Consider the following 111,042-nt stretch of genomic DNA (forward strand, 5'->3'; position numbering starts at 1 on the left):
GGCTCGCTGTACGTGTCGCAGTTCAACCGCGCGGCCCGGCTGTGGCAGGTGATCCTGCAGGCGGAGCCGTCATATCGCCTGAAGCCGACCGATCTCGATCAGATCTTCGTGCGCAGCACCAACGGCACGATGGTGCCGATCAAGGCGTTGGCGACCTATCGCTATGTGACGGGCCCGGACCTCGTCACCCGGTTCAATAACTTTCCGGCCGTCAAGATCACGGCCAATGCGGCACCCGGCTTTAGCTCCGGGCAGGTGATCTCCACGCTCGAAGAGCTCGCCGCGCAGATGCCGGACGGCTACGACGTCGCGTGGAGCGGCGAAGCGTTCGAAGAGCGGCAGTCGGGCGGCACCTCCGGTCTCGTATTCGTATTCGGTCTCGTGATGGTGTTCCTGATCCTCGCCGCGCAGTACGAGAAATGGACGCTGCCGTTCGGCGTGCTGATGGCGGTGCCGTTCGCTCTGTTCGGCGCGCTGCTCGCGATCATGCTGCGCGGGCTGTCCAACGACGTCTACTTCCAGATCGGGCTGACGATGCTGGTCGCGCTCGCCGCGAAGAACGCGATCCTCATCTTCGAATTCGCGGTGCTCAACCGCGAGGGCGGCGCATCGGTCCTCGACGCGACGATGACCGCCGCGGAAGAACGGCTGCGTCCGATCGTGATGACCTCGCTCGCGTTCATTCTCGGCTGCGTGCCGCTCGCGATCGCGACGGGCGCATCGGCGAACAGCCGCCATTCGATCGGTACCGGTGTGATCGGCGGGATGCTGGGCGCGACGGCGATCGCGGTGTTCTTCATCCCGATGTTCTATTACCTGCTCGAATCGATGTCGTCGCGCTCGAAGGGAGGCAAAAAGTCGACGCCGGACGCGCAGCACAGTGGCGGCGCGGGACGGGAGCCCTCGGCGGTGGCCGGGCCCGGTGCGTCGAGCGAGGCGCCGTCCGCGCCGCGGGAAGGTGAATGACATGCGCGGCACGGCACCGACCCGTCTGCTCGCCTCCGTCATGCTGCTCGCGCTGAGCGGATGCCTGCTAGGCCCCAACTACCAACGCCCGGCGGTCGAGGTGCCCGCCACCTATCGTTTCGCCCAGGGCGAGGCCGCGGGCATCGCCAACGCCGTATGGTGGGAGCAGTTTCAGGACCCAGTGCTCGATCAGCTGATCGCCACCGCGCTGCAGGACAACCGCGACGTGAAGGTCGCGGCCGCCCGGGTCGACGAGTTTCGCGGGATGTTCGTGACCACGCGTTCGGGGCTGTTCCCGCAAGTCTCGGCAGGCGCCGAAGCGTCGCGCCAACGCGTCTCGCAGGCCGAAGCCGTGACGGTGCCCAAGGGCGTGAGCCCCGTCTACAACCAGTTCGACGCGACCTTGGCGGTGTCCTGGGAACTCGATCTGTTCGGCAAGGTGCGCCGCGAAACCGAGGCGGCGCGCGCAAATCTGCTCGCCAGCGAAGAGGGCCGCCGCGCGACGATTCTGACGCTGGTCAGCTCGGTCGCTTCGGCCTATATCAATCTGCGCAGTCTGGACCGGCAGCTCGAGATCGCGAAGGAGACCGTGCAAAGCCGCGCGGAATCGGTGCGCGTGTTCGAGGCGCGTTTCCGCTACGGCGAGGTCTCGCAGATGGAACTCGCGCAAAGCCAGTCGGAGTATCAAGCCGCGCAGGTCACGGTTCCGCAGCTCGAAGCGCAGATCGGCCAGCAGGAAGACGCGTTGTCGGTGTTGATCGGCAGGAATCCCGGCGCGATTCTGCGCGGCCGTGAGCTGGCGCAGATGGGCACGCCGCCGATTCCCGCGGGGCTGCCGTCCGAACTGCTCGAACGCCGTCCCGATCTGCTGGAGGCCGAGCAGACGCTGGTCGCGCAAAACGCGCTGATCGGCGCGGCGCGCGCGTTGTACTTCCCGTCGATTTCGCTGACCGGGCTGTTCGGTTCGGTCAGCGCGCAGTTCTCGAATCTGTTCACCGGACCGGCGCGCGCGTGGTCGTTTGCGGGCAGCGTCACGCAGCCGATCTTCACGGCGGGCAACATCACCGGCCAGGTGCATCAGGCCGAAGCGCGCCAGCAGGAAGCGCTGTACTCGTATGAAAAGGCGATCCAGGTGGCGTTTCAGGAGGTCGAGGACTCGTTGCTCTCCGTGCAGAAGACACATCAGGCACTCGATGCGCAAAACCTTCAGGTCGAAGCGCTGGTCACGTATGCGCACCTCGCTAGGCAGCGTTACGAAGGCGGCTATACGAGCTATATCGAAGTGCTCGATGCGGAGCGCAGCCTGTTCAACGCGCAATTGAGCTATGCGCAGACCCAAGGCGCGGTGCTGACCTCGTACGTCACGCTCTACAAGGCGACGGGCGGCGGCTGGGTGGCCGAGGCGGAAAAAATGACTGCACCGCCGGCCGGGCCGCAAGCGTCGCCAGCGATGGCGCCGGTCTCGCAGAACCTGACCGCGCCGGGTGGAACGTCGGGTGCAGTGGAGGCGAGATGACGGGCAACGAGCTGATCGCGTGCGAAGAGTGCGACCTGCTTCAGCTCGGCGCGCCGCCCGCCGCCGGCAATGCGTTGCGCTGCCAGCGTTGCCGCGCGGAGCTCAGGCGCGGACGATCGAACGGGCCCGAGTATGCGCTCGCATTCTCGTGCGCGTCGGCGGTGCTGCTCGTGATCTCGAACGCGTTTCCGATCGTCGGTCTGTCGCTGAACGGCAATATCGTACAGACGACGCTCGCGGGTTCGGTGCGCATGCTGTACACCCACGGCGCGTGGCCGCTCGCGTTGCTGGTCGGCCTCACGACGATCGTCACGCCGGTGCTGCAAACCGCGGCGATGCTGTGGCTGCTGCTGCCGCTGCACTTCGGGCGCGCACCGTGGCGCCCGGTCGAGTTCTTTCGCGTGTTTCAGCTCGCGCGGCCGTGGGGCATGACCGAGGTGCTGATCCTCGGTCTGCTGGTCGCGCTGGTCAAGCTCGCGCATATCGCGAAGGTGGTGCCGGGCACCGCGCTGTGGTCGTTCATCGCGCTGATGCTGCTGCTCGCGGCCGCGGCGGCGACGTTCGATCCGCGCGAAGTGTGGTCGCGCATCACGGCGGCGCGTGGCGCGCAAGGTTGGCAATTGCCGCCGATCCGCGTGCGCCGCAACGCCATCACGGCGTCCGCCTACGGGCTCGTGCTGTGCGAAGAATGCGGCCTGCTGCTCAAGCAGCCCGGCGGCGCGGGCAAGCATGTCTGTCCGCGCTGCAAGGCGCCGTTGCATCAGCGCAAGCCCGCAAGCCTGTCGCGGACCTGGGCGTATCTGGTCGCCGCGATGGTGCTCTATATTCCGGCCAACGTGCTGCCCGTGATGGACACGAGTTCGCTGTTCGGCTCGCAGAAGGACACGATCCTGAGCGGCGTGGTCTATCTGTGGGTATCGGGCTCGTGGCCGCTCGCGGTGCTCGTATTCATCGCGAGCATCGCGGTGCCGATGCTGAAGATTCTCGGCATCGGCTATCTCGCGTTGTCCACGCAGCTTCGTTGGCAATGGCTGCCCGGGCAGCGCACGCGGATCTATCGGCTGATCGAGCTGATCGGGCGCTGGTCGATGCTCGACATCTACGTGATCACGATGCTGGTCGCGCTGGTGCAGTTCCAGGCGCTCGCGACGATCAAGGCGGGCCCGGCGGCGGTCGCGTTCGGCGCGGTCGTCGTGCTGACCTTGCTCGCCGCGATGGCGTTCGATCCGCGCCTGATGTGGGACGCTATGGAGACCGAACGTGTCCACTCCGACTGAAGAGCCCGAGCTGCCCGCCGCCGAGCCGGTGCCGCGCTCGCGCTGGCGGATGCAACTGGTCTGGCTCGTGCCGATCGTCGCGATCCTGATCGGCGGTTGGCTCGCGGTGAAGGCGGTGATAGAGCGCGGCGAGCAGATCAGCATCAGCTTCAAGACCGGTGACGGTCTCGAAGCAGGCAAGACGAAGCTCAAGTTCAAGGACGTCGACATCGGCGTGGTCGAAGCGGTATCGCTGACGCCGGATCACAAGCGCGTGGTGGCCAAGGCCGAGGTGACGCGCGACGTGTCGGACCTGCTCGTCGACAACACGCGCTTCTGGGTCGTGCGTCCGCGCATTTCGGGCGGCACGGTGTCGGGGCTCGGCACGTTGCTGTCGGGCTCGTATATCGACGTCGATGTCGGCAATTCGCCGAAAGCACGACGCAGTTTCGTCGGCCTCGAGGAGCCGCCCGCGATCGCGAGCGACGTGCCGGGGCACGAGTACACGTTGCACGGAGTTGGACTCGGCTCGCTCGACGTGGGCACGCCGGTCTTTTTCCGCAGAATCCAGGTGGGCCAGGTCTCGTCGTTCCACCTGGACCCGGACGGCCGTGGCGTCACGGTGAAGGTGTTCGTCAACGCGCCCTACGACCGGTTCGTGAGAACCGACACGCGTTTCTGGCACGCGAGCGGTGTCGACATGTCGTTCGACAGCAACGGCTTGCGCCTCGAAACGCAGTCGATCGTGTCGATCATCATCGGCGGGATCGCGTTCGAATCGCCGCCGGGATCGCAGGTAGAGACGAGCGCCGATAGCGGCACCCGGTTCGAGCTGTACCCCAGGCGCGCCGACGCGATGGAGCAGCACGATCGCATCGTCGACAAGTACGTGGTGAATTTTACGGATTCCGTACGCGGTCTGACGGTCGGCGCACCTGTTGATTTCCGCGGCGTCGTGATCGGCGAAGTGACGGCGATCTACACGCGCTTCGATCCGAAGACGCGCCAGTTCAGCATTCCGGTCGAGATCAATCTCTATCCGGAGCGGTTCACGTCGCGCTATCGGAACGACGGCGCTGGCGACGGCGGACGGCTTGCCGCGGACCCGCGCGCGCTCGCGGACTTCCTCGTCGAGAGAGGCTTGCGCTTCCAGTTGAGAAGCGGCAATCCGCTGACGGGCCAGCTCTATCTCGCGGTGGATTTTTTCCCCGACGCGCCGAAGGCGTCGATCGACTGGACCAAGACGCCGCCCGAAATGCCCGCGACTCCGCGCACGCTGCAATCGCTTCAGGACTCGGTCACGCGTCTGCTGACCAAGATCAACAACATCCCGTTCGAGGATATCGGCAAGGACGCGCGCTCGACGCTGCGCACCACCAACGCGATGCTCGGGCAGCTCCACACCCAGGTCGTGCCGAAAGCGTTCGACACGCTGCTGTCGGCGCAATCCACGCTCGATTCGGCGAATGCCGCGCTGCAGCCGGACTCGTCGCTGCAGCAATCGACCGAGGACGCGATGCGCGAACTGACCCGTACCGCGGCGTCGCTGCGCACCTTGTCCGACTATCTGGCGCAGCATCCGGAATCGCTCGTGCGCGGCAAGTCGGAGGGCAAGAAGCCATGACAGATGCGACGGTCCGCTCATTGCCCCGCTTTTCGGTCCGCTTATCGGCCCGCTTTTCGGCCCGCTTTTCGGCCCGCCTCACGGCCTGCCTGATGCTCGCGCTCGCCGCTGCTCTGCTCGGCGCCTGCAAGTCGCCGGCGACGAACTTCTATACGCTGAGCCCCGACGAATCGCTGAGCGGCACCGGGGCGAGCCGGCCGATCGCGGCCGTGATCGGTCCGGTCACGATTCCCGAGATCGTCGACCGGCCGCAGATCGTCACGCGGATCGGCAACAACGAGGTCGAGGTCAACGAATTCGACCGCTGGGCGCAGCCGCTCGGTGGCGACATCGGCCGTGTGATCGCGGCCGATCTCGGCGCACTGCTGAACTCGCAGCAGATTTCGGTGTTCGATGCGGTACGCGATCCGTCCGTCGTCTGGCGCGTGCGGATCGACGTGATGCGCTTCGAGTCCGTGCCGGGGCGCGACGTCACCGTCGACGTGCTGTGGGCCGTGCGCCCGCCCGGCAAGATCCGCGCCGTCACCGGCCGCTCGGTCGCTCGCGAGAGCGTGTCCGGTCCCGGCTTCGAGCCGATCATCGCCGCGCATGATCGCGCGCTCGCCTCGGTGAGCCGCGATATCGCCGCCGCAGTGCAGGCGAGCCCCGCTCAATGACTCGTCGCGGCGCGACATGTCGCCACGCACGGCGCCCGACGCCGGGTGCCGCGCTGGCTCGCGCGCATAATAAGACCTTGGTCCGATTGCCACAGGCCAGGGCCAAATCCACGATTCAATCGATGCACGGCGCGTGCGTCCGCAGCGATCGTGACGCGCACCTTTCAGGAGTCTTCAGATGGACGCTGAAACGCTGTTGTCACAAAGCCAGGACATTGCCTCGAAAATCACCCGCGTGCTGCAAAAGCGCACGCAAATCGCGCAGCAGCATCTGAACGAACGGGTCACCGAAACGCTCGGCCTCGATCACGATGGCGCGCCGACTGCAAGCGCGATGCCCGCGCCATTCGATCCGCTGAGCGCGTGGCAATACACGGTGGATGCCGCGCTGCGTTCGCTGCTCTTCTGGGACACGCTATACCGGCGCGGCAACGAATTCGTCGAACGCAGCGTCAGCGGTCCGACGCCGGTGCTGCATTTCGAGTACGACATGCTGCTCGACGGCCGCACGTTCGAGCGGCCGGTCAACTATGCGCTGCTGCAACTCCGTCCGCTCGAAGGCGTGGGCGTCGACGTGCGCAAGCGCCCATATCTGATCATCGATCCGCGCGCGGGCCACGGCCCCGGCATCGGCGGCTTCAAGGACGATTCGCAGGCGGGCATCGCGCTGCGCGCGGGCTATCCCGTCTACTTCGTGGTGTTCTTTCGCGACCCCGAACCCGGTCAAACTCTGCTCGACGTGTGCAATGCCGAGCAGCGATTCGTGCGCAAGGTGCGCGCGCTGCATCCGGACAGTCCGAAGCCCGCGATCATCGGCAATTGCCAGGGCGGCTGGGCGGCGATGATGCTCGCCAGCTCCGACCCCGAGGAGACCGGCCCGATCGTCATCAACGGTGCCCCGATGTCGTACTGGAGCGCCGCCTGGAGCGAAGGCGAGGGCGACAACCCGATGCGCTATGCGGGCGGCATGCTGGGCGGCGCGTGGCTCGCGTCGTACGCGGCGGATCTCGGCAACGGCAAGTTCGACGGCGCGTATCTGGTGCAGAACTTCGAGAACCTGAACCCCGCCAACACGTTCTGGGACAAGTACTACCACCTGTATTCGAACGTCGATACCGAACCGCCGCGCTTTCTGGAATTCGAGCGCTGGTGGGGCAGCTACTACCTGATGAATCGCGAAGAGATCGAATGGATCACGCGCAACCTGTTCGTCGGCAACAAGCTGTGGTCGGGCGGTGTGACGAACAGCAGCGGCCAGGCGTTCGATCTGCGTGAAATCCGCTCGCCGATCGTGCTGTTCGCGTCGATGGGCGACAACATCACGCCGCCTCAACAGGCGTTCAACTGGGTGGCGGACCTGTACGGCAGCACCGAGGAGATCAAGGCGCGCGGCCAGGTGATCGTCGGTCTGACGCACCAGAACATCGGGCATCTGGGCATTTTCGTGTCCGGCAAAGTCGCGAAGAAAGAGCACAGGCAGATCGTCTCCGTGCTCGAGACCATCGAGACGTTTCCGCCCGGGCTCTACGGCATGACCATCAACGAGACGAGGAACGCGGCCGGAGAGATCGATTACGAAGTGGAATTTCATGAGCGGCGGCTCGAGGAGATTGCCGCGCGCTTGAACCGCTTCGGCCGCATCGACGAAAAGCCGTTCGAAGTGGTCGCGGCGGTGTCCGATATGAATCAGCGCATGTATGAACTGTTCGCGCAGCCGTTCGTGCAGGCGATGTCGAACGAAACGAGCGCCCGCATGCTGCGCCAGTTCCATCCGCTGCGCTGGCAGCGCTGGGCCGTTTCCGCGATGAACCCGTGGCTTGGCTGGCTGCCGGCGGCGGCGCAGTCGGTGCGTGAGAATCGTCAGCGGACCGGCGCGGATAACCCGTGGAGCAAGCTCGAACGCAATGGCTCGCAAATGATCAGCGCGTCGCTCGACTATTACCGCGCGATGCGCGACGCGGCGACCGAGGCCGGCTTCTTCAGCGTGTACGCGAACCTATATGCGACGTATTTGAGCAAGCCGGCCGCCGATGGCGCGCCCGCGCAGGCCGGCGCGATCGATCCGCGCGAGTTGCCGTTCGTGCGCACGGTGTTGGAGGCGATCGGCGACGGCGGCTACACGGAGGCGCTCGCGCGCGCGGCCTTCCTGTTGTCGCGAAGGGGCGAGTCGTTGCCGCTCGCGCGCTACGAGTTGCGCAAGGAGATCGCCGAAAGCTACGCGGAGTATCTGCCCGACATCAGCAGCGATCACTGGCGGCGCATCCGGGGCGAGCAGGAAATCATCGTCAGCCTCGAACCGGACCAGGCGATTGCGACGCTGCCTAAGCTGCTTTCCCATAGCGAGGACCGCGAGCGCTTTCTGCAACTGCTCGACAAGCTGGCGAGCGACGAGCGCGTGTTGAACGCGTCGCCCGACGCCGCGCAAAAGGACGCGTTCGAACGCATCCGCGCGGTGCTGGGTTCGCGAGTGAACCGCAAGCGCGACGCCCGTTTGCCTGACCCCACGCGCATGTGAGCGAGCGGCGCGTTGCGCGGCCGGATGCAAGCATGACGCAATGGCAAGCACGGCGCCCGTCAGCCGGGCGCATCGCGCGTCACGAATCTGACGCGCTGTACACACGAGGAATAAGCCGATGGAAAAGCACGCGAAGTATCAGCGCCTGATCGAGTTCTGCCAGACGCTGCCGGCGATGCCGACAGCGGTCGCGCACCCGTGCGACCAGAGTTCGCTGCAGGGCGCGGTGGAAGCGGCGGGCATGGGCCTGATCGCGCCGGTTCTCGTCGGGCCACGCGTCCGTATCGAAGCGATCGCCGCCGAGCACGGCATCGACATCTCGGACTTCACGATCGTCGATGCAGCGCATAGCCATGCCGCTGCCGCCGCAGCCGTGCAACTGGTGCGCGAAGGCAAGGCCGAGGCCATGATGAAGGGCAGCCTGCACACCGACGAGCTGATGGCCGAGGTGATTCGCCGTGACATCGGCCTGCGCACCGAGCGGCGCATCAGCCATTGCTTCGTGATGGACGTGCCCGCGTACGAGAACGCGCTGATCATCAGCGACGCCGCGATCAACATCGCGCCGACGCTCGAAGAGAAGGTCGACATCCTGCAGAACGCGATCGATCTTGGGCACGCGCTGAAATTTGAAGAAGTCCGCGTGGCGATCCTGTCCGCGACCGAGAGCGTCAATCCGAAGATTCCATCGACGGTGGAAGCGGCGGCGCTGTGCAAGATGGTGGACCGCGGGCAGATCACCGGCGGTCTCGTCGACGGTCCGCTTGCACTCGACAACGCGATCAGCCTCGAAGCCATGCGCATCAAGAAGATCGAATCGCGGGTGGCGGGACGCGCCAATGTACTGGTGGTGCCGGACCTCGAAGCGGGCAACATGCTGGCGAAAAGCCTGTCGTTTTTGGCCGGCGCGGACGCGGCGGGCATCGTGCTAGGCGCGCGCGTGCCGATCATTCTGACGAGCCGCGCGGATTCGCTGTCGACGCGTCTCGCGTCGTGCGCGGTCGCCGCACTGGTGGCGAAGGCAAGGCGCGAGGCCGCCAAGGTGGTCGGGTGACGCCATGTCGGATGTGATCCTCGTATTGAACGCAGGCTCGTCGAGCCTCAAGTTCCGAGCCTTCGACGCGCAACACGCGCAACTCGAGCTGATTCTGCGCGGCCAGATCGAAGCGCTTTACACGAACCCGCGTTTTCGCGCGACCGATCGCGACGGCAACGTCAGCTCGCACGAATGGGGCGACGGCCATCGCCTCGGCCATCAGGGCGCGATCGAATATCTGGGCGGCTTCTTGCGCGAGCACGGCAGCGGCAATCAACTGAAGGCGGTCGGGCATCGTGTCGTGCATGGCGGACAGCGCTTTGTCGGCCCCGTCCTCGTGACCCCCGAGGTCATCGACCAGCTGGACAGCCTGAGCCCGCTCGCGCCGCTGCATCAGCCGCATAACCTCGCGCCGATCCGCATCCTTGCGCAACTGCGTCCCGACCTTCCACAGGTCGCGTGCTTCGACACCACGTTTCATCGCACGCAGACCGAGACCGCGCAAGCCTATGCGCTGCCGCCGTCGATTACCGACCACGGCGTGCGGCGCTATGGCTTTCACGGGCTTTCGTACGAATACATCGCAAGCGTGCTGCCGCAGATCGCGCCGGACGCGGCGGCGGGGCGCACCGTGGTCGCGCATCTGGGCAACGGCGCGAGCATGTGCGCGATGGTCGCGGGCAAGAGCGTGGCCAGCACGATGGGCTTTACGGCGGTGGAAGGCCTGCCGATGGGCACGCGTTGCGGCAGTCTCGACCCCGGCGTGATTCTTTATCTGCTCGACGAGCTGAAGATGGATTCGCAGGCGATCGCGGACCTGATTTACAAGGGCTCGGGTCTTCTCGGCCTGTCGGGCATCGGGGGGGACATGCGCGTGCTGCTCGACAGCGACGACCCGCGCGCGCGTTTTGCCATCGACGTCTACACCTACCGCATCGGGCGAGAGCTCGGCAGTCTCGCGGCGGCGATGCAAGGTATCGACGCGCTGGTGCTGACGGCCGGCATCGGCGAGCACGCGGTCGAGATCCGCGAGCGCATCGTGCGGGACGCCGCGTGGCTCGGCGCCGAACTCGACGACGCGGCCAATCGGGCGAACGGGTCGCTGATAACGACCGCTTCGAGCAAGCTGGCGGTCTGGGTCGTGCCCACCAACGAGGAACTGATGATTGCCCGTCACACGCGCGCTATCGCCCCATAGAGGAGTTTCACCATGTCTGTCGAGCAACCGCGTTTGATTCTCGAAGGTGCGAAGGCCCTCGTGACCGGCGTCGCCAACGAGCATTCGATTGCCTATGGATGCGCGAAGGCGTTTCGCGAGCTCGGCGCGAGCGTCGCGCTCACCTATGCGAACGACAAGGCGCTTCCTTATGTGGAACCGATCGCCAAAGCACTCGATGCCGAGATCTTCATGCCGCTCGACGTAACGGGCGAGGACGAAATGGAGGCCGTGTTCGACCGGATCGAGAAAACATGGGGGGAACTCGACATTCTCGTTCACTCCGTTGCATGGGCGCCCAAAGCGGATCTGCAGAGCGGCTTGCTGCAATCGTCGCGCGAGGGCTTCCTGAGCGCGATCGATATCTCGTGCCATTCGTTCGTGCGGATGGCGCGCCTCGCCGCGCCGCTGATGAAAGACGGCGGCACCATGCTGACGATGAGCTACTACGGCGCGAACAAGGTGGTGCCGAATTACAACCTGATGGGCCCTGTCAAGGCGGCGCTCGAAGCGTGTGCGCGCTATCTTGCGTTCGAGCTGGGACCGAGGGGCATCCGCGTGCACGCGATTTCTCCCGGACCGCTGCAGACTCGCGCTGCTTCGGGCCTGAGGGATTTCGAGCTGCTGCTCAACGAAGCGGTGCAGCGCGCGCCGCTCGGCGAACTGGTCGACATCATGGACGTCGGCTATACCTGTGCGTTTCTGGCCACGCCGTATGCGCGGCGAGTGTCCGGTTCCACTTTGTATATCGACGGCGGATTGAACATCGTTGCTTAGGGTCTGGAGGAGTAAGCATCATGGCTGAACTGTTTCTTGGAAACGTCGAGGAAAGCGTCTCCGACGAAGAGATCGGCGAGTTCCTGATTCGCTACGGGTTCCCGCGCTTCAGTTCGATCCAGCGGGTGCACGGCACGGGTTCGCGGCCGGGCGCCGTGGTCATTTTCGACGACGTGCCCACGGACGGGCTGCGCATACTGCAAAACCGCGTGCATAACCTGTTCTGGAAGAACCACACGATCGTCGCGCAGCTGCTGCCGGAGCGCGACGAGTCGTAACGGGCGACGGGGAGCCGGACATGGGTCTGTTGTCGTGGCTGACGAAGCGCACCGCTGCCGAAGGGGGCGACGATCGGCAGGCGCAGGAAATCGTCGAGCGGATCGTCGGGCTCTGTCCGTCGTTGCGGCTCGCGCGCAACTATGCGTCGCGCCTGCGGCCCGCCGCGCAACACACGCTCGCCTATCTGGACCGGCTCGCCGATGAAGTGCCACCCGCGCGCGAAGCGAGCGCGGCGGCGTGGGCGATGGACCCATACATCCACGCCTTTTTCGCCACACCCGACGACGTCTGCCCGGTCTTCAACCGCTCCCACGAGCTGAATCAGTTCTTCAGCGACCATCCCGTTACCGATCCGGTCTTCGCGGTGCTCGGCATGGCCTTCGACGAGCGGCGCGTTTTCGGCGTCGGCCAACGAGGCGAGACGACCCAGACCGACCTCGCGCAGACGACCCTCAACTTCAGCGATCACCAGGTGCGCGTGTGCGGCGAGTCCGAAGCCGCGTTGCGGCATGAAATCTTGTTGCGGATCGTCGATCAGCTCGTGCTCGAAGGCCTCGGCAAGATCGAGGCCGAGACGTCGCGGCAGGACGAATTGGAACGTGAAAGGGCGCTGCTGAAAACGCGTCTGACGATTCTCGAACGGCAAGGAGCGGGCGTGCGCTCGCTGCTGGGTAGCGACGCGTCGTCGAATTACGCGGAGGTGGCGAAACTGCAGGCGCAGATCGAAGAGAACGATCAGGCTCTGGCGCAGCTGGGCCTGAAGACCGAGGCACTGGAGCGGCATCTCGACGTGATGTGCGGTGTGCTGCAGGCGCCGGACGCGCATGTCTACGTGCGCAAGAGCAAATACCGGCTCGACAGGATGAACGTCGTCGTGGAAGAGGGAGATGCGCGTCCCGCGCACGAAATCGAGTTTCGCCTTGCGCATCTGCCGGCAAGTCCCAGTGCGATGCGGGTTTTCTCGACGGTGCGTTTCCGACGCGCTGATTTTTCGCCGCCCCTCAGCGACCTCGCGCAAGCGCACCGCCTGATCTGATGCGAGCCATGCCCGCTATTTGCCGGCAACCGGCTCCACGGCGATGGCCACGGCCTCGGTATAGACCGCTTGCATCTGGTCGCCTTTCTTGATCCGCTTCAGCTGTTCAGGGTCCTGCACGACCAGATCCACCAAATTGCCTTGCGGGCCTTTCAGCGTGACCACACCGCTCTGGTGATCGACCGCGATCACGTTAGCCATGATCGTCACCTGGCGTGAGGCCGAGCCGCCGGGTTTCGCGCCTGCCGGTGTGCGATCGAGCGTCTGCGTTTCGTTGGCGGTCAGCGGCGCGTTGCCCTTTTTCAGCATGAGAGTCAGCGCCTGCGAATACTCGGCCTTGACCACGTCGCCGACCTTGATCTGATCGAAGTTGCGCGCTTCCTCGCCGACCACGACCTGCACGACCTTGCCCTTCGGGTCCTTCAGCAGGACGGTGCGCGTTTCCGGCTCGATGCCGACGACCGTCGAGGTGGTTTTGACCGTGCCCGACACCGTGACTTTGCCGGGCTCGCTCTTGACCGTGACCGGTGCCTCCGTCTGACCGAACCCCGTATTCGCGACACACACGAGCGCCGCCGCGATGATCAGTTTGCGGTTAATCATTCTGTTCCCCTTGCGTGGTCAATTGACGGTGTAACCCCGGCCCGACATGCATGCGGCGAAAGCGCGATTGAACGTGTCCATCGCGCCCTGTGTTTGCGCCTGCGAATTTGCCGCGGCCGCGCGCCGGTTCTGCCGCGCGCGCGATCCACCGACCATCGTGCCGGTCGCCGCGCCGATCGCCGCGCCCTTGCCGGCGTCGCCCGCAATCGCGCCGATGATTGCGCCGCCGGCCGCGCCGCGCGCCGCGCCCTGCACGCGCTCGCCGCCTCCCACCGCGGGGCCGGAAGGCGGGGGCGGGGCGTTGGCGACCTGGGTCGGATCGATGCCGGTATTGTTTTTCGCCCACGCATAGCAGGCCCCTTCGTCCTGCTGCTGTTGCTGCGGGCCCTGCCCTCTGGCCGGATACGCTATCGGCCTCGATTGCGCGATGCCTTCCAGCGACAGCGACGCCGTCAACGCGGCAATAACGGCATATTTCGTCGATTTGTTCACGACAGCTCCTTGCGTGGGCACACGCGGGTGCGAGTCGCCAGCTGCCTGTTGGTGCAGGCGTGAGGGCGCAACCGGCACCCGTGAATGGGAATTCTGATGGGACCGGTTGCCGCGCGGTGGATGCGCAGCAATGGCAGGTTCGCTTTCATCATGGCGTCGCGGGCTTGTTTGGCGCAATCGGACCAAGGTCGTATTTGCAATATCGTTTGTGATTTCCAAACTGTATTCATGCAACAGGTGCAGGTCGTTTCCATTGCTTCGGAGAACTGTCTGTCGAAGATTATGGCCGTGGACTGCCGCGTAGCGATGCAGCCCGAGGCCGCTGACGAAGCGCAAGGGGAAGCATCGATGGACCGCGATTCGCGTGCGCGTGCACGCACCATCCCGTTTGCTACGGCGCTCGACGACGAGCCGAGGCGCGCGCGACGCGTCAGCCATGTGCTGGGCGCCGCGCTTCTGGCGTGCTGCGGCGCGTTCTCCGTTGCGGTGTCGCTGGCGCAGGCGCCGGCCGCGAACGCCCCGGCGAACGCGGCCAACGCGCCCATTCCCGCGGCGACGCTCGACAAGCTCGTCGGGCCGATCGCGCTGTATCCGGACGACCTGATCGCGATCATCCTGCCTGCGTCCACCTATCCGGTGGAAATCGTGCAGGCCGACCGGTTTCTCGACCAGTACAAGAACAACAAGTCGCTGAAGCTCAACGACGCGTGGCACGATCCGGTGAAGGCGCTGCTGAATTACCCCGACATCGTCAAGAACATGAGCACCGATCTCGACTGGACGATCGATCTCGGCGAAGCCGTCGTGGCCGATCAGGGCTCGGTGCTCGAAGCGATTCAGCGCTTCCGGCGCCAAACGCAGTCGGCGGGGCATCTGAAATCCGACGACAAGCAGGTCGTGGTCGTCGAAAAGGAAGTGATCAAGATCCAGCCGGCCGATCCGCAGGTGATCTACGTACCGCAATACAACCCGCAGACCGTCGTGGTGGCCAGTGCACCCGTGACCTACGCGTATGCGCCCACGCCATATCCGGCCTACTACTATCCGTACGCGCCCGGCGCCGCGCTCGCGACGGGGCTGATCTGGGGCGCGGCGATTACCGCCGCCTGGAACGGCGGGCACTATGAAACGCATTACGGGGGCGGCGGCAACAACAACATCAACATCAACCGCGAAAGAAACGTCGAGCGCGGCGATAGAACTGTTAACCGGGGCGATAGGAACGTCGAGCGCGGCAATATCAACACCGGCAATGTCAACGACATCAACCGCGGCGGCGGTCGCGGGCAGGGAGGCGGCACCTCCGCATGGACCCCGGACAAGAAGCCGGGCCAGGTCAGCGGTATCTCGGATCGTTCGGCGCGCACGCAGCGGGTCGGCGATCCGCCGTCGCGCGGCGGCGGCGCGGGTGCGGGTGCGGGCGGTGGGTTGGCAGGCGGCAACCGCGGCGGAGCGGGCGGCGTTGCCGGCGCGAACTTTGCGGGTGGCGGCGCTGGCGGTGCTGGCGGCGGTGCGGGCGCGAACTTTGCGGGTGGCGGCGCTGGCGCGCAAGGGCGGCCGCAGCCGTCCCAGCGTCCGACGGCGTCGACGGGCGCACGCGGCGGCGATGCGTTCAGCAGCTACGGCTCGGCGCGCGATGCGCAAGCCAGTAGCGCGCGCGGCGCGGCGAGCCGCCAGTCGGCGGCGCGTGGCGGCGGAGGCGGATACGCCGGTGGCGGTGGATTCGGCGGCGGTGGCGGCGGCGGATTTTCCGGCGGCGGGCGTGGCGGTGGCGGATTCACGCCGCGGGCCGGTGGTGGCGGCCGCGGCGGCGGACGGCGATAAGGAGCAGCCATGAGCGGGCAGAGCATCACCGGAAAGCGCGCACGCGACGTTTCGCGGCGACGCGTGGCCTCATCGCGGCGGCTGTGCGCGATGGTGCTCGCGCTGTCGGTTCCGTTGGCGGCGTTCGCCGCAGGGCAGCGCACTTTCGCCACCCCGGAAGACGCGGTCGCCGCGCTGTCCAGCGCGCTGAAGACCGACGACGAAGCGTCGCTCGTCGCGATCTTCGGCGAAGCGCACAAGAGCCTCGTGGTCTCGCCGGATCAGGCGGAGAACGAGGCGAACTGGGCCAAGGCGAGCAAGGAGCTCGACGCCTATCACGTGCTCGACGACAGGGGACCGAACCGGCGGATTCTGCTGGTCGGCGACGAGGCGTGGCCGATGCCGATACCGATCGTCAAGGACGGCGGCGGCTGGCGCTTCGCGACCGAAGAGGGCGAAGAAGAACTGATCAATCGACGCATCGGCTCCAACGAACTCGCAGCGATCAGGGTGCTGGAGGCTTATCTCGACGCGCAGCGCCAATATGCGTCGCGCGACCGGAACCACGACGGCCTGCACGAATACGCGCAGAAGCTGGCCAGCACGCCGGGCAAGCAGGACGGTCTCTACTGGCATACCGACGAAAACAGCGACGAAGAGGAGAGTCCGTTCGGCCCGCTCGTCGCCGCCAGCTCCGAATATCTGAAAGGCCACGCGGCGGGCGATCCTTACCGGGGCTACCAGTTCCAGATCCTGACGCGGCAGGGCAAGAACGCGCCGGGCGGCGCGTTCAGCTACGTAATCAACGGGCACATGATCGCGGGGTTCGCGATGGTCGCTTATCCGGCGCAGTACGGCAAGAGCGGCGTGATGACCTTCGTGGTCAGCAACAACGGCGTGATCTACCAGAAGGACCGTGGCCCGCATGCGCCGCCGGTGACCGAATTCAACCCGGATCACACGTGGCAGCGCGTCAAGGATTCGCTCTGAACCGCTCGGGGTCGGCAGTGGCCACGCCCGCGCCGCGCGCCCGTGCTTCCGTCGGCTCCGCTTTCGTACTCGAGGCGCTACGTTGAACCACCCACCTGGCGTCACCGGCCTCGCGTCAGCCACGCCACCCGCGCGCGGGTGGCGCTCCGCGTTTCCGCCCGCGCAATGGCTGCGAAGCTATCAGCCGCGCTGGCTCGCGAAAGACGCGGTCGCCGGTGTGACGCTCGCGGCCTATGGCATTCCGGTATCGCTCGCGTATGCGTCGCTCGCCGGCGTGCCGCCGCAATACGGCATCTACGGCTATCTGGTCGGCGGCCTCTGTTACGCGCTGTTCGGTTCGTCGCGCCAGCTCGCGGTCGGCCCGACCTCGGCGATCTCGATGCTGGTCGGCGTGACGGTCGCGACGATGGCCGACGGTGATCCGGCGCGCTGGGCTTCGATCGCAGCGCTCACGTCGGTGCTGATCGCGTGCATGTGCGTGATCGGCTGGCTGCTGCGCCTAAGTTCGCTCGTCAGCTTCATCAGCGAGACGATTCTGCTCGGCTTCAAGGCGGGCGCCGCGCTAACGATCGCGATGACCCAGTTGCCGAAGCTGTTCGGCGTGAAAGGCGGCGGCGAATTTTTCTTCGAACGGATTGCCGTACTGTGGGGGCAGCTTCCGCTGACCAATGTCAGCGTGTTCGCCTTCGGTATCGTTTGCATCGCGTTGCTGCTGCTCGGCGAAAAGCTTCTGCCGGGGCGTCCGGTGGCGCTCGCCGTGGTCGCTGCGTCGATCGTCGCGCTGTCCGTCACGTCGCTGGCCAGCCGCGGCTTTACGCTGGTGGGTGCGCTGCCTCAGGGCTTGCCTGAATTCCGTCTGCCGGGGCTGCGGGTAAGCGATGTCGATGGCATCATCCCGCTCGCGTTCGCGTGCCTGTTGCTCGCCTATGTCGAGAGCGTGTCGGCCGCGCGCGCGCTCGCGCAGGCACATGGTGACGAGATCGACGCCCGCCAGGAATTGCTCGGGCTCGGCGCGGCCAATCTTGCCGCGGGATTGTTCCAGGCGTTTCCGGTCGCGGGCGGGCTGTCGCAATCGTCGGTGAACGACAAGGCCGGCGCGAAAAGCCCGCTGGCGCTGGTCTTCGCGTCGCTGGCGATCGGCTTCTGTCTGATGTTCCTCACCGGACTGCTCGCGAATCTGCCCAACGTCGTGCTGGCGGCGATCGTGCTCGTGGCCGTGAAAGGCCTCGTCGATGTCCGCGAATTGCGTCATGTGTGGCGCGTGAGCCGCTTCGAATTCGCGATTTCGATGGTGGCGTTCGCGGCGGTGCTGCTGTTGGGCATCCTGAAGGGCGTGATCGTCGCGGTGCTGGTGTCGATGCTGCTGATCATTCGCCGCGCCGCGCATCCGCATGTCGCGATGCTCGGGCGTATTCCCGGCACGCGCTATTTCTCCGATCTCGAACGTCATGCCGAGAACGAGACGATTGCGCATGTGCTGGCGGTGCGGGTCGAGGCGTCGCTGCTGTACTTCAACGTCGAGCACGTGCGCACGACGATCTGGCGCATGATCCGCGCCGCGCCCGAGCCGGTGCGGCTCGTGATCTGCGATCTGTCGGCGTCGCCGGTCGTCGATCTGGCGGGCGCGCGCATGCTCAAGGCGATGCACGTCGCGCTGCAGGCGGCGGGCACCGGGATGAAGGTCGTCGGCGCTCACGCGGACGTGCGCGACCTGCTGCGCGCCGAGGGGCTCGAGGTTCGTGTCGGCCACATCAGCCGACGCGGCTCGGTGGCCGACCTCGTCGACGCATTCCAGCAAAACGGCGATCTCGCGGACGAAGCGGGTCGCGGATGATCTCGAGGAGAAAACCAAATGTCACGTCAATTGCTTCCCGGCGCGTGCGCGCTCACACACGACGCCGTGCACTCCCTCACGATCACGCAGTGGCTGACGGCAGCGGCGCTGCTCGCGAGCCCCGTCTTGTGCCATGCAGCGAACCTGAACTTTCTGAAAGACACGCCCGTCGCCTACATGCACGAAGCCGACCGTAAAGCGCTAAACGATGCGGCGCAAAAGGCGCTCGATACGAAAAAGGATGGCGAATCGTACGAGTGGAGCAATGCGGGCACCGGCAATTCCGTTTCGATCACGGGCACGGTGACGCCGCAGGATACGACGAAGGACGGCGATCGAACCTGCCGGACCGCGACGCTGACCGCGGTTGCGAAAGGACAGACCCAAACCTGGACGCCGATCGTCTGCAAAACCGGCGATGGACCGTGGAAGGTACTGAAGAGATAAGCGCCTGCGCGTCGCTCGATACGAACCATTTGCGCTGTTGATGCATAATTTGCCCAGCGTTTCGCGGCTCATGCACAAGGCAGACACATGGAACACTCTTACGCTAACGACGATACCGGCAATCTGATCCTGCTCGAACACGTCAACCTGAAAATCCCCAACCAGATTCTCGCGACCGCCTTCTACGTCACCGGCCTCGGGCTCACGCGCGATCCGTTCGTGATGACCGGGGTCGAGAATATGTGGATCAACATCGGCCGCTCGCAGATTCACTTGCCGCACGGGGCGGCGCAACGTTTGCGCGGCAGTGTCGGTCTCGTGGTGGGTGAACTCGACGCGCTGGTGAGGCGTTTGCGCTCGGTCGAGCCGCTGCTCGCCGGCACCGGGTTCGGCTGGACGGAGCGCGCAGGCAGTGTCGAAGTGACGTGTCCATGGGGCAACCGCTACGAGTGCCTCGATCCCGTCGATCGATCCGCGTCGGCTCCGTGGTCGCAAATCGATCTGGGCATCGCGTTCGTGAAGATGGATGTGCCAGTCGGCAGCGCGCTGCCTATCGCGCGCTTTTACCGCGATATGTTCGATGCGCCCGTCGACATCGAAGAGAAGCATGGCTTGCACCGGGCGATGATCGACATCGGCACGCATCAGCAACTGCTGTATGCGGAGACAACCGAGCCCGTTCCTGAATACGACGGACACCACATCGCCATTTACACGGCGGCTTTTTCGGAGCCGTTCAGGCGGCTCGCCGAAAAAGGCCTCGTATATGGAGAGGAGCCACATCAATACCGGTTTGCCGACCTCGTCGATCTGGCCTCCGGGGAGCGTTGCTTCAGGCTCGAGCACGAAGTGCGCAGCCTGCATCACCCGCTTTACGCGCGACCTCTGGTAAACCGCAATCCGGAACAGACCGACCGAAACTATCTGCAGGGCGCCGATTGGCGCGGCGGGCGGTTCTGATCGGCTCAATGAGCGGTCTATTCAGTGATAAAACTCATGAGCGTATTCGACGAAGACAAGATCGGCTGCCATTGGCACGTGTTCGCTCCGACTGCGGCGGCAGATCCCGTGGGAAACGCCACGCCGGCTGTTCGGTTTCGACGCGTAGTCCACTCGTCGCAACGTAGGTGAAAACGATCACCAGGGCGGCCGTGACTGGCGACAACGGTGCGCGCCGATCGCTTGCCACTCCTTAACGCTTTACTCTAGAAAATCCACAACACATCGCCTAACCTTAATCGAGCCGGTTTGCCGCGGACCCGTGCATCACTTCTCCCCTCTGCGAAGCCGACCCATCCTGACAGAGCTAAACAACGATTCGAAGCCGTACGCTTTTGTTGTCTGCGAGGGTTGCGCCACCGTGTTCTTTCACGCTGTCGTCCGCGTGGATCCATGTCGCACTCCTGCGCTGCAATCCATAGGAATATAAAAAGCTAGGAGACGCTAATGCCATTCAACCGTATTCAGGGAATTGTCGGCCTGCCACTGCTCGCCATCGCGTTCGGCTTGCCCGCGGCTCATGCCGCCGACGAAGTTCAGAACAGCACGACCACCACCGCCGCGCCGGTGCCATCGACGCTTCAGCCCGTCACCCAGGATCAGCTCGATCGCGCCGGCAGCATGACGGCGGTCTGGCTGCATTCGAACGGCTCGTATGCGCAGACGCGCTATTACCCGGGCTCGCAGATCAACAGGACGAACGTCGCGAAGCTCAAACCGGTGTTCATCTTCCAGACGGCTGTCAACGAATCGATGGAAACGGCGCCGATCGTGAAGGATGGCGTGATGTTCCTGACCACGTCGTTCAATCATGTGTACGCGATCGATGCGAAGACGGGCAAGGAGTACTGGCATTACAAGCACAAGATGGGTCCGGTCACGACGTTCTGTTGCGGACCCAACAACCGTGGCGTCGCGATTTCGGGTGACCGGCTCTATATGGGCACGCTCGACTCCAAGCTCGTCGCGCTCGACGCCAAAACCGGCAACGTGCTGTGGCAAACCCAGATCGCCGATCCCGACCAGGGCTACTCGGAAACGATGGCGCCGGCGGTCGTCGACGGCAAGGTGTTGATCGGCACGAACGGCGGCGAGTACGGCATTCGCGGCTTCGTGAAGGCGTATGACGCGAATTCCGGCCAGTTGCTGTGGACTTTCTACACGATTCCCGAAACCGGCCAGGAAGGCGTGTGGGCGACCAAAGACGCGACCGGCCGCGACGAGAAGCGTGACATCGACGCAGAGAAGAAGCAGCTGGCCGACAAGGGCGGGGACTTCTACAAGACGCTCGGCGGCGGCGTGTGGATGACGCCGGCGATCGACCGGAAAACGAACACGGTTTACTTCATGGTCGGCAATCCGTCGCCGGACCTGTATGGCGCGATCCGGCCGGGAGACAACCTCTATACGGACTCGCTCGTTGCGATCGATCTCGACACCGGCAAGTACAAATGGCACTACCAGTACGTGCCGCACGACGTCTGGGACCTCGACGCGGTAAGCCCGCCGGTGCTGATCGACGTGCGCGACAACGACGGCAAGATGATCCCCGGCATCGTGCATGCGGGCAAGACCGGTCACGTGTACGTGCATGATCGTGCGACCGGCCGTCTGATCCGCTTCTCGCAGGCGATGATTCCGCAGGAAAGCATGTGGACGCTGCCGACCGCGGCCGGCGCGCGCATGTTGCCGGGCGCGAACGGCGGCGTCGAATGGTCGCCGATCGCGTTCGATCCGCAGACGCGTCTCGTCTACGCGGCCAACCTGCATCAGCCGATGACGTACCAGGTCGAGGACGCCGCCTATCCGGGCGGCAGCAAGCTGTGGCTCGGCGGCGCGTTCAAGGTGATCCCGTCCGAGGCGCAATGGGGCAAGCTGTCGGCCGTCAACGTCGACACCGGCAAGATCGCGTGGGACTACAAGACCGACCAGCCGCTGATCGGCGGCGTACTCGCGACGGCGGGCGGCCTCGTGTTCAACGGCGAGGGCAACGGCCTGTTCCGCGCGTTCGATGCCGCGAACGGCAAGAAGCTGTGGGAGTTCCAGTGCGGCGCGGGCGTCAACGCGCCGGCCGTGTCGTACACGCTCGACGGCAAGCAATACGTGGCGGTCGCGGCGGGCGGCAATACGCAGCTCGACTACAAGCGCGGCAATAGCGTCATCGTGTTCGCGGTGCCATGAGGGGGCCGGCGCCGCGGGGAGCGCCGGGTGGGGCGCGCGCTGCGTGGATGGCGCTGCTGTGCGGCGGATTGATCGCCGCATGGCTGCCGTCGGGCGCGCGCGCCGACGCCGAGGCGGGCAAGGCGAAAGCGCAGGTGTGCGTGGCCTGTCACGGACCGATGGGCAATTCGACCAATCCGGACTATCCGATCCTGGCCGGCCAAACCGCGCGCTATATATATCTGGAACTGAAGGACTTCAAGCAGGGACGGCGCAGCGATCCGCGCATGTCGCCGATGGCGGCGAACCTGTCGGCCGAGGACATGCAGGACCTCGCCGACTACTTCGCCGCGCAGAAGCCCATATCGGTGCAGTTCAAAGCGGATGGCGCCAGCATAGAAGCGGGCAGCAGGAAGGCCGCCGAGGTGCTGTGCACGATGTGCCACCTGGGCGGCTTTTCCGGGCAGAACGAGATTCCGCGCGTCGCGGGCCAACATTATCAGTACATCGTCAAAGAGTTGCAGGACTTTCGCTCGCACACGCGCACCAACGATGCGGGCAACATGGCCAGCGTGACGCGTAATCTGACCGACGACGACATCCATCATCTGGCCGCCTATATCAACAATCTGCAGTAGCGGGGAAGACACGATGACAGACATGATCACTCGGTCACTTGTGGCCGCCGTTCTGCTCGCCGCCGCGTTCGGCGCTTGCGTGCCGGCGCTCGCGCAGGACCAGGGGGAAATCAACCGCCAACTGCTCGCGGCCGCGAAGGACGACGATCAGCAGTCGGTCGTCGCGGCGCTGCAGCGCGGCGCGTCGGTCGATGCGATGAACCGGATCGGCGACACCGCGCTCGTGACCGCGTGCAAGAAGGGCGATACGGCGATGGCGCGCACGCTGATCGAGCGCGGCGCGAACGTCCAGCATGCGAACGCGCCGGGCGATACACCGCTGATGGCCGCCGCCTACGGCGGCTTCGACGAGATCGTCGCGCTGCTGCTCGCGCATGGCGCCGATCCGCTCGCGACCGATCGCGTCGGCAAGACCGCGATGGAATACGCGGCGGGCGAGGGGCAAACGAAGGTCGTCGGTCAATTGCTCGATGCCGGCGTCGACGTGAACCGGACCTACAAGAACGATCTGACCGCGCTGATGTGGGCGGCCGGCTACGATCGCGCGGAGACTGCCCAGCTGTTGCTCGCGCGCGGCGCGAACCGGTCGTTGAAGGACAACCGGGGAATGACGGCGAAAGACATCGCGGTACAGACGAAGTCGGCGCGGGTCGCGGGGTTGTTGTCGGCGAGTTAGCGGCTGGAATCAAGCGCGCAATGCCGGCCGCGTTTGCGCCAGAATCGCCGGCAACGCCTCGAACGAATCGATCAGCGCGTCGCAGCGCGGCATGTCGGCGCCGCTCGCGCTGCCATAGCCATAGCTGACGATAAAGACCGGCAGACCCGCCGCGCGCGCCGCCGCGACATCGACCGATGAATCGCCGACCAGCACGCAACGTTCGGGCTCGGCGTCGAGCAGCCGGCACGCGTGCCAAAGCGGTTCGGGCGACGGCTTCATGCTCGCCACGGTGTCGCCCGCGACCAGCCCGTCCAGATGATCGGCGAGCCCCGTTTTGTCGAGCAGCGCCGCCGCCAGCGCCTGCGGCTTGTTGGTCACGCATGCGCAGCGGTACCCGTGCTGGCGCAACGCGTGCAGCCCGGCCATCACGCCGGGATATACCCGACCCAGCTCCGCGTTGGTCACCGCGTAATGCCGCTCGAATACGTGCTGCGCGTGCTCCAGTTCGACATGCTGGCCGAGGCCCGCCGCGTTCAGCGAGCGTTGCACGAGCTTGCGCACGCCGTTGCCGATGAAGCCGGTCACCATGCCTGACGGCAGCGGCTCGGCGCCGAAGTCTTTCAGCATCAGGCCGGTGGCCGCGACGATGTCCGGCGCGGTATCGACCATCGTGCCATCCAGATCGATCAGGACAGCGTGGTAGCCGCGGTTCATCGCCATGACGCGCCCGCGTTCGCGTTCGCCTGGTCTGCGTTCAGTGCGCCGCGCGCGGCCGAATCGGGACGCCGCGTGGCGTCTTCATGCCAGCGACGCAGTGTCGCCAGATCCACCCAGCGATGCCATTCGCCGCGCACCATCGGAACGATCGGCGCATGCGGATCGCCGAGATGAGGCAACACGGCCAGCGCGCCATCGAAGTCCTCATGCGCGGTAAAAGTGCTCGGCGTGACGACGACCGGCACGCGCGCGGCGCGCGCCGCGAGCAACCCATTGCGCGAGTCCTCGAAGGCGAGGCAGGCCGCGGGCTGCAAGCCGAGCTGTTCGAGCACGTGTCGATAGACGTCGGGGGCGGGCTTTTTCGCCGACGTGGTGCGGGCGTCGCCGATCGCCGCGAAGCGATGGCGCCAGCTGGCGCCGAAATGCCCGTGCAATAGCGCGTCGAGGTTGGCGGGCGTCGTGGTCGTCGCGATCGCCACGCGCAGGCCGGCCTCGTTCGCCTCGTCGATCAGACGCGCGATGCCGGGTCGCAGCGGCACGCCGCGCTCGCGCACGCGCTCGGTGTAGTGGCGCGTCTTCAGTGCGTGCAGCGCGTCGACGGCCTCTCGCGCTCGCGGGCCCGCGGCTTCCTCGCACGCGACCGTGCGCCAGTAATGCAGCAGACGCTCCTTGCCGCCCGCCACTTTCAGCAGGCCCGAATAGAGCGCTTCGTCCCAGAACCAGTCGAGGCCCGCTTCCGCAAACGCGGCGTTGAACGCTTGCAGATGAGCGGTCTCGGTGTCGGCGAGCGTGCCGTCGACGTCGAAGATAAGGGCTTGCATCGTGCGGTCCTCGCGAGGGTGGGGTGCCGTTCAGACACGCACCACGATAGCCGAGCCATCCGCCGATTCAAATTCAGAGATTCTTTCGCCGTCGATAAGCATCGCATTATGTGCCGACGAGCACGCCGCAACATGCGCGCCGCGCCGCGTCATTTGCCCAGCTGCGGATCGGTCACGAAGCCCAGCTTCGTCAGCCCGCCGCTTTGCGCCGCCGACATCACGATCGCGACCCGCTCGTACGGCACCTTGCGATCGGCGCGCAAATGCAGCTCCGGCTGCGGCGTCGCGAGGGCGGCCTGCGCGATGCGCGCGCGCAAGCCGTCGTCGGTCACGGGCTGACCGTCCCACAGCACCGTGCCGTCCGCTTGCACCGCGACGTCCACATGCGCGGGCTTGACCGCTTCCGGCTGACTGCTCGCATGCGGCAGATCGATCCTGACCGCGTGCTGCAGCGCCGGTATGGTGACGAGAAAAATGATCAGCAGGACCAGCATCACATCGACGAGCGGCGTCATGTTGATCTCGTTCATCAGACCTTGATCGTCGTCGTCGGAGAAAGGGCTCATTGCCATTCGAGGTCTCCGTCGCGGGTTGCGTTCGTCGCGTTGGTGCCGCGCGGTACCACGCGCATCTGCGGGCCGGCGCTCGACGGCAATTGCGCACCGGTCACGAAGTACGCATGCAAGCCGTGCGCGAAGCGCTTCAGGCGCGCGACGATCGAGCGGTTCGCGCGCGTCAGTCCGTTGTAGCCGAGCACGGCCGGTATCGCGACGAAGAGCCCGAACGCCGTCATGATCAGCGACTCGCCGACCGGGCCGGCAACATGATCGATAGAAGTCTGACCGGTCTCGCCGATCACGATCAGTGCATGGTAGATGCCCCATACGGTGCCGAACAGCCCAACGAAAGGCGCAGTGCTGCCGATCGAAGCAAGAATCGCGAGGCCGCTTTGCAGACGTGCGATCGTTTCGTCCATCGTGTCCTGCAGACGCCGGGTGATCCAGTCGGACACATCGATGCGGTCGTGCAACTGCTGCTGCGTCTGCCGATGATGCGTCGCGGCTTCATGGCCCGCCAGCGCGAGCGCGAGCAGCGGATTGTCGTGCGCGCTCGAATCCGGGTAGCCGAGGGCGTGCAGCCCGTCGTCGAAGCGGTCCGCGCTCCAGAAGCGCGCGTCGCTCTGGCTGGTCACGCGCCTGAGGCGGACCACCTGCCACAGCTTCACGATGATCACCGTCCACGACAGCACCGACATGATCACGAGCACACACAGAATGCCGCGCGTGACGAAATCACCCGAATCCCAGACGTTTGCGAGTCCGTAATGTTGCATGGCGAGTTCCTTCGGTTGGTGTCGGTGGTCTGTTGGCGGTTCGGTCACTCGGTCAGTCCGAATACGAACGACTGCGAATACGCGGCGCGCACCGGCGTGCCGTTTTCGGTGTAGGGCTGACAGGCACCCGCATGCACGGCGGCGAGCGCCGCGTCGTCGAGCCGAGCCGAGCCGCTGCTGGATTGCAATTGCGCTGTTTCGATATGCCCGCTCAGACCGACGACGAAGCGCACGATCGCCGTGCCATGCTCGCCGCGCCGCTTCGCGACGTCGGGATAGTCGGGCTTCGGAATCGAGCAGTCGACATGCGCCACGTTGCGCGGCTCGGTCGACGCGGGCACCGCCGGATGAGCGGCGGGAACGGATGCCGCCGACGGCGCGGCGGCCGTTGGCGTGGCGGGCACGGCGGCCTGCGGCGCCGCCGATGGCGCGGCGGTTTGCGTGACGGGCTGCGTGGTGCTTTCGCGTGTCGGAGACGGTGTCGGCACAGGCTTTCCCACACTATGCGGCACCTGCGCGCGCGGCTGTGGCGCCGGTTTGGGGTGCACGGCGGGATGCGTGACGGCTGGCGTGGGTGCCGGCGGGGCGACAGCGGCGGGCGGGGGCGGCGCGGGTGATGAAACAACCGGAGCGGGAGGCTCGGGACTCAGCAGCAACGCGGTGATCGTGCGTGGCTCGACCGGACGCTCGACGATCCGGTTGCGTGCGCTCAATGCGATGGCAAGCAGCAGCAGATGCGCGACGATCACGGCGCCCAGCACGATCGCCGCGCGACGGTAGCCGGCCGCGGGATTCGCAGAACTTGCTGGGTGCATCACGGCAACTTGCAGCATCATCGCCACCTCCGCGGTCATTGTCCTCCGTGGACCCCGCTTTTCAAACCCGCGACGGCCGGCGCGAAGCAATTCGGGAAAATCTCCCGCCGATCCGCGTTGTCAAACAATCACCCGGTGGGCTACCTTGAAACGATGACGCGAACCATCGCGGCGCCGCCATATCAACACGGAGTACAACGATGCTGGAGACACGGATTTCCCCCCGACCGCCACGCCGTTCCCTCGCGCTGGCTTGCGCGCTCGTGCTGGCCGCGAGCGCCGCGCATGCCACGGCCGCGCCGCTCGCCTACGTGACGAGCGAGAAGGCCGGCGTCGGCGTGATCGATCTCGACCAGATGACGCTTGCACAGACCTTTCCGGTCGGCGCGGACGGCCCGCGCGGCCTGAGCCTGAACGCCGACGGCACGCGTCTATTGGTCGCCAACAAGAACACCAACGATCTCGCGGTGATCGACACCGCCACCGGCAAGGTCGTCAAGCGCGTGAAGATCGGCAAAAACCCTGAATATGTGCGGGTGCGCAACGGCTACGCGTACGTGACCTACGAGCCCGGCGAGGACGGCGGGCCGCCGGGAGCGAAACCGGAAGGCAAACCCGACGCGAAAGGGGACAACAAGTCCGAAGCGAACGCGGGCGGCAAGCCCGGCGCGGACGACGACGACGCGAACAAGCCGCCCGCTGAAATCGCGATCATCGATATGAAGAACTGGCACGTGATCCGCTCGGTCACGAGCGGCCACGAAACCGAAGGCATCGAATTCTCGCGCGACGGTCAGATGATGCTGGTCACCAACGAAGGCGACGATACGGTGTCGATCTATCACGCACGAACCGGCGCGCCGATCAGGACCGTGAAGCTCGCGGCGGGCGGCCGGCCGCGCGGCATCCGGCTGTCGCCCGATGGCAAGCACTATGTGGTCACGCTGGAGTCGCTCAGCAAGCTCGTCGTGATCGATGCTCACACATTCGAAGTGGTCAAGACCGTCGACACCAAACTTGGGCCCTATGGCGTCGCGTTCGGGCCGGACGGTCATCGGCTTTTCGTGGCTGCTGCGCGCGACAAGGTCGTGCAGGTGTTCGACGGCCACACCTTCGAACATGTCGCCGATGTGCCGGTCGGCCAGCGTTGCTGGCATTTCAGCTTTACGCCGGACGGCTCGAAGCTGATGGTCGCGTGCGGGCGCTCCGACGCGGTGTACGTGCTCGACGCGAAGAGCTACCAGCCGCTCAAGCAGATCGGTGAGCTGCCGCTCGCGTGGGGCATCGTCACGTATCCGCATAGCGATGGCTCGATCGAATCGCATTGAGTGGGATGCTGACGAAGAGGCTGTTGCAGATTTTTTCGAGGTCTGTTGGCTTTGCGTTGCTGAGTTGGTATTGACTTCCTGTCTTGTACCGCTGTACGAGAACGGGCACAAATGAGCCGCCTGAGATGGGCGGCTTTTTTACGTGTGCCGGGCACGCTCAACAACTCGGGGGGCAAGTCTCCTGTCCTGCCTAAATCCCGATTCCGCACACGCAGAAATATGCAATAGAAACGAGTTATCCGAAACCAATAGCGTCAATTTTTGTAAAAGCGGGCTTATCCCGAATTAAAGTCGTTGACCGCAGTCCGTTTCGATGGTTAATTCTCGTAGCAATGCCAGAAAAATCATGAGGAGTGCAATGGAGGAGCAGATGCAGCAAAGCAATGGGACAGATTGGACAGTCGAGGAAGAATGCGGAGTTTGCAGCATTATCTTTTCTATTTATTCCAAGTTCCCGCCGATGCCGTCCGCACAGGCCTTGAACATGGAAACCGGTGAGTTCTTTCCGTTTGAGAGGGTTCGTAAGCTGAAAAGCGGTTATGCCATGGCCGAAGCGCTGGGCGTTGCATGGGCGTGCAATTGTCGGGATCTATGACTCATCACACTAAACTTATCGCGGCGATTGCATTCTGGCCGATCTTCTCGATAGCGGCCACCGTTTATTCGGGGGAGTTCGATTACAAGCAGATCCAATCATCGGCGACGTATTTCTCCGGCCACTCGGAAAAGGAAATTGATCATTTGTGCAAAAGCGGAGAGCATGCGACGAATGATGATCTGGCTCAATGCCAACACCGGGAATTTGAGCGTGCAAAGGTGCGGCTGGATGACAAGCTTAAGGCTGTTACGGCGCGATTTGAGCGGGGAGATAATTTTTTAAAAACCTATGACGAGAAACCATTGGCGATGCCATATTTCGTTTCGGCGCAAGTTTCCTGGATGAAGTTTCGTGACAGTCAATGTTATGCCGAAACATATATGATGGGCGAGGCGGCAGAGCGCGATATATATTTTTGGGGATGTATGACTGACATTACGCAAACGCGCGTAAACGAGTTGGCTAAATTGCTCGAGGATTGGAGTGTTCGCTAAAAAGCAGTTCCGTTTCGGCGAAACTATTTGAAACGGGAATATATGATGCGCAGCACTAGGGCGAACTGGTTGCTTTATAGCGAAGACGACTGGTCCGCGCCGGTTTGCCGGCATTGCGCTCGTGCAGAACCCCCAAGCGCCCGCAAGTCCGAAGCCATCCGATCCCACCACGCAATCCACCACTACTTCCACCCATATCTCATCCCCACCCAAAACCCCCTCGGCGCCCCCGGCCCGACGAACTGCTCGTTGACCGGATTCGCGCCGTTGAACGTATTCCCCGGCCCGGTAAAGAAGTTCGCCCCCAGCGCGCCGAAGCTCGCATAGCGTTTATCGAGCAGGTTCGACACCGATGCGAACACCTGCAACTGTTTCGTCACCTGATACGAGGTGTCCATATCGATCAGCAGATAGCCGGAGATCTTGCCGTTCACGTCCTGATTGTTCTCGTCGCCCTGCGCGTAGATGCTGCCGCGCCACGTCAGGTTCGTGCCGATTCGCCATTTCGAGGTGGCCGCGTAATCGAGCCGTAGTTTGACGGTCGTCGCCGGAATGCTCGGGATGTGGTCGCCGGGATGCACGGTGATGTTGCCGTTCGCGTCGGCGCTCGAATTGCTGCGGCTGCTTTCGACCCATGTCGACTGGTAGGTCGCGTTGACGTAGCTATAGCTGCCGGTCACCGTGAGCGGACCATATTTCGTCTGCCCTGCCAGTTCGACGCCTTGCCGGCGCGTGCGCCCGACGTTCTGGAAAAAGCCCCGCGAACTGCCCGCACCGTTACTGCTGATGAACTGGATGTCGTTGTCGAGCGTCGTGCTGTAAGCGGCGGCGCTCCATGTCGTGTTGCCGCCGATCCTGCCGCGCGCCCCGACTTCATAGGTCTTCGAAATGACCGGCTGCAACGGCGGATCGGAGATGAAGTCGTTCGGCAGCGAACATGGCGCGTTCGGATCGGCGCAGGCCAGTTCGATCGCGGTCGGCGAGCGCATGCCCTCGTTGTAGGTCGCATAGGCGGTGAAGGCAGGCGTCGGGTTCCAGTTGATGCCGACCGCCGGATTGAAGCGCGAGAACGTATGGTGGCCGTTGAGCTGCGGCTGCGTGCCGGATTCGTCGCCGATCGTCGCATCGGCCCAGTTGTAGCGGCCCGACAGCGTCAGCGACCACTGCGGCGTCAGTGACAGTGTGTCCGTCAGGTAGATGCCGTAGTTCGTGTTGTGCGTGTTCGCGTTGGTTTGCGGTTCGAAATTGCCGATGCCGACCGTCGCGCGCGAATCGGTGAACATCGCGTCCTGCGACGACTGCGTGAAGTGCGAATTGGCGGCATCGACGGCCATGCCCGCGATGAACTGGTTCTTCATGCCGCCGAGCTTGCCGAGCAGCGTCAGTTGCAAGCTCGCGCCATAGCTGTCGGTCGTCACGGTCGATTGCACGTTGGTCGCCTGCAACGTATCGACGTCGCCGTTGTCCTCGATCTCGCCGAAGTTTTCGTTGACGTTACTGCTGGTATTGGCATTGCGAAAGTGCCGGTAATACGCGTTGCCGCTCAGCTCGACGTTGTCGTTGAAGTAATGATCGCCCGACAGCGTCAGGTAGCCGACGCTATTCTGATTCCGGTCGGGATACGTGTACGGTTGCTTCGAGTTGTTGAGGAACGAGCGCGGAATGGTTTGCACGCCGTGCAGATCGTTGTCCGCGCCACCGGCGGACAACGACAGCGTGGTGTCGGCGTCCGTATAGCGCAGCTTGCCGAACGCCTGGCGTATGCGGCTCTCGTTCTGCTCGGCCCAGCCGTTGTCGTTCGCGGCGTTGGCGGTGAAGTAGTAATCGAGGTTCTGACCGATCGTGCCGCCCTGTTCGATCTGCGCGGCCTTGCGTCCCCACGAGCCGCCCTGTATTTCGGCCTCGCCGACCGGGTTGTCCTTGCCGTTTTTCGTCGTGATCGCCAGCGCGCCGCCGAGCGTGTTGAAGCCGAAGGTCGGATTGGAGCCGGGGATCAGCTGCATCGTGTCGATTGCCTGTTGCGGTATCAGGTCCCAGTTCACGACGTCGCCGAACGGCTCGTTCACGCGCACGCCGTCGACGAATACCGACAAGCCCTGCGGCGTGCCCAGCAGCGGCGAGGCAGTGAAGCCGCGATAGAACAGGTTCATCTGATACGGATTGCCCTGAGCGTCGGAGATCGAGACGCTAGGCAGATTCGCCGCGAGGTAATCGGTAAGCGTCTGGCGTCCCTGCCGTTGAATTTCGGCCGCATGGACCGTCTGCACGTTGGCCGGCACTTGCGTAAGCGGCGTGCCGATGCCGAGCAACGGCGTGGTGCCTACGACGACGATCGGTGCGAGGGTCGTGGTGGGTGTCGTGTTGTTGTTGGCGTTGTCGTCGGCGGCCTTGGAAGGGGCCGCGGAAGACGCCGAAGCCGGCGCCGGCGCCGGCGCCGACGCCGCGACCGGCGGCTCGGCTTGCCCCTGCGCCCATACGCCCGTGGACAATCCGGCGAGCGCGCCAGCCACACAGAAGGTGATGCCGGCGCGCCGCTGAAGCCGGCGTTTGCGGCGTACTTGAGATCGCATACTCATCGTTGTTGTCTCCTGCCGGCTTGTTATGCGCGCGTGTCGCGCGTTGTTCGACGCTGGTTTAAAGCTTCGCATACGCGTCTGTAAGCCGCGCGGGAGCTTTTCCCGATCTGCCGGGGAAGCGTTCCCAAACTCGCGCGAAACCCGCTGCGCGTGTCGGCGCTGAGTAGAATGCAAGCGTCATGTCAAGCGAACCGATCCATTCCTCCTCTGCTGGCCGCCCACCGCCATCGTCACCGATATGGCGCGACCTCGGCTGGGTCGTCGCCGTGACCGTGCTCGCGGCGGCGCTCGGCGCCGCCTTCGATCTGAGCGAAAAGATCTACCGGTTCACGCGCGGCATGGAGCGCTTCCAGCTCGACGAGTTGCCGGGCACGCTGTTCGTGCTTTCGCTCGCACTCGCATGGTTCGCGTGGCGACGCTATAGCGATGCGCGCCGCGAAGCGCGCCATCGCCGCATGCTCGAGGAACAGGCCGAACGACTGCTCGCCGACAACCGGCGCCTCGCCAGTCAGGCGCTGCAGGCGCAGGAACTCGAGCGCCGCCATATGGCGCGCGAGCTGCACGACGAGCTGGGTCAATACCTGAACGCGATGTCGCTCGACGCGGCGCGCATCCGCGATCTATCGGGCGAGCGCGAGCCGGAGATTCATCGCATCGCGCTCGGGCTGATACAGAGCGCGACGCATGTGTACCGCGAGATCGGCGGCATGATCCGCCGCCTGCGGCCGATCGGTCTCGATGAATTCGGCTTGCCGACCGCGCTCGAACATTGCGTCGACGGCTGGCGCGAGCGTTTGCCCGAGGCGTCGTTCTCGGTGACGATCGAAGGGGATTTCAGCGACCTCAGCGATGCGTTGACGATCACGCTGTACCGGCTCGTGCAGGAAGGACTGACGAACGTGTCGAAGTTCGCGCGCCGCTCGCGCGTCGAACTGTTCATGGTGCGCGCGCCGCGCGAAGACAACGGCACGCAGATCGACGAGATCGTCGTCACGATGGCCGACGACGGCCCCGGCACCGATCTGACGAAGCCGCGTAGCGGGCTCGGGCTGATCGGCATGCGCGAACGTGTCGAGGCGCTCGGTGGCGAGTTTCACGTCGCGAGCGAGCCGCAGCGCGGTTTTCTGTTCTGCGCGCGCGTATCCGCTCACGCGGGGCTGGCCGAGCCCGTGAACTGAAGCCCGAGGCGGCTTGCCATTTGTGCGAGCTGCACACCGTTGTCGGCGCCGAACTTCTGCCGGATCACCGATTGATGGTTGGCCACCGTCTTTTGACTCAAGCCGAGCTTTTCGGCGATGCTCGGCAGCGTGTAGCCCTGCACGAGCAGCCGCAGGACTTCGAACTCGCGCGCGGACAACTGACGCCCCGGCGGCCCTTCGTTGAACGCGGTGCGCAGCGCAAGCGCCTGCGAAATGTCCGGGCTCAGATAGCCGGCGCGCCGGGCGATCGAACGCACCGCTTCGACCAGCACGTCGGGCGCGCTCGCCTTGGTCACGTAGCCGAGCGCACCTGCGTCGAGCGCGCGGCGCACGAAGATCGATTCCTCGTGCACGCTGAAGATCAGCACGCGCGCATCGGGCTCGCGCGCGAGCATGCGCCGCATCGCTTCGATGCCGCTCGCGCCCGGCAGCGACACGTCCATCACGACCACATCGGGCCGCAGCGCGCAAAAACGCTGGTAGGCCTGCGCGGCGTCGGCCGCTTCGCCGCACACCTCGACGTCGTCGTTCAATTCGAGCAGACGCCGGTAGCCTTCGCGCACGACCGCATGATCGTCGACGAGCAGAACGGAGATGGTGTCCGCACTCATGATTGGGCTCCGGGTGATGCTCGGTTGTCGCCGGCGGTGTCGGGCTCGCGGGCCGCCGCCGCGAGCTTGCGCGAGTTGGCGTCGTTGCGGAACAGGATCGGTTGTTCGCGGGCCGCTACTGTCGCCGCGGATTCCGATGCCGCGTGCCGCACGATCTTGACCACGTTCTCGTGAAACGGCGACTTGTCGCAGACAGGGTCGGCGTTGGCCGCGTCGCCGGTCAGCAGGTAGGCCTGGCAGCGGCAGCCGCCGAGGTCGTGTTCCTTTTCGTCGCAACTGCGGCACGGCTCCTTCATCCACTGCAAACCGCGAAAGCGATTGAATGCGTCGCTGTGGTACCAGATCTCGCGCAACGGCATCTCCTTCACGTTCGGCAGCGTCAGGCCGGGCAAGCCCCGCGCCGCGTGACACGGCAGCGCGGCGCCGTCGGGCGCGACGCCTAGGAACACCGCGCCCCAGCCGTTCATGCAGCGCTTCGGGCGGCGCTCGAAGTAGTCGGGCACGACGAAGAAGATCTTGCAGCGCTCGCCATGAGTCTGGCGATAGCGCGCGACTACCGCTTCGGCTTCTTCGAGCTGCTCGCGCGTCGGCATCAGTTGCGCCTGGTTCTCGCGCGCCCAGCCGTAGTACTGCGTGTTCGCCAGCTCCAGATATTCGGCGCCCAGTGCCAGCGCCATCTCGATGATCTTGTCGACGTGCGGCAGGTTGTAGCGATGCAGCACGCAGTTCATCACCATCGGAAAGCCGTGCCGCTTGAGCGCGGCGGCGACGCGCTGTTTCAGCTCGAACGTGCGCGTGCTGCTGAGGAAGTCGTTCAGCTGCTGCGTCGAGTCCTGGAACGACAACTGGATGTGATCGAGCCCGGCGGCCTTAAGGTCGCCGAGGCGCTGATCGGTGAGACCGACGCCCGACGTGATCAGGTTCGTGTAGAAGCCGAGCCTGTGCGCTTCTTCGACCAGCACTTCGACGTCGTCGCGCACCAGCGGCTCGCCGCCCGAGAAGCCGAGTTGCACTGCGCCGAGCGCGCGCGCCTCGCGCAGTACGTCGAGCCATTGGCCGGTGGTCAGTTCGCGGTTGTGATCGGTGTAGTCGAGCGGGTTGTAGCAGAACGCGCAATGCAGCGGACAGCGATAGGTCAGCTCCGCGAGCAGCCACAGCGGCGGCGGCACCGCGGCGGCCGCGCTGCTTTGCGGTTGCCCGCCGGGTTGAGAGCCTGGTTGAGAAAGATCGGTCATCGCACTACTCCAGCCAGCCGCGCCCATGCGCGTCGGCGATGAAAGCCCGCACCTCGTTGCCGATGCCGGTCGCGTTGAACGCCTGTTCGAGCTCGGCGATCAGCGTATCGATATCGCGTGTGCCGTCGCAGCGCTTGAGGATTTCTCCCGCGCTTTGGTTCAGTTTCACCATGCCTTCCGGGTAGAGCAGCACGTGCGCGTTCTGCGCGGGCTCCCATTGCAGGCGGAACGGCTTCGCGATCGTGAGCGGCGTGGCGGGGTCGGCGCGTGTGGTGTCGTTCATTGCGGAAACGCCTTCTCGATCGAGTCGAGCATGGTCCACAAAATGTCGAGCTTGAACTGCAGGATTTCGAGCGCGCGTTCCTGCTGATCGCGTCGCGTGAAATGCGCGAGCGTGACTTCGAGTCCGTGCTGCACGTCGCGCTGTGCGAGCGAAATGCGCGAGCGGAAGTACGCGAGACCCTCCGGTTCGATCCACGGATAGTGCTCGGGCCAGCTCGCGAGCCGGTCGCGATGCACCTGCGGCGCGAACATTTCGGTCAGCGACGAGCACACCGCTTCCTGCCACGGCGCACGGCGCGCGAAATTCACATAGGCATCGACGGCGAAGCGCACGCCCGGCGTCACGTGTTCGAGCGACCACAATTCGTCGCGCGTGAGGCCGACCGCGTCCGCAAGACGCGCCCAGGTTTCGATGCCGCCTTCCGCGCCTTCGTAGCCGTCGTGATCGAGAATGCGCAGCACCCAGCGGCGGCGCGTCGCGCGGTCCGGACAGTTCGACAGCACGGCCGCATCCTTGAGCGGAATGTTGATCTGATAGTAGAAGCGGTTCGCGACCCAGCCGCGAATCTGCTCGCGCGAGCAGCCGCCGCTATTCATCTTCACGTTGAACGGATGGTGGATGTGATAGGCGGTGCCCTTCGCGCGCAACTGCGCTTCGAATTCCTCACGGCTCCAGGCGGGCCGGTCGATGAGCTGGGTTCCCGCTGCACTTGCGTCGCGTGTCGGTATCGTGTCCTGAATGTCTTTCGCGTTCATGCCGTCCGTCTCCGTTTTATCGTCGTTCACAGCCGCGCCTGGCTATCTCATCTCTTCGCACTCTTTACCGCGCACTTCAAAGCTCGAAGCTCATTCCGTCGTAAGCGACCTCGATTCCATGCTCGCCTAGCATGCGCCGCTCGGGGCCGTCTTCGATCAGGATCGGATTCGTGTTGTTGATATGGATCAGCACTTTGCGTTTCGCGCCGAGCGAATCGAGCGTTTCGATCATGCCGCCCGCGCCGCTCTGCGGCAGATGGCCCATATCCGCCGAGGTCTTCTTCGACAGGCCGAGGCGGATCATTTCGTCGCCGGTCCACAGCGTGCCGTCGACGAGCAGCAGATCGGCCTCGCGCATCGCCGCGAGCACGTGCGGCTCGATCGCGCCAAGGCCCGGCGCGTAGAACACGCGCTGGCCCGATTGCAGGTTCGTCAGCACGAGCCCGAGGTTGTCGCCGCGCTCGGGCGCCTCGCGATGCGGCGAGTACGGCGGCGCCTTGCTCGATAGCGGCAGCGCGTCGATGCGGATGCCAGGCAATGCGTCGACGACGAGCGGCGCGCCGTCTAGCGCGATGCGGCGATGCTCGACACCACAGTAGTGCGACAGGATCGGCGCGACCGGAAAGCCGGAGCGCAGGTCTTGCCAGACCGCATCGGTCGCGTACAGCGGCAGCGGTGTGTCGCGTTCGCGCAGCATCAGAAGGCCGGTCACGTGGTCGATCTGCGCGTCGATCACGAGTACCGCGGCAATGCCGCTGTCACGCGCGCGCCGCGCCGGCTGAAGCTCGGGATGCGCGGCGACCTGCGCGAGCAGATCGGGCGACGCATTGACGAGGAGCCAGTCCTCGCCGTTCGCGCTGACCGCGATCGACGACTGCGTGCGGCGCGTCGCCTTCACCGTGCCGCGACGCACGCCGTCGCAATTGCGGCAATTGCAGTTCCACTGCGGAAAACCGCCGCCCGCCGACGAGCCGAGTACCTTGATCTTCATGCCGCGTGACGCATGCTGGTGCGCTCCTCGTCGATGGTGGGAATGAACATCGCGGCGAGCGCGCTCGCGACGCGTGCATGCAGTGCGGGGTCGCTCGCCAGATGGCCCGCCGCCCTCACGGACTCGACACGCGCGGAAGGAACCGCGCGCGACAGACGCCGCAGATTGCCGTGCGGACACACCGGATCGCGCGAGCCATGCACGGCCGCGATCGATACGCCGGCCGTGGCCGCCTGCCGCGCGAGCGACAGCAAACGCGTTTCGCCTAGCCAGCAGCGATGCGCGAGGTAGTGCGCCTGAATCCGGTATTTGCCGATCAACTTGCGAGCGGCATGGCGTTCGGAACCTTGTGCGTTTCGCTGGGCCCCGCGTTGTTGTGCCGCGGCGCCTCGCGGCGATGCACTCGCCAGCACCGCGTTTTCATAACCGCGCCAGGCCAGCGCGACCGCACGTTGCCGCGCTTCGCTCGCGCCGTATTGCAAGCCGGAGCCGCATCGCGCGGCCAGCGTTGCGGGCTGCTCGCAGCGGGCAGCGGCACGCAGTCTCGACCACGCACGCGGCGCGCGCTTGCGCGACGCGATGAACAAACCGCGCACTTCGCGCACGGATGTTAGAAACAGGCCGCGCAGCACGACGCCCGTGACCGACTGCGGACACTGTCCCGCATACGCGAGCGCGAGCGCCGCGCCCCACGATCCGCCGAGCACGCCCCAGCGCGCGAAGCCGAGCCGCACGCGAATCGCTTCGAGATCGGCGATCAGATAGTCGGTGCGGTTGTGGCGCACGCTGCCGTGCGGCATCGACGCACCGGTGCCGCGCTGGTCGATCAGCACGACGCGAAAGCGCTGCAGATCGAAGAGCCGCAGCGCGCCGGGCTGACTGCCGCTGCCGGGGCCGCCGTGCAGCACCGCGACCGGCACGCCGTCGCGCGCGCCGGCGAGCGCATACCACACGCGATGGCCATCGCGCGTGCGCAGCGTATGCACTTCGAGCGCCGCGGCTGCCTGCGTGGGGCGCGACGAGCTTCGCATCGTCATGGCAGCATCCTCGCGAGCAGGTTGTCGCGATCGATCCACTGATGCTTGAACGCGCCCGCCACGTGCAGCACGATCAGCGCGATCAGCGCATAGCCGATCGCCTGATGAAGGCCGAAGAACAACGCGCGCAGATGCGCGTCGTCCCAGCCCCACTTCGGCAGCAGGATGCCCCAGAAGCGCGTGCCGTAGCGGTTGAACGACGAGCCGAGATACCCGGCGAGCGGCATCGCCACCATACAGACGTATAAAAGACCCTGCGTAGTGCGCGCGGCGGCGCGTTGCCACGGAGGCATCGGCGGCAGGGCAGGCCGGTGAAGGACTACCCGCGCGACGATGCGCAAAAGCACCAGCAGGAAAACCGTCAGTCCGAGCGACTTGTGCAGATTGATCAGCGTCGCTTTGACAGGCAAGCCCTTCGGCAATCCGACCATATAGAGGCCGAGCGCGAGCAGACCGATGATGCCGAGCGCGATCAGCCAGTGCAGCGCGATCAGCAGCCCGGCATAGCGCGGGCCGCCGGCGCTGGCAGTTGCGTTGACGTTGATATCAGGCTTCGCGTTTCGAGAATCCGCTGTCGTCATGCCCTGTCTCCATGCAACATCGTGGCGGGACGTTTCTTTTTTGCCGAATAGCGTTTCAGTCCTGGGCGACATAGCTGCCTTAGCCGGCGATCAGTATTTCGCCGCGGCCGTCGACCGCGAGGTCGCCCGTAAAACGAAGCGGCAGACGGTCCGCGCGCCACTGCGAAAACGGCGCGATTTCGGCCGCGAGGCTGCGTATGAGCAATGACCAGAATACGTCGAAACCGTGCCCGCCGCCGGTGAACGTCGGGGGCGGCAAACCCTCGGGTCGTTGCGCGAGCAGCAGCGTGCCGCGCCTCATCGCATACGCATAGTGTGCGCCCGGTTGCCCTGCCACGCCGACGGTCCCCGCCACCAGCCGCGACGCCGCGAAGTCGCCCGCGTTGCCGCCGACCAGCACGAGGCCGCGCCGCATCCGGTCGGCGAGCCGCGCGCCCGCGTTGCCGTGGATCGTCAGCGTGCCGCCGCTCATGCCTTCCATGTCGCCCGTCAGCGCGCCGGCGGCGAAGTCGCCGCTGTCGCCGCGCACCGTCACGCGTCCGCCGCGCATTTCGCAACCGGTGAAGTGCCCCGCGTCGCCGTCGATTTCAAGCAAGCCGCCGCTCATCCTGAGGCCGCTGTAGTCGCCAACCGGGCCGCGCGCGACGATCCGTCCCCCGTCCATCTGCGCGCCGAGCCGGTCGAGCCAGCGCGCGGCGCCGTCGATCAGCAGCGTGGCCAAGTCGTCGCCGGATGCGGGCGGGTCATCGCGCGAAACCTCGAATACGTCGCCGACCACGCAGCGCTCGTTGCCGGCCGGCAGCACGATGCGCTCGATCTCGGCCACGCTCATGCTCGCCAGCGCCGCCGGTGACAGTGCGGCCGCATCGACGCGAAAGCCGGGCGGTGTTTTCACGCGCAACGTGGTCGTGCTCATGCGCGTCCTCCGTTGAGTCCCACCGCCAGCTCGTGCAGATGAAAGTGGTACGGCCCGAGCTTGCCGCCGTAGTTGCCCGCCGAAATGCGCAGCACGCCGGCCGCGCGCCCGAGTCCGGTCGCCGCGCCGATACCGGCCGTCATCGCCGCGCCGACGTCGGCGTCGGTCAGACCGTCGATGACGATCTCCAGCACGCAGCCCACGTCCGCGCTCAGCTCGCTGCGCGATGCGAGGCCGATCAGGCTCGGACAGAACGCGTCGTTGGTCGATGCGGTCGCGCCCGCGTACTTCGAGCCGATCTTCGAGCCCGACCGCACGATGCCGCCGGGAAACGGCATGATCACGTTCGGCAGCCGGCGCATCGCTTCGACCGCGGCTTCGGCGGCGGCGAGCGCCGCGTCCTGGTCGCGCGCGAGCAGCAGCAGGTTGCCGCCGCCGACGGCCTTGACCGTCGCCGCCGTGTCTTCGCAGACGAACTCGCCGTCCATCACCGGCACGCGCCAGTAACGCGTGGGGCCGTTCCCCGTGTCGATCATCTTGGCGATCTGCCAGCCGTCGCCGAAAAAGCGCAGCCCGCTGCCGAGCGGCGCGGGGTCCGACAGCGGCGCGCGGCTCGTGGCCGGATCGATGCCGCTGTAGACGGCGGTGCTCGGACAGGTGAGCACGCACTGGCCGACACGCCGCCCGATCTGCTTCGCCAGTTCCTTCGTCGACACCGCGAACAGCAGCACCGCGACACCGGGCCTGCCGTCGGGCGTTGCCTCGGGCGCGAGCGTGCGCTCGATGCCCGCCTCGCAGCCGCAGCCGATCACCGAGGTCGCGAAGCCCGACAGCGAGTTCGCCGCGTGCATCGCCCACGTTGGCGTGTGCGCGGTGATCACGAGCCGGGTCGCCTTCATCGGGAAGGCTTCGGCGAAGGTCGCGTCGATCGCGGTGCCGTTGATTTCGAGCGGGGCGGGAGCGTTCATCGTGGCCGCGTCAGGTTAGACATTCGACGGGCAACAGCCGCCCGCCGCGGCAGCAGCGGCAGGCTTCGTCGTCGCTGATCGCGGCGTGCGCGAAGTTGCTCGCGAGATTCGCGTCGCTATACGCGCGCAGCGTTTTCTCGATACCGCGATCGAATTCGGGCGCGACGAAATGGATGCCGCCGGTCGGCGTTGCAACCAGTGTGCCGTCGCGCGCGACTAGTTCGCCGTCCTTGAACACATAGGCGGGCGACGTGAACATCCGTTCGCGGTCCGGCTCGTCGCGATAGACGGCGATATCCGCCGCCGCGCCCGCGCCGAGATGGCCGCGATCGCGCAGACCGAGCAGCCGCGCGGGACCGGCGCGCGTGATGATCGCGATCTCGTACAGCGAGAATTCGCGCTTGAGTTCCGGCAGCGCGCTGGCGACCTGCGCTTCGGGATGCAGCTTCGCAAGCTGCTCATCGCGAAACGCTTTATCCATCAGCAGGCGGATCAAATGCGGATAGCTCGTGAACGGTCCGCCGTTCGGATGATCGGTGGTCATCGCGACGCGCCACGGGTCGTCGACGAGCAAAAAGGTTTCGAGGCCGATGATCCATTGCAGCGCGTTCACGTAGCTCTGTTCGCGATAGCGGAACGGCACCACCCCGCAACCCGCGTCGCACTCGATATCGCCGACCACCCACTTGTGCGGCCGCGCGAGCGGCGCGTTGCGGAACTGCATCATCGTGTCACCGGAGGCCGTGACGGTCTGTCCGAAGATGATCTGGCCGACGTCGATCGACACGTTCGGCCGCGCGTTCACGGCCTCGGCAATCTGCCGTGCGCCCGACGAAAACTTGCGTGTACCCTCGGTGCCATAGCTGTGAAACTGGATATGCGTCAGATGGATCGGCAGGCCGTCGGCGGCGTCCATCGTCGCGATCGTCGACGCGAGGTTGCCGGGCACGCCGAGGTTGCTCGTATGCACGTGCAGCGGATGCGGCACGCGCAGTTCGGTCAGCGCGCGCGTCAGCGTGCGCAGCACGTCGCGTGGCGTGATGCCGTAGTGCGCGTGCGGTTCGTCGACGTTGAGCGAGCGCTGGTTGAACTTGAACGCGGAGATGCCGCCGGGGTTCACCACCTTGACGCCGAGCGCCTTGCTCGCGTCGATGGTCCAGCCGACGTAGTCGCGCAGACGTTCGAAGTCGTCGCGTGCGGCGAGCATTTGCAGGAATAGTTCGTCGTTGCCGAGCATCACGTACGCGCCGTGATCGATGATCGGCGTGTCGCCCATTTCGAGGTGCGTGTGGCGCGCGTTCGACGGCATCATCGCCGGTTCGAACGCGGCCGTGTAGCCCATTTCGGCGTAGCGGTAGCCGGTCGCGAGCGTGCCCGGCGCGCAGACGCCGCAGGAAGGCAGACGCAGGTAGCGGCCGTTGTCGTCGCGCGCGGCTTCGTAGGCGGCCTCGCGCGGCGCATGGGCGCCCCGCGCGTCGGCGCGATGGTCCTCGGGCAGCAGCAGGCGCGACAGATTGGTCTTGCCGCCGCCGATATGCGAATGCAGATCGATGCCGCCCGCCATCACGATCATCCCGATCGCGTCGTATTCACGATCGACGGGTGTGGTGGAGGGAACATCGACGATGCGGCCGTCGCGAAACGTCAGATCGCGCCGCTCGCCGTTGACGTTGTTGATCGGGTCGAACAGCGTGCCGCCCTTGAGCCGAACGAGAGTCATGGCTGATCCTCGCGCAGATTCAGTCGGTCGCTCACTCGTTCGTTCAATTGAGCGGCAATCGACGCCACCGTTTCCAGCGCCACCCCACGCGCGGCGGTGAGCGGCATCACGACGGTACCGTCGACGCGAAACAGATGCCCGCCGCTATCGATGCCCGGTGTCGCCACCGGCACGAACACCGTGTTCGCGCCGCGTGCGCTGGCGGCAGCCGCGAGCGCCGGATGACCGAGCACGATCAGCGGAAGCGCGGGATCGAGCGACGCGGGCCACGCGTGCGGCGCGAAGCCCGCGATCCACAGCAGCGCATCGACTTCGCGTTCGGCGAGCAGCCGCGCCGTCCGATAGCGGTACGGATCGTGATCGAGCGGCGCGGCGCCGGTGACGCGCGCCGGCATCGACACGCGCGTGCGCAGCGGCAAGCCTGACAGCCACGTGACGGTCTGATTGACCGTCAACGCGCCATCGTCACCGCCGAGTGCGACACATGCCGCGCGCGTCGTGCGATTCACGGCCTTGACGATCCGGTTCAGCGCTTCGATCAGCAGCGCCGCGTGCGGCGCGGGCAGTGCGGCCGGTTCATAGACGACCACCGTGTAACGCGCGCTGGCGATGCGTGCCTGAAGTGACGCGAGCGCGGTTGCCACGTTCGCCTGGCTGCCATCGCCGTGGCTTAGCGCGGCCGCGTCGCGTCCTTCGGCGAGCGCCGACCACAGCGCAAGCGTGTCATAGGGATCGGCGTCGCGCAGCAGCGAGTCGATACGCGTTTGCGCGAAGCCGGCCGCCGCCGGGTCCGCTTCGCAGCCGACGAAGACGAGTTCGCGCGCGAGCTCGGTGCCCGCCAGCGCGCGCGCGAAGAAGCGCGGGTAGCGCAGCGACGGCTGACAGTCGAAGAACACCAGCAGGTCGGCGCGCGCGCGCACTTCGGAGAGCGTCGTGAAGAACGCGCCGCGATCCTGCAACGCGAGCGTCGCGGGCGTCAGCGCATCGCCGTGCAGATGATCGAGGATCGCGCCGCAGGAGGCGGCAAGCGGATACAGCGCGCGGGTGCCGGCGACGTCGGTGGCGAGGCCGCCGAACAGCGGGCGGCGCGCGTTCGTGAGCAACTGTGCGGCGCGCGCCAGCGCGGTATCCATGTCGACTTCGTTGCCATCGACCACGCATCCGCATTGCGCATCCGCCGCGCCGTACTGCGCGAGTGCGTGCGCGAGCCGCGAACATTCGGTGTCCGGTACTTCGAGCGTGCCGTCGTCGTGGGAAGCGGCGACCAAGTCGTCGCACAGCAATGGGCAGAACGGACAGATCCAGTCGCGTGTGAGCGTCGCGGCGCGCGTTGCGCTCGGGCTAGGGGGCGATGGATCGATGGCGGGACTATGCATGGGCCAGGTTTAGCAAGCTCCATGCCGATCTTTGGACGACGCATCGGCAGGCGAGCGCCGCGCCGAAGGGGGCCGCGCTTACGGTCATGCCGCTTTGCATTCAGCGGATCGACCTGCGCGAAGTACCGGCGGCAAGCGTGCCCGATCGTGCGTCGGCGCGCGGGTTCGAACGCCCGCTGCGCCATACAAAATGTGTGCCGTTCTGGAGCAGAGTGTCACACGCAAACTGTCCGGCTTGTGTTGCGTTTACAGACAGCGCTGTCAGAACGCGTGGCATGGAAATTGTATGGAAGGCCTACGCTGAATCGGAAGGCGCGCAGTCAATCTGCCGGTCATGCAGCGCGGACGCCACCAGCCAGGCGCTTGCGCCGGTGGCCGCCGCGGCGGCCAGATCGGCCTGATTGCGGATGCCGCCCGCGCCGATCAGCGTGGTGTGCGCGGCGGCTTGCGCGCGCAGGCGCTCGAATGTCGCGAGGTCGGGGCCGGCGTAGCTGCCGACCTGGTCGAGCGTCATCGCGATCACGCGCGACGGCCACCATGCCGACGAGCAATCGAGCGCGGTCGCGGCGAGCAGTTCGCCGGCGCGATGATCGAGCGACAGGATCGGCGCGAGGCCGGCGCGCTGCGCCGCGTGCACGGCATGGATTTCGCGAAGCGTTTCGGAGCCGAAGACCGGCACGACGGTCGCGAGGTTGGCGAGGTTGGAATTGGCAGCCCGGCGGTCGGGTTGATCGACAGCAGCGTCGATGCGCTCGAACAGCGCGCGCATCGATGCGTAGTCCGCGAAGCCCGCGTCGAGCCACAGTTCGATGCCGGGCAGCGCGGCGCGCAACGCGGCGAGCGTCGAAGCATGCGCGCCGCGCTGCAGGATGGCGCCGAGATCGGCGATATAGAGCGTGCGCGCGCCGCTGGCTTCGAGTAGCGCGCGGGCGGTAGCAAGTGGGTCGCTCGTCGCGACGAGGCGGGACTGGATGGGCCGATAGGCGCTCCGCTCGCCGCGCACCGCGCGGACGACCTGGCCGTCGAGCAGATCGAGAACAGGTATCACCTGCATAGAGGGGCGCTTTCCTTTGACCAAGATCTTTGTTTATGAGTATCTCACCGGCGGCGGCATCGACCCCGCGTTCGCCGGCACAGGCAGTCTCGCCGATTTGAGCGCGCTGATCGTCGAAGGACGCGTGATGCGCGACGCGCTGGTCGCTGCTCTGCATGAACTGGACGGCGTGCAGGTCACGTTCGCGACCTCGCGCTTCGAAACACCAGCGCCGGGCGACGCTCATTGTATGGCCGCGCCCGGCGAATCGATGACGGCGTTCGTCGCGCGCGTGGCGCGCGAGCACGACTACGCGTGGGTCGTCGCGCCGGAATGCGACGGCCTGCTGCTGCGCTTTCACGATGCGGTCGGCACCGCCCGGTGGCTCGGCTGCGCGAAGGAAGCGATCCGCGTCGCGTCGAGCAAGAGCGCGACCGCGGCATGTCTTGCCGCGCATGGCATTGCGACGACGCCGGCGCTCGAACCCGGCGACCCGGCCGCGCAGCACGGCGGCCGCTGGGTCGTCAAACCGGACGACGGCGCGGGCGGCCTCGACACGATCGTCTACGAGCGCTTCGCCGATGCCTGCGCCGAGTACGAGGCGCGCGCGGCCGCGGCGCGCAATCCGGTGCTGCAGGCGTGGGTCGACGGCGAGCCGTTGAGCCTGTCGCTGATCTGCCGCGGCGACGCGACCAAGCTGCTCAGCATCAACCGTCAGCAGATCGGGCTGAGCGGCGGCGACGCGCCGGGCGAGGTTGCGCGGATCGTCGAGTTCGACGGCGTGCTGGTCGATCAGATCGACCAGCACAGCGACATGGGCCGCGCGCTCGACACGCTCGCGCATCGCGTCGCGCGGGCCATCCCGGGTTTGCGCGGCTTCGTCGGCATCGATGTCGTGTGGCATCCGCAACGTGGGCCGGTCGTGATCGAGGTGAATCCGCGTCTGACGGTCGCTTATGCGGAGCTGTCGGCGGTGCGCGGCAGCGGCCTGACGCGCGCGCTGCTGGCCGCGCATGGCGTGCGGCTCGAGCGCTGCGGCGCGGCGCGCGCCAATCCGTTCACATTCGAGGTGCGTCCTTGAGCCCCGCCCGTTCGAATCCGGCGGTGCGGTTCGGCTGGGACGTCGGTGGTGCGCACGTGAAGGTGTCGCTCATCGACGGCAGCGACGCCGTGCTCGACGTCGTGCAATGGCCGTGTCCGCTGTGGCAGGGGCTCGACCATCTGCAACGGACGATCGACCTCGTCTTCGAGCGCTGGCCGCAGGCCCGCACGGACGCCGCGCAGCATGCGGTGACGATGACCGGCGAGATGGTCGACCTGTTCGCGGACCGCGCCGAAGGCGTGCGCGCGATCGTGGCCGTACTCGCGCAGCGGCTCGGTTCGTCACTGCGTTTCTACGCCGGCGACGCCGGCTGGCTCGCTGCCGACGACTGCGCGGCCGGCTGGCGCCAGGTCGCGTCGGCGAACTGGCTCGCGACCGCGAGCTGGGTCGCTACCTGCATGGCGAACGCGCTGCTGATCGACATCGGCAGCACCACCACCGACATCATTCCGATCGTCGACGGCCGGGTCGTCGCGCGTGGCGCGACCGATGCGGGCCGGCTCGCGAGCGGCGAACTCGTGTATCACGGCGTCGTGCGCACGCCGTTGTGCGGCGTTGCGCATCGGATCGAGTTCGGGGGCGCCACGCTGAACGTGATGAACGAATGGTTTGCGACCACCGCCGACGTCTACCGGCTGACGGGCGAACTGGACCCGCTGCACGACGTGCAGCCGAGCGCCGACCAGGGACCGAAGACACAGGCGGCGAGCCGCGCGCGGCTCGCGCGCATGATCGGGCACGACGCGCACGACGCGTCGGACCTCGAATGGCTGCAGTTTGCGCGGCGCTGGCGGGCGCTGCAGGTGCGCGAAATCGGCGCAAACCTGATGCGCGTGGTCGCCGCGCAGCCGGCGCTCGCGGCCGCGCCGCTGGTGGGCGCGGGCTGCGGTCGCTTCCTCGTCGCCGCCTTGGCGCGCGACGAAGCGCGCGGCTATATCGACTTCGGCGCGTTGGCGGGCGTGCCCGATGCCAGCGCGGCGTGGGCGGCGACCTGCGCGCCGAGCGTGGCGGTCGCGCTGCTCGCGGCGCGCGAACCGGGAGCGCAGCGGCGAAGCGCGCGTGGCGTCGCCGCGCGCGCGGCATGAGTTGACCGGCGCGGCGCCGCCCGAAGACGGGGCGCCAGCGCACGAGTAGCGCAAAGAGGGACAGTGGGGACGATTGGGCGAGCGGGACAAGTTCGGTGATGAACGAGGTTGCGAAACGACGCGACCCAGCCGGGCACTCAACTGGACGCGAGGACAACAGTCATGTGGGTGGTCAAGATCGGAGGCAGCCTGAGTCACGACCCGGCACTGCGCCACTGGCTCAGCGAGCTATGCGAAGTCGGCGGCGGACGCGTGGTGATCGTGCCCGGCGGCGGCGATTTCGCGGACAAGGTGCGCCAATACCAGGGCGAATGGAACTTCGACGATCTGGCCGCGCACAACATGTGTCTGCTCGCGATGACGCAATACGCGCTGCTGATGCAAGGTGTGTCGCCCGAACTGGTGATCGCGTCGAGCGAGGCGAAGATCCGCCGCACGTTGCGCGACGGCCACGTCGCCGTGTGGGTTCCGACCGCGCTGATGCGCGACACGCCCGACGCGATGAGCAACTGGGACACGACCTCCGACAGCCTTGCCGCCTGGCTTTCGACGATGCTCAACGCCGAGCGGCTGATCGTCGTCAAATCCTGTCCGATCGCCGCCGACGATCCGCTCGAAATGCTGGCCGCCTCGGGCGTAGTCGACCGCAAGTTCGTCGACTACGTGACGGATGCGAACTATGTGGTCGAACTGCTCGACAAAAGCAACGTCGCGCTGATGCGCGACCGTTTGCTGAACATTCCGGTGATGTGAGCGGTGGCTATGGCCGCGTCGCGCTCGTCGAGCCCGGCAGCGGCGCACCGCCATCGACGCGGATTTCGCCAGCCGGCCGATGCAACGCGCTCGCCCATTGCGCGACGCGCTCGGGATCGAGCCGCGAGCGGCGCCCGTCGGCGCACAGCGCGGTGCGAAAACCGGCCACGTCGGGCGCCAGCGCACGGATCTGCGGCAGTTGCGCCCAGCCGAGCGCACCGGCGATGCCCACCATCGCGCCGCGCTGACGCGCGAGCCGCAACCAGCGTGCGAGCGAGTCGACATCGACGTGATCGAACAGCGTGCCGCCGTCCTTGCTCGCGGTGTCGAACATCAGGCCGGCAAAGCCGAGCGCCGCGGTGTGGCTGACGAGGTCGTCGTCCATGCCGCCGTCGCACAGCAGCACCGGCACGACAGTGGCCGGCAGATTCGCGAGCTGCTCGATGCAGCGGCGCGCGGCTGGTCCGCGCGCGACCCCGACCTTCACATAGTCGACGCCGGCGTCGCTGACGTCGATCACGCGCGTGGCGATCTCGTCGAACGCATCCGCCGGCACGTCGCCGATCGCCGCGCTGATCGGCTTGACCGGATAGCGCGCCCGCAGCTGTCGCGCGATGTTCGTAATGGCGCCGACCGACAGGCCGCCGAGCGCGCCGTCGTTCGGTTCTTTCAGGTCGATCAGCTCGGCGCCGGCGCGTGCGGCGTCGAATGCTTCCTCATCCGAGCGGACGCTCGCAAGCAATGCGGTCATCGGGATTCTCCGCGGCAAACGGGTTGAGGGTCTAACAGACCCTAATGATGGGCGGAAGCGGCGGCGTGATTGGCCGCCCCTTCCAGATTCGCGCGGTATCGCGCGACCGCGGCGACGAGCCAGCCCCATGCGGTGCGCTCGTTGTCGCCGGCGGTTTTGTCGATCGCGATTTGCAGATAGGCCATTTCGCGATCGACCTTGTCGGCCGGCAGCATGAAAAGCCGGCTTACCAGAATCGCGCCTTCCACGACCGCCGACTGCGCGCGATTGAAGCCCGCGAACGGCGCGTGGTTTTCGCGGTGCACGCATTTCATCACCAGTACCGGGCGCTCTTTGTCGTCTTGCAGTTCGTCGAGTTCGAGTTCGGCGTGGGCCAGCGATTCGGCCAGCCGCACGCTCGCGACACGGCTTGCGGCCACGGTCGGCCAATCGGTCGCGCAGTGCGTGACGCAGCCCGCGAAGATGCGCACGTCGGTCGTGAAATTCAGCACGGCCGCGCGCGTCGCGACGATGTTGTCGAGCGTAACCGACGGTCGGAAAGGCGCAAGGATGATGCGCTCACCCTCGTAGCGCGCGCCCATCGGCGCGATATGAGGACGGCCATCGCACGCTGCCGTGGTGACGATCGTTTCGTGGATCATGGTTGGGAACGTTTGTCCCGACAGCGCCGGAAGGCCGGCCGTCAGCAGAGGTCAAACACAAACGGGAACCGCAAAGGGGCCGCGGCGTGCGGCCCGGTTGCGGGCTTAACGCGTAGCGACATACATCACGATTTCAAAACCGAGGCGTACGTCGGTGTAGCTCGGAGTCGTCCATTGCATACGTGCTTTCTCCTTCGGTTGAAACTGCGGTTGGAACTGCGGTTCGAACTGCTCTGAGCCGCCGGCCCGGCGAATTTTCATGCCCGATCTCGACGGCAGCCGGCATCACGCAATCTCCATGCCCGTGCGTGTGCCGGCCGGCCAGGCGGGCGCGCATTCGAGGGCTAATACAGCGCTCGGCGAATTGCGCCACGCCCTGGCGCTCGCGCGGGTTGCCAGACGCAAGCGTCCGCGCGGTGTGGCGGAAACGAAGCAAAGTGTTCCATCGCGATTCGCCAATCCGATTGCGCTGTCACCCGTGCCCGTCTCCCACACTAGGCGATTCTGCTCCCATTGCCGTTTCATGGCGTGAAAAAGAAACTAACGATGTGATAGCGATAATCGATCCATTAAGTCTGCCAAATAAAATCGTGAATTCCCCTTGAGCGTGTCCGTGCCTACAGTGCAACTCAAGCGCTTCGTTCTTCCGGCAGTGCGCTTGCCACCTTCGAGGACACGTCATGAACGATTTCAGTCAACCGCCGATCAAGCCCGGACATCAAGCGCGCGATCCGCACAATCCGCGCGAGCGGTACGCGGCAGGCGTGATGAAATACCGCGAGATGGGTTACTGGCAACCGGACTACGAACCGAAAGAGACCGACGTGATCGCGCTCTTTCGCATCACGCCGCAACCCGGTGTCGAACCCGAGGAAGCGGCGGCCGCGGTGGCCGGAGAATCGTCGACCGCGACGTGGACGGTCGTGTGGACCGACCGCCTGACCGCCTGCGACATGTATCGCGCGAAGGCGTATCGCGTCGAACCGGTGCCGGTGTCGCGCGCCGACGAGCCGCAGTACTTCGCGTACATCGCGTATGAACTCGATCTGTTCGAAGAGGGCTCGGTCGCGAACCTGACCGCGTCGATCATCGGCAACGTGTTCGGCTTCAAGCCGCTGAGGGCGTTGCGGCTCGAAGACATGCGCATCCCCGTCGCGTATCTGAAGACGTTTCAGGGACCGCCGACCGGCATCGTCGTCGAGCGTGAACGGCTCGACAAGTATGGACGCCCGCTGCTCGGCGCCACGGTCAAGCCGAAGCTCGGGCTGTCGGGCAAGAACTATGGGCGGGTGGTCTACGAGGGCCTGCGCGGCGGCCTCGATTTCCTGAAGGACGACGAGAACATCAACTCGCAGGCGTTCATGCATTGGCGCGACCGCTTCCTGTTTTCGATGGAGGCGGTGAACCGCGCGCAGGCGGAAACCGGCGAGGTCAAAGGGCACTACCTGAACGTGACGGCCGGCACGATGGAGGACATGTACGAGCGCGCCGAATTCGCGAAGGAGCTTGGCTCGTGCATCGTGATGATCGATCTGGTGATCGGCTGGACCGCGATCCAGTCGATGTCGCGCTGGGCCCGCAAGCACGACATGATCCTGCATCTGCATCGCGCGGGGCACAGCACTTACACGCGGCAACGCAATCACGGCATCTCGTTTCGCGTGATCGCCAAATGGCTGCGCATGGCGGGCGTCGATCATGCGCATGCGGGCACCGCGGTCGGCAAGCTCGAAGGCGATCCGCTGTCGGTGCAGGGCTACTACAACGTGTGCCGCGACGCGCACAACGCGGTGGACCTGTCGCGCGGCATCTTCTTCGATCAACCGTGGGCCGGCTTGCGCAAGGTGATGCCGGTCGCCTCGGGCGGGATTCACGCGGGGCAGATGCATCAACTGCTCGACCTGTTCGGCGACGACGCGATCCTGCAGTTCGGCGGCGGCACGATCGGCCATCCGGCCGGCATCCAGGCCGGCGCGACCGCGAACCGCGTCGCGCTCGAAGCGATGGTCAAGGCCCGCAACGAGGGCCGCGACATTCTGCGCGAAGGGCCCGACGTGCTCGAAGCCGCCGCGCGCTGGTGCACGCCGCTCAAGCAGGCGCTCGATACGTGGCGCGACGTGACTTTCAACTACGCGTCGACCGATACGCCCGATTTCGCCGCCACGCCGACTGCGGCTTAAGAGAGCCGAGCTTTACCCGCCAGCGCTTCACGAGCGCATCCGCAACGTGGTGCCACGGCATCGCGCGGGGCATCGTTGACGCCGTTCTGAACGCGACATCCATCAACGAGGTTCGTCATGCGTATTACTCAAGGAACGTTTTCTTTTCTGCCCGAACTGACCGACGAGGAAATCGGCCTGCAGATCGACTACGCGCTGCGCCAGGGCTGGGCCTGTTCGGTCGAATTCACCGACGACCCGCATCCGCGCAACACGTACTGGGAAATGTGGGGCCTGCCGATGTTCGACCTGCACGACGCGGCAGGCGTCTTGCAGGAAGTCCGGGCCTGTCGCGAAGCGCGGCCGCAGCACTACATCAAGGTCAACGCATTCGATTCGGAGCGCACCTTCGAGACGATGCGCCTGTCGTTCATCGTCAACCGGCCGGACGTGGAGCCGGGCTTCCGTCTGTCGCGCGAGGACGCGCAGGGGCGCACGCAGCGCTACAGCATGACGGGCTATGCGACCGACCGGCCGGCGGGCGAGCGCTACGGCGCAACGGGCTGATCCTCTGATCGGGCACGAGGGTGCAATACAGGCACGCGACAAACCGCAAGGAGGAGCAATGACTGACGCCGCTATCGTGGACGCACTGCCCGCGTCCGCCGCGCACAGCGACGACGCCACGCCCCACATCGACCTCGCGGCGCTGTACCGCGACTCGGGCATCGGCGACGTGCTCGGCGAACTCGAACGCGATCTGGTCGGGCTCGCACCCGTGAAGACGCGCATTCGCGAAGTCGCCGCGCATCTGCTGGTCGAACGCGCGCGGGCTTCGCTGGGTCTCGCGGGCGGCGCGCCGACCTTGCATATGTGCTTCTCCGGCAACCCCGGCACCGGCAAGACGACGGTCGCGCTGCGCATGGCCGAGGTGCTGCACCGGCTCGGCTACATCCGCCGCAATCATCTGGTGTCGGTCACGCGCGACGATCTGGTCGGCCAGTACATCGGTCACACCGCGCCGAAAACGCGCGATGTGCTGAAGCGCGCGATGGGCGGCGTGCTGTTCATCGACGAAGCGTACTACCTGTATCGCCCGGAAAACGAGCGCGATTACGGGCAGGAAGCGATCGAAATCCTGCTGCAGACGATGGAGAACCAGCGCAGCGACCTGGTCGTGATTCTGGCCGGCTACGCGTCGCGGATGGAAGTGTTCTTCGAGAGCAATCCGGGTTTCCGCTCGCGCATTGCGCATCACATCACGTTTCCCGATTACGAGGAAACCGAACTGCTCGAAATCGCCGAGCGGATGCTCGACACCATGCATTACCGCTTCGATGCCGCGTCGCGCCGCGCGTTCGCCGACTATCTGGCGCGCCGCATCCGGCAACCGAATTTCGCCAACGCGCGCTCGGTGCGCAATGCGCTCGACCGCGCGCGGCTGCGCCAGGCGAACCGCCTGTTCGCGAGCGCGTTACAGGGCGGCGAGCCGATCGATGCCGCCGCGCTGACGCTGATCGACGCCGCCGACGTGCGCGCGAGCCGCGTATTCGACGAGCCAATGCAGCCGTCCTCGCCACCGCCTTCCACCGCGCGCGCCGTCACGGCGCCGCCGGGCTGAATCACGACACCATCGAAGGAGAACGCCATGCAGGACGGACGCACGACACTTTCGAAGTTCCTGATCGACACGCTCGATCGCCCGCCGTGTACGGACGACACGCGGGACACGGCGGGACTCTCCGCGCTGCTCATCGACGTAGCGGCCGCCATCAAATCGATCTCGGCGATGCTGACCAAGGGAGCGCTAGGCGGCAACTACGGTTCCGCGCAAACGCTCAACACGCACGGCGAGGAGCAGAAGAAGCTCGACGTCTCCACCAACGAGATTTTCGTGCAGCAATGCGAGTGGGACGGCTTGCTGGCCGCGATGGTGTCCGAGGAAATGGAGCACGTGTACCCGATTCCTCCGGAGTATCCGCGTGGCGAGTATCTGCTTGCGTTCGATCCGCTCGACGGCTCGTCGAATATCGACATCAACGGCGTGGTCGGCTCGATCTTCTCGGTGCTGCGCACGCGCGACCCGGCGGAGGATGCAAGCAGCGAAGCCGCGTTCCTGCGGCCGGGCTGCGAACAGGTGGCGGCCGGCTATGCCGTGTATGGACCCTCGACGATGCTGGTGCTGTCGGTCGGCAACGGCACGCACGGCTTCACGCTGGAGCGCGACATCGGCAACTTCGTGCTCACGCATTCGAACATCCGGATTCCGGAAGAGACCGGCGAGTTCGCGATCAACGCATCGAACGAGCGCTTCTGGGAGCCGCCCGTGCGCCGCTATGTGCAGGAGTGCAAGGACGGCCGCAGCGGCTGCCGCGCGCGAGACTTCAACATGCGCTGGATCGCGTCGATGGTCGCGGAAGTGCATCGCATCCTGATGCGAGGCGGGGTGTTCATGTATCCGCGCGACTCGAAAACGCCTGCGATGGAAGGGCGCCTGCGCCTGCTCTACGAGGCGAACCCGATGAGCTTTCTGGTCGAGCAGGCGGGCGGCCTCGCGACCACCGGACGCGAGCGCATTCTCGAACTCGCGCCACGCGCGCTGCATGGCCGCGTGCCGGTGATCCTCGGCTCGAAGGTCGAGGTGGAGCGCATTGCGCGCTATCACGGCGAATACGACCGCGGCGAGGACAAGCCGTTCTCGTCGCCGCTGTTCGGCACGCGCTCGCTGTTCCTGCCGGATTTCACGGCGTGATCGGCGACTGAGCGCACAGACGTACAGCGCACCGCACCAGAAACACAGTCATCCGGAGACAAACGCATGTCAGTCAAACATCCGATCATCGCGGTGACCGGCTCGAGCGGCGCGGGCACCACCACCGTCATGAAGAGTTTCACGCATATCTTCAGACGCGAGCACATCAATGCGCAGATCGTCGAAGGCGACGCGTTCCATCGCTACGACCGCAACGGCATGCGCGCGGCGATGCAGGAGCGCGAACGCGACGGCGTGCCGAATTTCAGCCACTTCGGGCCGGAAGCAAATCTGCTCGAAGAACTCGAAACCCTGTTCACGCGCTACGGCGAAAACGGCAGCGGGCAGTTTCGCCACTACGTGCACGACGCGGCCGAAGCGCAGTTGTACAAGCAGGACGGCGGCACCTTCACGCCGTGGGAGGACGTCGCGGCCAATACCGACCTGATGTTCTACGAAGGGCTGCATGGCGCGGCGGTGACCGACAAGGTCAACATCGCGCGGCATGCGGATCTGCTGATCGGCGTCGTGCCGATCATCAACCTCGAATGGATCCAGAAGCTGCACCGCGATCAGACGATGCGCGGCTACACGCACGAAGCGGTGGTGGACACGATCCTGCGGCGCATGCCCGACTACGTGAACTACATCTGCCCGCAGTTCTCGCGCACGCATGTGAACTTCCAGCGCGTGCCGACCGTGGACACGTCGAATCCGTTCACCGCCCGCGAGATCCCGCAGCCCGACGAGAGCTTCGTCGTTATCCGCTTCGCGCGGCCGAAAGGCATCGACTTCCAGTATCTGCTGACGATGTTGCACGACTCCTTCATGTCGCGCCCGAACGTGATCGTCGTGCCGGGCGGCAAGATGGGACTCGCGATGCAGCTGATCTTCACGCCGATGATCCTGCAACTGATCGATCGACGCTCGCGCGGCTGAGGTTTTTCGAAGCGCACCCGACGCGGCGCGACGCGGACGGTGCGCGTTGAGCACGCCGCTCGACGAGATTTCATTTCATATCGAGGAGCACGCAATGGCCTTCATCACCCTGCGGCAACTGCTGGATCACGCGGCCGAACACGACTACGGCGTGCCCGCGTTCAACGTCAACAACATGGAGCAGATTCACGCGATCATGCGCGCGGCCGAGGCGACCGATAGCCCGGTGATCCTGCAGGCGTCGGCCGGCGCCCGCAAGTACGCGGGCGAGCAGTATCTGCGCCATCTGGTGCTCGCGGCGCTCGAGGCGCACCCGGACATTCCGCTCGTGCTGCATCAGGACCACGGCGCGAGCCCGGCGGTGTGCCAGCAGGCGATCCGCTCGGGCTTCACGTCGGTGATGATGGACGGCTCGCTATTGCCCGACCAGAAAACGCCGGCCGCGTATGACTACAACGTCGAGGTGAGCCGCCGCGTGGTGGACGCCGCGCATGCGGTCGGCGTGTCGGTGGAGGGTGAGTTGGGCTGTCTCGGCTCGCTCGAAACGGGCACCGCGGGTGAAGAGGACGGCGTCGGCGCAGAAGGCAAGCTGACGCGCGAGCACCTGCTGACCGACCCCGACGAAGCGCGGCGCTTCGTCGATGCGACCGGTGTCGATGCACTGGCAATCGCGATCGGTACTTCGCACGGCGCGTACAAGTTCAGCCGCGAGCCGACCGGCGACATCCTCGCGATCGACCGGATCGCCTCCATTCATTCGCGGATTCCGGACACGCATCTGGTGATGCACGGTTCGTCGTCGGTGCCGCAGGAATGGCTCGCGGTGATCCGCGAGTACGGCGGCGAGATTCCGACCACCTACGGCGTGCCCGTCGACGGAATCCGCCGCGGCATCGCGCACGGCGTGCGCAAGGTCAATATCGACACCGACATCCGTCTCGCGATGAGCGGCGCGATGCGCAAGTCGCTCGCCAATGCGCGCTCGGAATTCGATCCGCGCGCGGCCCTGAAGGCGGCCACCGCCGCGGCTAGCGCGATCTGCATCGAGCGTTTCGAAGCGTTCGGTTGCGCGGGGCAGGCGGCGCGCATCAAGCCGCTGCCGCTCGACACGATGGCGAGCCGCTATCACTGACGCCACTGGCACGGAGAACGCAATGCGCGAATTCCTGATTGCTCCGTCGCTGCTGTCGGCGGATTTTGCCCGCCTCGCCGACGAGATTCGCGACGTGACGGCGGCCGGCGCTGACTGGATTCATCTGGACGTGATGGACAACCACTATGTGCCGAACCTGACCGTAGGGCCGCTCGTGTGCTCGGCGATCCGGCCGTACACGTCGCTGCCTTTCGACGTGCATCTGATGACCACGCCGGTCGATCCGCTGGTGTCGGCGTTTGCCGAGGCCGGCGCGAACCTGATCAGCTTTCATCCGGAGGCGACGCTGCACGTGCATCGGACCATCGAACTGATCCGCTCGCACGGTGCGCGCGCCGGGCTCGCGCTGAATCCGGCGACGCCGCTCACGGTGCTCGATCATGTGCTGGAGATGCTCGACGTCGTGCTGGTGATGTCGGTGAATCCGGGCTTCGGCGGCCAGGCGTTCATTGCCGAAACGCTCGACAAGCTGCGGCTGCTGCGCGAGCGCGTCGATACGACGATGCAGCGCACCGGCCGGCCGTTGCTGATCGAAGTGGACGGCGGCGTGAAGGCGTCGAACATCGCGCGTGTCGCCACGGCGGGCGCCGATGTGTTCGTCGCGGGATCGGCCGTGTTCGGCGCGAGCGATCGCGCGCAGGCGATTCGCGGCATGCACGGCGAACTGGCTACCGTCGACGAACCCGCGAGCGTAGCGGCCATGCAGTGACGGCGCGGCGGGTTCAGCGCTTTTTCATCGTCTCGCCCGGCCCGCACCAGACGTTGAGATCTTCTTCCGGCCGGTCGATCGCGCAGCCCCAGTCGAGCGGCTGGTCCTGATCGAAGCGCTTGCCGAGCCGCCACGCGATTTCCGCGCGTGCGAGCTGCACGCCCATATAGAACGCGTGGCCGCCGTCTGTTTCGAGGTTCAGCTGCGGGTACAGCGCGAACGGATCGTCGCCGCGTCGATGGCCGTCGCGGTTGTACACGTGAATGCCCTCGGCGCTGATCTGCACGCGGAAATTCGGATCGCGCACGGCGCGCGCGAATTCGTCGATTTCTTCGGCGCTGTACGGAAACGGCCGTTTCGCGTGGACCGTCGCGAGTTCGCTGCTGATGCCCTTCGGCAGCACTTGCGCATCGCGCGCGGCATGCATCACGCGGCGCGCGACATCGGCTTCGCGCAGCGCGCGCCGCGCATGCAGGCTCACCGAAGTCGTCAGCACCGCGCCAACGCGCAATTCCGCCGCCATGCCGAGCAGCACGGCGTTGATGCCGCTCGTGTCGGCCTCGGTCAACTCGGTCACGTTGCCGATGCCCATCATGATCGCGATGTCGGGATAGCGTTCGCGCAGGCTCACATAGCGCGCAATCGACGCGGCCAGCCCGAACGGAATCGGATCGAGAATCGGATCGGCGAGAAACGCGCGGCCGCGCGCGGACAGAGCTTCAATCGCGGCGTCGAGCGAGGCGGAATCAGCGGGTTCGCGCGCGACGAGGATCGGCGTCGACGGCACTTCGTCGGCGATCCACAGCGTATCGACGTTCAGGCTCATCAGATAGTCGGCGCCCGCGCGGCCGCCGCGAAGCAGTTCGTCGTTGCGCATCGAATCGACGCTGACGCGATAGCCTTCGGCCTTCAGGCGCCGCACCGCGTCTTCGAGATGCGGAAACGGCGTGTCCGGCAGACAGCCGATGTCGATCACGTCCGCGCCCTGGGCCGCATACTCGCGCGCCCTTGCCGCGATGCCGTCGAGGTCGAGCCGCGGCGCATCGACGATCTCCGCGAAAATCTCCGTGTCATACCGGCTCAGGTCGAAAGGTTTCGCCTTGTGGCCGAAAAACTGCGGCAAGTCCTTGACCTCCTCGGGACCGCGTTCGAACGGCACGCCGTAGTGCGCGCTCAGCGTGTCGAGATCGCCGCGGCAACGGCCCGGCACGATCACGCGCTGCGCGGCGAGCGGCGCGGGCAAGCGGCGCTGGATCAGATCGGCGGTCATCAACGCGGCGACCTGCAGGCCGATTTCGCGCACCTCCCAACTGAACGGCGCCGGCGCCATGCCGTCGAGCACGCGCCGCAGGCTCGGTTCGGCAAGCCGGCCGGTCAGGAAGAGGATGTGGTCCATGCGAGATCGAGGGTCGCGAGGCGTTGGGCGAGTGCCGCTTCGAGTTCGTCGAGCGAGCGCGCGAGCGTCGTGTATTCGAAGCGTGCGAGACGCTCGACGTTGTCGAGCTCGATCGCCCTTGGCCGCAGTTCGACCCATTCGTCCGGGCTATGCGTGATCACGCTCGGTTCGGTGTCGCATGCAAAGACGATGCCGGGGATGCATTGCTTGCCGGCCTGCGCGTACATGTTGGTCGGCAGCGTATCGGAGATGCCGTAAGCGCATTTGGCGACCGTGTTGCTGGTGGCCGGCGCGATCACGACCGTGTGATAGACGCCGTGATACAGCATGCCGACCGGCACGCCGCTCGCGCTGTTGTCGCGCAGCACGCGGAACTGTTCGCGCAGCTTGTCGAGCGGCCAGCCGTACAGCGGCAGCACTTCCTCGGCCGCCGCGGACAGGAACAGATCGACGCGCGGCAAGCGCCGCGCGAGCGCGATCGATTCTTCGAGCATGTGACCGGAGCCGGTCACGCACCACGCGAAGCGCGCATCCGGCTTGAAGTCGGTGAGATCGCGGGCGGCCTTGGGCGCTGACTCGTTGGTGGACGACTGGGTCATGCGTCGAGATCGAGCGGCATGCCGTCCGGCGACGAGCCTTCGTGCGACAGCCGGATATGCAGCCGGCGCATCTTGCGGTACAGCGTGTTGCGGCTGATGCCGAGCGCCTTCGCGACGTTGCTGACGTTCCAGCGATGCTCGTCGAGCAGCGACAGCACCGTCTCGCGCTCGTTCAGCTGGATCGCGTTCAGCGAAGAAATGTCCGCTTCGTCGGCGAGTTGCCCGTCCATGTCCGCGTTTGCGAGGCGCAGCGCGGTCGGCAGATCGACTGCCGACGTGCGCTGCGTGACCTCGGGCGGCAGATGCTCGCAGCCGATCGGCTCGCCGTCGGACAGCGCAATGGCCATCTGCAACACGTGACGCAGCTGACGGATGTTGCCGGGCCACGCGTACGTGAGCAGCGCGTGTTCGGCTTCCGGCGTCAGATCGGGCGGATCGTCGGTTTCGTTGGCGAGCAGATGATTGATCAGCGGCAGCTTGTCGACGCGCTCGCGCAGCGCCGGCAGATTCAGCTCGACGCCCTTGAGCCGGTAGTACAGGTCCTCGCGGAACTGGCCGCTCTCCACGAGTTCCATCAGATTGCGGTGGCTCGCGCTGATCAGCTGGAAATTGACCTTGACGGTGGTCTCGGCGCCGAGCGGCGTGACCTCGTGTTCCTCGATCACGCGCAGCAGCCGAGCCTGCAGCACGAGCGGCATGTCGCCGATCTCGTCGAGGAACAGCGTGCCGCCGTTGGCCTGCACGATCTTGCCGCGCCGACCTTCACGCTGCGCGCCGGTAAATGCACCGGCGCGATAGCCGAACAGCTCGCTCTCGATCAGGTTCTCCGGCAGCGACGCGCAGTTCACCGGCACGAACGGACCGTCGGCGTGCGGGCTGATGCTGTGCAGCGCCTGCGCGAAGACTTCCTTGCCGGTGCCGGTCTGGCCGCGCAGCACGATCGGAATCTTGCGCTGGATCACGCGCGCGGCCAGCTGGATCTGGGAGGCCATGCGCGGGTCGCCGAATTCGAGGTGCGCAATCTCTTCGAGCTTCGGCACCGGCGCGTGCTTGTCGTGCTTCTCGTGTTTTTCCGGGGCGCTGCTGCGGATCGCGGAGTCGGTGACGATCACGCGCGTCACGCGCCCGGTGCCGTTCTGCGGCGTCTGCGCGACGAGGAAAAAGCGGTTCGTCGCATTCGCGCTGTAGACGGTGACCGGATGGAACGAGCCGCGAATGCTGCGCGCGATCATGTCTTCGAGCGACGCGTTGAACGCTTCCTCGATGCGCCGGCCGCGCAGCTCGGCGAGCGAGCGGAAGCCGAGCTGGAACAGCGCGCTGCGGTTCGCGGCGAGCACCGTGCTGTCGTCGCCGACCGCGAGCTTGCCGCCGTGCAGCGTGCCGACGAATTCCGGGCGGCTGTGGAAATGGATCATGTTGGCGTGCCGGTAGCGCGCATCGAGCAGACGGTTTTCGATCATCTGCCGCGACATGCCGACCAGTACCAGCGAGTGCTGCTGCAGCAGCTTCGAGCGGCTGGTGACGTCGAGCACGCCGGCGATTTCGCCGCCGTCGTCGAAGATCGGCGCGGCCGAGCACGTGAGCGACGTATAGCGCGGATAGAAATGCTCGTGCTGACAGACGGCGATGCAGTCGCGCTCCGCGAGACAGGTGCCCATGCCGTTGGTGCCGGCTTCGCGTTCGCTCCACAGCGCGCCGACGCGAAAGCCGTCGGCGGCGACCGCCTCGGCGAACGGCACGGACGACACCTGATGCACGATCACGCCGCCCGAATCGACGAGCACGACCGCGAGCTCGGGGTCGGCGAGCTGCTGATAGAGCGTCGTCATCTCGAGTTTCGAACACGCGATCAGATCGCCGAGCGCCTCACGGCGCGCGCTGAGTTCGTATTCGGTGAGCACCGGCGGCGGCACGAAACGCGCGGGGTCCAGCTGGAATTCGTTGATGCAGCGCGTCCACGACTGAGCCACGGGTCCGCTTGTCGGGCGCGTGGTCAACTGATGGTTGACCACGTTCAGAACTTCCCGGACGTGCGTACTGCTGTCAGCGAGCAACGACATGGGATTCGTCTCCGTTGCGTCATTTCGCAAGCGTGACTGCTTCGCACGCTGCGAATGCCGCTTTATCAAGCCTGTCTGCCCTTGGTGCGGCGGGTTCTGGGTCCGCCTGCTCCCTCGCGACCGGCCCTGCTACGAGGCGGGTATTTAAAACTGTACGCCCGATGCAAGATCGGTTCAACAGAAAGTGACTGTGGGTTTACCTCACCGTGCCCGGAATTTGCTTTTCTCGATGCGCGATGCGTTAAACGTTTTGCAGGTTGCATGCCTGTCGCAGCTTCGACACAGAGTGTGCCGCGCGTCGCTCAGTTCTATCGTTCTACTGTTGCATCTGTTCAATCTTGGGCCGCGCCGCGGCGGAGACCATCATGGATCGTATCGATACTGTTCGCCTTGCCGCATTTTCCAGCCTCGGCGCCAATTCCGGCTCGCAAGCCGGCGCGTTGCCCGAGCGCCTCGACATCGTCTTCATCGAGAACTTCATCGGCCAGACGGTCATCGGTATCGACAGCAGCGAGTTGCATGTTGCGCAACCGGTGCGCGTGAATCTGGCGATCGGCGTGCCCGCGATCCGCGCGTGCGCGACGGACCGGATCGAAGATACGGTCAACTATGCGGCCGTGCGTGAGGCACTGCTCGAGCTATTCGCGTCGCATCGCGTGCGACTCCTGGAGGCGCTCGCCGAGACGATCGCGCAACTGTTGATTGCCGACTTCGGCGCGCACTGGGTGCGGGTGTCGCTCGCGAAGCCGGCCAAGTTCGCCGACCTCGCGGCCGTCGGCGTGCAGATCGAGCGGCGTCGCGGCGATGGCCCGGCGGCCGCCGTGGGTCTCGCGTGTTACGCGTCGCTGGGCGCGGGGCTGGTGCCCAATTGACGGGGAGAGCGGGGCGCGCCGGACGCCCGGCGCGCCTCGAACCGTCGTCATTTCGCCACGGTCGACGTTTTCTGCGGACCGAGTCCGCACGCCTGATACGCGCTCGTTTGCAGCGCGCGGAATTTCCTGGTTTGAGCCTTGGCGTGATCGACGCGGAATTCCGCGCCGCCTTCGCCGCCGAGCGTCGCGTACTTCGAGAAGGTCGACTGGTCGACGAATTCGTCGTACGGCAACGACGCGGCCATCTTGTCGATCACGCACGAGCACTTGTAGACGTTCGCGAAATCGTGGCCGTTATCGTCCATGCAGCTGAGCACGTATTCGACGCGGCCCTCGGTCGGATAGTTGTAGCCGCCCGCCCACGCGAGCGGCGCGGCGAGCATGAGCGAGGAAAATGCGAGAAGCGCGCGACATCTATTAGTCATTGAATGCCTCTGCGAGAGCATAGAACCCGCTTCGCGAACCGCTGCGCGAGGGCCATGCCTTGCGGCCGCGAGGCGACGGGATGCGCGAGGAGGCGGGGCCGCGACCGGCGCCGCGTCTCCTGCGCCGCCATGCACCGTCAGTTCGGCGCGAACGGATGCGCGACAGTGCCCTTCTTCGATACTACTTCAGCCGCGCTCGGCTCGCCGCTGACCGCGCGCTTGATGGCCTCGCGCGTCGCCTGATAGTTGAACTGCTGGATCTTCTTGTCGTCCTCCGCCTGCCAGTGGATGAAGACGCCGACGCAGAGGAACAGATCGTCGGCTTCTTCCTGCGGGATCGTGCCGTCCTCGACGCTGTCGGCCACTGCTAGCGCGACCGCGTGCTGCGCTGGGCCGAACATCTGCACGGCCTGCTTGGCGCCTTTGATCGTCACCTTGTTGAACAGGATCGTATTGGGCTTCGTGATGAGATTCGGCGCGACGACGGCGAGCAGCGACGTGAAACCGTCCTTGTTGTTGGTGAGCGCGTTGCAGAACGCGGTTTCCGCAGCCGAACCTCGCGGTCCGATCAGCAAGTCGATATGCGCGACCTCGTTGCCGTCGCCGACTAGCGACTCCCCGATCATGACGCGGTTGATCTTGGCCATTCTGTTCCTCCAATGAGTAGGTATGGACCTGCTGACGAGGCGCCGCCCGCGATCGTGTCCAGATCAGCATCGCGAGAGCGGTGCGGGATTGCACGGCGGTACTAACTAACAGGTTCCGTGCCAGTTGTGGCACCCGGCATGCTGACGCGCCTGTTCGGGGCGTGTTCAGTGCAGACGATTCAGGGTTAACCGCGCCCTTCGACGCAGCGCGCAACGAACAGCGTGGCCACCGCGAGGTCCGCGCTGGTGCCGGGATTGATCGCGCGGGCCTTCAATTCGGCATCCCAGGCATCGAGTTGCGGATCGCTTGCCGAGCGGTGCGCGGCGGGTCGCGTTTGGCGCCAGCGCGCGTGCTGTTCGCGTGCCACGAGCGTGACACTCTGCGCCAGCGCGAGGCCGTGCTTGCGCACAATGTGAGAGTCGGGCCAGCCGGCGAGGAACGCGAGAAACACGTTGAGCATCGCGATTTCGCCTGGATCGACGGGCGCGGGTCCGGACGCTGGCGTCGAGGCTTCGAAGCAGGCGGTGAGGCCGGTGTCGAACAGGTCCGCGAAACCGTTCGCGTACTGCCGCGCGATGCTGTCGCGCTCGCTGGCGAGCCGCATCGCGTCGCGCAGGCCGATCGTCGGCGCTGCGTGGACCGATTGCTCGGGCGCGTCGCCGAGGCCGCCGGGATTGGCGAGCGCGATCGCGCGATAGGCGAGCCGCGCATCTTCGACGTCGAGCCGGCTCAGCACGTCGCCGACGGCCGCGCGCCACGCTGGCGCCGTCAGCGGCGGTTCGCCGGTTTCGTCGAGAGCCGCGGCGAGCGGCGCGATCAGCAGCACGATGCCGAGATTCGTATTGCAGCCGACGGCCGCGCGCGTCCGTGTGACCGCGTCGAGAATGCGCTGCCCGACGCGGGCGCCGCGCGCGAACAGCGCGTCGAGCGATGCGTCCGCGCTGGCGAGGAACTGCGCCGCGTTCATGCCGTGGCCGGGGCTCTGGGTGCTGACGTTGCCGGGTTTCGGCGTGATGACGTCGAGCCTGCAGGCCGCGAGGAAGGCTGCGCGCGCATGCTCGACGGAGATTGCAGGAGGGATGGGCATGACGCTCAAGCCCGGCGCTGCGGAGACTGCACGGGCACCCCGGCGCTAGCGGCTTGCTCGGCTTGCTCGTTCGCGCGGCGCTGCGCGGCGAGCTTGCGATCGAGCAGATCGTCGACCAGCGCCGCGGCGACATCGAGCGGCACGACCGACTGCAAACCGCGCCACGCGGCCACGCCGTTGACTTCGAGCACGAGCGGCAGCGCGGCGTCGTCGGGATTCGGGATCAGGTCCACGCCCGCGTAGTCGAGCCCGAGCGCGGCGGCGGCGCGCACGGCACTCTGCGCGAGCGGGACAGTCAGCTCCGCGGCCTCGCAGCGCGCGCCTTGCGCGACGTTGTGAATCCAGCCCTTGCCGCCGCTGCGCCGCATCGCCGCGACCGCCTTGCCGCCGATCACGAGCACGCGCCAGTCGAAACCGGGCCGGGCGCCGGCAACGAAGCGCTGCAGATAAGCGACCTGCCGATAACGCGCGAGCGACGGCAGCGGCGCGAGCAGCCCGCCACGCGCGCCGAGCCGTTTGAGCCCGTGGCCTTGCGAGCCGAACAGCGGCTTGAGCACGACCTGGCGGCCGGCGGCCGCTTCGCGCATCAGGACGCGTTGCGCGAACGCGGCGGACTCGCCGGCCCAGGTGGCCGGTGTCGGCACGCCCGCGCGATGCAGCAGGAAGCTCGTCATCGATTTGTCGACGCTGCGCTCGATCGCGCGAGCGTCGTTGTAGACCGGCACGCCCGATTCACGCAGCGCGTGCAGGATGCCCAGGCGCAGCGTCACCTGCTCGAAGGTGCCGCCGGCGATGCCGCGCACGAACACCGCATCCGGCAGCGTGCGGCCGAAGCCCGGGATCACGAGGCCGTGCGGCAGCCACGTGGTGTCGATGCGGCAATCCGCGAGATCGACGCAACGCGCTTCGGCGCCGCGCGCGCGGAACGCCTTTTTCAGCCGGCCGGTGTGCCAGCCGGTTTCGTCGCTCATGATCGCGATGCGCAGGCCCGCTGTGATCATCATCGCGCGACGGACTCGCCGCCCCACTGTTGACGCAGCAGGCCGCCGTCGAGTCGGCCGCCATGATAGGTCGCGCCGCTTTCGAGGCTGCTGACCCACACCTCGGCGGGGGCGAACAGTGCGGGGTCGATCTGATAGAAGTCGAAGTTGACGGCCGTGAAGACGTCCGCGAACGGCCGGCCGTAGTCGCGCGAATTGGCGGAGGGCAGCGTGTCGGCGAGACGTCGCGCGATCTCGTCGTGCCGGACCGTCAGATGCACGCGGCCGCCGTACAGGATCGCGTCGTTGGTGCGGCCCATCGCCTGAATGCCGTCGGGCGCGGGCGGCGGCAGCGGCGCCGAGCCCGTCCCGGCGACGATCTCGTCGAGCGGCACGCCGAGCACGTGCACCTTGTGCAGCGCCACTTCGACGACGCGGGCCACGACCTGTACCGTTCCCGCCACAGAGTGTGTCGGCGTGACGATCAGCGTCAGGTGGTCGGGCGCGAGGCCGCAGTCGTGCAGCACCTTGTCGATCACGACCTGCGGCGGCAGACGGTCCACTTCGAGCACCAGCGCGCCGCGTTCGTGGTGGTCGCGATAGCCGAGTTCGTCGAATAGCGGTTCCTTGACCGCGAGCGCGCGCGCGGGCCCTGAGCCGAGCGAAAAGAACTTTTTGCCGCCGGTCTGCTCCTTGGTCGCCGCGAGGCTCCAGCCCGCGTACTGGCTGCCGAGACAGGCGAGCACCGGCGACGAGGTGCTGACTTCGAGCATCGTCGGCCACAGCGGTGCGGCGTCGAAGTTCGCGCGTACCGCGACGCGGCCGAGCCCGCCCATGCAGATGCGCGCGATCAGCACGCCGGCGTCGAGACTGCCGCGGGCGTCGACGCCGGCGTCGGCGATCACGGTGCCTTCGGCCGTGCGCGTGAGCGCGACGCCGAGGTGCGCCGCCTGGTCGAGGAGCCGGGCGACGAGGCGCTCTGAAAGCGCGTTCACGCTCGGTTGCGCGGCGGGCGCGGAAGCATCAGTTGTGGGCGTGGAGGCAGGCATGGTCGGGTTCATCGCAGGTTTCGATTCGTTGGACGACGCGTTCGTGCTGCGCATCGAGCGCGGTGCGCACCGCGTCCGTCGACGCCGCTCGCACGAGCAGCGTGCAGACCGGCTGCCCGGCGTCGATGCGGGTGCCCGGCATCGGCACGTCGCGGCATTGCGGATCGCGCAGGCAGGCGTCGGAGAACGCCGCGGAGACGTTGAGCGGCCGCTGCGCGAACAGCACCCGCTGGCCGGCGCGCCAGCGCGGCGCGCGGGCGAGCGCGAGGCTCGCGGCCGACGGCGCGCGGCCGTGGCGGCACGCTTCGAGGTGGCAGGCGAGCAGGCCGGCTGGCCACGCATCGGGCGACGCGGTTTCGTAGAGCGCCATCGTCGACGAAGGGCGCGGGTTGATTTCGAGCACGTCGAACGAGGTGCCGTCCGACAGAAAATCGCAGCTGTTGATGCCGACGAGGCCGGTGCTTGCGCATAGCGCGTCGAGCGCTTGCTGCACCAGCGCAACGAAGGCTGGCGGCAAGTCGATCGGCCCGATCGAGCCCGCATGCACGAAGCGCAGATCGCCGATCGCGCAGGTGAGTTGCTCGGCGAAACCGATCAGATGCGCGCGGCCGTGCGCGCCGATGAACAGCGTCGACAGCGAGCGGCCCTGGCCAAGGCGCTGGAAGTAACCGTGCGCGGAGGCGCTCGTCGAGTCGAACGAGTCGGCGGGCTGGATATGCGTGCCGCCACAGCCATCCGCCTGCTTGAACAGCCAGCCCTCGGCTGTCGCCGGCCGCTCGAACGACACAGCCGGATGCCCGATGCGCAACGCGTCGAGCAGCGCGAAGAAACGCCGCGGCTCGCGTACGGCCGCGATCGCCTCGGCATCGTTGCCGAGAAAGCGCGGCAAGCCGGGCTCACGGCACAAGTCAGGCATCAAAGGTTCGAGCCCGCTGCCGCCGATCCAGCCAAGCAATCCTGGCAACCGCGCGACGCGCGCAAGCGCATCGACGAGCCGCGCCCGGTCGATCCCGAGCGCGCCATCACCGCCGCCGATGTCGAACCACAGTTCGGCGGCCTCGCGCGTGTCGCAGTCGCCGAAGATATCGAGCGCGGCGACATGCAGGCCGGCGCGCGCCGCGGACTGCGCGAGCAGGCGCGCGGACTGCCCGACGACCGCGACGATGGGCGCATGCATGAGCGGCCGGTGCGGCTTCATGACGGGCGCTCTCAGCCGAGACCGGCCGCGACCGCGCGGGCCTCGTCGTAGGCTTCCGGGAAGCCCAGGTAGACCGGCTTGCCGCCCGTGCGCATGCGCATGAACAGGCGATGCTCGACCTGATACTTGACGTTGCCGATCGCCAGCGCGCCGATGCCGACCGCGCCCGCGTTCGGCACGCCGTCGATCGGCTTGCCATCGTTCATCACGTTCACGCCGGCGATGCCTTCGGGCGGCACCGCGTTGACGTCGGCGGCGACGAGCAGGCGTTTTGCATGCGCGAGGTCGTCGCGGCCGACCACCTGCACGCCCGCGACAGCAGTGGCAATCGCGATTTCCGCTTCGGCGAGGGCGCCGCGCAGCTCGTCGGACGTCGTGGTGCCGATGCCGTTGGTGACGATGCCGAAGCGCTCGTTCAGTTCGGCCGACGCGGCGAGCGCGCGACTGCGGTCGGTGTGGCTCGCGATCGTCACGTCGGCGCCTCGCGACGCGGCGATCGCCGCCGCGATGCGCCCGACCGCGCCGGCTCCGCCGAGAATCAGCACGCGCTTGCCGCCGAGTTCCACGCCGTGCTGCTTGCCCAGATGCCGCTCGACCAGCGCGACGAGCGCGGCCGCGGTCGTGTACGAACCGCTCGGATCGGCGAACACGGAGACCTCGAACGGCGGGACCATCGCGCGGCGCGCGGTGTCGAGCATGGCGACGGCCTGCATCACGTCGCGTCCGCCGATGAAGATGCCGGTGCGCGACACCCCCTTCGGGCCGCGCGAGAAGATCGCGTCCTGCGTGAGGTTCGCGACCATGCCGGCTTCGACGTTGCAATACGGCACGATGACCTGGTAGCCGGCGTCGGCGGCCATATTGACGTCGAACGGACTCATCTGCGGCGTGGCCGTGAACATGTGCAGGATGTAAGGCCTTTCAATGGTTTCTGACATGGCAGGGGCTCGTTGTAGTGGCAGTCTCGTGAAGGCGCGGGGCAACGCCGCGCCGCGCGTGGCAGCGCGTCAGGTGAGCAGCGGCCTGAGCGGCGACCTGAGCGGGGCCGCGCATCATGCGGCGTCGATGTGCGGCGCGCGCACCTCGGCGCCGCTGATCGCCGCGCCGCTATTGCGGCCCGCGACGACGCTGCATTCGATATGCGGCAGCGCGCTCGCGACGGCGCGCGCGGTTGCGAGCGCGCGCTCGGCCTCGCGCGCGTTCGCGAGCACCGCGAAGCCCGTCGGGCCCCACGAGGTCTGGCCGATGCCGGCGGGGCGCTCGGCGGCGACCGCGCGCAGCACGCGCTCGACGTCGGGACTCGCGAACACGCCGCCTTGCGCGCTCGCGAAGTATTCGCCGATGGTCTGCTGCAGTTCGGTGAGGCCGTGCGCGAACGGCGCGAAGTTATGTTCGGCAGCGCCGGGCAAGATCTGCATCAGCACCAGATGGCACAAATGCGCGGCGAGCCGCTGCGGAAACGGTGCGAGCGATGCGAGCGCGCTGCGTTCCTCGGCGCCGTGCAAGCCCTCGCGGCTGTTGTCGCTGACGAGCAGCACGCGCCACGGCTGCGGAAACGGCTGGCGCGACAGCAACGGCGGCATGCTCTGGCGCAGATCGCCGGGCGGGCCGCCATCGAGCAGCAGGCCGCCGCACTCGAAGCCGAGTATGCCGATGCCCGAGCGCGCGCCGCGTCCGAGCAGACTGGCGAGCTCGGCGCTCGTCGCCGGCTGGCCGACGAGGCGCGTGAACGCGGTGCCCACGGCGAGCGCCAGTTGCGTGCCGGAGCCGAGGCCGGTATGGGCACGCGGCGCCTCCAGCACGTCGATCGCGAGGGTCGCCGGCCCGTAGGCAGCCTGCAGCCGCGCGAGACTCAGCGCGATCCGCGCGCGCTCGGCCTCGCTCGCCACCCCGCCGATCTGCTCGCGTTCGGCGAGCCGCGCCTGGATCCGCGTGCCGTGCGTATCGATGACGAGCCCCAGGCTGCCGAACGCGCGCCCGAGCGACGCGTTCGGATCGAGAAAGCCCAGATGCAACCGGGCGGGCGCATCGATCGTGATGGGCGCGCGTGGCGGCAGGCGGCGGAGCTGAAGCGGCATCTCGAGTGTCCTCAGGTGTCCTTGCGGGTGCGCGAAACCGGGTTCGGCCTCGGGGTGTGCGCAACGCGTCGCATCGCGTCGCGGGTTCCAGCGACAGTGCGCCCGGCGACCTCAAGCGAAAGCCGTACCAGGCGCGCGCAACGGCCGCCGCAGCGGATCCGGTCCACTGGAACCTCTGAACGGGCGCGCCGCGCGCCACCCGGTTTCGCCGCTGCATGGACGCTGTGTGACGCCGAAGGCGCACTGTGTCACGCGCTGTTTCATCCGGCGGCAGGCGCGCGCGTCAACTGCCTTGCGCGGTTTTCGGCGCGTCGTACTTGATATAGCGGAAGCGCTGATCGTCGGACGGCGTGCCTTCTAACGGGCCCTCCTCGTGGCCGGGCTGCCAGTGGACCACCGATTCGATCTTCGTCGCGAGCGCGAAGTCCTTGTCGGTGATGCCCTTGGCGGTGTGCGTTTTGAGCTTCACGATCACGAACGCATACGAGACCGTCAGATCGGGGTGATGCCACGCGGCTTCCGCGAGGTGCCCAACGGCGTTGACCACCATCAGCGTTCCCTTCCAGCCCTCGGTGCGGTATTTGCGCCGCAGCCAGCCATCTTCCAGATACCAGTGCTGCAGCGGACCGACGAGGCGTTGCTGGATCTCTTCGTCGGTATAGACATGCTCGGTGTTTGCCATGGCGGTTAGCTCCTCGAATGCGCGAATCGTTCGCCGAACGAAGCTTCGTTGCAGTGACAGGCCCGTGCTGCGGCGCATGATTCGCAAAGGACACGATTCGTATCACGCAAGTGACACAGTATGTGCCGCATCGCGTGACGCAACCCCTTCAGCTTACCGCCGTGCAAGCATCGGCGTGCAACGCCCGAGTGCCGCGATAGGTCGCGCGTGCCGGGTCGGCGGGCCACCGCACGCAAGAGCGGCAGCGTTGCCGCTATTCCGGCATGGAATATGCGTTGGCCGTTCATGCGTCGCGAAGCCCGACATCGAATCGGGATAGCGCGTTAATCGTTACCTGCAATCGAGAAGGCGCGCACGATGCGATGAGGTAGCGTGGGTCATTCGTGAGTTGAACGCAGGACAATTCTGGAGGAGACATGAACTTACGCACTGTAGTTCTTGGGCTCGCGATCCTCGCATCCGCAGCCTTTAGCTCTCTGGCTGCGCAGGCCGATTCGCAGCTCGACGGACTGATGAAAAACCCTTCCAACTGGGCGGCCCAGGCGGGCGATTATGCGAATCACCGCTATAGCCCTCTCAAACAGATCAACGAGAACAACGTCGGCAAACTGCAGGTCGCATGGACCATGTCGACCGGCGTGCTACGCGGCCATGAAGGCGCGCCGCTCGTGATCGGCGACACGATGTATATCCACTCCCCGTTTCCGAACAAAGTCATTGCAGTCAACCTGAAGGATCAGACGTTCCTCTGGCAGTATCAGCCGAAGCAGGATGAACAGGTCGTCTCCGTGATGTGCTGCGACACCGTCAATCGCGGTCTCGCATATGGCGACGGCAAGATCTTCCTGCAGCAGGCCGACACTAAGCTCGTCGCGCTGAATGCAAAGACGGGCGAGGTGGTGTGGACCGCGCAGAACGGCAATCCGAAAGCCGGTGAAACCAACACCAACGCGCCGCACGTGTTCGGTGACAAGGTGCTGACCGGTATTTCGGGCGGCGAGTTCGGCGTGCGCGGGCGTCTGATCGCGTATGACATCAAGACTGGCAAACCGGTCTGGACTGCGTACAGCACGGGCCCCGACAACGAAATGCTGCTCGACCCGGAAAAGACGATGACGTACTCGAACGGCCAGATGGTGCCGGTGGGCGCGGATTCGTCGGTGAAGTCCTGGAAGGGCGATCAGTGGAAGCTCGGCGGCGGCACCACGTGGGGCTGGTATGCGTGGGACCCGAAACTCAACCTTGTTTACTACGGTACTGGCAATCCGGGCACATGGAACCCGACGCAACGTCCGGGCGACAACAAATGGTCGATGTCGATCTTCGCGCGCGACCTGAATACCGGCACGGCCAGGTGGGTCTACCAGATGACGCCCCACGACGAATGGGACTATGACGGCGTCAACGAAATGATCCTGTCCGACCTGACGATCAACGGCAAGAAGGTGCCCGCGATCGTGCACTTCGACCGTAACGGCTTCGGCTACACGCTGAACCGCGAAACCGGACAACTGCTGGTCGCGCAGAAGTACGACCCGGCGGTGAACTGGGCCGATCGTGTCGATCTGCAAAGCGGCCTGCCGATTCGCAACGCGGCGTACTCGACGCAGGCGGCCGGGTCCGACCACAACGTGAAGGGCATCTGCCCGGCGGCACTCGGTTCGAAGGACCAGCAACCGGCGGCGTTCGATCCGAAGACGAGTCTGTTCCTCGTGCCGACCAACCACGTCTGTATGGACTACGAGCCGTTCGATGTCGACTACGTGTCGGGGCAGCCGTATGTCGGCGCAACGCTGTCGATGTATCCGGGCCCGAACGAGGGCAACGCGATGGGCAACTTCATCGCGTGGGATGCGAGCAAGGGCAAGATCATCTACTCGAAGCCGGAGAGGTTCTCGGTATGGTCGGGTGTGCTGGCGACCGGCGGCGGCATCGCGTTCTACGGCACGCTGGAAGGCTATCTGAAGGCGGTTCGCATCTCGGACGGCAAGGAACTGTGGCGCTTCAAGACGCCGTCGGGAATCATCGGCAACGTCTTCACGTATGAGTATCAGGGCAAGCAGTACGTCGGCGTGTACTCGGGCATCGGCGGCTGGGCCGGCATCGGCATGGCGGCGGGTCTCGAGAAGCCGACCGAAGGTCTGGGCGCGGTCGGCGGCTACAAGGATCTCGCGAAGTACACCGCGCTCGGCGGCACGCTGTTCGTGTTCGCGATCCCCAACGAAAAGAGCTGAACGAACGGCTGAAATGAAAGGCTGAACGAGCGGGGCGGCTTGAACAGGCACGGCCGCCCCGTCAGCCTCGCGCAAGCATTGAATTACCCCCAAATCGCGCCCGTTGGTGGATGCGTCGCTGAAACGCATCGGGGCGCGGCTTTTTCCCAGATGGAGACATGTGCATGAAAGGCCGATCTATCCTGTTGCTCACCGCGTTGCCCGTAGCACTCGTCATACTGCCCGTCGGATACGCGCAGAACAATCCTTCGATTGCGCAGGTCGCGTACAAGGTAGTCGACGGTAACAAGGTCGACAGCAATACGCTGCAGGGCTGGAAGACGTGGCGCGCGCTCGCTTGCGAACGCTGTCACGGCGCGCAGCAGCAGGGCATGGTCGGGCCGTCGCTGATCGACGCGTTCAAGACGCTGGACAAGAACGAGTTTCATCGCACGGTGTTCGGCGGCCGGGTCGATAAGGGTATGCCCGATTTCAGCGCGAGCCAGATGATGCAGAAGAACTGGGAAAATCTCTATGCGTATCTGAAAGGACGCTCCGATGGACAGATCAAGCCGGGCGATCTGCATGCCATCGACTCGAATTAACGCCGCGCCGTCATTCTTCCGGAGGCTCACGATGCGTGATAAGAGAAGCATGTCCGTGCATGTCAGCGTGATCGCGGCCGCGTTGTGTGGTGCGGCGCTCGCGAGCGCCGCGGTCCGGGCGGATGGCCCCGCGCTGCCGAACAACGACGGCGCGGACGGCGTGCTCAGGGTATGCGCGGACCCGAACAACATGCCGTTGTCGAACGACAAGGGCGAGGGCTATGAGAACCGCATCGCGGCCCAGATGGCGAGCGACTTCGGCTACAAACTCGAATACACGTACTTTCCGCAGCGCATGGGCTTCGTGCGCCACACGTTGCGCGAGAAGGCGGAGGGCAGCGAGCGTTATCGCTGCGACCTGATCATCGGCGTGCCGAAGGGCTATGACATGACGTCGACGACGCAGCCGTATCTGCGCTCGACCTACGCGATGGTGCTGCCGAACCGACCCGAGTTCGCGAACATCAAGACGCCCGACGACCTGCTGAAACTGCCGCCCGATCAGCTGCACAAGCTGCGTTTCGGGATCTTTTCGCAAACTCCGGCGGTGGACTGGCTGCTCGGCCACAATCTTATCGACCAGGCGGTGTCGTACCAGGTGCAAAGCGGCGATCCGGGCGCATACCCCGGCCAGATGATCGAACACGACCTGGCCGCGGGCAACGTCGACGTGGTGTTCCTGTGGGGGCCGATCGCCGGCTACTTCGCCAAGCGCGCCGGTGATTCGGTCAGGCTCGTGCCGTTCCCGCCGCAGCCCGGCATCCGCTTCGACTACACGATTTCGATGGGCGTGCGCTACGGCGAGAAGGACTGGAAGGACAAGGTGGATCAATGGATCGGCGCGAATCACGACAAGATCGACAGCATCCTCGCGACCTACCAGGTGCCGATGCTCAAACCGGTCGACGCGCCGGCGGGCAAGCCTGGCGACGCATCGCAATGACGCGCGCGCGCGGCGCCTGGCTGCACGCGGCACGCGCCGCGCTGATGGGGACGCTGTGCGTGCTGTGCCTCGCGCCGGCCGCGAGCCGTGCGGCAAGCCCGGCGAGCGCCGCGTCGGCGCCGGGCGGCGACGATATCACGCCGGCGGAGCGGCTGATTTTTCTGACCGATCATCTGCACGGCGTCGCCGCGCAGACCGAGCTCGACTACGCGCTGATCGATTCGGAGCAGCCGTCGCGCAGCACCGATCTCGTCAAGGTGCTGGTGGTCAGCGAGAACAACGCGAAGGGCGACGCACAGGTGACCGACCATACCGGCAGCGTGAACCTGCCGATCGGCGGCCTGCAGTGCAATCCGGCGATCATTTATTTCCTCGAACGCGACATCGCGGAGATGCAGGGTCTCACCGGCGGGCAGCGCCGCTATTTCCAGCAGCGTCTGCGTCTCGCGCTCGCCGCGGGGCCGCAGATCGAGAGCGTGCCGGGAGAGCTCGGCGGCAAGCCGGTCAGCGCGCGGCGCATCGTCGTGCAGCCTTATCTGAACGATCCGAACGGGGCGCGCTTCGCGCAATACACGGGCAAGCGCTACACGTTCGTGCTAGCCGACGGCGTGCCGGGCCAGGTCCTGCAGATTCGCACCGACGTGCCGGGCCCCAACAACGACTTTGCGCATCCGGCGCATTCGGAGTCGTTGAGCTTTCAATCCGCACTGAACAAGTTGCCATCGGGCAAGGCGCCGGCGAAGCCGTCGAATGCGCCGCGGGCGAGCCGTTGAGTCTTCGATGCAGAACGCGAGTTTCGCGACGAACCGGGTCAAGCTGAACTTCGTTCGCACGCTGACCCTGCGGCAGTTGCAGATCTTCGTCGTCGCGAGCCGCTATACGAGTTTCGCGCGCGCGGCCGAGGAGCTGCATCTGACGCAGCCGGCCGTGTCGATGCAGATTCATCAGCTCGAGGAGGCGGTCGGCCTGCGGCTGTTCGAGCGCGTCGCGCGCAAGCTCACGCTGACCGAAGCGGGCGAGGTGCTGACCCATCACGCAAGCCGCATTCTCGGCGAAATCAAGGACACCGAAGACGCGATGATGTCGCTGAAGCAGGCCGACAGCGGCTCGATCAACGTCGGCATCGTCAGTTCGGCGACCTACTTCGCGCCGAAACTGCTGGCGATGTACTCGCATCTGTACCCGAAGGTCGACGTGCATTTCTCGGTCGGCAATCGCGACGCGCTGCTGCGCATGTTGCAGGACAACGCGATCGATCTCGCGATCATGGGCCGCCCGCCGCCCGAACTCGATACGACGGCCGAGCCGCTCGCGAGCCATCCTCAGGTGGTGATCGCGCCGGTGCAACATCCGTTGTGCGGCGCGCGCCGCTTCGATTTGCAGGAGTTGAGCAACGACACCTTTCTGCTGCGCGAGCCGGGCTCAGGGACGCGCATGGCCGCCGAGGCGATGTTCCGTCAGCATCTGTTCACTCCCGCGAAAACCGTCACGCTCGGCAGCAACGAAACGATCAAGCAGGCGGTGATGGCGGGCATGGGCGTGAGCCTGATCTCGCTGCATACGCTGCAGCTGGAGTTGCGCACTGGCGAGATCGCGCTGCTCGACGTGAACGGCACGCCGATCGTACGAACGTGGCAGATCGTGCATCTGCGCACCAAGCAGCTTTCGCCGACCAGCGTGATGTTCCGGCAGTTCCTGCTCGAACATGCGGCGGTGCATCTGGAGCAGGAATATGCGCAGTTTGCGGGGGTGTTTGCGAAACGGCCGGTCGGGGCTCAGCGGTAGCGTGATGCGTGCGTTGCGTGGCGGCGCGGCGCGAGCGCGCTCGTCGGCTTGCTGATGAACGGTGCGTGATAGGCGGCATCGATGGCACAGTCTGTACCTGTCTGTCGTGACAGGCTGCCAACTTTTCGAATTCGATTTAACTCTTGCGTCCCTCCTGTGCGATCGGCATAAACCGTGCTTGAACGGAAGGCTGGCGAGTCTTGAAGCGCGTCGACGTTCGGGCGTCGCGCAAATAAATGCCAGCCACCACGGAAGGGGAGCGCAGCGATGGTTTCTGGCGAGCAGCTTCAGGACTGGCGTTCTCACGCCCAGCAGATCGAAAACGAAGTGGCGAGAGTGGTCGTCGGTCAGCAGCAAACGCTGAGGCTCATCAACGTCGCGCTGTTCGCACGCGGCCACGTGCTGCTCGAAGGCGGCGTCGGGGTCGGCAAGACGACCGTGTTGCGGGCGTTCGCGCGCGTGGTCGGCGGCGATTTCGAGCGCGTCGAAGGCACGATCGATCTGATGCCGGGCGACCTCGTCTATCACACCTATGTCGACGCCGACGGCAAGCCGCGCATCGAGCCCGGCCCGTTGCTGCGCCACGGCGAGCAGCTGACCACCTTTTTCTTCAACGAGATCAATCGCGCGCGCCCGCAGGTGCAATCGCTGCTGCTGCGCGCGATGGCCGAGCGTTCCGTGTGGGCATTCGGCCGCGAGCATCGCTTTCCGCACATGACCGTGTACGCCGACCGCAACAAGGTCGAGAAGGAAGAGACCTTCGAGCTCGCGTCGGCGGCGCGCGACCGTTTCCTGTTCGAGCTGAACATGCCGACCCCGACCGACGAGGAGGCGCGGCGCAGCCTCGTGTTCGACACGAGGTTCCATGACGTCGACGGCCTGCTCGCGCAACTGGCGCCGTCGATCGTGCCGTGGGAACAGTTGAACCGGATCGGCGCGGCGATCCAGCAGGGCGTGCAGGCGAGCGAGACGATCGAGCGCTACGTGCACGACATCTGGCAGGCGACGGAAACGCCGGCGCGCTTCGGCATCGCGCTCGACGGCGTCGACATGGAGCAGCTGATTCTCGCGGGCGCGAGTCCGCGCGGCATGAGCGCACTGGTGCGGGCCGCGCGCGTGGTCGCGTGGCTTGCGGGACGCACGCATCTGCTGCCGGAGGACATCCACGAGGTGCTGCTGCCGGCGCTGGGTCATCGCGTGTTTTTCACGCCGATCTACGAACTGCGCCGCCAGGAGCTGGCCGAGGCGCTGATCGCGCGGATCGTCGCGAATATCGCCGTGCCTCGCTGAACGCCGGCGCGCTTACACGATGAACGGCATCGCTGAATTCCACTATCGTCTGCCGATGCGCGCGGCCGGTGCGCGGCCCGGCTCGCATCCGGGCGCGAGTTTCGGCTCGGGCCAGCAGTTCGCGATGCACGGCCGGCTGTTCGACTATCCGGACCCGCGCCGGCTCGATCTGCGCGCGAGCTTGCGCGCGGCGCGCGACGAGTGGCTCGTGCGCGTGCATTTGCAGCGCGTCGCGGTTTCCGTGTTCGTGATCGTCGACGTGTCGGCGTCGATGCAATTCGGCACCCATAAAACGAAGCTGCAGGTCGTCGCTGATTTTGTCGAAGCGCTCGGCCACAGCGCGTTCCGGGTCGGCGACCGGCTCGGCATGCTGGCCTTCGATAGCGGCGAACGCGACGATCTGTTCATGCCGGCGCGCACGGGGCGGGGCACCGGCTCGCTGCTCGCGAGCATGCTGCGCGAAGGCGTCACTGATATCGCTGACCGTCAGGCGAATGGTCACGCCGAACGTCACGCTGAACGCGGGGCCGTCGAAGGATTGCGGCGTTGCGCGATCCGTATCGCCGGTCGTCAGGCGCTGGTGTTCGTGGTGTCCGATTTCCACTGGCCGCTCGCGCGACTGTCGCCGGTGCTCGACATGCTGGTGCATGCGTGCGTGGTGCCGATGGTCGTATGGGACGCGGCCGAGACCACGCCGCCGCAGCGCGCGTCGCTGCTGGCCGTCAACGATGCGGAGTCCGGCGAAGAGCGTCGCGTGTGGCTCTCGCGCGGCGTGCGCGAGCGCTGGCGCGAAGGCGTCGCGCGCCGTCGCGACGAACTCGCCGCGGTGTTCGGCGCGCGCGGCATCCAGCCGTTCTTTGTCGAAGGCGCGTTCGATCCGGAAGCGATGTCGCGCTACTTTCTGGAGCTGACGGTATGAGCGCGCGCGGAGTGCGCGGCGGCTGCGCGCGTCGGGCGGCGCTGCGCGTGCTGATCGCGTCGCTATGCGGCGGCGCCGCCTGCGCGACGGCCAGTGCCGCCGAGGTGGCCGCGCTCGTTCAGCAGCCGCGCGCGTTCGGCTATGTGCTCGGCGACGTGCTGACGCAGCGCGTGCTGCTGGAGGCCGACGGTCGCGACCTCGGCGCGGTCACGCCGCCTTCGGTCGGACGCACGGGCGTCTGGCTCGAACGCCGGCCCGTGACGCTCGAAACCGATGCCAACGGCCGCAAGTGGATGGTGATCGGCTATCAGGTCGTCAATGCGCCGCAGACGCTCACGCAGATCACGTTGCCCGCGTTGACGCTGACGTCGGCGGCGGGCACGCAGTTGCAGGTCGCCGAATGGCCGGCGAGCATCGGACCGCTGACGCCGCAAACCGCGTTCGCCGCGGGGGACTTGCAGCCGCTGCGGCCCGACCGCCAGGCGCCGATGCTGGGCACGGCCGGCTGGCGCCGGCAGATCGCGTGGGCGCTCGGCCTGTTGCTCGCGACGCTGCTCGTGTGGGCGAGCTGGTGGTGGGCGCGCAATCGGCGCGAGGCGGCGCGGCTGCCGTTCGCGCGGGCGTGGCGGCAGATGCAACGGCTGCCGGAGGCGCCCGCCGCTTCATCGAACGATGCGTGGGTCTGCTTGCATCGCGCGCTGAACGAAACCGCCGGCCAGGTCGTGCATGCGGCTTCGCTATCCGCGTTGCTGGCGCGCGCGCCGTATCTGCAACCGCTGCGCGCGCAGCTCGAACGTTTCTATCTGGCCTCGGCCGAGCGCTTTTTCGGGCCGGCGCCGCATGCCGTCGAGAATGCCGGCGAGCTTTCGCTGCACGCGCTGTGCCGTGCGTTGTATCGAGCGGAAAGGCGCCATCAGCGATGACCATGAGCCTGGATTTCGCCCTTCCGTGGATGCTGGTGCTGCTGCCGCTCGCCGCGCTGCCGCTGCTGCGGCGGCGCAGCGACACTCTGGTGTTTTCGAGCGTCGCATGGCTGCCCGCTGACGACCTCGGGCGCGTGGCGGGCTGGCTCGTCCGCGGCGGCGCGGCGCTGGCGATCGCGGCGATCGTCGTCGGGCTGGCGGGGCCGGGGCGCTCGCAGTTGCAGGTGCTGCGCACCGGCAGCGGCGCACAGATCCTGATTCTGATGGACCGCAGCCAGAGCATGGACGAGCCGATAGGCAGCAAGGGCGTCGAGGCGCCGCGCGGCGACTCCAAGAACCACGTGGCGCGCGCGGCGCTGACGCGCTTCGTCGAGCAGCGGCCGAACGACCGCCTCGCGTTCATGATGTTCGGCACCAACCCGGTGCTGGCGATGCCGTTCACCTACAACCATCGCGTGATCGAGGCCGCGGTCGCGGCCACGGCGATTGGCCGCGGCATGCCGGACACCGAGCTCGATCGCGGCATGCTGGCGGCGATCGCGCAGTTCGACGAGCGCTTGTCGTCGGGCCGCCGCGCGATCGTGCTCGTCTCCGATGGCGGCGCGTTGCTCGACGAAACGATGCGACGGCGCATCGAGGAGGGACTGCGACGCAACCGGATCGCGCTGTACTTCATCTACCTGCGCAGCAGCGTCTTCAGTCCCGATCTGAACGCGACGCAGCCCGCCAGCGGAAGCTCGGCCGAAGCGCAGCTGCATCGCTTCTTTCTGACGCTGAAGACGCCTTACCGGCTGTTTCAGGCCGAAGACCCGAAGGCGATGATGGCGGCGATCGCGGAGATCAACCGGCAGCAGAACGCAACGACGACGTTCGTCGAGCATCTGCCTCGCCAGGATCTTAGTCCGTACTGTTTCGCGCTCGCGCTGTTCTGTGCGGCGCTGCTGGTGCTGTTGCACCAGTTGCAGGTCAGGAGCTGGGCATGAAGCGCGCGCTGATCCACACGCTGTTCGGCACCGTGGCGATCTGTTGCGCCGCGTGGGCCGGGTATGGCTTCGTTCGTCTGCAGCACGCGGAGCGGGTCAATCAGGCCATCGTCGCGACGAACGCCGCCGCGCGTGACCAGCAAGCCGGCGGCGACGCGCGCGAGGTTCAGCTGGCCCGTGCGATAGCGCTATCGAAAGCGGGCTCCTACGACGCGGCGGCGCGGCTCTATAACGGTCTGCTCGCCGAGGGTAGCCCGCCTGATGAAGTCGGCCGCGTGGCGCTGTTCGATCTCGGCAATCTGTACCTGCGCGAAGGCAGCGGCGACAACGCGCAAACAGTCAGGTCTCTGGCGATGATCGGCGAGGCCAAGGCGCGCTACCGGCTCGCGCTGCGCGCGGCGCCCGACGATTGGGACGCGCGCTACAACCTCGAGCGCGCGCTGTGGCTCGCGCCGGAAACGCCGTCCGCGCTCGCCGGACCCGATGTAAAAGAGCAGCACAACGTCACAGTGCGCGACGCGCGCAGCCAGGACCTGCCATGAGCGGCGTTCGGCGCGAGCGTGGCTTCGCAAAATGGCGTCATGCGTTGACGCCGCTCGCGCTCGTCGCGTTGATCGCGGCGGTCGCGATGCCGGACGTCACGTTGCCGCGCAACTCGTTTGACTACATCGTCACGTTCGATATCACGCAAAGCATGGACGTCGAGGATGTGGTGCTCGGCGGCGCCCCGGTCAGCCGGCTCAAGTTCGGGCAGGCCGCGATGCGCGACGCGCTCGAGCGTTTGCCGTGCGGCTCGAAGGTCGGCTGGAGCGTGTTCACCGGGCAGCGGGTGTTGCTGCTGATGGCGCCGGTCGAAGTCTGCGGCAACTACGACGCGCTGCTGGTGTCGCTCGACGGCATCGACGGGCGCATGCGCTGGACCAACTGGAGCCGCATTGCCGAAGGCGGTGTGTATTCGGCCGTGCGCGTCGCGAAGGATGTCGGCGGCGGCGCGGCCATCGCGTTCGTTACCGATGGGCAGGAGGCGCCGCCGCTGTTGGCGTCACGCCCGCTGATGGAAGGCATCAATGCGGCGCGGATCAAGGGCTGGCTGATCGGCGTCGGCGGCGACCAGCCCGCGGCCATTCCGAAGACCGATGCCAATGGCAACCGGATCGGCGTCTGGCAGGCCGACGACGTGATCCAGGTGCCGCCTACGCCCGGCTCCGGTGTAGCGGCGCAAACGCACGAGGAATTGTCCGAATTGCGCGGTGAGTACCTCGCTTCGGTGGCTCGGCAGACGGGCCTCGATTACCGGCGTCTGCTGAACGTGACGTCGTTCGGCGATGCGCTGCTCGAAGCGCGCTTCGCCCGCCGCGAACCCGTGCCGACCGATCTGCGCTGGTGTCCCGCGCTGCTCGCGTTGCTGCTGCTCGTCGCGCGCTTCATGCCCGACGCCGTTCTCGCATGGCCGCGCGCCTGGCGAAAGCGCTTTCAAACGATCGCTTTGCGCATCGCGCCGGCATTCAATGGCCGGCCAACACGCGCCGACTGACTACCGCGAGCGCGACCGTTGACGTTGCAACGGTTGAAGATGCAGGTACCCGATCTGACCGCGCAGTTGCCTGGGAAACCTCGCAAGAGTTGCCGGGGATCGTTCGATTCGCGACGCTTGGGCCAGAAGCTTTTGCCGGTCTTCGCCACACTTGCGAGATACCTCACACATTGACCTACCGGTACGCAAATCACTGACTACAATGTCTGAATGCAAGCGACGCTGCGAGGCGCGCGGTTCGAGTGACGCGCCGTGTCATGTGACGTTTCAATTCCTTCATGGAGGCATGCCGATGACGTGCCAAAACGAGAGGATTGTCGGAGTGGTACTCGTCTTGATGAGCGGCTACGCGTTTGCGGGAGGCCCGTTCGGCGATGTGCCGCAAGCGATGATGGTCGCCAACATCGTCGCGTCGCCCGTCGAAGTCGTGCCGCCCATTCCCGAGCCTCGGCGCTACTTCGAGCAGCAGCGCTATGCGATGGAGTATCAGGGGGATCGGGGCAAGCCGTTCTACGCGCAAATGGAGAATTACTATAGCGTGGACCTTGCGCGCGATACCCAGCTCGGCACCGCGAAGGCCTTGGTGTCGTCCGGACCGGAGTTCGCACCGGTGTCCGAACCGGGCGCAAATGCCGCCGCGCAGAGTGCTTCGAATGCTCTACGTATGGGTCCATCTACCGCACCGCAAATATCCATCGTTCAGATGAACAGTTCAGTGTTGTCGATTGGCCAGTCACCGCAGCGACGCTTGTCCTTGACGGTCGACAACTGGGTGTTCTCCGGCACCGCGCGCGTCGCGATTCTGCATTCTCACGATACGGGCGCGACGCTGATCGTCAAACGCCGCTACTGAGTGACGTCGAGCGGCTGCGCCGCCCGCGCATGTCACGTCGACGAAAAGCGCTCGCGATACACCTGCGGCGCCACGCGCAACTGACGCACGAAACTGCAGCGCATCGTTTCCTCGCTGCCGAATCCGCATCGCGCCGCGATCCGTTTGATCGACCAGGATGTTTCGCTCAGCAAGCGTTGTGCCGCTTCGATGCGTAGCTGCTCGACCGCGCGCGCGGGCGTGCGGCCGGTTTGCGCCTTGTAGTGGCGCATGAAGCTGCGCTCGCTCATATGCAGCCGTTGCGCGAGCGCGGGCACTGACAGGTCGGATGCGAGGTGCGACGTCATCCATGCATGCAATTCGCCGAAACGGTCGTCGGCATGTTGCAGCGACAGCGTCGCGCTGAATTGCGACTGACCACCCGGGCGCTTCAGAAACACGACGAGTTCGCGCGCGACGTCGAGCGCCAACGCGCGCCCGTGATCGTCTTCGAGCATCGCTAGTGCGAGGTCGATACCGGCGGTGACGCCCGCCGATGTCCAGATATCGCCGTCGCGAATGAAGATCGGGTCCGCTTCGACTTGCAGTTGCGGATAGGCCTGCGCGAGTTCGTCGCAACGCGCCCAATGCGTGGCGACGCGCCGGCCGTCGAGCAAGCCCGCCTCGGCGAGCAGGAACGCGCCCGAGCAGACCGACGCGACGCGTCTGCAATGTGGCGCGTGGCGCTGCGTCCAGCGGATCAGGCGTTGATCGGCCGATGCCTCACGAATGCCCCGGCCGCCCGGAACGATCAGCGTATCGAGCGGCGTCTTCAGCGAGCGCAGTGATGCTGCAAGCACCGCGAGTCCCGACGACGATGTGACGGGCCCGGCTTCGGTCGCCACGACGCGGGGTGAGTAGAGACTGTCGAGCCCGCGTTGCGCGACGAGTTCATTGGCGGACGCAAATACCTGCAGCGGACCGCTGATGTCGAGCAGTTGCATGTTGGGGAAGGCGAGCAGCACGATGGAGCGGGGAGCGCTGGACATGTGAGCAAATCGGTGGCAGAAATCAAGGGGACAATGGAAGTCTTGCCAAACACTACGCGCATAGAATCGATCCGTCCAGCTGGAAGAAATGACAGACGGTGTATTTCGACTTCTCCTTCAATGCGACCCTGCGTCGTGAAGATCGGCGCGAACCCCCTTATCACCGGCTACGTTGACCGCGTTGCGGGATCATTGAGTGCGACGACACACACGCTGTCCATATCGGGGCGCGGCAAGTGCGAGGACCCGGCGGACTGCGCCGCGCAGTTCGATTCGTTCCAATTCACGAACATGGCTACCGCCGACATAGCGCCAACTGTCACCGGAAGACACGGCAGCGATTCTCGCTGACGCTACGGAACACGCGAACGCGAAACTGGCGGCTATGGATGCTTCATGGATAACACTAACGAGTTTCGACCCCCGACGAATAAGGCGGCTCGGCACAGCTTTTTTTGTCCCGCGCCAGCAGGAATATGCAAAAGAAATTGAGATAACCGACGCCATCGTAAATAGTTGTCAAAACGGGCTTATCCCGAATTAATGCGGTTGACCGTGGTCCGTTTCGATGATTAATTGGCGAGGTATCGCCTGAAAACTCTAGAGGAGTGTAATGGAGCAACTGAACCAGCAACGCAGTGGGACGGATTGGACAGTCGAGGAAGAATGCGACCTTTGCCGTATCACCTATTCGATCTACTCAAACTTCCCGCCGATGCCTCACGCACAGGCCCTGAACGCCGAAACCGGCGAGTTCTTTCCGTTTGACAGGGTTCGTGAGATGAAATCTGGCTACGCCATGGCCGAAGCGCTGGGTTACGCATGGGCGTGCAATTGTCGCGGACGCAAGCCAGCGTCAGCGCTAACGTCGAAGGATCGCACTCACGACGAGCAATACATACTCAAAGACGGTGACGGCCGGGTTATGCACGACACGTATTATACGGTTCGTCTGCCGTCTGGTTCTCTCGTCCACGGCGTGACGGATGGTTTGGGGCGCACTAAACGCTATAAAACAAACGGCGCTCAATCGATATATGTTTATCTTGGTCACAGAGAGGAGGCGTAATGCCGGACGCACTTGGAACGGCGGTAACGAACACAAATCCGAATTCATGCGTGGCAGTCCAATCGGGCAGACTCTGCAAACCTTGGCATGTCAGTCCGGAAGGATTGTCCTTTACTCCCGTATGGGAGTCCGGTGTATTAAATGGCATATACCAGGGGCACCAGGTGACAGAGGGGTTCATCTTAAAAGCCTATTTGGACAACGTTGGAATTCCCACGGTTGGATGCGGCCATCGCATTATTGCTGCTGATCACATTGAGGTTGGACAGGTAATTAGCCTCGAACGCGCAAGAGAATTTAGGCGGCGTAATGTTGCTGAGGTCGAAAGACGACTGAATTCCGGTATTCATGTTCCCCTGTTTCAATATGAATACGATGCGCTTGTCAGCATTGTATATAACAGCGGTCCGGGTCGCGGTGCAGACGTGATTATCGGGAAAATTAATACAGGCAATTATCGGGGTATGCATGAATTTATCCTTACGTATCGAATTGGAGACAACCGCGGCGTTAGAAATCGCCGTTTTGCCGAGGCTCGCCTATTTTCGTCAGGGGTTTATGATGCGTCGCACTAAGACTCGATTTTTATGTTTAATCGCAGGAATACTGCTCCCTATTTTTGCGGCAGCAAAATCAAATTATGATTTTTCGGTGACACTTTCAAATTCTGATTGTCTGCAACATTTGGGAGGCGGCAATGGAGACGTTGAATGCTATTCAGTATTGCAAAAAAAACTGGTGACCGATAGTCAGATATTATATAAAAAGCTGCGCGCAACCATACCAAAAGGCAATATTCATGCGAAATTGCTGAACAAATACATGGCAACGCAGAATGCATCTGTCAAGTATTGCGAATTGCCGCGCAATGCGGGGGCGGAGTGGGAAACCGAGCACGGGGGTTCCATGTTTCCTGCCTTGCAGGCGGAGTGCATTTACAATCTACGCAAGGCACAAAACGAATTCTTAAAGGGCTTGCTTGATATGGCGGAAGGAAAATAACGAATGCACGAGCAGCACGATAGAACGCGGAGCGCTGCACTGCGACAAGGCGTGGCAGAAATCAAGGGAACAATGGCAGCCTTGCCAAACACTACGCGCATAGAATCGATCCGTCCAGCTGGAAGAAATGACAGATGGCGCGTTTCGATTTCCCTTTCGATAAGGTATCCCCATGACCCTCCAAATCGGTTTTCTGGTGTTTCCGAAAGTACAGCAACTCGATCTGACCGGCCCGCATGACGTGCTCGCATCGGTGCCGGGCGCCACGATGCATCTGGTCTGGAAGACGCGGGAGCCGGTGGTGTCGAGCAACGGCCTCGTGCTGACGCCGAGCGCGACCTACGAAAGCTGCCCCCCGCTCGACGTGATCTGTGTGCCGGGCGGAAGCGGCGTGACCGCGCTGTTGCAAGACGAGCAGACGCTCGACTTCGTTCGCCGGCAGGCCGCGAGCGCGCGCTATGTGACGTCGGTCTGCACCGGCGCGTTGCTGCTGGGTGCGGCCGGTCTGCTGCGCGGGCGGCGCGCGACGACTCACTGGGCGTTTCACTCGTTGCTGGAACCGCTCGGCGCGATTCCGACGCATGCGCGTGTGGTCCGCGACGGCAATCTGATTACCGGCGGCGGCGTCACGGCGGGCATCGATTTCGGGCTGACCGTGGCTGCCGAACTGGCGGGCGTCGAAGAGGCGCAGGCGATCCAGCTCGAACTCGAATACGCGCCAGCGCCGCCGTTCGACGCGGGCGATCCGGCGCTGGCGCCGCAAGCGGTGGTGGAACTGGTCCGGCAGAGGTCGGCGGAAGGTTTGGCGGCGCGGCGTCGCGTCGTGATGGAGATCGCAGAGAGAAGCTAGGTCTTGCTTGCGGGTGCAGGCCTTCCATTAAACTGTGAGGCTCCGCCCGTTTTCCGCCAGTCGGATCGATGCGATGAAGTACCACGAATTCTCCCGGGGGCACTCCCTATGCGTGTAGGCAAGCCCGTCAAAGCACTGCCGCAGCCGTCATGCGACTACTGCGGCAACCGCGCTTTGCTCGCGCGTTACGGCGACGAGTCCTACCCGTATCGCAGCGATCAAGGCCCGCTGTGGATCTGCACCGGCTGTCAGGCGTGGATCGGGGTGTATTCGCGCAGCAAACACAACCTGCCGCTCGGCCGCCTCGCCGACGCGACGTTGCGCGAGTCGAAGAGCAAGCTGCACGACGCGCTCGAACCGCTCGTCGCCGCCAAGGTGCGCCGCGATGGCGTCAACGCATTCGAAGCCCGCGCGAAAGCGATCCGGTGGGTCGCGACCGAGCTTGGCTTCGATCCGGTTCCGGCGAGCATTCACGCGTTCACGCCCGAGCAGTGCGAACAGGCGCGGCGTTATGTCGAGGCTTTTGTCGAAGCCCGGCGTATCAGATAGCGCGATTTTCCGCAGCCCGCTACATCTCCAGCAAAACCTCGCGCAGCGCATTCAACGACGTATCGCGCGGATTCCTCGGCCGCTGCAACGCAATGGGCAGTTCGCGCGCGATGCGGCTCGGGCTACCAACGCCCGCCGGGGACAACAGCAGCACGCGATCGGACAGACTCAGTGCTTCGTCGAGATCGTGCGTGACGAGCAGCACCGTTGTGCCGCGCGCGTGTTTCAACGCGAGCAGCAACTGCTGCAGTCGCGCGCGCGTGATCGCATCGACGGCGCTGAATGGTTCATCGAGCAGCAGCAGTTCCGGCTCGTTGAACAGACCTCGCGCGAGCGCGACGCGCTGCGCCATGCCACCGGATAGTTGCTTCGGCAGCGCGTCGCGCACGCCAGCGAGACCCACCTCGGCGAGCAGCGCATCGACGCGCGGATCGTCTCCCGCGTGCGGCCCCGCGGCAAACGCGATGTTGTCGGCCACGCTGAGCCACGGCAGCAGGCGCGGTTCCTGAAAGATCATGCCGACGCGCGGCGACGGCGCGAGCAAGGGCACGCCGTCGATCAGCACGGCACCCGTGGCTGCGCGATCGAGTCCCGCCACCGCGCGCAGCAGTGTGCTTTTACCGCAGCCGCTAGGACCGACCAGACTGACGATCTCGCCGCGCGACAGCGCGAACGATACCTTCTCGAACACATTGCGCTCACCAAAGCGCCGCGTCAGTCCACGTACTTCGAGTAACGAAGCAGGTGCCCGAGTCATCGCGCGGCCTCCGACACCCGGTGCGCATCGCGCCACGACAGCGCGCGTACCTCGATCGCTTTCAGCATGCCGTCGCTCAGTTTGCCGAGCAGCGCGAGCAACAGGATCGCGCCGAACACCAGATCCGGGCGGCCGGTTTCGCGGCCATCGCTGAGCAGATAGCCGAGCCCGCGCGTCGCCGCGATCAGTTCGGCGGCCACCATGAACATCCACGCGAGGCTCAGTCCGGTGCGCAGTCCGGTGAAAATCTGCGGCATCGACGCGGGCAGAAGTATGCGCGTGAACAGCGCGCGCCGGCTCAGCCGGTTCAACTCGCCGAATTCGATCAGCTTGCGGTCGACGCCGCGAATGCCCGCCACCACGCTCAACTGCACCGGGAAAAACGCGCCGATCGCGATCAGCGTGATCTTCGGCGCTTCGTCGATGCCCATCCATAGCAGCAGGATCGGCACCCACGCAAGCGACGGAATCGCGCGCAAGGCCTGAAACGCGGGGTCGAGCAAGGCATCGACGCGCCGGCTGAGGCCCATCGCCGCGCCGATCAGCAGCGCGAGCACGGCGCCGATCGCAAAGCCGCCGTACACGCGGATCACGCTCGCGCCGATATGGCGCGCGAGCCGCGCCGCGCCGAGATCCCATAGCGTCTGCGCAATCGCGCTGGGCGCGGGGACCAGATGCATCGGCAGGATCGACGCGCGCACCAGCAACTCGATGACAGCCAGGAACACGACCGGCAGCGAGAGACCGGCATAGCGCCACAGTCGTAACGGGTCGATCGCGCGCGGCGGATGCGCGAGTTCGCTACACGACGGACAGGACGAATCCCTCCGTGCGAGCGTGAAAAGATTCTTCGCGGTGCTCATCGGTGGGCTCGGGTCTGGTGCGTGTGCTTCATTTGGAGCCATTGCTCGCCGTCGCGATCACCGGCTGCGCGACTTTAGCGTCGACCAGTGCATCGATGATCGCGTTCAGATCGGTGCCGCCCTTCACGAGTTGCTCGTCGACCAGGATCGGCGCAGCGGCTTTGAGCGCGGCAATCTGCCGGGCGCCAGGCTGAGGCTGGCTGAAGTCGTTGCGGCTCAACTGCAGTTTCGCGACCGGCAGCGAAACCTTGGATTCCTCCGCGACGATCCTGGCGGTGTCATCAGGGTGAGCGGCGATCCAGACGCGGGCTTTTTCATAGACCTTAAGCACGCGCGCGAGCGCGTCCTGATGGTCGCGGATGAAGTCTTCGCGCGCATTCAGGAAGCCCCAGGTGTTGAAGTCGAGGTTGCGATACAGCAGCCGCGCGCCATCATCGATCTGCGCGGCCGCCATGTGCGGATCGAGGCCGGCCCACGCGTCCACCTGGCCATTGGCGAGCGCGGTGCGGCCATCGGGATGCTGCAGGTTGACGATCTCGACGTCGTCGCGCGACAGCCCCGCCGTATGCAGTGCGCGCAACGTGAACAGGAACGGATCGGTGCCCTTGGTGGCCGCGATCTTCTTGCCCTTCAGATCGGCGACGGTTTTGATCGGCGAGTCCTTGCGCACGACGAGGGCGGTCCACTCGGGCCGCGAATAGATGTACACCGCGCGAATCGGATTGCCGTTCGCCTTGCCGAGCACGGCGGCGAGGCCCGCGGTCGAGCCGATGTCGATCGCGCCGCTGTTCAGGTATTCGAGCGCGCGGTTGCTGCCGAGGCTCAGTACCCACTTCACTTGCGTGTGGTCGGCGGCGAACTCCTGTTCGAGCCAGCCGTTGCGCTTGATCACGAGGCTTTCCGGCGAATAGTACGCATAGTCGAGTTTCAGCTCGTCGAGCGGCGCGGCGTGGGCGGTGTGGGCTGCCCCGAAGACGCCGAGTGCGAGCGCGGCCGCGGCGGTCTTCAGCCAACCGCGTCGGCTGCGGTTGCGCTCGCCGACGGTGGTGATTGCGTTGCGCGCTGTCGTGAAGAATGAAAATCCCCGGGTCGGTGTCATCGATTGTCCTTATGGTCGCGTGTGGCGGTCGCCCCAATGTAACCAGGACGGTGGCGCGAGCGAACCAACAAATGCTCAGAATCAAAGCAGTTTTGGCGCTATGGCGGATAGTCGCGACGCAAAAGCAATGCTGCGTTCCAGTGATTAGCTATGCATGATTCGTTGGAACCGCGCCGGTCGAAAATGCCTATAGTCGGAACCTTCTTCGTATCCAGACCAACCCGAAGGCTTCCGATGAATCACTCTCTCCGTCAGCTGCGGCGTGCGTTGCGCGCCGCAGCCTTCGTCGCGGCGTCGGCCGGCATTGCCGCGTTTTCGCCGTTCGCTTCATCCGCGCACGCGCAAAGCCGAGAAGTCGTGATCGGCTATCAGGACATGGTCGTGCCGTGGCGTTACGCGCAAGCCACCGGCGCCGTCGAAAAGGCGACCGGCTACAAGGTCACGTATCGCAAGCTCGGCAGCGGCGCGGATGTGGTGCGCGCACTGGCGTCAGGCTCGATCCAGCTGGGCGAGGCGGGATCGAGCCCGATCGCGGCGGGCCTGTCGCAAGGCGTCGACCTGTCGCTGTTCTGGATTCTCGACAACATCAACGACGCGGAAGCGCTGGTCGCGCGCGACGGTTCGGGCGTGACGAAGATCACCGACCTGAAGGGCAAGACGATCGGCGTGCCGTATGTGTCGACGTCGCATTTTCATGCGCTGGTCGCGTTGCAGCAGGCGGGTGTCGATCCGTCGTCGGTAAAGATCCTTAACCTGCGTCCGCCAGAGGTCGCCGCCGCCTGGCAGCGCGGCAATATCGATGCGACCTACATCTGGGACCCCGTGCTCGCGAAGGTCAAGCAGAACGGCAAGGTGCTGATCACGTCGGGCGAAGTCGCGAAGGGAAGCGGCAAGGCAACCTTCGACGGCTTTGTCGCGTCGCGGCAGTTCGAGCGCGACAACACGGCATTCATGGCGGGTCTCGTCAAGGTGCTCGCCGATACGGACGCGCTGTACCGCGATCACAAGGCCGACTGGACCGCGGCTTCGCAGCAGGTGCAGGCGGTTGCGCAGGAGTCGGGCGCGGCACCGGCCGACGTGCCCGCAAGCCTCGCGCTGTACGCGTTCCCGAGCGCCGCGGAGCAGGCGTCGCCGACCTGGCTCGGCGGCGGCAAGCAGTCGGGCGCGGCGCAATCGCTCGCGGCCACGGCGGCGTTCCTGAAGACGCAGGGCACGATCCAGAACGTGTTGCCCGACTACTCCGCGGCCGTGAATCCGCGCTTCGCGCAGCAGGCCGCGCGATGAGCATGCTCGACATCCGCGGACTGCGCGTGACCTACGCCGGTGCGAGCGAGCCCGCGCTCGCGGGTGTCGATCTGCGCATCGAGCGCGGCGAGTTCGTGGTCGCGCTCGGGGCGTCGGGTTGCGGCAAAACCACGTTGCTCAACTGCATCGCCGGCTTCGTCGATCCGAGCGAAGGCGAGGTGCGGCTCAACGGCACGCCCATCGACGGACCCGGTGCCGAGCGCGGCGTCGTGTTCCAGAAGCATGCGCTGATGCCGTGGCTCGACGTGCTCGACAACGTCGCGCTCGGCTTGCGGTTTCGCGGCATCGCGCGTGCGCAGCGACACGAGATCGCGCGGCATACCCTGGCGCTCGTCGGGCTCGAACGGCATGCGAACGCGAAGATCCATGCACTGTCGGGCGGCATGCAGCAGCGCGTGGGTATTGCGCGCGCGTTGGCGAGCGATCCGCAGATATTGCTGATGGACGAGCCGATGGGTGCGCTCGATGCGTTGACGCGCGAGACGGTGCAGGAACTCGTGCTCGACGTGTGGACGCGCACGCACAAGACCGTGTTCTTCATCACGCACAGCGTCGAGGAAGCGCTGTTTCTCGCGACGCGTCTGGTACTGATGACACCGGGGCCTGGACGCATCGCCGAAGTCCACGCACTGCCATTCGCGCGCGAATATCTGGCGACTCGCGATGCACGCGCGGTCAAGTCGTCGCCGGCTTTCATCGAGTGGCGCGAGCGCCTGACGCGGCGGCTGCACGATACATTGCGTGAGGCCGCCTGATGAGCGTGATCGATTCGTCGCAACAACACGCGCCGACACGTCCGGACACAGCGCCTAACGCGACCCGGCTACGCAGCGCGGCGCACGGCCGCAGACCTTATCGCGGCATGCCGGGTGAAGGCCCGACCGCGTGGCTCAGTGTGATCTGCGTCGCGGTGTTTGCGCTGCTGTGGTGGACCGCGACTCATCTGCACTGGATACCACCGCTGTTCCTACCCGCACCGGACGCGGTCTGGCATGCGTTCGTCGATGCATGGCACGGCCGCATTCAGGGCGGCTTGCCGTTGTCCGAGCATCTGCTGTGGAGCGCGATCCGCGTGTTCGGCGCGTTCGCGCTCGCGAGCATCACCGCGATACCGGTCGGTATTCTGATGGGCGTGAGCCGCGTCGCGCGTGGACTGCTCGATCCGCCGCTGGAGTTCTACCGGCCGCTGCCGCCGCTCGCGTATCTGCCGCTCGTCGTGATCTGGTTCGGCATCGACGAGACTGCGAAGATCGTCGTGATCTGGCTCGCGTGTTTCGCGCCGATCGCGATGGCCGCGCGTGCCGGCGTGCGCAGCGCGAGCGTCGAGCAGATCAACGCGGCGTGGTCGCTTGGCGCGAATTTCCGCCAGGTGGTATTGCACGTGGTGTTGCCTGCGGCGTTGCCCGAAATCCTGACCGGCCTGCGCATCGCGATCGGCTTCGGCTGGACCACGCTGGTCGCGGCCGAAATGGTCGCCGCCACTGCCGGGCTCGGTCAGATGGTGCTCAACGCGTCGAGCTTCCTGCGCACCGACGTGGTCGTGATGGGGATCGTGCTGATCGGCCTGATCGCGTGGCTGTTCGATCTCGGCATGCGCGCGCTCGAACGCAGGCTGGTGCCGTGGAAAGGCAAGCAGTAGGCACCTGCCGCATATCCGAATCGCCGCTTAGCTCGTGACGTTTAGTTGGTTCGCCATTGCGATGCGCGTTGTTACAGTCTGTGCGTCGTTGTCGTGAGGCAGTCGTGAATCACGTCGTACATAAAACATCCAATACAAAGACCTAACCATGAAAATCAGATTCGTTGGCGCAGCAGTGATGGGGTTGCTGCTCGCGATTTCCGGCGCAGCGCACGCCGATCGTCTCGACGACATCAAGAAGGCGGGCGTGCTGCGCGTCGCCACCTTCGACAGCAACGCTCCTTTCGGTTTCGTCGATCCGAAGACCAATCAGATCGCCGGGCTCGACGTCGACTATGCGCGTGCGGTCGCGAACAAGCTCGGCGTGAAGCTCGAAATCCAGCCGACCAATCCGGCGAACCGCATCGCGTTCCTGAAGTCGGGCAAGGTCGACCTCGTGTTCGCAAACTTCACGATTACCGACGAGCGCAAGAAGGAAGTCGATTTCAGCACGCCGTACTTCGCGTCGGGTACGCAGTTCATCGCGAAGAAGGGCGTACTGACGTCGCCGCAGCAGGTGAACGGCCTGCGCGTGGGTGCCGACAAGGGCACGACCAACGAACAGCAGGTGCGCGCGCAATTCCCCAACGCGACGATCGTCGCCTACGACGACACGCCGTTCGCGTTCGCCGCGCTGCGCGCCGGCAACGTGCAGGCGATCACGCAGGACGGCCCGAAGCTCGTCGCGCTGCTCGCGAACGTGCCCGACAAGGCGAACTACGAGATCCCGCCGTTCACGATCTCGAACGACTATGAAGGTGTCGGCGTGCCGAAGGGCGAGACGCGTCTGTTGAACGTCGTCGACGATACGCTGAAGGGCCTCGAAGCGGACGGCAGCGCCGCGAAGATCTACGACCACTGGTTCGGACCGCAGAGCCGCGCGCCGTTGCCGCGTCTGTTCAAGATCGGCGATCCGCAGAAGAGCTGATCCGACGGAAGTTTTGGAGCCGGCCTGCCCTGTGAAAACGGCGGGCCGCTTTTCATTGCGCAACGAAAGCGCTTGAGTAGAAGAGCAGAATGTACGGCTGGCTGGAACCGAAGTACCTCGGGTGGATCGCGCATGGCTTTCTGATGACGCTGGTGTTGTCGGCCTGCGCGGGCGCGGCGGCGACGTTCGCCGGCTTCGGGCTCGCGCTCGCGCGTAATGCGCGCAACGGCATGCTCGCGCGCGCGGCCGCCCTATACGTACTGGCGTTTCGCAATTCGCCGTTGCTCGTGCAATTGCTGTTCTGGTACTTCGGGGCTGCGACGTTGTTGCCGCAGCCGTGGATGGAATGGCTCAATGCGTCGCACACGGTCTCGCTATTTGGCTGGACGATTGCGTGGCCTCCGTTCGAATTCGTCGCGGGCTGGGTCGGGCTTACGTGCTACACGACCGCGTTCGTCGGCGAGGAATTTCGCGCGGGTATGCGCGGCGTCAAGGACGCGCAGCATCAGGCCGCCGCGGCGCTGGGCCTTACGCCGCTCGCGGCGTTCCGTCACGTGATCCTGCCGCAGGCGATCCGGATCTCGACGCCGCCTCTTGCTGGGCAGTACATGAACCTCGTGAAGAACTCGTCGCTTGCGATGACGATCGGGCTCGCGGAACTGTCGTATGTATCGCGGCAGGTCGATACGGAAACCTTCAAGACGTTTCAGGCATTCGGCGCGGCGACGGTGCTCTATATCGCGATCATCGCGGTTATCGAAGCCGTGTTGCTGGTGTGGAAACGTGGCGCCCTGCGGCTCTGGCAAGGAGGGCATTGATGAGCGCGCTCGAATGGCTGCCGTCGCTGCGTTATCTGCTGCTCGGCACGTTCCCCGATGGGCCGCTCGGCGGCGCGGCGCTGACGGTCGTGATGTCGATCGTCTCGGCGTTGCTGTCGGCTTTGGTCGGTCTCGCCGGCGGCATTGCATTGTCGCTGACGCGCGGCGCCGCGCATCTGGCGCTCACTGCCCTGGTCGGCTTCTTTCGCGCGATCCCGGTGCTGATGCTGATCTTCTGGACCTTCTTCCTGATGCCGATACTGCTGCACATCGACGTGCCCGGCCTCGCCACCGTGATTTGCGCGCTCGCGCTGATCGGCGGCGCGTATCTGTCGCATTCGGTGCAGGCAGGCGTCGCCGCGGTCGGCGCGGGGCAGGCGCAAGCGGCCGCGTCGCTCGGCATGACGCGCTGGCAGGCGCTGCGGTACGTGCAACTGCCGCAGGCGATACGGATCATGATGCCGTCGTTCGTCAATCAGTGGGTCACGCTGATCAAGGACACGTCGCTCGCTTATATCGTCGGCGTGCCCGAGTTTACGTTTCTCGCCAACCAGGTCAATAATCGGCTGATGGTGTATCCGGTGCAGATCTTTCTGTTCGTCGGCATCGTTTATCTGCTGCTGTGTTCGACGCTGCAGTACGGTGCGACGTGGCTGCTGAAGCGCCGCTTTCGTTCGGGTCATGCGGCGGCGAACGGCGAAACGAAGTTCAAATGGCAGTTTCCATTCGGCGTCTAGCTGCAACGGCTAGAAGGCCGTTACTTGCGCGAGCGAAGCAATGAGTTCAACCCTTACGCCGAGCAATCCGATTCGCAGTGAACTCGATCTGGATGCTCAGGGCAAGCATGCGGGCTATCTGCGCTTGCCGCATTCCGTGCATCGGTCCGCGTATGGCTGGCTGCCGATTCCGATCGCTTCGATACGCAATGGCACGGGTCCGGTCGTGCTGATCATGGCCGGCAATCATGGCGACGAGTACGAAGGGCAGATCCTCGTGTCGACGCTGATTCGCGAAATCGACGCGGCCCAGGTTGCCGGTCAACTGATCCTGTTGCCGCAAGCGAATGCGCCAGCGGCCGAGGCGGGCCTTCGCACGTCACCGCTCGACGACGGCAATCTCAACCGCACGTTTCCGGGCGATCCGCAAGGTTCTCCGACGCAGGTGATCGCGCATTACATCGAGCATGTTCTGCTCGCGCGCGCGGACTATCTGCTCGATCTTCATTCCGGCGGCAGCTCGCTGCTTTATCGCGGCAACAACATGCTCGCGATCGATCCGCGCGACGACGCAGAGAATGAGCGGCTGCAACGCGCATTACGCGCTTTCGGGTTGCCGAACGCGTTTTTGCATGCGGAGAACCCGGTGCATGCGGCGACTGCCGCGCGCCGGCAAGGGGCGCTGTCGATCACGGCTGAGCTGGGCGGTGGCGGGACAGTCGATGCCGCGCTGCTTCGCGAAGCGCGCCACGGCCTGCTGCACTTTCTCGGCGCGATCGGCGCATTGAGCGGTCCGCTCGTGCCCGATGCGCCGCCTGCCGACACGCGCTTCCTGCGCGTCTCGGGCGCGCGTCACTATGTGTACGCATACGACAACGGTCTGTTCGAGCCGCTGGTTGAACTCGGCGAGCGGGTGGTCGCAGGGCAGCCCGCGGCGCGCATTCATTTCCCGGACACGCCGCTCAAAGAGCCGGTGACCTGTCATTTCGCGAGCGATGGCGAAGTCGTATGCAAGCGGGTGCCCGCGCTTGTCAGGCGAGGGGATTGCCTATTTCATCTCGCTGAAGAAGTGGTCCGCTGAAGCGGGTGGGGGCGCATTTGGATCGCTTGACGCTGTCTCGACCGACGTCCGCGAGACGCCGGCACCTGCCAGCGCGGCACGCGCTTGGCGTTCGTGCGATAGCCAGTTGCCCTCACTAAGGCCGCTTCGCGTCGCCGGAAGGGCATTCGCGCGAAGATGCCAGCATTCTGCTGCCAATTGGAACAATGCCTTCGAATACTAGGGGTTAACCCTCGGACGGAAGGCTCCTAGACTTTCGCTGTCGGTGCAGACACGTTGTCGCACCACTAACAAAAGTCGATGGAGCATCATGAAGTCCCTCATCAAGGCCGTTGCAGTTGCCGTTGCAGTCGTAGTGCCGGTTGCCTCGTTCGCCCAGTCGAATGGCCCGGTTACCCGCGCCCAGGTGCGCGCGGAGCTTGTTCAGCTTCAGAAGGCGGGTTATCGCGGTGGTGATGGCGATCAAGCGCACTATCCAGACGCGATCCAAGCCGCAGAAGCGAAGGTCGCCGCGCAGCAAGTTGCAACAAACGGTAGTTACGGCGGTGCCGCAAGTGGTTCGTCGGACGAAGGTCGCCCGGCGGTGTCGAAGGCTGACTGGAACGCGATGTACAACCACCCGTAACTTGACGGTGTTGAGCGCCTGAGCGCATGTGCGCATGTGCGCGATTCCGGATTTCGCACGGCCCTTCCGCGCTCTGCGTTGTCGGAGTCGGGTTTAACGTCTGTATTCCGCGACCATTGGCGCTCACACACGCTAAAGAAACGGCGGCAACGGGTCCTTGCATTTACTGTCTCGCGCGATACCACTGCGATAGCTTCATGATCGCCGCATAAGACAGCGCCGCCACGATCAGTTCAATCGTCTGCCTCCAGACCTTCGCAATTGCTCCCCAGAGCTTCACGATTTTCCTGCGACGAACCTTTATTCGCCCAGGAGAGTTGACGACCATCACCCACGCCCCGGGCTTTTCGGAGTCGTCTGAAACCGGCACTCGGCACATGCACCTAGTATTGAACTGTCGCCTCGCGGTATGTCGTTCCTGCTGAGGTGGCGGTTCTTTTGGCTCTTCTATCTGTGATGCAAATGTTTTGCGCGCCCCTGTGGCGCGTCTTTTTTGCCCCGACGAAAGCAGCGGCCAATCCGGAATCGACCTGTAGCGCGCCAGTGGCACGCGCGCTTACGGTGACAGTTCCGGTTGCATCCGGCAGGTTGTCGGGGTGTTTCGCTAGGCTGCATTACCCTGCCGAGCCGTGTTGACTTCCTGAGAATCCGCTCGGGGTTGCTGCACACGAAAACAATCCGCGCCGGTAACTCCGGGCTTGACGCATACGGAACTATTGAGGTCGCAACGTATGGCAACACTTGCCCGTAAGGTATTAAAGATCGCGCTGTTTATCGGATTGTTTCTGATTTCAGTTCGTTATATCCCGCTATCGAATGAGTGGTCAGCAAGCGAAGCCCGTGCGTGGTGGCGCGCTTCGGATTGGCTCGGTGTCGGCGATCCCGATGATCTGTATTTCGTCTTCTGGGTGACGATCGAACTGATCGTGGCGACGCTGGCCTATCTGGCAATTATGAAGATATGGCGGTGGTATCGCACGAATTAGATGAAATCCCCTCACGGATCGCGTCATCGCCCATCAGCACGGTGCGCTTGTCGGGCATCACCTGAATCAGCTCATGCGAAATGCGGCCGAGGCAGTCATGCTTCTTTACCGTACCCGTGCCGTCAGGGTGCACGGTATTTGACAGCAGCTTGTAATGTTTTCGGCAAGCTGTTGTCACCGAGTTTCGACCGGAGCATCTCGGCGTGCCATGGGTGTTGCGCTACGCAATTGCAGCGCGTTTGCCGCTATCGCAGCCAATCGCGAGACCAGATAAAGATAGAGAAATTGCTTGGTTAGCGGCAACGCGGCTGCACGCTATCGTATGAGCTCCTGACTATCCGACGACCTCGTGTCGATCGTTCATGCGCACTCTCGTCGTTGACACCACGCCACTCGATCCCCGTGCGCAACCGCTGCTCGACGCGCTGCTGCACGAATACGCGACCCGCTACGAAGATTATCGAAAGGACGGCGGCGCGGCCGCCGCGCAGGAGATGGCGCGCTATCCGGCCGACCTGTTCGCACCGCCGCACGGCGCATTCATTCTGCTGATTCGCGACGGCGAGACGATCGGGGGCGGCGCGTTCAAGCGCTACGACGCGCGTACCGCGGAACTCAAACGCATCTGGACGCGCGACGATCTGCGCCGCCAGGGACTCGCGCGACAGGTCGTGCGGGAACTGGAAGCGCGTGCGCTCGCGCAGGGCTACTCGCGCATCTATCTGACTACCGGTTTCAAGCAGCCCGAAGCATGGGCGCTTTACGAACGCACCGGCTATACGAAGCTGTTCGATACCGCGTTGCCTCCCGAAGTGCACGTGCATCTTCGCTTCGGCAAGAACCTGCTCGCGCCGCAACGCATCGACACGCTCGACGACCTGCGCGCGAAAGACGCCGATCTGGTTGTCCGCTAAACGCCGCACTCCTATCTCCTCACACTTCGACGGATATCTCATGAAAACAGGTCTGCAGTTGTCGTCGCTCGTATTGGCGGCCATGTTCTATGTCAGCGGCAACGCGTTTGGCGCGACGGGCTTCGATCTGAGTCCCGACCAGCACGGCCGCGTGCGCGCCGAACAGGATGCAGCCGCGGCCAAGGCGGTGCCGGCGAACTTCCCGTTCGTCGCGAAAGACGAACTGACCGTCGGCATCGTCGTCGCGCATCCGCCGATCAGCACCTATGCCACCGATGCGAAGACCGTGGTCGGCTTCGATCCCGATCTCGCGCAACTCGTCGCGGACAGCCTCGGCCGCAAGCTCAATGTCGTGATCCTCGCTTGGCCGGACTGGCCGCTCGCGCTCGCTTCCGGCAAGGTCGACGCGGTGATTTCGAACGTGACCGTGACCGAGGAGCGCAAGGCCAAGTTCGACTTCTCGACCTACCGGCGCGACGAGGTCGGCTTCTTCGTGAAGACCGACAGCCCGATCAAATCGATCCGCGAACCCAAGGATGTCGCGGGCCTGCGCGTGATTACCGACGCCGGCACGAACCAGGAAAAGATCCTGCTCGAATGGGACAAGCAGAACGTCGCGCATGGATTGAAGCCGATCCAGGTGCAGTACTACGACGACGATGCGGTCAAATCGGTGGCGCTGCAATCGGGGCGTGCCGACGCGATCTTCAGCGTCAACGCGGCGCTGCTGTACGACTCGGCCACGCATGGCAAGACGCGCCAGGTGGGCACCGTCAGCGGCGGTTGGCCGCGTACCGCAGAAGTCGCGGTGACGACGCGCCGCGGCAGCGGTCTCGCCGCGCCGGTAACGATCGCGCTGAACGATCTGATCGGCAAAGGCCAGTATCGCGCGGTGCTTGAGCGCTGGAATCTCGGCTCCGAAGCGATCGACAAGGCCGCGACCAATCCGCCGGGATTGCCGAAATCCTGAGTGCGTCAGCGCTTTTTCTCTTTCTTCGTCGATCTGCCATCCCATGACCTTTTCGCTATCGCTGCTGGATAAAAGCCCGATTGCCGCGGGTGCGAGCGCGGCCGAGGCGTTGCGCTTCACGGTGTCGCTCGCGAAGCGCGCCGAAACGCTCGGGTTCAAGCGCTTCTGGATCGCCGAGCATCACGGCGCGCCCAACCTCGCGAGTTCGGCGCCTGAGATCGTCGTCTCGCATGTGCTCGCGCATACGTCGCGGATTCGCGTCGGCTCGGGCGGTGTGATGTTGCAGCACTACAGCCCGTTCAAGGTCGCGGAGACCTTCAGGCTGCTCGCGGCGCTCGCACCCGGGCGCGTCGATCTCGGCATCGGCAAGGCGCCCGGCGGACTGCCGCAGACCACCCGCGCGCTGCAATGGCTGCACGACAAGAAGAGCAAGCCCGGCTTCAACACGCAGCTCGCGCAACTCGATGCGTTTCTCGGCGCGGGCGTCGAACCGGACCATGCGCTCGCGGGCGCGCTCGCGTTTCCGGCTCCGCCGACGCTGCCTGAGCGCATTCTGCTCGGTGGCAGTCCGGATAGCGCGGCGCTCGCGGCAAAGCAGGGCTGGCAGTTCTGCTACGCCGGACACTTCAACGGCGACGAGGCGAACATCGAGCGCACCGTGCAGACGTACCGCGATGCGAGCGGCCGTGCGCCGTTGCTCGCACTGTACGCGGTCGCCGCGGCGACGCGCGACGAAGCCGAGCGGCTCACCGGGCCGCTGCGCATCTTCAGGCTGCAACTGGCCAGCGGCCAAAGCCTGAATCTGGCGACGCCCGAAGCCGCGGAAGAATACGCGCGCCAGGCGGGCGCGAGCGGCTACACGATCGAAGAGCGCCATCCGCACGTCGTCAAGGGCACGACCGACGATGTCCGCGACCAGCTCGACGCCTTGAGCCGCCGCTACGGCATCGACGAATTCGTCATCGATTCGCCGTTGCAACACTATCCGGCGCGCCTGCGCTCGGTCGAGCTGCTCGGCAGCACGATCGAGCCGGCCTACGCGTGATCTCTCCAACGAACACTCAACGAGTGGCGGACTATCCGATGAGCCATCGCAAACTCAATTTCGGCATCATGCTGCAGGGCGCCGGCAGCCATATGAATTCGTGGAAGCATCCGGCCGGACCCGCCGATGCGAGCGTGAACCTGAATTTCTTCGTCGATACGGTGCGCAAGGCCGAGGCACACGGCATCGCGTTCGCGTTCGTCGCCGATGGTCTGTACATCAACGAGAAATCGATTCCGCACTTTCTGAACCGCTTCGAACCGATCTCGATCCTGTCGGCGCTCGCGACGGTCACGTCGAAGATCGGGCTTGCGGGCACGGTATCGACGTCGTATAGCGATCCGTTCACCGTCGCGCGCCAGTTCGCGTCGCTAGATCTGATCAGCGGCGGGCGCGCGGGCTGGAACGTCGTCACGACGCCGCTCGAAGGCACCGCGAAGAACTACGGCGGCTCGCACCCCGAGCATGCGCTGCGCTACGAGATCGCCGACGAATACCTGAGCGTCGCGCAAGGCCTGTGGGATAGCTGGGACGACGACGCGTTCGTGCGCGACCGCGAGCGCGGCGTCTTCTTCGAACGCGACCGGCTGCACACACTCGATCACGAGGGCAAGTTCTTCCAGGTGGCGGGGCCGCTCAATATTCAGCGCTCGGCGCAGGGTCAGCCGGTGATTTTCCAGGCGGGCTCGTCGGATGCCGGCATCGCGCTCGCCGGCAAATACGCGGACGCGGTGTTCACGCATTCGGTGTCGATCGAAGAAACGCGCGCGTTCGCGCAGCGCGTGAAAGACAGCGCGGTCGAACATGGCAGAAGCCGCGACGACGTGAAGATCTTCCCCGGCATCAGCCCGATCGTCGGCGCGACACACGAGGAAGCGGAAGCGAAATACCGCGCGATTCGCGAGCTATTGACGATCGACGAAGCGCTCGCGTATCTCGGCCGTTATTTCGATCACCACGACTTCACGCAGTATCCGCTCGACCAACCGTTCCCCGAGCTAGGGGAGATCGGCCGCAACAGTTTCCGTTCGACCACCGACCGCATCAAGGCCGAAGCGCGCAGCAAGGGTTGGACATTGCGCGAGGTCGCGCTCGAAGTCGCCACGCCGCGCACGCATTTTCTCGGCACGCCCGCGCAGATCGCGGACGAACTGATCCGCTGGCTCGACGCCGGCGCAGCCGACGGTTTCATCCTCGGCTTCGCGGTGCAGGCGCAGGGTCTCGACGATTTCGTGCGCTACGTGGTCCCCGAACTCGAACGACGCGGGCGCTATGAGCGCACGTTGACGGGCTCGACGCTGCGCGATCATCTCGGCTTGCCGCGCAAGGCGAGCCGCTATGTGGCGGCGGCGGGGTTGGCAGACCCGGCCGAGACGGCCAACGCGGCTGCCGTGGCCTGAAAGCGCGGAGCAGACGACGATGAACGACACCGCTGAACTCGCGAATCCGCAACTCGCCGCCGCGCACGCCGACACGTTGCGCGAGCGCGCCGACTATCGCATCGTGCCCGCGAAAAACCGCGCACGCCTCGCCGGCACCGTGGCGGCCGTGGCGCTGATCGGCATCGTGCTCGAATCGGTCTTGGGCAATCCGCGCTGGGGCTGGAATGTCTTCGCGCAATGGTTTCTGTCCGAGCCGGTATTGTCCGGGCTCGGCCGCACGCTCCTGTTGACCGCGCTCGGCGCGGTGTTCGGCTTCGCGCTCGGCATTCCGATCGCGCTCGCGCGCGTATCGCGTTCGCCGCTGCTTGCGGGCTGCGCGTGGGCGTTCGTGTGGTTGTTCCGCTCGGTTCCGCTGATCGTGCTGCTGTTGATCCTGAACAACCTCGGCTACCTGTACGAGACGGTACATCTAGGCGTGCCGTTCACGAGCCTCGTCGTTCTCGATGTGCCGACCACCGAGCTGATCAGCCCGTTTCTCGCCGCGGTGCTCGGCCTGACGTTCAATCACGCGGCGTTTTCGGCGGAAGTGATTCGCGGCGGCATTCAGTCGGTCGACCACGGTCAGCTCGAAGCGGCCGCCGCGCTCGGCTTGCCGCGCGAGCGCCAGGCCCGGCGCATCGTGCTGCCGCAGGCGATGCGCGCGATCCTGCCCACCGCGTTCAACGATCTGATCGCGCTCGCGAAGGGCTCGTCGATGGTCTATGTGCTCGCGATGCCGGAGTTGTTCTACACCGTGCAGATCATCTATCGACGCAATCTCGAAGTGATTCCGCTGCTGATGGTCGCGACGGTCTGGTATCTGATCATTCTGACCGTGTTGTCGGCGATACAGGTTTATGTGGAGCGGCATTTCTCGCGCGGCGTGAAGCGTAGCGCGGTGCCGTCCGCTTTCGGCGCGCTGCTGAAAAGCGTGGGTATTGCGCGCGGTGGCGGCGTTGCGCCCGCCGAGCCGCTTGGAGAAGCAAAAGACAATGCACGTGCAGGCGCCTCCCTGGATCAACGCTGGGCCGATCAACGCGACGGCGCGCGCATCGCGATCCAGCAGGTATCGAAGAGTTTCGGCACGCTGAAGGTGCTCGACAACGTGTCGCTGACGATGCGCCCCGGCAGTGTCACCGTGATTCTCGGCCAATCGGGCTCCGGCAAATCGACGCTGCTGCGCACGATCAATCATCTGGAGCGCGTGGACGGTGGACTGATCGATATCGACGGCGAGCTGATCGGCTATCGACGCGATGGCGATACGTTGTATGAGCTCAAGGAGTCAGAGATCCTGCGACGCCGCGTCGAGGTCGGCATGGTGTTTCAGAGCTTCAATCTGTTCCCGCATCTGACCGTGCTGGAAAACATCATCGAGGCGCCGGTCGCGTTGGGACGTCTGTCGCGCGCGGAAGCGGAGAGTCTTGCGCTGAGTTTGCTCGCGCGTGTCGGTCTCGAAGCGAAGGCGCATGCGTGGCCGCGTCAGTTGTCGGGCGGGCAGCAGCAGCGCGTGGCGATTGCGCGCGCGCTGGCGCTGAAACCGAAGGTGTTGCTGTTCGACGAGCCGACTTCGGCGCTCGATCCCGAACTCGTCAACGAGGTGCTCGACGTGATCAAGGCGCTCGCGCGTTCGGGCACGACGATGCTGATCGTCACGCACGAGATCGGCTTTGCGCGCGAAGTGGCGGACACGATCGTGTTCATGGATCGCGGACGCGTGATCGAGTCGGGCCCGCCCGCGCAAGTATTGAACGAACCGCGCCATGCGCGCACGCGCGAGTTTCTGTCGCGCGTCCTGTGATTGCAGACTGATCCCTATCAATGACCAATCGACGTCAATTCATTCTGGCCGGTACGGCGCTCGGCGCGCTGCTCTTGCGCAATGCGCTCGACGTAGCACATGCGGCGCAGGCGCCGCACGGCACGGTGGACCTGAGCCCCGAGCAGCCAGGCCGCGTTCGCGCGCCGAAGAATCCGGCAGCGATCGCGGCTATCGGCAACCACTACCGCTTTGCGAACGACGGCAACTTCACGGTCGCGATTTCGCCGCACCTGCCGCCGACCGCGACCTATGCGACCGATGCGCGTACCGTCGTCGGTTCCGATGCCGACTACGCGCAACTGATCGCCGATTCGCTCGGATTGAAGCTGAACCTCGTGCCGATCGCATGGGCCGACTGGCCGCTCGGCCTCGCCTCGGGCAAGTACGACGCGGTGATCTCGAACGTCGGCGTCACCGAGCAGCGCAAGGAGAAGTTCGATTTCACGACGTACCGGCAAGGACTGCACGGCTTCTACGTGAAAACCGCGAGTCCGATCAGGAAGATCGCTCAGCCGCAGGATATTGCGGGCCTCCGCCTTATTACGACCTCGGGCACGAACCAGGAAAAGATCATCCTCGAATGGAACCGGCAGAACGTCGCGAAGGGTTTGAAGCCGGTCGAGTTCCAGTACTTCGACGATGACGCCGCGAGCCGCATTGCGTTGCTATCGGGCCGCGCCGACGTCGTATTCAATCCGAACGCGCCGCTTGCCTACGATGCGGCCACTACCGGCGCGATCCGCGAGGTGGGTACGCTGAACGCCGGCTGGCCGGCGCGCGCGGATGTGGCGATCGCCACCCGCAAGGGCGTCGGCTTGATGGATGCGCTGACGGTCGCGACGAACGGACTGATCGCGAATGGCGCCTATCGGCGCTCGCTTGCGCACTGGGGCATCGAGTCGGAAGCGTTGGCGCGCTCCGAAAGCAATCCACCGGGTCTGCCGAAGTTCTGATGCGCCGAAAGACATTGCAGCATCGGGTTTATCACTCCAGCAGATAACCGTATCGGATTTGCTTCGTTGGCATCGCGCACGCGGGCCGGTACATTCGTCGCACTGACCGCGCCGTTAGGCGCCCGCTGAATAGTTTCGACGAAGAGACGCCTGTGACGACTACCGCCGCTGCTTTTACCGCTTCCGCTACTGCGACGCAATCCTTCGAGATTCGCGCGTTCGATGCGCCGCTCGGCGCCGAAGTGCTCGGCCTCGATCTCGGCCATCCGCTCGGCGACGACGATTTCGCGCGCATCCACCGCGCGCATCTGGACCACCACGTTCTCGTGTTTCGCGACCAGCGCATCACGCCGGACCAGCAGATCGCGTTCAGCCGCCGCTTTGGCCCGCTGCAGATTCATGTGCTGCATCAGTTTGGCCTCGCAGGTTATCCCGAGGTGCTGGTCGTATCGAACGTGATCGAGAACGGCAAGCCGGTCGGTCTCGGCGACGCCGGCCACTACTGGCACTCCGACCTGTCGTACAAGGAAAAGCCGAGCCTCGGCTCGTTGCTGCACGCGCAGGAGCTGCCGGCCGAAGGCGGCGATACGCTGTTCGCGAACATGCACCTGGCGTGGGATACGTTGCCCGCGCATCTGCGCAGCGCGGTGGAAGGACGCAGCGCGGAGCACACGTACCTGGCCAAATACGCGGAGTTGCAGAAGCGCAGCCCGTGGCGGCCGAATCTGTCGGCCGAGCAGATCGCGCAGGTGAAGCCGGTCGTGCATCCGATCGTGCGTACGCATCCGGAGACGGGGCGCAAGGCGCTGTTCGTCAGCGAGCACTTCACGACACGCGTGATCGGTTTGCCGGAAGACGAGAGCCGCGCCTTGCTCGACGAGCTGTTCGCGCACAGCGTGCGGCCCGAGCATCTGTACCGGCATCGATGGGCCGAGCACGACATGGTGTTCTGGGACAACCGCTCGTTGATGCACCTCGCCGCCGGCACGCCCGACCACCTGCGGCGCAAGCTGTATCGCACGACGATCGAGGGCGACGTGCCACGCTGAGCGACGCTTTCCATCACAACGACACCGTCACACCGCACGCCGACTGGAGTTTCAATGCTGAGCCGATTTCACCCGACCGCCGCACGGCCGTCGTTTGTCCGCCGTTTGACGGCACTACTGCTGAGTCTTTCGATGGGCGCCGTCGTCAGCGCTCCCGCGCATGCCGAGGGCGAGATTCGCGTGGCCGAGCAGTTCGGCATCGTGTATCTGCTGCTGAACGTGGCGCGCGATCAGCATTTCATCGAAAGCGAAGGGCGCAAGCAGGGCCTCGACATCAAGGTCGATTGGGTCAAGCTGTCGGGCGGCGCGGCGGTCAACGATGCGTTGCTGTCGGGCGCGGTCGATATCGCCGGCGCGGGCGTCGGCCCGCTGCTGACGATCTGGGATCGCACGCACGGCAAGCAGAACGTGAAGGGCGTCGCGTCGCTCGGCAATCTGCCGTACTACCTGGTCAGCAACAATCCCGACGTGAAGACGATCGCTGACTTCACCCAGAAGGACCGCATCGCGCTGCCGGCGGTCAACGTGTCGGTGCAATCGCGCGTGCTGCAATACGCGGCGGCGAAGCGCTGGGGCGACAAGGAATACAACCGGCTCGACAAGTACACGCAGGCGTTGCCGCATCCGGACGCAGCCGCGGCGATCATCGCGGGCGGCACTGAAATCACCGGGCATTTCGGCAATCCGCCGTTCCAGGAGCAGGAACTGGCCGGCAATCCGAAGGCGCATATCGTGCTCAATTCGTACGATGTACTCGGCGGCCCGAGCTCGGCGACGGTCCTCTATGCGACCGAAAAATTCCGCCATGACAACCCGAAGACGTATCGCGCGTTCGTCGATGCGCTCGCCGATGCGGCGAAGTACATCAACGCGAATCCGCAGGGCGCGGCCGATATCTATATCCGCACCAATCAGTCGAAGATCGATCGCGACCTGCTCGTGAAAGTCATCACGAACCCGCAGGTGCAGTTCAAGATCGTGCCGCAGAACACCTTCGGGCTCGCACAGTTCATGTATCGCGTCGGCGCGATCAGGAACGAGCCGTCGTCGTGGAAGGACTATTTCTTCGACGATCCGGCGACGGCGGCGGGGAGCTGAGCATGACGTTGCGCGTTTTCGTGGCGCTGCGCGGTACGCGGCAACACTCGCCGGTCGATCCGGTTCACTCGCAGGGAGCGCTTTGATGGTGGCCAATCCCACGCTTCTGTTTCCCGACGACGCCGCACGGAAAGCCGCGGCAACCAGCGGCAAACTGCTCGCGGTCAAGAACGTCAACCTCGAGTACCGCACGCGCGAGCGGATCGTGCGCGCGACGCACGACGTCAGCTTCGACGTCTACGGCGGCGACCGCTTCGTGCTGCTCGGGCCGTCCGGTTGCGGCAAGTCGACGCTGCTGAAGGCGGTGGCCGGTTTCATCGAGCCGAGCGCGGGCAGCATTTCGCTCGACGGTCAGCGCGTGCGCGGACCGGGCGCCGATCGCATCGTCGTGTTTCAGGAGTTCGACCAGTTGCCGCCGTGGAAGACGGTCGTGCAGAACGTCGCGTTTCCGCTCCGAGTCGCGAAGAAACTGTCGAAGGCCGAAGCCCTCGAACGCGCGCTGCATTACCTCGACAAGGTCGGGCTCGCGGCGTTCGCGCACGCGTATCCGCACACGTTGTCGGGCGGCATGAAACAGCGCGTCGCGATCGCGCGTGCGCTCGCGATGCAGCCGCGCGTGCTGCTGATGGACGAACCGTTCGCCGCGCTCGACGCGCTGACGCGCCGCAAGATGCAGGAAGAACTGCTGCGGCTATGGGAAGAGGTGAACTTCACGCTGCTGTTCGTCACGCATTCGATCGAAGAGGCGCTGGTGGTCGGCAACCGGATTCTGCTGCTGTCGCCGCATCCGGGCCGCGTGCGCGCGGAACTGAACAGCCATCAATATTCGCAGGACAGCTTCGGCCGCGCCGATTTTCAGCGCAGCGTCGCGCGGATTCATCACCTGCTGTTCGAACAGACGGAGACAGTGCAATGAGTACTCCTGTCACGTTGCTGCCGCCCGTGCGCGACGAATACGAACGTCCGCTCGAAGCACCCGGCGACCTCGCGATCGAAACGCCGTTGCCAGCGACGAGGCGGATCTTCGCGCACGGCTGGCTGCGCAAGACACTGATCGCACTCGTGCTGATCGCCGCGTGGGAAATCGCCGCGCGCGTGATCAACAACGATCTGCTGCTGCCGACCTTCGGCGCGACCCTGAGCGCGTTCGTGCAAGGCGTGTGGTCCGGCGAACTGCTCGCGAAGACGGCGGTATCGATGTCCGTGCTGCTGCGCGGCTATCTACTCGGCGCCGCGTTTGCGTTCGTGCTGACATCGCTCGCGGTGTCGACGCGCGTGGGCCGCGATCTGCTGTCGATGCTGACCGCGATGTTCAACCCGTTGCCGTCCATCGCGTTGCTGCCGCTCGCGTTGCTGTGGTTCGGGCTCGGCACCGGCAGCCTGCTGTTCGTGCTCGTGCATGCAGTGCTGTGGCCGCTCGCGCTCAATACCTTTTCTGGCTTTCAGTCGGTTCCCGCGACGCTGAAGATGACCGGACGCAATTACGGTCTGACAGGTCTGCGTCATGTGCTGTTGATCCTCGTGCCGGCGGCGCTGCCGTCGATCCTGGCCGGCCTGCGCGTGGGCTGGGCGTTTGCATGGCGCACGCTGATCGCCGCGGAACTCGTGTTCGGCGCGAGTTCGGGCAGCGGCGGGCTCGGCTGGTACATCTTTCAGAATCGCAACGAGCTGTATACGGATCGCGTTTTCGCGGGGCTCGCTGCCGTGATCGTGATTGGTCTGCTGGTCGAGCATCTCGTGTTCGATACGCTCGAACGCGTGACCGTGCGGCGCTGGGGCGTGCAGCAGTAACGCGTCGCGTGGGCTCGAATGCGCGGTTCGCGGCGTCGGCGCGAGCGCTTGCGGCGCGGTGCGCTCAGCCGTCGGAACGCACCCTGCGTTCGGGTGCAAATATCCGGTTGCGTCCGTCGCTGTCGTGAACTACAAATGTAAGGTTACGCGCTGGCTCGATTTTTGGCGGGTCAGGCTTCCGTTCAGAACCGTTTAGAACGACAGGGAGAGTGCCGTCATGGGAATGCGCCCCGATCCTACCTTTCATGCATCGCCGAAGCTTGCGATGGATGCGCCGGCGGAAGAATACGCATACACGGTGCTGCTAAGTCCGGATTCCTCGCAGCCCGACGCGCTCGCCGTGATCGACGTGAAGCCCGGTTCGCCGACCTATAGCCAGGTGGTCCACACGGTGCCGGTGCCGAACCAGGGCGACGAATTTCATCACTTCGGCTGGAACGCCTGTTCGTCCGCGTTGTCGCCATTGACGGGCCACGCATTTCTCGAGCGACGCTATCTGATCATTCCGGGCATGCGCTCGTCACGCATCTATGTCGTCGATACGAAGCCGCATCCGACCCAGGCGAAGATTCACAAGATCATCGAGCCAGAGGAAATCTTCCGCAAGACCGGCTATTCGCGTCCGCACACCGTGCATTGCGGACCGGAGGGCATCTACGTGAGCACGCTCGGCGGTGGCGGCAAGGACGGCACCGACGGGCCGCCCGGAATCTTCATCATGGATTGCCAAACGTTCGAGGTGTTGGGACGCTGGGAAATCGAGCGCGGCGCGCAGGAAAAGCACTACGACTTCTGGTGGAATCTGCCGCGCGATTACATGGTGTCGACCGAATGGGCGCTGCCGCCGCAATTCGAAAACGGCATCGTGCCTGAAGACCTGCTTTCGAACAAATACGGCCACCGCGTGCACTTCTGGGATCTGCGCGCAAGACGCAACGTGCAGACGCTCGACCTCGGCGCGAACCATCAGATGGCGCTCGAAGTGCGGCCCGCGCACGATCCGAGCCGCGAGTACGGATTTATCGGCGTCGTGGTCGATACCACGAATCTGGAAGGGTCGATCTGGACCTGGTGGCGCGAAGGCGGCCACTTCCACATCGAAAAGACCGCGCCCATTCCGCCGGAGCCCGCGCACGCCGACGAGTTGCCGCCGTTGCTGCAAGGTTTCGGCGCGGTGCCGCCGCTCGTCACCGATATCGATCTTTCGATCGACGATAAATTCCTCTACGTCTCGTGCTGGGGCACCGGCGAGATGCGCCAGTACGACGTGACCGAACCGCGCAAGCCGAAATTGACGGGCTCGGTGCGCATTGGCGGCATTGAACGTTGTACGCCGCATCCGAACGGCAAGGCTTTCGCCGGCGGTCCGCAGATGGTCGAGATCAGTCGCGATGGCAAGCGCGTCTACTGGACCAACTCGCTCTATTCGACGTGGGACGACCAGTTCTATCCGGACGGTGTGCCCGGCGTGCAAGTGATGGCGCATGCCGATCCGAGTGGCGGTCTCAAGCTCGCCGAAGATTACTTCGTCGAATTTCCCGCTGGCTATCGCGCGCACCAGATCCGTCTCGAAGGCGGTGACTGTTCTACCGATTCTTTCTGCTATCCGTCGGTGGGCGTTTGAGCGGCTCGGTGTCGCCGCAAGCGGCACTGTGGCTCGCCGTCGTCGCGAGCGGCGTGTACCACGGGCTCAATCCGGCAATGGGGTGGCCGCTCGCGGTGTCGAACGCGCTGATGCAGCGGCGCTCGCAAGCGCTGGTCGTCGCGCTTCTTTACCTCGCGGCCGGGCACGCGCTCGCGATACTGCTGATGATGCTGCCGTTTGCGATGCTTGCGAGCTTGCTTGCGTGGCAGCGTCAGATGCAGATCGGCGCGAGTTTGCTGGTGATCGGCTTCGGTCTGGTGTTGCTGATGCGCCGCCGTCATCCGCGCGTGCTGGCGAGAATTCCGCCGTCTCGGCTCGCGCTTTGGTCGTTCGCGGTGGCGATCGCGCACGGGGCCGGCTTGATGCTGGTGCCGATCTATCTCGGTCTGTGCCGCGCCGACGCGATGGACAGCGCGCACCAAGCCGCCCAGGCGCTGATCGAAACGAGTCTGCGCGTGGCGCTGTCGGTCTCCGCGGTGCATGCGGCGACGATGACGATCGCCGGCGGCGTGCTCGCGTGGTTCGTTTATCGGTATCTCGGACTCAGGTTCGTGTCGCGCAGCTGGTTCAATCTCGATGCGGTGTGGGCGTCGAGTCTGATTCTGGTGGGGGGCGTGTCGCTGGCGTTGAATGCGTCGGCAACGGGTGTTTCCGGGTGACTTCGACGAACTCGCGGGCACAGCGTATGCTGCGCAGTTTCGGTGCAGGAACGCCATTGCGTGCGGGTCCTGATTTTTCCTTTCGTCATCTACACCCGGAGAAGATCATGCCGCTGAAGAAAGGTACATCGAAAGAGACCGTGTCGCACAACATCAAGACCGAGACGAAGCATGGCAAGCCGCACAAGCAGGCTGTCGCGATCGCATTGAACCAGGCGCGCAAGTCGGGCGCGAAGATTCCGAAGAAGAGCGAGAAATAAGCTGCTTCGGCACGCGCGGTCGTACCCATGACCGACAAACCGCAGAAAA

Annotated in this window: 114 protein-coding genes and 2 pseudogenes (2 of these 116 running past the window's edge); 77 read left to right on the top strand and 39 right to left on the bottom strand. The window is 65.4% G+C overall.

All coding sequences use genetic code 11. The features are described from left to right. The 11 genes from AB3X96_RS06985 to AB3X96_RS07035 all read left to right on the top strand — a co-directional run. Window positions 1-966 carry the final stretch of an efflux RND transporter permease subunit gene (locus AB3X96_RS06985; RefSeq protein ID WP_368589111.1) on the top strand. It extends 2,268 nt beyond the left edge of the window, so the window shows 966 of its 3,234 coding nt (coding positions 2,269-3,234); its start codon lies off the left edge, out of view; its stop codon occupies window positions 964-966. Between the two features lies 1 nt (window position 967). Beyond that, on the top strand, window positions 968-2,482 hold the full coding sequence (locus AB3X96_RS06990) for an efflux transporter outer membrane subunit (protein ID WP_368589112.1): 1,515 nt from the start codon (window positions 968-970) through the stop codon (window positions 2,480-2,482). Continuing rightward, window positions 2,479-3,759, top strand: a complete 1,281-nt coding sequence (locus AB3X96_RS06995) for a paraquat-inducible protein A (RefSeq protein ID WP_368589113.1) — start codon at window positions 2,479-2,481, stop codon at window positions 3,757-3,759. Before AB3X96_RS06990 ends, AB3X96_RS06995 begins: the two co-directional genes overlap by 4 nt. Further along, on the top strand, window positions 3,743-5,362 hold the full coding sequence (locus tag AB3X96_RS07000; protein WP_368589114.1) for an intermembrane transport protein PqiB: 1,620 nt from the start codon (window positions 3,743-3,745) through the stop codon (window positions 5,360-5,362). Before AB3X96_RS06995 ends, AB3X96_RS07000 begins: the two co-directional genes overlap by 17 nt. Before the next feature lie 92 nt (window positions 5,363-5,454). Further along, a complete protein-coding gene (locus AB3X96_RS07005) occupies window positions 5,455-6,018 on the top strand; it encodes a membrane integrity-associated transporter subunit PqiC (RefSeq protein WP_368589115.1) in 564 nt (187 codons plus the stop codon). A gap of 178 nt (window positions 6,019-6,196) precedes the next feature. After that, window positions 6,197-8,533 (top strand): DUF3141 domain-containing protein, encoded by a 2,337-nt coding sequence (locus tag AB3X96_RS07010; RefSeq protein WP_368589116.1) that lies wholly within the window; start codon window positions 6,197-6,199, stop codon window positions 8,531-8,533. 118 nt (window positions 8,534-8,651) lie between these two features. Next, on the top strand, window positions 8,652-9,587 hold the full coding sequence (locus tag AB3X96_RS07015) for a phosphate acetyltransferase (protein WP_368589117.1): 936 nt from the start codon (window positions 8,652-8,654) through the stop codon (window positions 9,585-9,587). Window positions 9,588-9,591: 4 nt separating this feature from the next. Continuing rightward, window positions 9,592-10,767 carry an acetate/propionate family kinase gene (locus AB3X96_RS07020; RefSeq protein ID WP_176107430.1) on the top strand — a complete coding sequence of 392 codons (1,176 nt, stop codon included), beginning with the start codon at window positions 9,592-9,594 and terminating at the stop codon, window positions 10,765-10,767. A 12-nt stretch (window positions 10,768-10,779) separates the two neighbouring features. Further along, window positions 10,780-11,562 carry an enoyl-ACP reductase FabI gene (gene fabI / locus AB3X96_RS07025; RefSeq protein WP_368589118.1) on the top strand — a complete coding sequence of 261 codons (783 nt, stop codon included), beginning with the start codon at window positions 10,780-10,782 and terminating at the stop codon, window positions 11,560-11,562. Window positions 11,563-11,582: 20 nt separating this feature from the next. Beyond that, window positions 11,583-11,840: an RNA-binding protein gene (locus AB3X96_RS07030; protein WP_368589119.1), complete on the top strand. Its 258-nt coding sequence runs from the start codon at window positions 11,583-11,585 to the stop codon at window positions 11,838-11,840. A 20-nt stretch (window positions 11,841-11,860) separates the two neighbouring features. After that, window positions 11,861-12,877 carry a hypothetical protein gene (locus tag AB3X96_RS07035; protein WP_368589120.1) on the top strand — a complete coding sequence of 339 codons (1,017 nt, stop codon included), beginning with the start codon at window positions 11,861-11,863 and terminating at the stop codon, window positions 12,875-12,877. 15 nt (window positions 12,878-12,892) lie between these two features. Here the strand turns inward: AB3X96_RS07035 and AB3X96_RS07040 are convergent, their stop codons facing one another. After that, window positions 12,893-13,480: a hypothetical protein gene (locus AB3X96_RS07040; RefSeq protein WP_368589121.1), complete on the bottom strand. Its 588-nt coding sequence runs from the start codon at window positions 13,478-13,480 to the stop codon at window positions 12,893-12,895. A gap of 18 nt (window positions 13,481-13,498) precedes the next feature. Continuing rightward, on the bottom strand, window positions 13,499-13,972 hold the full coding sequence (locus tag AB3X96_RS07045; protein WP_368589122.1) for a glycine zipper family protein: 474 nt from the start codon (window positions 13,970-13,972) through the stop codon (window positions 13,499-13,501). A gap of 228 nt (window positions 13,973-14,200) precedes the next feature. Between AB3X96_RS07045 and AB3X96_RS07050 the strand changes: the two genes are divergently transcribed. The 8 genes from AB3X96_RS07050 to AB3X96_RS07085 all read left to right on the top strand — a co-directional run bounded on the left by AB3X96_RS07050 (window position 14,201) and on the right by AB3X96_RS07085 (window position 23,519). Next, window positions 14,201-15,796 (top strand): DUF3300 domain-containing protein, encoded by a 1,596-nt coding sequence (locus AB3X96_RS07050; RefSeq protein WP_368589123.1) that lies wholly within the window; start codon window positions 14,201-14,203, stop codon window positions 15,794-15,796. Between the two features lie 9 nt (window positions 15,797-15,805). Continuing rightward, entirely contained in the window at window positions 15,806-16,765 is a 960-nt protein-coding gene (locus AB3X96_RS07055; RefSeq protein ID WP_368589124.1) for a DUF2950 domain-containing protein, read from the top strand. Window positions 16,766-16,847: 82 nt separating this feature from the next. Further along, the gene (locus tag AB3X96_RS07060; protein ID WP_368589125.1) at window positions 16,848-18,599 is read left to right on the top strand and encodes a SulP family inorganic anion transporter; all 1,752 of its coding nucleotides are present in this window, start codon (window positions 16,848-16,850) and stop codon (window positions 18,597-18,599) included. Window positions 18,600-18,617: 18 nt separating this feature from the next. After that, the gene (locus AB3X96_RS07065; RefSeq protein ID WP_368589126.1) at window positions 18,618-19,046 is read left to right on the top strand and encodes an RT0821/Lpp0805 family surface protein; all 429 of its coding nucleotides are present in this window, start codon (window positions 18,618-18,620) and stop codon (window positions 19,044-19,046) included. Window positions 19,047-19,133: 87 nt separating this feature from the next. Continuing rightward, the gene (locus AB3X96_RS07070) at window positions 19,134-20,006 is read left to right on the top strand and encodes a VOC family protein (RefSeq protein ID WP_368589127.1); all 873 of its coding nucleotides are present in this window, start codon (window positions 19,134-19,136) and stop codon (window positions 20,004-20,006) included. Between the two features lie 486 nt (window positions 20,007-20,492). Beyond that, window positions 20,493-22,226 carry a pyrroloquinoline quinone-dependent dehydrogenase gene (locus AB3X96_RS07075; RefSeq protein ID WP_368589128.1) on the top strand — a complete coding sequence of 578 codons (1,734 nt, stop codon included), beginning with the start codon at window positions 20,493-20,495 and terminating at the stop codon, window positions 22,224-22,226. A gap of 47 nt (window positions 22,227-22,273) precedes the next feature. Next, window positions 22,274-22,843: a cytochrome c gene (locus tag AB3X96_RS07080; RefSeq protein ID WP_368589129.1), complete on the top strand. Its 570-nt coding sequence runs from the start codon at window positions 22,274-22,276 to the stop codon at window positions 22,841-22,843. A 13-nt stretch (window positions 22,844-22,856) separates the two neighbouring features. Then, window positions 22,857-23,519 (top strand): ankyrin repeat domain-containing protein, encoded by a 663-nt coding sequence (locus AB3X96_RS07085; RefSeq protein ID WP_368589130.1) that lies wholly within the window; start codon window positions 22,857-22,859, stop codon window positions 23,517-23,519. A 9-nt stretch (window positions 23,520-23,528) separates the two neighbouring features. Here the strand turns inward: AB3X96_RS07085 and gph are convergent, their stop codons facing one another. The 5 genes from gph to AB3X96_RS07110 all read right to left on the bottom strand — a co-directional run bounded on the left by gph (window position 23,529) and on the right by AB3X96_RS07110 (window position 27,208). Further along, entirely contained in the window at window positions 23,529-24,221 is a 693-nt protein-coding gene (gene gph, locus AB3X96_RS07090; protein WP_368589131.1) for a phosphoglycolate phosphatase, read from the bottom strand. Continuing rightward, the gene (locus AB3X96_RS07095) at window positions 24,212-25,039 is read right to left on the bottom strand and encodes an HAD family hydrolase (protein WP_368589132.1); all 828 of its coding nucleotides are present in this window, start codon (window positions 25,037-25,039) and stop codon (window positions 24,212-24,214) included. The genes gph and AB3X96_RS07095 overlap by 10 nt, the downstream gene beginning before the upstream one ends. A gap of 149 nt (window positions 25,040-25,188) precedes the next feature. Continuing rightward, window positions 25,189-25,611, bottom strand: coding sequence for a biopolymer transporter ExbD (locus tag AB3X96_RS07100; RefSeq protein ID WP_176107445.1), 423 nt, complete (start codon window positions 25,609-25,611; stop codon window positions 25,189-25,191). Next, the gene (locus AB3X96_RS07105) at window positions 25,602-26,372 is read right to left on the bottom strand and encodes a MotA/TolQ/ExbB proton channel family protein (RefSeq protein ID WP_176120544.1); all 771 of its coding nucleotides are present in this window, start codon (window positions 26,370-26,372) and stop codon (window positions 25,602-25,604) included. The genes AB3X96_RS07100 and AB3X96_RS07105 overlap by 10 nt, the downstream gene beginning before the upstream one ends. 44 nt (window positions 26,373-26,416) lie before the next feature. Continuing rightward, window positions 26,417-27,208, bottom strand: a complete 792-nt coding sequence (locus AB3X96_RS07110) for a TonB family protein (protein ID WP_368589133.1) — start codon at window positions 27,206-27,208, stop codon at window positions 26,417-26,419. 179 nt (window positions 27,209-27,387) lie between these two features. Between AB3X96_RS07110 and AB3X96_RS07115 the strand changes: the two genes are divergently transcribed. The 3 genes and pseudogenes from AB3X96_RS07115 (at window position 27,388) to AB3X96_RS07125 (ending at window position 29,607) form a co-directional block, all read left to right on the top strand. Next, the gene (locus AB3X96_RS07115) at window positions 27,388-28,515 is read left to right on the top strand and encodes a beta-propeller fold lactonase family protein (protein ID WP_368589134.1); all 1,128 of its coding nucleotides are present in this window, start codon (window positions 27,388-27,390) and stop codon (window positions 28,513-28,515) included. A 358-nt stretch (window positions 28,516-28,873) separates the two neighbouring features. After that, window positions 28,874-29,101 (top strand): annotated as a pseudogene (locus AB3X96_RS07120) (hypothetical protein); the annotation flags it as partial. A gap of 5 nt (window positions 29,102-29,106) precedes the next feature. Next, window positions 29,107-29,607: a lysozyme inhibitor LprI family protein gene (locus tag AB3X96_RS07125; protein ID WP_176120548.1), complete on the top strand. Its 501-nt coding sequence runs from the start codon at window positions 29,107-29,109 to the stop codon at window positions 29,605-29,607. 182 nt (window positions 29,608-29,789) lie between these two features. Here AB3X96_RS07125 and AB3X96_RS07130 read toward each other — a convergent pair whose 3' ends face one another. Then, the gene (locus tag AB3X96_RS07130; protein WP_368589135.1) at window positions 29,790-32,183 is read right to left on the bottom strand and encodes a TonB-dependent receptor; all 2,394 of its coding nucleotides are present in this window, start codon (window positions 32,181-32,183) and stop codon (window positions 29,790-29,792) included. A 179-nt stretch (window positions 32,184-32,362) separates the two neighbouring features. Here AB3X96_RS07130 and AB3X96_RS07135 point away from each other — a divergent pair, with 179 nt between their 5' ends. After that, window positions 32,363-33,361 carry a histidine kinase gene (locus AB3X96_RS07135; protein WP_368589136.1) on the top strand — a complete coding sequence of 333 codons (999 nt, stop codon included), beginning with the start codon at window positions 32,363-32,365 and terminating at the stop codon, window positions 33,359-33,361. On the opposite strand, the gene AB3X96_RS07140 is transcribed toward AB3X96_RS07135, so the two are convergent. From AB3X96_RS07140 to AB3X96_RS07195, 12 genes are all read right to left on the bottom strand, one after another. After that, window positions 33,331-33,993, bottom strand: a complete 663-nt coding sequence (locus AB3X96_RS07140; protein ID WP_013091038.1) for a response regulator transcription factor — start codon at window positions 33,991-33,993, stop codon at window positions 33,331-33,333. The genes AB3X96_RS07135 and AB3X96_RS07140 overlap by 31 nt on opposite strands. Then, entirely contained in the window at window positions 33,990-35,228 is a 1,239-nt protein-coding gene (pqqE, locus tag AB3X96_RS07145; RefSeq protein WP_368589137.1) for a pyrroloquinoline quinone biosynthesis protein PqqE, read from the bottom strand. The genes AB3X96_RS07140 and pqqE overlap by 4 nt, the downstream gene beginning before the upstream one ends. A 4-nt stretch (window positions 35,229-35,232) precedes the next feature. Continuing rightward, a complete protein-coding gene (pqqD, locus tag AB3X96_RS07150) occupies window positions 35,233-35,511 on the bottom strand; it encodes a pyrroloquinoline quinone biosynthesis peptide chaperone PqqD (RefSeq protein WP_176107454.1) in 279 nt (92 codons plus the stop codon). Continuing rightward, window positions 35,508-36,266, bottom strand: a complete 759-nt coding sequence (pqqC, locus tag AB3X96_RS07155) for a pyrroloquinoline-quinone synthase PqqC (RefSeq protein ID WP_368589481.1) — start codon at window positions 36,264-36,266, stop codon at window positions 35,508-35,510. Before pqqC ends, pqqD begins: the two co-directional genes overlap by 4 nt. A 76-nt stretch (window positions 36,267-36,342) precedes the next feature. Next, the gene (gene pqqB, locus AB3X96_RS07160; RefSeq protein WP_368589138.1) at window positions 36,343-37,257 is read right to left on the bottom strand and encodes a pyrroloquinoline quinone biosynthesis protein PqqB; all 915 of its coding nucleotides are present in this window, start codon (window positions 37,255-37,257) and stop codon (window positions 36,343-36,345) included. Then, window positions 37,254-38,294 (bottom strand): alpha/beta fold hydrolase, encoded by a 1,041-nt coding sequence (locus tag AB3X96_RS07165; RefSeq protein WP_368589139.1) that lies wholly within the window; start codon window positions 38,292-38,294, stop codon window positions 37,254-37,256. The genes pqqB and AB3X96_RS07165 overlap by 4 nt, the downstream gene beginning before the upstream one ends. Then, window positions 38,291-38,947: a cytochrome b gene (locus tag AB3X96_RS07170; RefSeq protein WP_368589140.1), complete on the bottom strand. Its 657-nt coding sequence runs from the start codon at window positions 38,945-38,947 to the stop codon at window positions 38,291-38,293. The genes AB3X96_RS07165 and AB3X96_RS07170 overlap by 4 nt, the downstream gene beginning before the upstream one ends. Window positions 38,948-38,954: 7 nt before the next feature. Then, window positions 38,955-39,791 (bottom strand): formylmethanofuran dehydrogenase subunit C, encoded by an 837-nt coding sequence (locus AB3X96_RS07175; protein WP_368589141.1) that lies wholly within the window; start codon window positions 39,789-39,791, stop codon window positions 38,955-38,957. After that, entirely contained in the window at window positions 39,788-40,759 is a 972-nt protein-coding gene (fhcD, locus tag AB3X96_RS07180) for a formylmethanofuran--tetrahydromethanopterin N-formyltransferase (protein ID WP_368589142.1), read from the bottom strand. Before fhcD ends, AB3X96_RS07175 begins: the two co-directional genes overlap by 4 nt. A gap of 10 nt (window positions 40,760-40,769) precedes the next feature. Then, window positions 40,770-42,479: a formylmethanofuran dehydrogenase subunit A gene (locus AB3X96_RS07185; RefSeq protein WP_368589143.1), complete on the bottom strand. Its 1,710-nt coding sequence runs from the start codon at window positions 42,477-42,479 to the stop codon at window positions 40,770-40,772. Beyond that, window positions 42,476-43,855: a formylmethanofuran dehydrogenase gene (locus AB3X96_RS07190; protein ID WP_368589144.1), complete on the bottom strand. Its 1,380-nt coding sequence runs from the start codon at window positions 43,853-43,855 to the stop codon at window positions 42,476-42,478. Before AB3X96_RS07190 ends, AB3X96_RS07185 begins: the two co-directional genes overlap by 4 nt. A gap of 295 nt (window positions 43,856-44,150) precedes the next feature. Continuing rightward, complete coding sequence (locus AB3X96_RS07195; protein ID WP_368589145.1) at window positions 44,151-44,909, bottom strand: HisA/HisF-related TIM barrel protein; 759 nt, start codon at window positions 44,907-44,909, stop codon at window positions 44,151-44,153. Window positions 44,910-44,925: 16 nt separating this feature from the next. On the opposite strand from AB3X96_RS07195, the gene AB3X96_RS07200 reads away from it, so the two are divergent. The 3 genes from AB3X96_RS07200 (at window position 44,926) to AB3X96_RS07210 (ending at window position 47,828) form a co-directional block, all read left to right on the top strand. Further along, a complete protein-coding gene (locus tag AB3X96_RS07200) occupies window positions 44,926-45,969 on the top strand; it encodes an ATP-grasp domain-containing protein (RefSeq protein ID WP_368589146.1) in 1,044 nt (347 codons plus the stop codon). Beyond that, complete coding sequence (locus AB3X96_RS07205) at window positions 45,966-47,075, top strand: hydantoinase/oxoprolinase family protein (RefSeq protein ID WP_368589147.1); 1,110 nt, start codon at window positions 45,966-45,968, stop codon at window positions 47,073-47,075. Before AB3X96_RS07200 ends, AB3X96_RS07205 begins: the two co-directional genes overlap by 4 nt. Window positions 47,076-47,237: 162 nt before the next feature. After that, window positions 47,238-47,828: an aspartate kinase gene (locus tag AB3X96_RS07210; protein WP_176107471.1), complete on the top strand. Its 591-nt coding sequence runs from the start codon at window positions 47,238-47,240 to the stop codon at window positions 47,826-47,828. Between the two features lie 7 nt (window positions 47,829-47,835). Here AB3X96_RS07210 and AB3X96_RS07215 read toward each other — a convergent pair whose 3' ends face one another. The 3 genes from AB3X96_RS07215 to pqqA all read right to left on the bottom strand — a co-directional run bounded on the left by AB3X96_RS07215 (window position 47,836) and on the right by pqqA (window position 49,481). Continuing rightward, a complete protein-coding gene (locus tag AB3X96_RS07215) occupies window positions 47,836-48,579 on the bottom strand; it encodes a (5-formylfuran-3-yl)methyl phosphate synthase (protein ID WP_368589148.1) in 744 nt (247 codons plus the stop codon). A gap of 41 nt (window positions 48,580-48,620) precedes the next feature. After that, complete coding sequence (locus AB3X96_RS07220) at window positions 48,621-49,220, bottom strand: DUF447 domain-containing protein (RefSeq protein WP_176120563.1); 600 nt, start codon at window positions 49,218-49,220, stop codon at window positions 48,621-48,623. A 105-nt stretch (window positions 49,221-49,325) separates the two neighbouring features. Beyond that, complete coding sequence (pqqA, locus tag AB3X96_RS07225) at window positions 49,326-49,481, bottom strand: pyrroloquinoline quinone precursor peptide PqqA (RefSeq protein ID WP_368589149.1); 156 nt, start codon at window positions 49,479-49,481, stop codon at window positions 49,326-49,328. Here pqqA and AB3X96_RS07230 point away from each other — a divergent pair. The 8 genes from AB3X96_RS07230 to rpe all read left to right on the top strand — a co-directional run bounded on the left by AB3X96_RS07230 (window position 49,480) and on the right by rpe (window position 56,932). Next, on the top strand, window positions 49,480-49,752 hold the full coding sequence (locus AB3X96_RS07230; RefSeq protein WP_368589150.1) for a hypothetical protein: 273 nt from the start codon (window positions 49,480-49,482) through the stop codon (window positions 49,750-49,752). The genes pqqA and AB3X96_RS07230 overlap by 2 nt on opposite strands. Window positions 49,753-49,900: 148 nt before the next feature. Then, window positions 49,901-51,400, top strand: coding sequence for a form I ribulose bisphosphate carboxylase large subunit (locus AB3X96_RS07235; RefSeq protein ID WP_368589151.1), 1,500 nt, complete (start codon window positions 49,901-49,903; stop codon window positions 51,398-51,400). 117 nt (window positions 51,401-51,517) lie between these two features. After that, complete coding sequence (locus tag AB3X96_RS07240) at window positions 51,518-51,946, top strand: ribulose bisphosphate carboxylase small subunit (protein WP_368589152.1); 429 nt, start codon at window positions 51,518-51,520, stop codon at window positions 51,944-51,946. Between the two features lie 58 nt (window positions 51,947-52,004). Continuing rightward, complete coding sequence (gene cbbX, locus AB3X96_RS07245) at window positions 52,005-53,000, top strand: CbbX protein (protein WP_368589153.1); 996 nt, start codon at window positions 52,005-52,007, stop codon at window positions 52,998-53,000. Between the two features lie 27 nt (window positions 53,001-53,027). Continuing rightward, window positions 53,028-54,131: a class 1 fructose-bisphosphatase gene (locus AB3X96_RS07250; protein WP_368589154.1), complete on the top strand. Its 1,104-nt coding sequence runs from the start codon at window positions 53,028-53,030 to the stop codon at window positions 54,129-54,131. A 66-nt stretch (window positions 54,132-54,197) separates the two neighbouring features. Beyond that, the gene (locus AB3X96_RS07255) at window positions 54,198-55,070 is read left to right on the top strand and encodes a phosphoribulokinase (protein ID WP_368589155.1); all 873 of its coding nucleotides are present in this window, start codon (window positions 54,198-54,200) and stop codon (window positions 55,068-55,070) included. Between the two features lie 94 nt (window positions 55,071-55,164). Then, on the top strand, window positions 55,165-56,202 hold the full coding sequence (gene fba / locus AB3X96_RS07260) for a class II fructose-bisphosphate aldolase (RefSeq protein ID WP_368589156.1): 1,038 nt from the start codon (window positions 55,165-55,167) through the stop codon (window positions 56,200-56,202). A 22-nt stretch (window positions 56,203-56,224) separates the two neighbouring features. Beyond that, on the top strand, window positions 56,225-56,932 hold the full coding sequence (rpe, locus tag AB3X96_RS07265) for a ribulose-phosphate 3-epimerase (protein ID WP_368589157.1): 708 nt from the start codon (window positions 56,225-56,227) through the stop codon (window positions 56,930-56,932). Window positions 56,933-56,945: 13 nt separating this feature from the next. Here the strand turns inward: rpe and AB3X96_RS07270 are convergent, their stop codons facing one another. The 3 genes from AB3X96_RS07270 to AB3X96_RS07280 are packed head-to-tail and all read right to left on the bottom strand — an operon-like array spanning window position 56,946 to window position 60,987. Beyond that, complete coding sequence (locus tag AB3X96_RS07270) at window positions 56,946-58,328, bottom strand: DUF6513 domain-containing protein (RefSeq protein WP_368589158.1); 1,383 nt, start codon at window positions 58,326-58,328, stop codon at window positions 56,946-56,948. After that, a complete protein-coding gene (locus AB3X96_RS07275; protein WP_368589159.1) occupies window positions 58,307-58,927 on the bottom strand; it encodes a flavoprotein in 621 nt (206 codons plus the stop codon). Before AB3X96_RS07275 ends, AB3X96_RS07270 begins: the two co-directional genes overlap by 22 nt. Then, window positions 58,924-60,987 carry a sigma-54-dependent Fis family transcriptional regulator gene (locus tag AB3X96_RS07280; RefSeq protein ID WP_368589160.1) on the bottom strand — a complete coding sequence of 688 codons (2,064 nt, stop codon included), beginning with the start codon at window positions 60,985-60,987 and terminating at the stop codon, window positions 58,924-58,926. The genes AB3X96_RS07275 and AB3X96_RS07280 overlap by 4 nt, the downstream gene beginning before the upstream one ends. Window positions 60,988-61,352: 365 nt before the next feature. On the opposite strand from AB3X96_RS07280, the gene AB3X96_RS07285 reads away from it, so the two are divergent. Further along, window positions 61,353-61,859, top strand: coding sequence for a dihydroneopterin aldolase (locus AB3X96_RS07285; protein WP_368589161.1), 507 nt, complete (start codon window positions 61,353-61,355; stop codon window positions 61,857-61,859). 47 nt (window positions 61,860-61,906) lie between these two features. Here the strand turns inward: AB3X96_RS07285 and AB3X96_RS07290 are convergent, their stop codons facing one another. From AB3X96_RS07290 to AB3X96_RS07330, 9 genes are all read right to left on the bottom strand, one after another. Then, the gene (locus AB3X96_RS07290; protein ID WP_176107507.1) at window positions 61,907-62,284 is read right to left on the bottom strand and encodes a hypothetical protein; all 378 of its coding nucleotides are present in this window, start codon (window positions 62,282-62,284) and stop codon (window positions 61,907-61,909) included. Window positions 62,285-62,421: 137 nt separating this feature from the next. Then, the gene (gene fae / locus AB3X96_RS07295) at window positions 62,422-62,931 is read right to left on the bottom strand and encodes a formaldehyde-activating enzyme (RefSeq protein ID WP_176107508.1); all 510 of its coding nucleotides are present in this window, start codon (window positions 62,929-62,931) and stop codon (window positions 62,422-62,424) included. Window positions 62,932-63,116: 185 nt separating this feature from the next. After that, complete coding sequence (locus AB3X96_RS07300; RefSeq protein ID WP_368589162.1) at window positions 63,117-64,019, bottom strand: triphosphoribosyl-dephospho-CoA synthase; 903 nt, start codon at window positions 64,017-64,019, stop codon at window positions 63,117-63,119. Window positions 64,020-64,024: 5 nt separating this feature from the next. After that, window positions 64,025-65,023 carry a RimK family alpha-L-glutamate ligase gene (locus AB3X96_RS07305; RefSeq protein ID WP_368589163.1) on the bottom strand — a complete coding sequence of 333 codons (999 nt, stop codon included), beginning with the start codon at window positions 65,021-65,023 and terminating at the stop codon, window positions 64,025-64,027. Then, complete coding sequence (gene mch, locus AB3X96_RS07310; RefSeq protein WP_368589164.1) at window positions 65,020-66,060, bottom strand: methenyltetrahydromethanopterin cyclohydrolase; 1,041 nt, start codon at window positions 66,058-66,060, stop codon at window positions 65,020-65,022. Before mch ends, AB3X96_RS07305 begins: the two co-directional genes overlap by 4 nt. Next, a complete protein-coding gene (locus AB3X96_RS07315) occupies window positions 66,023-67,246 on the bottom strand; it encodes an ATP-grasp domain-containing protein (protein ID WP_368589165.1) in 1,224 nt (407 codons plus the stop codon). Before AB3X96_RS07315 ends, mch begins: the two co-directional genes overlap by 38 nt. 11 nt (window positions 67,247-67,257) lie before the next feature. After that, window positions 67,258-68,184 (bottom strand): NAD(P)-dependent methylenetetrahydromethanopterin dehydrogenase, encoded by a 927-nt coding sequence (locus AB3X96_RS07320; RefSeq protein WP_176120579.1) that lies wholly within the window; start codon window positions 68,182-68,184, stop codon window positions 67,258-67,260. Between the two features lie 114 nt (window positions 68,185-68,298). After that, window positions 68,299-69,324, bottom strand: coding sequence for a beta-ribofuranosylaminobenzene 5'-phosphate synthase family protein (locus tag AB3X96_RS07325; protein ID WP_368589166.1), 1,026 nt, complete (start codon window positions 69,322-69,324; stop codon window positions 68,299-68,301). Window positions 69,325-69,607: 283 nt separating this feature from the next. Beyond that, window positions 69,608-70,006, bottom strand: coding sequence for a 4a-hydroxytetrahydrobiopterin dehydratase (locus AB3X96_RS07330; protein WP_176107517.1), 399 nt, complete (start codon window positions 70,004-70,006; stop codon window positions 69,608-69,610). Window positions 70,007-70,422: 416 nt separating this feature from the next. Here AB3X96_RS07330 and AB3X96_RS07335 point away from each other — a divergent pair, with 416 nt between their 5' ends. The 12 genes from AB3X96_RS07335 (at window position 70,423) to AB3X96_RS07390 (ending at window position 82,054) form a co-directional block, all read left to right on the top strand. After that, the gene (locus tag AB3X96_RS07335) at window positions 70,423-72,240 is read left to right on the top strand and encodes a methanol/ethanol family PQQ-dependent dehydrogenase (RefSeq protein ID WP_368589167.1); all 1,818 of its coding nucleotides are present in this window, start codon (window positions 70,423-70,425) and stop codon (window positions 72,238-72,240) included. Window positions 72,241-72,404: 164 nt separating this feature from the next. Beyond that, on the top strand, window positions 72,405-72,824 hold the full coding sequence (locus tag AB3X96_RS07340) for a cytochrome c (protein ID WP_368589168.1): 420 nt from the start codon (window positions 72,405-72,407) through the stop codon (window positions 72,822-72,824). A 31-nt stretch (window positions 72,825-72,855) separates the two neighbouring features. Continuing rightward, on the top strand, window positions 72,856-73,767 hold the full coding sequence (locus AB3X96_RS07345; protein ID WP_368589169.1) for a substrate-binding domain-containing protein: 912 nt from the start codon (window positions 72,856-72,858) through the stop codon (window positions 73,765-73,767). After that, window positions 73,764-74,540, top strand: coding sequence for a hypothetical protein (locus AB3X96_RS07350; protein ID WP_368589170.1), 777 nt, complete (start codon window positions 73,764-73,766; stop codon window positions 74,538-74,540). Before AB3X96_RS07345 ends, AB3X96_RS07350 begins: the two co-directional genes overlap by 4 nt. A 7-nt stretch (window positions 74,541-74,547) precedes the next feature. Further along, the gene (locus tag AB3X96_RS07355; RefSeq protein WP_176367507.1) at window positions 74,548-75,552 is read left to right on the top strand and encodes a LysR family transcriptional regulator; all 1,005 of its coding nucleotides are present in this window, start codon (window positions 74,548-74,550) and stop codon (window positions 75,550-75,552) included. A 267-nt stretch (window positions 75,553-75,819) separates the two neighbouring features. After that, window positions 75,820-76,842: an AAA family ATPase gene (locus AB3X96_RS07360; RefSeq protein ID WP_368589171.1), complete on the top strand. Its 1,023-nt coding sequence runs from the start codon at window positions 75,820-75,822 to the stop codon at window positions 76,840-76,842. 19 nt (window positions 76,843-76,861) lie between these two features. Further along, on the top strand, window positions 76,862-77,761 hold the full coding sequence (locus tag AB3X96_RS07365) for a DUF58 domain-containing protein (RefSeq protein WP_368589172.1): 900 nt from the start codon (window positions 76,862-76,864) through the stop codon (window positions 77,759-77,761). Further along, a complete protein-coding gene (locus tag AB3X96_RS07370; RefSeq protein ID WP_368589173.1) occupies window positions 77,758-78,684 on the top strand; it encodes a calcium incorporation protein MxaA in 927 nt (308 codons plus the stop codon). The genes AB3X96_RS07365 and AB3X96_RS07370 overlap by 4 nt, the downstream gene beginning before the upstream one ends. Beyond that, window positions 78,681-79,667 (top strand): vWA domain-containing protein, encoded by a 987-nt coding sequence (locus tag AB3X96_RS07375; RefSeq protein ID WP_368589174.1) that lies wholly within the window; start codon window positions 78,681-78,683, stop codon window positions 79,665-79,667. The genes AB3X96_RS07370 and AB3X96_RS07375 overlap by 4 nt, the downstream gene beginning before the upstream one ends. Continuing rightward, complete coding sequence (locus AB3X96_RS07380) at window positions 79,664-80,209, top strand: tetratricopeptide repeat protein (protein ID WP_368589175.1); 546 nt, start codon at window positions 79,664-79,666, stop codon at window positions 80,207-80,209. The genes AB3X96_RS07375 and AB3X96_RS07380 overlap by 4 nt, the downstream gene beginning before the upstream one ends. After that, a complete protein-coding gene (locus AB3X96_RS07385; protein WP_368589176.1) occupies window positions 80,206-81,201 on the top strand; it encodes an MxaL protein in 996 nt (331 codons plus the stop codon). The genes AB3X96_RS07380 and AB3X96_RS07385 overlap by 4 nt, the downstream gene beginning before the upstream one ends. A 322-nt stretch (window positions 81,202-81,523) precedes the next feature. Next, window positions 81,524-82,054: a hypothetical protein gene (locus AB3X96_RS07390; RefSeq protein ID WP_309240618.1), complete on the top strand. Its 531-nt coding sequence runs from the start codon at window positions 81,524-81,526 to the stop codon at window positions 82,052-82,054. Between the two features lie 32 nt (window positions 82,055-82,086). Here the strand turns inward: AB3X96_RS07390 and AB3X96_RS07395 are convergent, their stop codons facing one another. Continuing rightward, window positions 82,087-83,061, bottom strand: a complete 975-nt coding sequence (locus AB3X96_RS07395; RefSeq protein ID WP_368589177.1) for a GlxA family transcriptional regulator — start codon at window positions 83,059-83,061, stop codon at window positions 82,087-82,089. A gap of 120 nt (window positions 83,062-83,181) precedes the next feature. On the opposite strand from AB3X96_RS07395, the gene AB3X96_RS07400 reads away from it, so the two are divergent. From AB3X96_RS07400 to AB3X96_RS07425, 6 genes are all read left to right on the top strand, one after another. Continuing rightward, window positions 83,182-83,412, top strand: a complete 231-nt coding sequence (locus AB3X96_RS07400; RefSeq protein ID WP_368589482.1) for a phage baseplate assembly protein — start codon at window positions 83,182-83,184, stop codon at window positions 83,410-83,412. A 262-nt stretch (window positions 83,413-83,674) separates the two neighbouring features. Beyond that, window positions 83,675-84,130, top strand: coding sequence for a hypothetical protein (locus tag AB3X96_RS07405; RefSeq protein WP_368589178.1), 456 nt, complete (start codon window positions 83,675-83,677; stop codon window positions 84,128-84,130). Further along, window positions 84,130-84,705 (top strand): lysozyme, encoded by a 576-nt coding sequence (locus AB3X96_RS07410; RefSeq protein ID WP_368589179.1) that lies wholly within the window; start codon window positions 84,130-84,132, stop codon window positions 84,703-84,705. The genes AB3X96_RS07405 and AB3X96_RS07410 overlap by 1 nt, the downstream gene beginning before the upstream one ends. Beyond that, the gene (locus AB3X96_RS07415; protein ID WP_368589180.1) at window positions 84,692-85,132 is read left to right on the top strand and encodes a hypothetical protein; all 441 of its coding nucleotides are present in this window, start codon (window positions 84,692-84,694) and stop codon (window positions 85,130-85,132) included. The genes AB3X96_RS07410 and AB3X96_RS07415 overlap by 14 nt, the downstream gene beginning before the upstream one ends. Window positions 85,133-85,304: 172 nt before the next feature. Continuing rightward, window positions 85,305-85,982, top strand: a complete 678-nt coding sequence (locus tag AB3X96_RS07420; RefSeq protein ID WP_368589181.1) for a DJ-1/PfpI family protein — start codon at window positions 85,305-85,307, stop codon at window positions 85,980-85,982. Window positions 85,983-86,090: 108 nt separating this feature from the next. Continuing rightward, complete coding sequence (locus tag AB3X96_RS07425; protein WP_368589182.1) at window positions 86,091-86,531, top strand: zinc-finger-containing protein; 441 nt, start codon at window positions 86,091-86,093, stop codon at window positions 86,529-86,531. 19 nt (window positions 86,532-86,550) lie between these two features. Here AB3X96_RS07425 and AB3X96_RS07430 read toward each other — a convergent pair whose 3' ends face one another. Genes AB3X96_RS07430 through AB3X96_RS07440 form a run of 3 tightly spaced genes read right to left on the bottom strand, consistent with a single transcriptional unit; the run spans window position 86,551 to window position 89,250 of the window. Next, complete coding sequence (locus AB3X96_RS07430; protein ID WP_368589183.1) at window positions 86,551-87,288, bottom strand: ABC transporter ATP-binding protein; 738 nt, start codon at window positions 87,286-87,288, stop codon at window positions 86,551-86,553. Then, a complete protein-coding gene (locus AB3X96_RS07435; protein ID WP_368589184.1) occupies window positions 87,285-88,151 on the bottom strand; it encodes an ABC transporter permease in 867 nt (288 codons plus the stop codon). The genes AB3X96_RS07430 and AB3X96_RS07435 overlap by 4 nt, the downstream gene beginning before the upstream one ends. Window positions 88,152-88,179: 28 nt before the next feature. Beyond that, entirely contained in the window at window positions 88,180-89,250 is a 1,071-nt protein-coding gene (locus AB3X96_RS07440) for an aliphatic sulfonate ABC transporter substrate-binding protein (protein WP_368589185.1), read from the bottom strand. A 234-nt stretch (window positions 89,251-89,484) separates the two neighbouring features. On the opposite strand from AB3X96_RS07440, the gene tauA reads away from it, so the two are divergent. The 24 genes and pseudogenes from tauA to AB3X96_RS07560 form a co-directional block, all read left to right on the top strand. Further along, on the top strand, window positions 89,485-90,534 hold the full coding sequence (gene tauA / locus AB3X96_RS07445) for a taurine ABC transporter substrate-binding protein (protein ID WP_368589186.1): 1,050 nt from the start codon (window positions 89,485-89,487) through the stop codon (window positions 90,532-90,534). Further along, complete coding sequence (locus AB3X96_RS07450) at window positions 90,531-91,310, top strand: taurine ABC transporter ATP-binding protein (protein ID WP_176107539.1); 780 nt, start codon at window positions 90,531-90,533, stop codon at window positions 91,308-91,310. Before tauA ends, AB3X96_RS07450 begins: the two co-directional genes overlap by 4 nt. Then, on the top strand, window positions 91,310-92,194 hold the full coding sequence (locus AB3X96_RS07455; protein ID WP_368589187.1) for an ABC transporter permease subunit: 885 nt from the start codon (window positions 91,310-91,312) through the stop codon (window positions 92,192-92,194). Before AB3X96_RS07450 ends, AB3X96_RS07455 begins: the two co-directional genes overlap by 1 nt. Before the next feature lie 148 nt (window positions 92,195-92,342). After that, window positions 92,343-93,161: an ABC transporter substrate-binding protein gene (locus tag AB3X96_RS07460; protein ID WP_368589188.1), complete on the top strand. Its 819-nt coding sequence runs from the start codon at window positions 92,343-92,345 to the stop codon at window positions 93,159-93,161. Window positions 93,162-93,250: 89 nt separating this feature from the next. After that, on the top strand, window positions 93,251-93,979 hold the full coding sequence (locus tag AB3X96_RS07465; protein ID WP_368589189.1) for an amino acid ABC transporter permease: 729 nt from the start codon (window positions 93,251-93,253) through the stop codon (window positions 93,977-93,979). Further along, the gene (locus tag AB3X96_RS07470) at window positions 93,979-94,716 is read left to right on the top strand and encodes an amino acid ABC transporter permease (RefSeq protein ID WP_368589190.1); all 738 of its coding nucleotides are present in this window, start codon (window positions 93,979-93,981) and stop codon (window positions 94,714-94,716) included. The genes AB3X96_RS07465 and AB3X96_RS07470 overlap by 1 nt, the downstream gene beginning before the upstream one ends. A 40-nt stretch (window positions 94,717-94,756) precedes the next feature. Then, complete coding sequence (locus tag AB3X96_RS07475; protein WP_368589191.1) at window positions 94,757-95,776, top strand: succinylglutamate desuccinylase/aspartoacylase family protein; 1,020 nt, start codon at window positions 94,757-94,759, stop codon at window positions 95,774-95,776. A gap of 289 nt (window positions 95,777-96,065) precedes the next feature. Further along, complete coding sequence (locus AB3X96_RS07480) at window positions 96,066-96,380, top strand: DUF4148 domain-containing protein (RefSeq protein ID WP_368589192.1); 315 nt, start codon at window positions 96,066-96,068, stop codon at window positions 96,378-96,380. A 568-nt stretch (window positions 96,381-96,948) separates the two neighbouring features. After that, window positions 96,949-97,131, top strand: a pseudogene (locus AB3X96_RS07485) (DUF2778 domain-containing protein); the annotation flags it as partial. Next, on the top strand, window positions 97,112-97,366 hold the full coding sequence (locus AB3X96_RS07490) for a hypothetical protein (RefSeq protein WP_368589193.1): 255 nt from the start codon (window positions 97,112-97,114) through the stop codon (window positions 97,364-97,366). The pseudogene AB3X96_RS07485 and the gene AB3X96_RS07490, both read left to right, overlap by 20 nt. Window positions 97,367-97,728: 362 nt before the next feature. Continuing rightward, window positions 97,729-98,280, top strand: coding sequence for a GNAT family N-acetyltransferase (locus AB3X96_RS07495; protein WP_368589194.1), 552 nt, complete (start codon window positions 97,729-97,731; stop codon window positions 98,278-98,280). Window positions 98,281-98,362: 82 nt separating this feature from the next. Then, window positions 98,363-99,250, top strand: coding sequence for an ABC transporter substrate-binding protein (locus AB3X96_RS07500; RefSeq protein ID WP_368589483.1), 888 nt, complete (start codon window positions 98,363-98,365; stop codon window positions 99,248-99,250). 43 nt (window positions 99,251-99,293) lie between these two features. Beyond that, window positions 99,294-100,295: an LLM class flavin-dependent oxidoreductase gene (locus AB3X96_RS07505; protein ID WP_368589195.1), complete on the top strand. Its 1,002-nt coding sequence runs from the start codon at window positions 99,294-99,296 to the stop codon at window positions 100,293-100,295. A 38-nt stretch (window positions 100,296-100,333) separates the two neighbouring features. Further along, entirely contained in the window at window positions 100,334-101,695 is a 1,362-nt protein-coding gene (locus AB3X96_RS07510) for an LLM class flavin-dependent oxidoreductase (protein WP_368589196.1), read from the top strand. A gap of 19 nt (window positions 101,696-101,714) precedes the next feature. Next, complete coding sequence (locus tag AB3X96_RS07515; protein ID WP_368589197.1) at window positions 101,715-103,517, top strand: amino acid ABC transporter permease/ATP-binding protein; 1,803 nt, start codon at window positions 101,715-101,717, stop codon at window positions 103,515-103,517. Between the two features lie 20 nt (window positions 103,518-103,537). Further along, the gene (locus AB3X96_RS07520) at window positions 103,538-104,491 is read left to right on the top strand and encodes an ABC transporter substrate-binding protein (protein WP_368589198.1); all 954 of its coding nucleotides are present in this window, start codon (window positions 103,538-103,540) and stop codon (window positions 104,489-104,491) included. Between the two features lie 152 nt (window positions 104,492-104,643). Continuing rightward, complete coding sequence (locus AB3X96_RS07525) at window positions 104,644-105,540, top strand: TauD/TfdA dioxygenase family protein (protein ID WP_368589199.1); 897 nt, start codon at window positions 104,644-104,646, stop codon at window positions 105,538-105,540. Window positions 105,541-105,594: 54 nt separating this feature from the next. Then, window positions 105,595-106,638 carry an ABC transporter substrate-binding protein gene (locus AB3X96_RS07530; RefSeq protein WP_368589200.1) on the top strand — a complete coding sequence of 348 codons (1,044 nt, stop codon included), beginning with the start codon at window positions 105,595-105,597 and terminating at the stop codon, window positions 106,636-106,638. A gap of 85 nt (window positions 106,639-106,723) precedes the next feature. Beyond that, complete coding sequence (locus tag AB3X96_RS07535; protein ID WP_368589201.1) at window positions 106,724-107,554, top strand: ABC transporter ATP-binding protein; 831 nt, start codon at window positions 106,724-106,726, stop codon at window positions 107,552-107,554. Continuing rightward, complete coding sequence (locus tag AB3X96_RS07540) at window positions 107,551-108,429, top strand: ABC transporter permease (protein WP_368589202.1); 879 nt, start codon at window positions 107,551-107,553, stop codon at window positions 108,427-108,429. The genes AB3X96_RS07535 and AB3X96_RS07540 overlap by 4 nt, the downstream gene beginning before the upstream one ends. Before the next feature lie 217 nt (window positions 108,430-108,646). After that, on the top strand, window positions 108,647-110,053 hold the full coding sequence (locus AB3X96_RS07545; RefSeq protein WP_368589203.1) for a selenium-binding protein SBP56-related protein: 1,407 nt from the start codon (window positions 108,647-108,649) through the stop codon (window positions 110,051-110,053). Next, window positions 110,050-110,733 (top strand): hypothetical protein, encoded by a 684-nt coding sequence (locus AB3X96_RS07550; RefSeq protein WP_368589204.1) that lies wholly within the window; start codon window positions 110,050-110,052, stop codon window positions 110,731-110,733. The genes AB3X96_RS07545 and AB3X96_RS07550 overlap by 4 nt, the downstream gene beginning before the upstream one ends. 107 nt (window positions 110,734-110,840) lie before the next feature. After that, window positions 110,841-110,993 carry a DUF6496 domain-containing protein gene (locus AB3X96_RS07555; protein ID WP_176107560.1) on the top strand — a complete coding sequence of 51 codons (153 nt, stop codon included), beginning with the start codon at window positions 110,841-110,843 and terminating at the stop codon, window positions 110,991-110,993. Window positions 110,994-111,020: 27 nt separating this feature from the next. Continuing rightward, window positions 111,021-111,042: the 5' portion of a UdgX family uracil-DNA binding protein gene (locus AB3X96_RS07560; protein WP_176107561.1), read on the top strand. The gene runs 641 nt beyond the window's last position; only the first 22 of its 663 coding nucleotides appear in the window; it begins with the start codon at window positions 111,021-111,023; the stop codon falls past the right edge of the window.

Origin of the sequence: Paraburkholderia sp. BR13439 (genome assembly GCF_040948805.1) — a bacterium.
Classification (GTDB): domain Bacteria; phylum Pseudomonadota; class Gammaproteobacteria; order Burkholderiales; family Burkholderiaceae; genus Paraburkholderia; species Paraburkholderia youngii.

Coding starts and splice junctions, on each gene's coding strand:
- AB3X96_RS07070 (WP_368589127.1), top strand. CDS start 19,134: ATGGAACACTCTTACGCTAACGACGATACCGGCAATCTGATCCTGCTC.
- AB3X96_RS07320 (WP_176120579.1), bottom strand. CDS start 68,184: ATGTCAGAAACCATTGAAAGGCCTTACATCCTGCACATGTTCACGGCC.
- AB3X96_RS06995 (WP_368589113.1), top strand. CDS start 2,479: ATGACGGGCAACGAGCTGATCGCGTGCGAAGAGTGCGACCTGCTTCAG.
- AB3X96_RS07240 (WP_368589152.1), top strand. CDS start 51,518: ATGCGTATTACTCAAGGAACGTTTTCTTTTCTGCCCGAACTGACCGAC.
- AB3X96_RS07185 (WP_368589143.1), bottom strand. CDS start 42,479: ATGACTCTCGTTCGGCTCAAGGGCGGCACGCTGTTCGACCCGATCAAC.
- AB3X96_RS06990 (WP_368589112.1), top strand. CDS start 968: ATGCGCGGCACGGCACCGACCCGTCTGCTCGCCTCCGTCATGCTGCTC.
- AB3X96_RS07135 (WP_368589136.1), top strand. CDS start 32,363: ATGTCAAGCGAACCGATCCATTCCTCCTCTGCTGGCCGCCCACCGCCA.
- AB3X96_RS07530 (WP_368589200.1), top strand. CDS start 105,595: ATGCTGAGCCGATTTCACCCGACCGCCGCACGGCCGTCGTTTGTCCGC.
- AB3X96_RS07360 (WP_368589171.1), top strand. CDS start 75,820: ATGGTTTCTGGCGAGCAGCTTCAGGACTGGCGTTCTCACGCCCAGCAG.
- AB3X96_RS07370 (WP_368589173.1), top strand. CDS start 77,758: ATGAGCGCGCGCGGAGTGCGCGGCGGCTGCGCGCGTCGGGCGGCGCTG.
- AB3X96_RS07520 (WP_368589198.1), top strand. CDS start 103,538: ATGACCAATCGACGTCAATTCATTCTGGCCGGTACGGCGCTCGGCGCG.
- AB3X96_RS07415 (WP_368589180.1), top strand. CDS start 84,692: ATGCGTCGCACTAAGACTCGATTTTTATGTTTAATCGCAGGAATACTG.
- AB3X96_RS07290 (WP_176107507.1), bottom strand. CDS start 62,284: ATGACTAATAGATGTCGCGCGCTTCTCGCATTTTCCTCGCTCATGCTC.
- AB3X96_RS07195 (WP_368589145.1), bottom strand. CDS start 44,909: ATGCAGGTGATACCTGTTCTCGATCTGCTCGACGGCCAGGTCGTCCGC.
- AB3X96_RS07405 (WP_368589178.1), top strand. CDS start 83,675: ATGGAGCAACTGAACCAGCAACGCAGTGGGACGGATTGGACAGTCGAG.
- AB3X96_RS07055 (WP_368589124.1), top strand. CDS start 15,806: ATGAGCGGGCAGAGCATCACCGGAAAGCGCGCACGCGACGTTTCGCGG.
- AB3X96_RS07190 (WP_368589144.1), bottom strand. CDS start 43,855: ATGCATAGTCCCGCCATCGATCCATCGCCCCCTAGCCCGAGCGCAACG.
- AB3X96_RS07170 (WP_368589140.1), bottom strand. CDS start 38,947: ATGTCGCCCAGGACTGAAACGCTATTCGGCAAAAAAGAAACGTCCCGC.
- AB3X96_RS07315 (WP_368589165.1), bottom strand. CDS start 67,246: ATGAAGCCGCACCGGCCGCTCATGCATGCGCCCATCGTCGCGGTCGTC.
- AB3X96_RS07300 (WP_368589162.1), bottom strand. CDS start 64,019: ATGCCCATCCCTCCTGCAATCTCCGTCGAGCATGCGCGCGCAGCCTTC.
- AB3X96_RS07140 (WP_013091038.1), bottom strand. CDS start 33,993: ATGAGTGCGGACACCATCTCCGTTCTGCTCGTCGACGATCATGCGGTC.
- AB3X96_RS07075 (WP_368589128.1), top strand. CDS start 20,493: ATGCCATTCAACCGTATTCAGGGAATTGTCGGCCTGCCACTGCTCGCC.
- pqqA (WP_368589149.1), bottom strand. CDS start 49,481: ATGAAAATTCGCCGGGCCGGCGGCTCAGAGCAGTTCGAACCGCAGTTC.
- AB3X96_RS07440 (WP_368589185.1), bottom strand. CDS start 89,250: ATGACACCGACCCGGGGATTTTCATTCTTCACGACAGCGCGCAACGCA.
- AB3X96_RS07435 (WP_368589184.1), bottom strand. CDS start 88,151: ATGAGCACCGCGAAGAATCTTTTCACGCTCGCACGGAGGGATTCGTCC.
- AB3X96_RS07220 (WP_176120563.1), bottom strand. CDS start 49,220: ATGATCCACGAAACGATCGTCACCACGGCAGCGTGCGATGGCCGTCCT.
- fba (WP_368589156.1), top strand. CDS start 55,165: ATGGCCTTCATCACCCTGCGGCAACTGCTGGATCACGCGGCCGAACAC.
- AB3X96_RS07015 (WP_368589117.1), top strand. CDS start 8,652: ATGGAAAAGCACGCGAAGTATCAGCGCCTGATCGAGTTCTGCCAGACG.
- AB3X96_RS07460 (WP_368589188.1), top strand. CDS start 92,343: ATGAAAATCAGATTCGTTGGCGCAGCAGTGATGGGGTTGCTGCTCGCG.
- cbbX (WP_368589153.1), top strand. CDS start 52,005: ATGACTGACGCCGCTATCGTGGACGCACTGCCCGCGTCCGCCGCGCAC.
- AB3X96_RS07115 (WP_368589134.1), top strand. CDS start 27,388: ATGCTGGAGACACGGATTTCCCCCCGACCGCCACGCCGTTCCCTCGCG.
- AB3X96_RS07255 (WP_368589155.1), top strand. CDS start 54,198: ATGTCAGTCAAACATCCGATCATCGCGGTGACCGGCTCGAGCGGCGCG.
- AB3X96_RS07495 (WP_368589194.1), top strand. CDS start 97,729: ATGCGCACTCTCGTCGTTGACACCACGCCACTCGATCCCCGTGCGCAA.
- AB3X96_RS07210 (WP_176107471.1), top strand. CDS start 47,238: ATGTGGGTGGTCAAGATCGGAGGCAGCCTGAGTCACGACCCGGCACTG.
- tauA (WP_368589186.1), top strand. CDS start 89,485: ATGAATCACTCTCTCCGTCAGCTGCGGCGTGCGTTGCGCGCCGCAGCC.
- AB3X96_RS07455 (WP_368589187.1), top strand. CDS start 91,310: ATGAGCGTGATCGATTCGTCGCAACAACACGCGCCGACACGTCCGGAC.
- AB3X96_RS07050 (WP_368589123.1), top strand. CDS start 14,201: ATGCAACAGGTGCAGGTCGTTTCCATTGCTTCGGAGAACTGTCTGTCG.
- AB3X96_RS07125 (WP_176120548.1), top strand. CDS start 29,107: ATGACTCATCACACTAAACTTATCGCGGCGATTGCATTCTGGCCGATC.
- mch (WP_368589164.1), bottom strand. CDS start 66,060: ATGAACCCGACCATGCCTGCCTCCACGCCCACAACTGATGCTTCCGCG.
- AB3X96_RS07305 (WP_368589163.1), bottom strand. CDS start 65,023: ATGATGATCACAGCGGGCCTGCGCATCGCGATCATGAGCGACGAAACC.
- AB3X96_RS07005 (WP_368589115.1), top strand. CDS start 5,455: ATGCTCGCGCTCGCCGCTGCTCTGCTCGGCGCCTGCAAGTCGCCGGCG.
- AB3X96_RS07285 (WP_368589161.1), top strand. CDS start 61,353: ATGGATCGTATCGATACTGTTCGCCTTGCCGCATTTTCCAGCCTCGGC.
- AB3X96_RS07375 (WP_368589174.1), top strand. CDS start 78,681: ATGACCATGAGCCTGGATTTCGCCCTTCCGTGGATGCTGGTGCTGCTG.
- pqqB (WP_368589138.1), bottom strand. CDS start 37,257: ATGAAGATCAAGGTACTCGGCTCGTCGGCGGGCGGCGGTTTTCCGCAG.
- AB3X96_RS07555 (WP_176107560.1), top strand. CDS start 110,841: ATGCCGCTGAAGAAAGGTACATCGAAAGAGACCGTGTCGCACAACATC.
- fae (WP_176107508.1), bottom strand. CDS start 62,931: ATGGCCAAGATCAACCGCGTCATGATCGGGGAGTCGCTAGTCGGCGAC.
- AB3X96_RS07430 (WP_368589183.1), bottom strand. CDS start 87,288: ATGACTCGGGCACCTGCTTCGTTACTCGAAGTACGTGGACTGACGCGG.
- AB3X96_RS07510 (WP_368589196.1), top strand. CDS start 100,334: ATGAGCCATCGCAAACTCAATTTCGGCATCATGCTGCAGGGCGCCGGC.
- AB3X96_RS07230 (WP_368589150.1), top strand. CDS start 49,480: ATGCCCGATCTCGACGGCAGCCGGCATCACGCAATCTCCATGCCCGTG.
- AB3X96_RS07085 (WP_368589130.1), top strand. CDS start 22,857: ATGACAGACATGATCACTCGGTCACTTGTGGCCGCCGTTCTGCTCGCC.
- AB3X96_RS07100 (WP_176107445.1), bottom strand. CDS start 25,611: ATGGCAATGAGCCCTTTCTCCGACGACGACGATCAAGGTCTGATGAAC.
- AB3X96_RS07030 (WP_368589119.1), top strand. CDS start 11,583: ATGGCTGAACTGTTTCTTGGAAACGTCGAGGAAAGCGTCTCCGACGAA.
- AB3X96_RS07110 (WP_368589133.1), bottom strand. CDS start 27,208: ATGATGCTGCAAGTTGCCGTGATGCACCCAGCAAGTTCTGCGAATCCC.
- gph (WP_368589131.1), bottom strand. CDS start 24,221: ATGGCGATGAACCGCGGCTACCACGCTGTCCTGATCGATCTGGATGGC.
- pqqC (WP_368589481.1), bottom strand. CDS start 36,266: ATGAACGCGAAAGACATTCAGGACACGATACCGACACGCGACGCAAGT.
- AB3X96_RS07325 (WP_368589166.1), bottom strand. CDS start 69,324: ATGCCGCTTCAGCTCCGCCGCCTGCCGCCACGCGCGCCCATCACGATC.
- AB3X96_RS07035 (WP_368589120.1), top strand. CDS start 11,861: ATGGGTCTGTTGTCGTGGCTGACGAAGCGCACCGCTGCCGAAGGGGGC.
- AB3X96_RS07040 (WP_368589121.1), bottom strand. CDS start 13,480: ATGATTAACCGCAAACTGATCATCGCGGCGGCGCTCGTGTGTGTCGCG.
- AB3X96_RS07065 (WP_368589126.1), top strand. CDS start 18,618: ATGTCACGTCAATTGCTTCCCGGCGCGTGCGCGCTCACACACGACGCC.
- AB3X96_RS07130 (WP_368589135.1), bottom strand. CDS start 32,183: ATGAGTATGCGATCTCAAGTACGCCGCAAACGCCGGCTTCAGCGGCGC.
- AB3X96_RS07175 (WP_368589141.1), bottom strand. CDS start 39,791: ATGAGCACGACCACGTTGCGCGTGAAAACACCGCCCGGCTTTCGCGTC.
- AB3X96_RS07515 (WP_368589197.1), top strand. CDS start 101,715: ATGAACGACACCGCTGAACTCGCGAATCCGCAACTCGCCGCCGCGCAC.
- AB3X96_RS07250 (WP_368589154.1), top strand. CDS start 53,028: ATGCAGGACGGACGCACGACACTTTCGAAGTTCCTGATCGACACGCTC.
- AB3X96_RS07465 (WP_368589189.1), top strand. CDS start 93,251: ATGTACGGCTGGCTGGAACCGAAGTACCTCGGGTGGATCGCGCATGGC.
- AB3X96_RS07335 (WP_368589167.1), top strand. CDS start 70,423: ATGAACTTACGCACTGTAGTTCTTGGGCTCGCGATCCTCGCATCCGCA.
- AB3X96_RS07215 (WP_368589148.1), bottom strand. CDS start 48,579: ATGACCGCATTGCTTGCGAGCGTCCGCTCGGATGAGGAAGCATTCGAC.
- AB3X96_RS07355 (WP_176367507.1), top strand. CDS start 74,548: ATGCAGAACGCGAGTTTCGCGACGAACCGGGTCAAGCTGAACTTCGTT.
- AB3X96_RS07340 (WP_368589168.1), top strand. CDS start 72,405: ATGAAAGGCCGATCTATCCTGTTGCTCACCGCGTTGCCCGTAGCACTC.
- AB3X96_RS07330 (WP_176107517.1), bottom strand. CDS start 70,006: ATGGCAAACACCGAGCATGTCTATACCGACGAAGAGATCCAGCAACGC.
- AB3X96_RS07470 (WP_368589190.1), top strand. CDS start 93,979: ATGAGCGCGCTCGAATGGCTGCCGTCGCTGCGTTATCTGCTGCTCGGC.
- AB3X96_RS07420 (WP_368589181.1), top strand. CDS start 85,305: ATGACCCTCCAAATCGGTTTTCTGGTGTTTCCGAAAGTACAGCAACTC.
- AB3X96_RS07480 (WP_368589192.1), top strand. CDS start 96,066: ATGAAGTCCCTCATCAAGGCCGTTGCAGTTGCCGTTGCAGTCGTAGTG.
- pqqE (WP_368589137.1), bottom strand. CDS start 35,228: ATGACCGATCTTTCTCAACCAGGCTCTCAACCCGGCGGGCAACCGCAA.
- AB3X96_RS07545 (WP_368589203.1), top strand. CDS start 108,647: ATGGGAATGCGCCCCGATCCTACCTTTCATGCATCGCCGAAGCTTGCG.
- AB3X96_RS07450 (WP_176107539.1), top strand. CDS start 90,531: ATGAGCATGCTCGACATCCGCGGACTGCGCGTGACCTACGCCGGTGCG.
- AB3X96_RS07275 (WP_368589159.1), bottom strand. CDS start 58,927: ATGACCCAGTCGTCCACCAACGAGTCAGCGCCCAAGGCCGCCCGCGAT.
- AB3X96_RS07380 (WP_368589175.1), top strand. CDS start 79,664: ATGAAGCGCGCGCTGATCCACACGCTGTTCGGCACCGTGGCGATCTGT.
- AB3X96_RS07425 (WP_368589182.1), top strand. CDS start 86,091: ATGCGTGTAGGCAAGCCCGTCAAAGCACTGCCGCAGCCGTCATGCGAC.
- AB3X96_RS07475 (WP_368589191.1), top strand. CDS start 94,757: ATGAGTTCAACCCTTACGCCGAGCAATCCGATTCGCAGTGAACTCGAT.
- AB3X96_RS07280 (WP_368589160.1), bottom strand. CDS start 60,987: ATGTCGTTGCTCGCTGACAGCAGTACGCACGTCCGGGAAGTTCTGAAC.
- AB3X96_RS07165 (WP_368589139.1), bottom strand. CDS start 38,294: ATGACGATGCGAAGCTCGTCGCGCCCCACGCAGGCAGCCGCGGCGCTC.
- AB3X96_RS07385 (WP_368589176.1), top strand. CDS start 80,206: ATGAGCGGCGTTCGGCGCGAGCGTGGCTTCGCAAAATGGCGTCATGCG.
- fabI (WP_368589118.1), top strand. CDS start 10,780: ATGTCTGTCGAGCAACCGCGTTTGATTCTCGAAGGTGCGAAGGCCCTC.
- AB3X96_RS07490 (WP_368589193.1), top strand. CDS start 97,112: ATGGCAACACTTGCCCGTAAGGTATTAAAGATCGCGCTGTTTATCGGA.
- AB3X96_RS07400 (WP_368589482.1), top strand. CDS start 83,182: ATGCGACCCTGCGTCGTGAAGATCGGCGCGAACCCCCTTATCACCGGC.
- AB3X96_RS07365 (WP_368589172.1), top strand. CDS start 76,862: ATGAACGGCATCGCTGAATTCCACTATCGTCTGCCGATGCGCGCGGCC.
- AB3X96_RS07350 (WP_368589170.1), top strand. CDS start 73,764: ATGACGCGCGCGCGCGGCGCCTGGCTGCACGCGGCACGCGCCGCGCTG.
- AB3X96_RS07235 (WP_368589151.1), top strand. CDS start 49,901: ATGAACGATTTCAGTCAACCGCCGATCAAGCCCGGACATCAAGCGCGC.
- rpe (WP_368589157.1), top strand. CDS start 56,225: ATGCGCGAATTCCTGATTGCTCCGTCGCTGCTGTCGGCGGATTTTGCC.
- AB3X96_RS07505 (WP_368589195.1), top strand. CDS start 99,294: ATGACCTTTTCGCTATCGCTGCTGGATAAAAGCCCGATTGCCGCGGGT.
- AB3X96_RS07345 (WP_368589169.1), top strand. CDS start 72,856: ATGCGTGATAAGAGAAGCATGTCCGTGCATGTCAGCGTGATCGCGGCC.
- fhcD (WP_368589142.1), bottom strand. CDS start 40,759: ATGAACGCTCCCGCCCCGCTCGAAATCAACGGCACCGCGATCGACGCG.
- AB3X96_RS07540 (WP_368589202.1), top strand. CDS start 107,551: ATGAGTACTCCTGTCACGTTGCTGCCGCCCGTGCGCGACGAATACGAA.
- AB3X96_RS07410 (WP_368589179.1), top strand. CDS start 84,130: ATGCCGGACGCACTTGGAACGGCGGTAACGAACACAAATCCGAATTCA.
- AB3X96_RS07020 (WP_176107430.1), top strand. CDS start 9,592: ATGTCGGATGTGATCCTCGTATTGAACGCAGGCTCGTCGAGCCTCAAG.
- AB3X96_RS07105 (WP_176120544.1), bottom strand. CDS start 26,372: ATGCAACATTACGGACTCGCAAACGTCTGGGATTCGGGTGATTTCGTC.
- AB3X96_RS07010 (WP_368589116.1), top strand. CDS start 6,197: ATGGACGCTGAAACGCTGTTGTCACAAAGCCAGGACATTGCCTCGAAA.
- AB3X96_RS07500 (WP_368589483.1), top strand. CDS start 98,363: ATGTTCTATGTCAGCGGCAACGCGTTTGGCGCGACGGGCTTCGATCTG.
- AB3X96_RS07095 (WP_368589132.1), bottom strand. CDS start 25,039: ATGCAAGCCCTTATCTTCGACGTCGACGGCACGCTCGCCGACACCGAG.
- AB3X96_RS07395 (WP_368589177.1), bottom strand. CDS start 83,061: ATGTCCAGCGCTCCCCGCTCCATCGTGCTGCTCGCCTTCCCCAACATG.
- AB3X96_RS07535 (WP_368589201.1), top strand. CDS start 106,724: ATGGTGGCCAATCCCACGCTTCTGTTTCCCGACGACGCCGCACGGAAA.
- AB3X96_RS07270 (WP_368589158.1), bottom strand. CDS start 58,328: ATGGACCACATCCTCTTCCTGACCGGCCGGCTTGCCGAACCGAGCCTG.
- pqqD (WP_176107454.1), bottom strand. CDS start 35,511: ATGAACGACACCACACGCGCCGACCCCGCCACGCCGCTCACGATCGCG.
- AB3X96_RS07080 (WP_368589129.1), top strand. CDS start 22,274: ATGGCGCTGCTGTGCGGCGGATTGATCGCCGCATGGCTGCCGTCGGGC.